This is a genomic window from Amycolatopsis sp. NPDC051061, assembly GCF_040682935.1.
Taxonomy (GTDB): Bacteria; Actinomycetota; Actinomycetes; order Mycobacteriales; family Pseudonocardiaceae; genus Amycolatopsis.
Genome location: NZ_JBFBBZ010000010.1, coordinates 111,018 through 224,027, shown reverse-complemented (window position 1 = coordinate 224,027; position 113,010 = coordinate 111,018). Strand labels below are relative to the sequence as shown.

Below are 113,010 nucleotides of genomic sequence, written 5' to 3'. Positions count from 1 at the left end.
CGCGGCGGCGCGCGTCGGCGAGGATCTTCTTCACCTCGGCCACCTGCGCTTCCGTTCCGCTGTAGCCCACCTGGGCGGCCGCGCCGGACAGCTCGCCGAGCGCGTGCCCGAGCGCGGCGAACCGGTCGGCACCGGGCTCGTCCTCGGGCTCTTCCCACAGGGCGGCGAACTCCGCCTCCCGCCCGGCGACGTGCTCCCGCCCGGCGCCGGTGAGCTCCGCGACGCGGCGGCCACCCGTCTCGGCCGTGTGGACCAGGCCCTCGTCCTCCAGCTGCTGCAGGATCGGGTAGACCGAGCCAGGGCTGGGCCGCCACCGATCGTTCGTGCGGCGCCGAATCTCCTGCATCAGCTGGTAGCCGTGCCTCGGTTCCTCGGCGAGCAGCGCGAGCACGGCCGGCCGCACCGGACGGCTCGGACCGCGCCCGCGCACCTCCTGCACCCGCTGGAATGGCCCGGCCCCACCGAACCAGCCACCAGGACCACCGAAGGAGCCGGGGCCGCCGGGGAAGCCGGGAAACCCGGGCCCGCCCGGTGCTCCCGGCGGCTGGGGCGGGTGCGGGGGGTGCGGCGGGAATCCGCCGCGCGCCAGCTCGGGGCCGGCTTCCCAGTCCTCGTGGCCGGGAATGCCCTGGCCGTGGTGACCGAAACCGCCGAAGTCCGGCGCCCCAGGGTGCCCCGGTAGCCCAGGGCCGTGGTCGTGGTGACCGAAACCGCCGAAGTCCGGGTGGCCCGGTTGCCCGGGGCCGCCGTGCTCGGGGTGACCGAAGCCGCCGTGAACGTGGTGACCACCGAACCCGCCGCCACCCCCGAAGCCGCCGAACATCCGTCCCGTTCCTGCGCTCATCTCCATGATCGTCTCCTCCACTCGCCGTATCGCCGACACTACGACGATATATCGCCGTCCGATCGACGGCAACCCACCCGGCAACCCACCCGGCACGCCGACCACGTTCACCCGCCGTTTTCTTCCCGGCCACGTGTAAGTCGTTATACGCAAGCTTGTACGGCTCTTGTACGGCCCCCGTCGACCCTTCCACCAAGACGTAGGACGTAGAACGAATCCGTAGGAGAACCGTGAAGATCACCCGAATCGCCGGCGGCCTGCTGGCCGGGCTGCTGGGGTGCGCCGCCGTCGCCGTCCCGGCCGCCGTCGGCACCGCCATCGCGCAAGCCGACGTCGCCAGCACGTTGGTGTTCACCAAGAACACCGAGGGCCACGACTGTTACCGCATTCCCACCATCGTCAAGGCGAACGACGGTGCGCTGCTCGCGTTCGCCGAGGGCCGCAACGGCGGCGCCAGTGTCTGCAACGATCTCGGCGCCATCGACCTGGTGATGAAGCGCTCGACCGACGGCGGCAAGATCTGGAGCGCGCTGCAGACCGTCATCAAGGCCAACGGGGACACCAAGGGCAACCCGGCCCCGATCGTCATCCCGGGCAGCAACCGGGTCGTGCTGCTCTCGACCATGCAGTGCTACACGAATCCCGACTGCGGCCGCGTCCCTCAGCGAGGACAACGGGAAGACGTGGGGCGCGCCCCGCGTGCTGACGACCGAACTCGGCTTCTCCGCGGCGCCGAGCTGGCTGGCGACCGGGCCGTCGCACGGCATCGTGCTCACCCGCGGCGCGCAGAAAGGACGGCTCGTCGCCGGCATGAGCTACTCGAACATCGGGGCGCTGGTCTACAGCGACGACAACGGCTCCACCTGGCACCTCGGGGCCACCGACAAGCCCGCCGCGAGCACCATGAACCCGCAGGAGATCAGCGTCACCGAGCTGGCCGACGGCCGGGTCTACGCCGCCGCGCGCAACCAGGCGAACGACGGGAACAAGTGCCTGCTAGACGGCACGCACAACCGGGCGTACGCGATCAGCTCCGACGGCGGCGCCACCTTCAGCACGAAGTTCACCTTCGCCACCGACCTCGTCGCGCCGACCGTGGAGGGTTCGACGGCCCGGATGAGCGCCACCGACACCGGCGGCGAGTACGACCGGATCGTCTTCGCCGCACCGTCCACTTGCGACCGTCGCAAGGAGCTGCGGGTCCACTCTTCGTTCGACGAAGGCGCCAACTGGACCGGCACCGCCGGCAGCGTGCTCGTCTGGGGCCAGGACGCGGCCTACTCGGACATGGTGCAGCTGTCGCAGTCGTCGGTCGGCGTGCTGTTCGAAGCCGGCCCGGAGTTCCACGCCAACGACACGATCCGCTACGCCACGGTCACCGAGGCCGCCCTCGGCGCGCCGGCCTGCGGTGGCGGCTACAGCGTGATCGACCGGCAGCCGCTGGGCACGGCGGGCACGGCGTACCTGTCCTACAACGCCGCCAGCGGGAAGAACTGCGTCAGCACGATGAAGAGCGCGTCGGCCGGCACGGCCACGCAGACCTCCGCCTTCCTGGAAGTCCAGGGCTCGGCCCGGATCACGGACTCCGGCGCCTTCTCCTACTTCGCCGGCCCGGTCTCGGCCGCCGCGAAGGACAAGTGCGTCAAGTGGGGCGGTTCCGCGGGTGGCGTGAACTACGAAAGCGGCTTCGAACACTGCAGCTGACGCGCGAAGGTGGGACCCGCCCCCTGGCCGGGTCCCACCCCGCGCCCGCGCCGCCCGACCCCCTCGTCCGGGCGGCGCGGGGCGCTCAGAACCCGGTGCAGCCGGCGACCGCGGCGACGCCGGACGCGGTCGCCGTCTTCGTCTGCTTGCCGTCGACGACGACCTTGCACGTGATCGAGCCGCCGTCGGGACCGGTGGTCGCGGTGAACTGGGCGCCTTCGAGGAACCCGGTCGCCTCGACCGTCTTGGTCCACGGCACCGGCGCCGACGGCTCGGTGTCGACCAGGATGGTGTGCTGGTCGAACGTGCTGTAGACGACGTCGACCGACTTCGCGTCCCCGGTCACCTCGTAGGTGACGGTGTGGTGCTGGGTGGCCTGGTCGTTCACGTCGCTGATGGCCTTGCCGATCACCACCACCCACAGGACGCTCACCACCAGGCCGAGGATCGAGACGACGACGCCGGCGATCGACAGCCCCTTGTTGGTCGCCTTCCCGGCGCGGACCCGGGCGACGCCGACGGCGGACAGGATCAGGCCGAGCACCACGAGCGGCCAGGCGACCACGCCCACGAACGGGATCGGCGAGCACACCAGCCCGAGCAGGCCGAGGACGAACCCGGCCGTGCCGAGGCCGTTGCGCGGCGGGGCGGCCTGCGGGGCCGGGTACTGCTGGAGCGGGGTGTGGTCGGTCATCGGGATTTCCTTTCGCCTCTGCTTGACGGTGAGCAGGAAACCAGCGGCGCGGCCGCCCGCGCGTCGTCCGCGGGCCTCGACCCCGTACGACGAAAGTCGTCACCGCCGCTCGCGTGAACCAGCGGAACGGCTGACGGGGCCGCCCGTACGCTTTCCCCATGGGACGGTCCGTGCTGGGCGTGGTGTGCACCGTGCTCGCGGTCGCCGCGAGCCTCGTGAGCGGGATCGCGAACGTGTCGCTGGAGGTCAGCGTGGCCGGCAGCGACGACATCCACCCGAGCGCCGGGGCGCTCCTCGGCTGGGTCCTCGGGATCGGCGCGGCGGTCATGCTCGTCTGGCGGCACCGCTGGCCGCTGGTCGTCACCGGGATCGCGATCGTGCCCCCGCTGCTGCTGCGCGCGGACTCGCTGGCCGCGCTGATCGCCCTCGCCGCGCTCACGACGTACTTCACCGGCTGGTGGCGCTGGAGCGCGGCGACGCTCGTGTTCGCCGCGACCGGGCTCGCGGTGTGGCGCGACGTCGGCCGGGACGCGGAACTGTCCATCTCCGAAGCCTGGATCTCGACCGAAACGACCGGCGCCGTGCTGACCGGCGTCATCCTCACCGCGGCCGTGTACACGGCGATTCCGCTGACCGTGGGGATCGTCCGGCACAGCTTCGCCGAGACGCGGCGGCGCAGCGTCGAGCAGGCGGCCCTGCGCGACCAGGTCGCGCGCCGCGAGGAGCAGGCGCGGATCGCCCGCGAGATGCACGACGTCCTGGGGCACCGGCTGTCGCTGCTCTCGCTGCAGGCGGGCGCGCTCGAGGTCACCGGCGGCACCACCCCGGACGCGGCGGAGGCGGCCAAGACCGTGCGGACCACCGCCCGCCAGTCGCTCGACGACCTGCGCCAGGTGATCGGCGTGCTGCGCGGATCGGGTTTCCCCGACCGGCCCGGCGGCGGGCCCGCGGAACCGCCCCAGCCGACGCTCACCGACCTCCCGGACCTGGTCACCGGCGCCCGGCAGGCCGGGCTCGCCGTCAACCTGACGGTTTTGCTCGACCAGGCCGCCACGGCGCCGGCCCCGCTCGGCACGGCCGCCTACCGGATCCTGCAGGAGGCGCTCACCAACGTCCTGCGGCACGCGCCGGGAGCGCCCGCGGAGGTGTCGGTGCGGGGCGGCCCGGGCGCCGGGCTGCTGATCGAGGTCGCCAACGCGCTGCCCCCGCACCCGGTGCCCTCGCCCGGTTCGGGCACCGGGCTCACCGGCGTCAACGAGCGGATCTCGCTGCTCGGCGGCACCCTCGCCGCGGGGCCGGTGGACGAGCGGACGTTCGTGCTGCGGGCCTCGCTGCCGTGGGTGCCGGCCGCGCACTAGCATGTCCGGGTGAGCGTGCGCGTACTGCTCGTCGACGACGACCCGCTGGTCCGCACCGGGTTGTCCATGATCCTGAGCAGCACCCCCGACCTGAAGGTGGTCGCGCAGGCGGCCGACGGCGACGAAGCCGTCCAGCAGGTGGCGCGGCACGCGCCGGACGTCGTGATCATGGACATCCGGATGCGCCGGATGAACGGCCTCACCGCGACCGCGGCGGTGCTCGCCCAGCCGCGGGCGCCGAAAGTGCTGATCCTGACGACGTTCGACCTCGACGAGTACGTCTTCGAAGCCCTCGCCGCCGGAGCCAGCGGATTCCTGCTCAAGGAGGGCTCGCCGCAGGAGATCATCGAGGCCGTCCGGGTGGTGGCCGACGGCGACGCGATGCTCTCGCCCCGCACGACGAAACAGCTGATCGGCCAGTTCGTGGCGGCGCGGGCCAACCCGCGGCGGGCCCGAGCCCAGGCGAAGCTGGAGCTGCTCAGCAACCGCGAACGCGAAATCGTGACGGCCGTCGCCCAGGGCAAGCCGAACGCGGACATCGCGGCGGAGCTCTTCCTCAGCGAGGCGACGGTGAAGACGCACATCACGAGGACGTTCGCGAAGCTCGACGTGAGCAACCGGGTGCAGGTGACGATCTTCGCCTACGAGGCCGGTCTCGTCACACCGTGACCGCGTATGTTGCGCTCCGGGTCCCGCGAGCGATGTAACCGGTATGGTCTGGCCCGAAGACGACGCACGGCACCGCGAGGTGCTGGCGGCGCTGCGTGCGTGGGCCCGCGAAATCGACGCCGTGCCCTACCCCCCGGGCCTGGACATCGACGCGCTGATGGCCCGCCACTACGAGAACCTGCGCGAGGAGAGCCGGCGCGCCGAGCCGGTGATGGCGATGGTGGTGACGACGACCGCCGAGGTCAGCGTGCTGGCCGTCGGTGGCGACATCGACCTGGCCGGCAGCCGGCGGCTGCGGTCCCGGCTCGCCGAGGAGATCGGCCTGGCGCCGCGGGGCCTGGTCCTGGACCTGACCGGCACGGCCCACTGCTCCGCCCGCGGCCTGGCGGTGCTCCTCGAAGTGACCGGCGAAGCGCGCGCCGCGAGCGTGCCGTTCGCGATCGCGGGCTGCGCGGCGGTGGTGCGCCGGGCGATCGACGTGGTGGGACTGGCCGAGGCGCTGCCGCTGCACGCCACGGCGGCCGAGGCGGTCGAGTGGCTCGACCTCTTGGACCGGCTGAAGGCACTACGCTGACATCGCGGGCGACCCGGGTGATCGTCCTCAACGGCGCCTCGAGCTCCGGCAAGACCACGCTCGCTCGCGCCCTGCAGGCGCTCCTGCCCGACCCGTGGCTCACCTTCGGCGTCGACACCCTGCTCGCCGGAATGCCGTTGTCCGGGGCGGGGATCGACATCTCCCCCGGCGGCGTGGTGACCGTCGACCGCACCTTCCGCGCGCTGGAAGCCGCCTGGATCGCGGGGATCGCCGCGATGGCCCGCGCGGGCGCGCGGATCGTCGTGGACGAGGTCTTCCTCGGCGGCGCCGCGTCCCAGCGGCGGTGGCTCACCGCGTTCGACGGCCTCGAAGCGCTGTGGGTCGGCGTCCGGTGCGACAGCGCGGTGGCCGCGGCGCGGGAGCTCGCGCGCGGCGACCGGATCATCGGGTTGGCGACGCGCCAAGCGGACGTCGTCCACCGCGGCGTGCGGTACGACCTCGAAGTGGACACGACGCACGCCGAACCGGCGACGTGCGCGAAGGTCGTCGCCGCCCGCGTCCGGTGAGCTACTTGCCCCCGGCCGGTGCCGTCGCCACCGCCGACTCGCCGAACCTGATCCCCTTGGCCTCCTTGCCGAGCGCGGTGAGGACGGCGACCGCGAGCAGACCGGGCACGACCGTCCACACGAGAGCCGACGTGTATCCGTGCGACTCCGCGATCGCCTGCTGGATCGGCAGGTTCAGCGCCGCCAGCAGGTTGCCCAGCTGGTAGGTCACGCCCGGGTAGAAGCCGCGGATCGCGTCCGGGGACATCTCCGTGAGGTGCGCGGGGATCACGCCCCACGCGCCCTGCACCATGATCTGCATCAGGAACGAGCCCAGCGCCAGCATGCCCGCCCCGTGGTCGAACGCGAAGATCGGGATCACCGGCAGGCCCAGCACCGCGGCCGTCACGATGGTCCGGCGGCGGCCCAGGCGTTCCGACAGCGTGCCGAACGTCAGCCCGCCGATGATCGCGCCGACGTTGTACAGCACCGCGATCCACGTGCTCGTCGTCGCGCTGAGGCCGGCGCCGCCGTTGTCGTGGGCCTTGAGGAAGCTCGGGTAGACGTCCTGGGTGCCGTGGCTCATCCAGTTGAACGCCGTCATCAGCAGGATCAGGTAGCCGAAGCGGCGGATCACCTTCGCGTTCAGCAGGACGTCCTTCACCGACGTCCGCGTCACCTTCAGCTTCTCCCGGGTCGCTTCCCAGACCTCCGACTCGCGCACGCGCGCGCGGATCAGCAGGGTGATCAGCGCCGGGAGGATGCTCAGCACGAAGATCCACCGCCACTCGAGGCCGAGGGCCGAGTGGAACAGCAGGTACGCGAGCGCGGCGAGCAGGTACCCGATCGAATAGCCGACCTGCAGCAGGCCGGAGAAGAACCCGCGGCGCGCGACCGGGATCTTCTCCATCGCCAGCGCCGCGCCGAGACCCCACTCGCCGCCCATGCCGACGCCGTAGACGAACCGCAGGATCAGCAGCACGGTGAAGTTCGGGGCGAACGCGCACAGCAGCCCGGCCAGCGAGTACAGCAGGACGTCGGCGATCAGCGGAATCCGCCGCCCGACCCGGTCGGCCCAGAGGCCGAACAGCAGGGCGCCGACCGGGCGCATCACGAGGGTCGCCGTCGTGATGAACGCCAGCTGCGTCGCCGTCGCGCCGAACGACTTGTCCTTCGCGATGTCCGCGAGGACGAACACGACGAGGAAGTAGTCGAAGGAGTCCATGCTCCAGCCGAGCAGCGCCGCGAGGAATGAGTTGCGCTGATCGGATGTAAGCGCTTTCTTGCCCGAAGCCGGTTCCGCCTGCCGATCCGTCACGTTTGCCCCGTCCCGTCGGTTCCTCACCGGAAGAGCTCAGGGCTGGTCTAGCACCCACCGGCCCGCGCGGGCAAGAGTTTCAGAGCGCGACGCGCGTGCGGACCCGGCGGCCGACGTCGCGGGCCCACGCCTTGATCCGGTCCCAGTCGCGGAAGTCGCCCGCGCGCTGCCCCGAGGCCATCAGCCGCGGGATCAGGCCGCGCACGGTCCCCGGGTCCAGCCGGCCGCCGAAGGTGGCGGTGCGCTCCGCGTCTATGCGCGCCGCGAGCAAGGCCACGTTCGCCGGCAGGCTGACCTGGTGGGTGGCCGCGCCCGGGCCGCACGGTCCGCTGTGGAACAGCCACACCGGGCGCTCGGCGAGCGCCCGGGCGTTGCGCTCCAGCAACCGGACGGCCTCGGGCCGCCACCGGTGGTAGTACAGCGCGCTGCCGACGACGACCGCGGCGTAGTGGCCGACGCTGGCGACGTCGGCGGCGTCGCGCACGTCCACGCTCAGCCCGGCTCCGCCGAGCTCGGCGGCGATGACCTCGGCGATCTGCCGGGTTCCGCCGTGACGCCCGGCGTAGGCGACGAGGACTGCGGTCATGCGTCCCATTGTCGGCCTTGTCGCGCGGTGCTGCGCCGCGGGCTGGTCACGATCCGCCATACGGGCGCTCCCCCGTTGCTCTCCGTGGCGCCCGGCCCTCTTCGCCTGACTCAGTCCGGTGAGAGGAAGGCCGGTCGCTGCTCGGGATCGGGCGGGTCGTAGTACCGGTGGAAGACCGGGGTCTGGCCGCCGGACAGCGGCGGGACGATCCAGCTCCAGTCGGCCGGGCACCGGCGGCCGGACCGCTCCTCGCGGTCGAGGTGGGCGAGAAACCGCCGCGATTCGGTGTGGTGGTCGGCCATCGTCACGCCGGCCGCGTCGAACGAGTGCTGCACCGCCAGCGTCAGCTCGACCAGCGCACGGTCGCGCCACAGCGTCCGCTCGGACGCGGTGTCCAGGCCCATCAGCTCGGCGATGACGGGCAGCAGGTCGTAGCGCTGCTCGTCGGCCAGGTTGCGGGCGCCGATCTCGGAGCCGAGGTACCAGCCGTTGAACGGCGTGGCGGGGTAGGTGACGCCGCCGATCTCCAGGGGCATGTTGCTGATCGCCGGCACGGCGTGCCAGCGCAGCCCGAGCCCGGCGAACCAGCGGTGGTCGGGGTGGGTCAGCGGCACCTCCAGGAGGGCGTCCGCGGGCAGTTTGAACAGCCGCGGATTGCCGGGCTCCGCCTCGATCAGCAGCGGGAGGACGTCGAAGGAGCCTCTTCGCTCCGGTGGCCGCCACCCGAGTCTTCGCACCTGCTCGGTGAACTCCGCGTAGCGCGGGTCACCGAGCACCGAACCGTCCTCGAGGCGGTACCCGGCGTACCGGATCAGCTGCTCGTTGTGGATGCGCGGCCCGGGCCCGGTGGGCGTGTCCGGGGCGAACACCGTGATCGTGGGCCGGATCCGGCCACCGCGGGTGGCCTGGCGGAGGTGGGCGACGCACTCGCCCGCGATCGCGGCGGGATCGGTGACCCGGCGCCGGTCGCGGATCCGGAGGCTGTTCCAGTACAACCGGCCGATGCACCGGGCGGAGTTGCGCCACGCGACGCGCGCGCCGTAGGCCAGTTCGGCCGCGGTGTGCCGGTAGGTGCCCGTTTCGGCGATTTCCGCGCGGACCTCCGCCAGCCGCGTCTCGAAGCGGTCGCCTTCTTCGGCGGCGCCTTCGGCGAACATCCGGTCCAGGAATTCCTCCGCCTCCGCGGAATTGACGCAGTGCCCCCCGGAGATCTGCTCCCCCGAGACGCGCTGGCAGATCGGCAGCGAGGTCTTCACCCGCTCGGGTGTAACCGTCACGACGTGACCCCACTCTCCGAAATCGTGCTCTGCATCCCGACGAAAAGGTGCACCGTTCCTCCGATGGTCGCCGACAACGGGACCGGCCGGAAGTCGCTGCCACCGCAGCACCTCCGGCCAGGCCGGGGAGAGTACCCCACGTTCCCACCGGCGCGATCCACCGGACGGGAACGACCTCGCGACCCATCCTCGAATTCCGTCCCGGCCAGGGAAAACGCCGGGAGAATAGGTGCTACCAAGCGTTATCCGGACATGTCGCAGTGCATTTCCCGTCAATCAATCACCGTGGACGGTGAACCCGATGTGATCCTTTCCCGGCGGACCGCTTGCGTCTATTCGAGCGTATTCGGCGAACGGCCTGCTCCGGCGGCGCTGCCCCGTGTATCAGCGCGCCCGCGTGCGGCGTTAGAGTCGTTCGTGCGCAAGATCCCCGTGGTCCTCGTCGCCGGGTTCCTCGGCGCGGGCAAGACGACGCTGCTCAACCACCTGCTCGCCAACCGCGAGGGCGCCCGGGTCGGCGTCGTGGTCAACGACTTCGGCCGCGTGAACGTCGACGCGCTCGCCGTCGCCGGGCAGGTCGACACGATGGTCTCGCTCGGCAACGGCTGTCTGTGCTGCGCGGTCGACGCGAGCGGGCTCGACGCCATGCTGGGGCGGCTTTCCTCGGCCGAGGCGGGGATCGACGTCATCGTCGTCGAAGCCAGCGGCATCGCCGAGCCGCGCGACCTGATCCGGCTGATGGTCGCCAGCGAGAACCCCGACATCCGCTACGGCGGGCTCGCGGAGGTCGTGGACGCCGCCGAGTTCGAGGCTGCCCGCGAGCGCCACCCCGAGCTGGCCGACCACCTGCGGCTCGCCGACCTGGTGGTGCTGAACAAGGCCGACCGGGTGTCCGCGGAGGCACTGGCCAAGCTCACCGCGACGGTCGAGGAGCTGGCGCCGGGCCGTCCGCTGCTGGTCACTTCGCACGGGCGCGTCGACCCTCGGTTGTTCTTCGACCCGGACCCCCGCGGCGAGCGCGTGGGCCAGCTGTCCTTCGACGACCTGCGCGAGGACGACCACTCGCAGCACCTGCACGCGCGGTACGAGACGGTGACGTTCACGGCCGAGACGCCGCTCGCGCCGAAGGCGTTCGTCGACTTCCTCGAGCGACGGCCGGCCGGGCTGTACCGGATGAAGGGCCAGGCGGACTTCGCCGCCGGCGCGCGCTTCCACCTGCACACCGTCGGCGGGTTCGTGCAACTGGAGCGGTCGGCCTGGCCGTCCGGCGCCCCGCGGCGCACGGAGCTGGTGCTGATCGGCGCGGGTCTCGACACCGACGCGGTGCCGGCCGATCTGCGTGCTTGCGTGGCGCCCGACCCTTCGGCGGTCGACGAGCGCGGGCTGATGTACATCACCCGCTACCTGCCGGCCTGACCGCCGCCCGCCACGCCGACGATCGGCAAATGCGCCCGGGTTCCGCCGGCCTCGACGGAGACTGGCGGCCATGACGACCACCGCGGTGAGCGCACCACGCTGGTACCTGGTCGGCGTGCTGCCCGAAGAAGTGCCGTTGGCGCACGTGATGACCCGCTCCGGCGACCTCCGCTACCGCCGCTCGGCGTGTGGCGAGAAGGAATCCCGCAGCTGGAAACCGGTGGACCTGACGACGTCGGAAGTGGCGCCCTGCCCGGCGTGCGTGGCGACGCTGCCCGCGCCCCCGGTGGGCGTCCGGGTCGCGCCGACCGGCGAGGGCCTCGGCCAGCTGTCGCTGAACCTGGACCTGTAGCCGCGGCAGAGCTGCCGCGCAGACTCACCTACGCGAGCTTCTTCTCGTAGCAGACCGATTCCGGGTCGGCCTCGTACGGCGGGAAGTTCGGCACCCGCCGGTACCCGGCCCGCTCGTACAGCCGCATCGCGGCCGGCTGGCGCACACCCGTCTCCAGCCTGAGCCGTACCCCTCCGCTACTGCGCGCCAGCCGCTCGGACTCCGCCACCAGCGCCGTCGACACGCCCGTGCCGCGCGCGTCCGGGGCGACGAACATCCGTTTCAGCTCGTACAAGCCCGGCGAGATCGGCTCCACCGCGCAGCACCCGATCGCCCGTGAGCCGTCGCGGGCCAGCAGGTAGCGGCTGGCCGGGTCCAGCGGCCGCGGGCGCGCGTCCGTCGGCAGGTTGTAGACCACGACCAGCTCGGCCGTCATCGCCGTCATCAGCGCGAGCAGGAACCCGTCGTCGGCCGGGCATTCGGCGACCGTCGTCGTCACCTCACGCCTTCTTCGCCCGGCTCGGGGCGACCCGGGGCGGCTCGTTCGGCATCTTCGGGTACACCGGCGGCCACGGCGCGTCCATCAGCCCGTTCTTCATGTCTGCTTCGGACATTTCCAGCAGCGGCGCGATCGACTGTGGCCGCTCCCCCGCCCCGGCCCACGGGTCACCGCGCTCGGCGACCCGGCCCGGCACCGTGCTCAGGGTGAACGAATCGGGCTCGACGCCGTCCAGCTCGTCCCACCCGATCGGCGTCGACACCTGGCCGCCCACCCGCGGCCGCACGCACCACGTGCCGAACACGGTCTTGTGCGGCGCGTTCTGGTTGAAGTCGACGAACACGCGCGAGCCGCGTTCTTCCTTCCACCACTGCGCGGTGATCTTCTCCGGGTGCCGCCGCTCCAGGGCCCGCGCCAGGGCGACCGCCGCGGCCCGCACCTGGAAGCTGTCCCAGCGCGGCTCGAGCATCACGTACAGGTGCAACCCCCGCGACCCGGACGTCTTGAGGTGGCCTTCGATGCCGTGCTCGGTCAGGAACTCCCTGGTCAGCAGCGCGGCCTCGCGCAGGTCGTCGAAGCTGATCCCGGGCGACGGGTCGAGGTCGACGCGCAGCTCGTCGGTCACCTCCGGCGTGCCGGCGAGGTACGGCCAGACGTGGAAGCCGAGACACCCGAGGTTCACCGCCCACAGGATGTGGGCCAGGTCCTTCGCGACCAGCGCGTCGCTCGTCGTGCCGTTCGGCGTCGAGACGACCGTGGTGCTCAGCCACGGCGGCGCGCCCTTCGGGACGCGCTTCTGGAACCAGTTCTTGCCGCCGGCGCCGTCCGGGTAGCGCTCCAGCAGCAGCGGGCGGCCGCCGAGCCGGGCCAGCAGCGGCCCGGAGACCGCCCGGTAGTACTCGACGAGGTCGAGCTTCGTCTGCCCGTGCTCCGGGAAGTAGACCTTGTCCGGGCTGCTGATCTTGACCTCGACGCCGTCGACGTCGAGCAGCATCGCCTCGCTCATCTCGCCTCCCCGAACAGCTTCGCGAGCTCGGCGGGCGGCGCCTCGTCGAGCTGGGCGTACGTGCACGACTCCGGTGTGCGGTCGGGCCGGAACCGGACCAGCCGCCCGCCGTGGCGGAACCGGCCGCCCTGCAGGTGCTCGTAGCGGACCTCCGCCACCCACTCGGGACGCAGCGCCTCCCAGGACAGGTCCTTCTGCGGCGCCCACCGGCTGTTCGCGCCGGGTTTGCGCGCGGGATCGGGCTCGTACTCCGCCCAGGTGCGCCACGGGTGGCCTTCCAGGGCGTTCTCGCGCAGCGGCGCCAGCTCCTCGACCAGCTCGGCGCGCCGCGCCTTGGTGAAGCTGCTGGCCACGCCGACGTGGTGCAGCACGCCTTCGTCGTCGAACAACCCGAGCAGCAGCGAACCGACGCCGGCGCCGTCCTTGTGCCAGCGGAAGCCGGTGACGACGCAGTCGGCCGTGCGCTCGTGCTTGACCTTCAGCATGACGCGCTTGTCCTGCTCGTACGGCAGGTCGGCGGGCTTGGCCATGACGCCGTCGAAGCCCGCGCCCTCGAACCGGGTGAACCAGTCCTCGGCCTGGTCCGGGTCCTCGCTCAGCGGGGTCAGGTGGACGCGTTGCAGGCCTTCGGCCTCCGTGCGGAGGATGCTTTCGAGCTGTCGGCGCCGCTCGCGGAAGGGCACTTCGGTGAGGTCGGTGTCGCCGAGGGCTAGCAGGTCGAAGGCGATGAAGCTGGCCGGCGTCTCCTCGGCGAGCTTGCGCACGCGCGAGGCCGCGGGGTGCAGCCGCAGCTGCAGCACCTCGAAGTCGAGCCCTTGGGGCGTGACCAGCACGATCTCGCCGTCGACGACGCAGCGGGGCGGCAGCGCGGCGGCCAGCAGCTCCACCAGCTCCGGGAAGTAGCGGGTCAGCGGGCGGTCGTTGCGGGAGCCGAGCTCGATCTCGTCGCCGTCGCGGAAGACGACGCAACGGAAGCCGTCCCACTTCGGCTCGTACAGAAGCCCCGGCGTGCGGGGCACGTCGTGCACGGCTTTCGCGAGCATCGGCCGCACGGGCGGCATCACGGGCAGGTCCACGCCGGCGATCCTAATTGACCCCACCGACATTTCTCGGTGTGTTACACACTGTCGGTGACCACTGAACGCCCCGAACCGCCCTTGGTCGGGGGCGAGCGCGAAATGCTGCGCACGTTCCTCGACTTCCACCGCGCCACGCTCGCCATGAAGTGCGACGGACTGTCCGACGAGGACCTCCGCCGGGCGTCGAGCCCGCCGTCGACGTTGTCGCTGCTCGGCCTGGTCAGGCACATGGCGGAGGTCGAGCGCACCTGGTTCCGGCGGGTGATCGGCGCCGAGGACGTCCCGCTGCGGTGGTCGGCCGAGGGCGACTTCCAGGCGGCCTACGACGCGAGCTCGTCGACGCGCGCGGAGGCCTTCGAGGCGTGGCAGGCCGAAGTGGAGCAATCCCGCAAGATCGAAGAAGCGGCCGAGTCCCTGGACGTCACCGGGCACCAGGCGCGCTGGGGCGAGGACGTTTCGCTGCGGCTGGTGATGCTGCACATGATCCACGAGTACGCGCGGCACAACGGCCACGCCGACTTCCTGCGCGAAGCGATCGACGGCGTCACGGGGGCCTGATGGACGTGCTCGCCTGGCTGCACGACTCCGACCCGGCCCTGCGCTGGCAGGTGGAGCGCGACCTGGCGGGCGAGCCGCCCGCGGTCTGGGAGGCGACGCGGGCGCGGATCGCTTCGGAGGGGTTCGGCGCCCGGTTGCTGGCGCTGCAGGATCCCGACGGCCAGTGGGCGGGCGGCGCGTTCTTCCCGGCGGGCTTCCAGGGCGGGGAGGCCCAGCCCTGGACGGCGACGACGTGGACGCTGAACTCGTTGCGCGAGTGGGGCCTGGACGCTTCGGCGTTGCGGGGCACGGCCGCGTTGCTGGCCGAGAACAGCCGGTGGGAGTACGAAAACCTGCCCTACTGGGACGGCGAGGTCGACTGCTGCATCAACGCCTGGACGCTGGCGAACGGGGTGTGGCTCGGCGCAGACGTTTCGGGAATCGCCGAATGGTTCGTTTCGCACCGGCTGCCCGACGGCGGCTGGAACTGCGAGTGGGTGGAAGGCTCGACGCGCTCGTCAGTCCACTCGACGCTCAACGCGCTGAAGGGCCTGCTCGCGTTCGAGTCCGCGACGGGCGGCACCGCCGAATCCCGGGCCGCGCGCCTTTCGGGCGAGGAGTACCTGCTGGAGCGCGGGCTGTTCCGGCGGCTTTCGACGGGAGCGCCGATCGCGCCGTGGGTGAGCGAGTTCTCGTACCCGATCCGCTGGCACTACGACGTGCTCAACGCGGCTGCGTACTTCCGCGACGCGGACCGGCCGGACCCGAGGATGGCGGAGGCGATCGAGCTGATCCGCTCCGCGCGGCAATCGGACGGGACGTGGCTCCAGACCGAGCGGCACACCGGCCGGGTGTGGTTCGAGGTCGACGTCCCGCCGGGTGAGCCGTCGAAGTGGCTCACGCTGTTCGCGACCCGGGTCCTGAGCTGGTGGGACGCCCGGACGTCATGAACGACTCTTTCATGTCATCAGGCGACATGAACGAGTCTTTCATGACATCTCAGAGCTCCGCCAGCACCAGCCCGCTGCGTGGCTTCGGCGTGAAGTAAGTGGCCTTCCGCGGCATCCGCCGGCCGGCCGCGTGCACCGCGAGCACGTCCGAGTAGCGCACCGGCGCCAGCAGCACCACCGCGTCCGCGTCGGCCGGGAACGGGCGGCCCGCGGGCAGCGGCAGCACGCACGGCCCGTCCGGATCGATCCCGAGCGCCTCGGCGAACAGGACCCGCTCGACGATCTCGTGGTCGATCACCGGGGCCGGCCCCGGCTGTTCCGGGAGCGGGATCCGCAGCACCGCCGAGCCCGCGCGGACCACCGCTTCACCCGTGACCGGCACCGCGTGCTCGTCGTACCGGACGTCCAGGCCGGCCGCGCACCAGCGCGACACCAGGTCCTCCGGGCCCAGCCCGGTGCCCGTCAGGACCCGGTTGATCGCGCCGATCCGCAGCTGCGGGCCCGCCGTGACCAGGGCCAGCAGCGCGCCGTGGCCGGCCGCCGACGTCGCGGCCACCCGGTGGTTGCCGTCGGCGACCAGCAGGTCGGCGGCGGCGACCGCGGCCAGCAGCCGGTTCTGGAGCGGCCCCGGCGGCACCACCCACAGGTCGTGCCGCCGCCCGGCCGCGTCCGAAGTGGACAGATCGGGCAGGCCGAGACCGGCACACGCCCGCTCGACCTGTTCGGTCAGCAGGTCGCCGCCGGACGCCGGGACGAGCATCGCCGCGCTCGTCGCGCAGCCCAGCCCGGCCAGCACCGCCGCGCGCTCCTTGACGACGTCCGCGTAGACGTCCTCGGTGTGCCGGACGCGCGCGGCGCCGTCGTCGGTCACCGCCGCCGGGTCGACCAGGCACAGCAAGCCGAGCGCGACGCCGTCCGGGCCGTCGATCCGGTAGGGCGCGACGAACTCGCGCACCGGCCGGTAGAACCGCTTGCGGAGCCGTTCGAGCACGGCCCGCGCGATCGGGACGGCGGCGGCCAGGTCGAGCCCGCGCGCCAGCGCCGCGGGCGTGCGAGCCGGGTGCTGCACGGCCAGCAGGCTGTCCGCGGCCCCGGGCGCGGCCAGCGCCGCGACGACGCGCTCGGGTTCGGCGAACTCGTCGACGTCGGGGCCGGGCACCGCGTCGCGGACCACCCACCCCTGCCCGATCGGCCGGATCCAGTCGCTCATCCGACCCATCTTCCGGGATGCGCACTGTGACGGAAATTCGCTGGGGTGCGGCGCCCCGGGATGGAATGCTTAGGACTGCAAAGTAGTTGACCCCGGTCATGACCGCCCCGAGGAGCAGCCCGCCGATGACGAGCACCCCCGCCACCAGCGTGAAGGGGGTCGGGTTCCGCTCGGAGCGCGGCCCGGTGCTGATCGCGGTCATGCTGAGCACCGGCCTGGTCGCCCTGGACAGCACGATCATCGCGACCGCCGTCCCGTCGGTGGTGCGCGACCTCGGCGGCTTTTCGCAGTTCCCGTGGCTGTTCTCGGTCTACCTGCTCACCCAGGCGGTCACCGTCCCGCTCTACGGCAAGTTCGCCGACGTGCTCGGCCGCCGTCCGGTGATGTTCTTCGGGATCGCGGCGTTCCTCGTCGGCTCGGTGCTGTGCGGCGCCGCGTGGAGCATGCCGGTGCTGATCGCGGCGCGCGCGGTGCAGGGCATCGGCGCGGGCGCGATCCAGCCGATGTCGATGACGGTGATCGGCGACCTCTACACGGTGGAGGAACGCGCCCGCGTGCAGGGTTACGTCGCGAGCGTCTGGGGCATGGCGTCGGTGGTCGGCCCGACGCTCGGGGGCGTGTTCGCGGAGTACCTGGACTGGCGCTGGATCTTCTTCATCAACCTGCCGCTGGGCGCGATCGCGGCGTTGATGCTGTTCCGCAACTTCGCCGAGCGGGTGGAGCGCAAGCCCCACAAGGTCGACTACACGGGCGCGGCGCTGCTGACAGTCGGCTGCTCGCTGGTGATCCTGGGCCTGCTCGAAGGCGGCGTCGCCTGGGGGTGGGGCTCGGTGCCGAGCGTGGCGATCTTCGTCACGGGCGCGGTGTTGCTGGTGTCGTTCGTGCTGGTGGAGAAGCGCGCCGCCGAGCCGGTGCTGCCGCTCTGGGTGTTCACCCGCCGGATCCTGGTGGGCGGCAACTTGCTGGCGGTGGTGGTCGGCGCGGTCCTGATGGGGCTGACGTCGTACCTGCCGACGTACGCGCAGGGCGTGCTCGGCGCGGGCGCGCTGGTCGCCGGGTTCGCGGTGGCCGCGCTGACGGTCGGCTGGCCGCTCTCGGCGTCCCTGGCGGGCAAGATCTACCTGCGCATCGGCTTCCGCGACACGGCCCTGATCGGCACGGTGTTCGTCGTCGGCGGCGGGGTTCTGGTGGCGCTGCTCGACGCGTCGTCGTCGATCTGGGCGGCGGCGCTGGCGGCGTTCGTCCTGGGTCTGGGCCTGGGTCTGACGTCGAGCCCGACGCTGGTGGCGGTCCAGTCGGTGGTCGGCTGGGACCGCCGCGGAGTGGTGACGGCGACGAACCTGTTCAGCAGGTCCCTGGGCAGCGCGGTGGGAGCGGCGGTCTTCGGCGCGATCGCCAACGCGACGCTGGCTTCGCGGTTCGCTTCACCGCCGGCGGAGGTGGCGGGCAAGCTGCCACCCTCGGTGGACGCGACGAGCTTGGTGCTGGGCGGCCACGCGGACTCACCGGTGACGACGTTCGTCCGCGGCGCCCTGGCGGAAGCGACGCACTACGTGTTCGTCGGCTTGCTGGTGGTGGCAGCGGTTTCGGTCGTGGCGCTGCTGCTGATGCCGCGGAAAGCGGAGCAGCTGGAGTTCTAATTCTGCAGCGGCACCAGTTCCGCCTGGAACTTCTCCAGGAACTCGTCGAAATCCCCGTGCCCCGGCCGGATCACGAACTTCGACAACCCCGCCTCGATGTACTCCTCGACCAACCGCCGCGCCTCGGCCCAGCTCGTCGCCACCAAGTCCTCGACTCGCGCCCCCGGGCTCCGCCGGGCGGCCATCTCGGCCAGCCCGGATGGCACGCCGCGGTCCGCCACCACCAGGCTCAGCCCGAAGTGGTCCTCCTCGATCTCCCGCCCCGCCTCGGCCGCCGCGGCCTGAATCGCGACGACGGCGTCACGCGCCTGCGAAGGCGTGTGGAAGCTCCCCAGCCACCCATCAGCCAACCGGCCCGTGCGGCGCAAGGCGGCCGGGGCCGAGCCGCCGAGCCAAACGTCCAGGCGCTTCGCCGGCCGCGGTCCCAAAGAGACATCGGAAACCTGGAAGAACTCACCGGAGAACGACACCGAGTCCTCCTCCAGCAGCCGCCGCAGCACCACGAGCGACTCGTCGAACACCGCCGCCCGGCGACCGGCCGGTACCGGGAACAAGTCGTGCTCCGCCGCGCGCGCCGGGCGTAGGCCGAACACCGGCAGGACCCGCTTCGGCGCCAGCCCCGCCAACGTCAACAGCTGCTTCGCCACCAGCACCGGGTGCCGGCCCGGCAGGATCGCGACGCCGGTGCCGACCTTGAGCTTCGACGTCCGCGCCAGCGCGTGCGCCATGCCGATCATCGGGTCGACCTCGGGCGAGTAGACCAGCTCGGACAGCCACAGCGAATCGATGCCGGCTTCCTCCAGCCGCTGCGCCAGCCCGGCGAACTCCGCCGGCCCGGTCCCCGCCGCCGGCGCGACGCCCAGCCTGATCTTCAGCACACTGCTCCCTCGAGAGTCGGCCCTCGAAGACGACAACGCGCCATGCAGAAGAACATTCCTCAGGCGGTCGCGGCGATGACCCTCGACAGCACGCCGTGGAGCGCCTCCAGCTCGGAAACCTCCATCCCCAGCGTCTCCACGACGCGATACGGGATCTTCTCCGCCTCGGCCCGCAACGCGCGCCCGGACTCCGTCTGCTCGACGATCAGCTGGCGCTCGTCGGCCCGGCTCCGGCTGCGCGTGACGTAGCCGAGCGCCTCCAGCCGCTTCAGCAGCGGGGACAGCGTCGCCGGCTCGTGCCTCAGCGACGCGCCCAGGTCCTTCACCGACCGCGGCGACCGCTCCCACAACGCGAGCATCACCAGGTACTGCGGATGGGTCAGGCCGTACGGCTCCAGCAGCGGCCGGTAGATCGCGATCACGCTGCGCGAAGCCACCGACAGCGCGAAGCACACCTGCCGGTCGAGCTTCAGCGGGTCTTCACCCAGGTCGATCATGGCGCGATCCTAACGTGGCCCTCGAGACAATTAGTACACTAACTATTAGTGTACTCTAGAACTCATGGAACGACCTGGTGTGCTCCGCTGGTTCGGTTACGCCGTCGGCGTCAAACTGCCGGACCGCTACAAGGACTGGGCCCTCTACGACGCGACGTCCAAGCACTGGCGCGCCCGGTACGTGCTCCAGCGCTCCGTCGGCATCGTGCCCCTCTGCGCGGTGTGGCTGCTGCTGCCCGGCTCGATCTTGCTACGCCTCTCGCTGGTCCTCATGGCGGCGCTAGTGGCGTACTTCTACTCCTGCGCGTACATGGAGGAGAGCGTCGAGCACCGGCTCGGCCGGCAGGGCTTCCCGCACCACACCGGCCGCCGCGTGCGCGCCGAAGCGGCCGAGTCGAAGAACGCCGAGGCGACGGCCCGGTACATCGCGCGGTACCGGACGCCGTCGGAGGGTTAGCTACAGTCGGGGGACGATGAGACGCAAGCTCCGGCCCCCGATCCCGCCCCGCCACGGGCTCGATCCCGCCCGGCTGAGACTGCCCGACGGCGAGTGGCCGACGCTGCTGGCGCACCTCGTCGAGCGGCTCCCGCGAGTGACGCCGGGCCGGATCGAGCAGATGCTGCGCGAGGAGCGCATCCACGGCACCGACGGCCCGCTCGGCGTCGACGAGCCGTACGCGCCCGGTTCGTTCATCTGGTTCCACCGCGACCTGCCGGACGAGGTGCCGGTGCCCTTCGACATCCGCGTCGTGCACCGCGACGAGCACCTGCTGGTCGTCGACAAGCCGCACTTCCTCGCGACGATCCCGCGCGGGCAGCACATCCTCGAAACGGCGCTCGTGCGGCTGCGCCGCGACCTCGACCTGCCGCACCTCTCCCCCGCGCACCGCCTCGACCGGGTCACCGCCGGGCTGGTGATGTTCGTGATCACGCCGGAGCTGCGCGGGAAGTACCAGACGCTCTTCCGCGACCGGAAGGTCCACAAGGAGTACGAGGCGATCGCACCGCACGACCCGGCGCTGGCGCTGCCCCGGACCGTGCGCAGCCGGATCGTCAAGGAACGCGGGGTGCTGGCCGCGCAGGAGGTGCCGGGCGAGCCGAACGCCGAGACGTACGTCGAGCTGGCCGAGCACCGCGACGGCCTGGGCCGGTACCGGCTGCGGCCCTCGACCGGGCGGACGCACCAGCTGCGCGTGCACCTGAGCGGCCTCGGCGTCCCGATCCTCGGCGACGACTTCTACCCCGAACTGCGGGAGAAGCCCCTCGGCGACTTCACGAAACCCTTGCAGCTGCTGGCGCACGTCCTCGCCTTCGACGACCCGGTCACCGGGACGCACCGCCGGTTCACCAGCGGGCTCCGGCTGGCCGCGTGGGAAGGCCTCGACACCTGGGCGGCGCCCCCGGCGTGACACCGGGGACGCCGCGCCGGCGTCACTTGTGCCAGAACTTGATCCCGCTCCACGTCACGGTGATCGGCCCCGCGCCGCTGGACGTGCGGTAGCTGCCGAACTTGTCGTAGTAGCTGCCGCCCGGGCTCGAGATCGTCTGCTTCAGCGAGCCGTTGAGGTACACCTTGTGCGAGCTGCCGACCTGGTTGATCGTGTTGACCCGCACCGACGTGCCGACGGTCGCGCCGCTGCCCAGCGTCGCCCCGCCTTCGACCGCGTACATCCGGCCGCCCTTCTCGACGGCCAGCAGGAAGTACGGCCCGGCGCTCGACCCGTCCCGGAAAGTCTGCTTGAGACTGATCCGGGAACCGGACATGCTGGTGATCTTGAAGGAACCCTCGAATTGGTGGGTGCCGCCGGAATACGTGGTGTAGCGGCGTTCCGCCCGCTGCTCACCACTGGCCGTCGAACAGGTGAGCTGGAAGGTGAGGCCCGAGACGTCGCCGCACCCTTTTTCCTGTGTGGTGAAGCTCGGCGAGTCCGAAATCCAGGACCCGCCGCCGACCTGGGCGTCCGCGTTCGGGACCAGGACAGCGAGCCCCGTCACGACCGCCGCGAGCACGCCCGCGCCGCGAAGTTTGCGCACCGTCGACCTCCTGTGTCACTCGAGGCGGCGGTACCCGGACACAGGTTCAGACCTTTGTCCGGCGTGGGAGTGACTGTACGAGTCCGGGCGGCCACGGACAAGACCCACTTTCGCGCCGGGCAGTGCGTCGGAAGTTTTCCGCGCGACGCTGTCGAATCCGGCCGCCGTCGTTCGACACACTGGTGGAAGCACGCAAGATCGACCTAGGAGCATTCGCATGCGCACCCTGATCTCCACCTCGTTCGTCTCGCTCGACGGCGTCGTCGAAGGGCCCGGCGGAGAGCCGGGCTACCGCAACTCCGGCTGGACCTTCAAGGACATCGAGTTCGACCCCGCCGCGTACGCGATGAAGGGCACCGAACAGGAAGAGGCGACGGCACTGCTGCTGGGCCGGGTCAGCTACGAGGCGTTCGCGCCGGTGTGGCCGGGCATGACGGTCGAGTTCGCGGCCTACAACGCGATGCCGAAGTACGTCGTGTCGACCACGCTCCAGGAGTCCGACCTGGTGACGAACTGGGGCCAGACGACCATCCTCCGCTCCCTGGACGGCGTCGCCGCGCTCAAGGAGACCGAGGGCGGGCCGATCATCGTCAACGGCAGTGCCGCGCTGAACCGCGCCCTGGCCGACGCCGGCCTGGTCGACCGCTACCACCTGCTGGTGTTCCCGGTCCTGCTCGGCGCGGGCAAGCGGCTGTTCAGCGAGACCGACAAGGACAAGCAGGCCCTGAAGCTCGTCGAGAGCGAGTCCTACGGCAACGGCATCCAGAAGCTCGTCTACGACGTCATTCACTAGAACAGGTGTTCGATCTTGGTGTAGACTGGAGACCATGAACCCGGGTCTCCAGTCCACGCTGTTCGCCACCCAGGGCTCGATTTCGCTGCGCCCGCTCGCGCCCGAGCGGACCGACCTCGGCTCGGGCGCGTGGGTCGACATCCAGCCGGGCTGGCTCGAGGGTGCCGACGAGCTGTTCACGGCGCTGGTCGAGGGCGTGCCTTGGCAGGCGGAGAAGCGGAAGATGTACGACCGCGTCGTCGCCGTGCCGCGGCTGCTGAGCTATTACCGCGAGAGCGTGCCACTCCCCCACCCCGTGCTGGCCGCGGCGCGGGAGGCGCTGAGCAAGCACTACCTGCGGGAGCTGCGCGAGCCGTTCCGCACGGCGGGCCTGTGCTACTACCGCGACGGCCGCGACAGCGTGGCCTGGCACGGCGACCGCATCGGCCGCGGAGCCCGCGAGGACACGATGATCGCGATCCTCTCGGTCGGCGCGGCGCGCAACCTGGCTCTGCGTCCGCGCGGCGGCGGTGGCAAGACACTGGCGCGGCCGGTGGGTCATGGTGATTTGCTGGTGATGGGCGGGAGCTGCCAGCGAACTTGGGAGCACTCGGTCCCGAAGACGGCCAAGCCGGTCGGGCCGCGGATCAGCATCCAGTTCCGGCCCCGCGGGGTGAACTGACCCCGACTTCCCGTGATCAGAGCCGGAACTCGCGTGATCAGCGGCGGAACTCGGCCACGTGACCAGCCCGCCTCGGCTGGTCCAAAAAGGACTTCCCGACTCCCCGTAGGATGGCGAAGTGCTCACCCTCGCCGAACCGCCCCTCTTCACCCGGCTCCGGCCCGCCCGCCGGGTCCTCGTCGCCGGCGCGGGCGGCGGCTTCGACGTCTACGCCGGGCTTCCCCTCGCCGTCGCCCTGCGAGCGCAAGGCAAAGAGGTCCACCTGGCGAACCTCGCCTTCAGCGACCTGAACCGGCTCGACCTCGACGACTGGCTCTCCCCCGGCGTCGCCGCCGTGCGCCCCGGCAGCGCGGGCGACGACGCCTACTTCCCGGAACGGACCCTCGCCCGGTGGCTCGAAACCCAGGGCCTGCCCGCCGTCGTCCACGCGTTCCCGCGCACCGGCGCCCGGCCGCTGCGCGAGGCCTACCGGTACCTCGCCGCCCACCTGGGCGTGGACACCGTCGTGCTCGTCGACGGCGGCACCGACATCCTCCTGCGCGGCGACGAGGCCGGCCTCGGCACGCCCGAAGAGGACATGGCCAGCCTCGCCGCGGTCGCCGCGCTCGAGGGCGTGGACCGGCTCGTCGTCAGCCTCGGCTTCGGCATCGACGCCTTCCACGGCGTCTGCCACGCCCACGTCCTGGAGAACCTCGCCGCGCTCGACCGGGAGGGCGGCTACCTCGGCGCGCTGTCGATCCCGTCGGCGTCCGCCGAAGCCCGGGCGTACCTGGCCGCGGTCGCGCACGCGCAGCGCGCGACCCCGGACCGGCCGAGCATCGTGCAGGGCCAGATCGCCGCGGCGCTGCGGGGCGAGTTCGGGGACGCGCAGTTCACCACGCGCACCGCGGGCAGCGAACTGTTCGTGAACCCGCTGATGGGTGTCTACTTCAGCGCCGACCTGGCGATCCTGGCCAAGAGTGTCGGCTACCTCACCGAACTGGCCGACACCGATACCGCCATCGACGTCGCGCTGGCCATCGAAGCCCACCGGGACCACGTCGAGCGACGGCCGCGCCGGGCCATCCCGCACTGACGCTCAGTCCACCAGCACCGGCAGCTCGTCCAGACCGTACACAATGGACACCTTGCGGAACGAAAGCTCCTCCGCCGGCACCGCGAGCCGCAGGTTGGGGAACCGGCGGACCAGCGCCGGGTACGCCGTGCGCAGCTCCATCCGGGCCAGCTCCGCGCCGATGCAGCGGTGGATGCCGTAGCTGAACGCCAGGTGCGACGTCGGCTCGCGGCCGGCGTCGAACTTCTCCATGTCCGCGCCCAGCTTCGGATCGCGGTCCGCGGCCGACAGCGACACCAGCACGATGTCGCCCTCGGAGATCCGCGCGCCGGCGATCTCCATGTCCTCCTTGGCGAACCGCGGGAACGCCATCTGCACCACCGTCAGGTACCGCAGCAGCTCTTCGACGAACTTGTGCACGGACTGGTCGTCGCCGCGGACCGCGTCGAACGCCTTCTCGTCGCGCAGCAGCACCAGCGCGCCGAGCGCGAGCATGCTGGCCGTGGTCTCCAGGCCGCCGGTGAGCACGCCGTCGGCGAGCCCGGCCAGCTCGCGGTCGGAGATCTCGTCGCCGTGTTCCTTGATCAGCATGCCGAGCAGGCCGTCGCCGGGCGCTTCCCGTTGCTTCTTCACGATGTCGAGCAGGTAGGTCAGCGACTCCGACATCGCGCCGAGCGACGCGCTCGCGCCGCCGAAGAGGTCGAAGCGCGCGGTGCCCAGCCGCTGGAAGTCCTCGCGGTCCTCGTAGGACACGCCGAGCAGCTCACAGATGGTCAGCGACGGGATCGGCAGCGCGAACGCCTGCCACAGGTCGACCGGGCCCTCGGTCTTCGCCATCGCGTCCAGCTGCTCGGCGACGATCTCGTCGATGCGCGGGGTCAGCCGGTTGAGCCGGCGCATGGTGAACTCCGGCGTGAGCAGCTTGCGCAGCCGGGTGTGCACCGGCGGGTCCGCGAAGCCGAGTCCGCCCGGGTTCTGGTCCTCGGTCACCCCGGCGCTGCCCACCAGGTTGGTGAAGTCGGTGGAGAACTCCGTCACCTTGCCGAGCACGGCCTTCGCTTCGTCGTAGCCCGTGACCAGCCAGGCGTTCATCCCGAACGGAAGGTCGAGCTTGCTGATCGGTGCCTCGGCCCGGATCGCGCCGATCTCGGCGACCGGGTCGAGGCCGTCACGCCGGAGCGGCCGCAGCGCCGCCTCGGGCAGGAAGGACGACATCTTCTCGAGGTCGAAGCCCTTTTTGGACTGCCGCGCGAGATACCGTCGCCCGACCCAGCCCAGGACCCGTGAGCGAAGACTCCCCATGGATCCGACAGTACCGCACTAGCCCGATCGGGTGAGGCGCCGCGAGACGGGATTCACCTCCGCGGCGGGAGCTCCCGGTTCTCGGTGATCAGGCCGTGCTCGCTCGCGACGAAGTGGAAGTACGGCCGGCCGAGGTCGTCGGAACCGGCGAACGACGTGCGCGAGCGGCCGTCGGCCTCGGTGTTGACGCCGTTCGTGCGGGCCAGCACGCCGGACGAGCTCAGCCACTCGGTCGACGCGCGGACCGGCCGCCAGCCCCGGCCGTCGTCGGCGAGGTCGGCGAGGGTCTGCGTCATCTCGGCCGAGCCGGAGATCCGGAGGTTCTGGTCGTCGGTGATGGTCGCCGTGGCGTCGGTGGTCAGCGGGTAGGACCAGGTGTGCCGGGCGGCCGAGCGCACCCGGCCGTCCACAGTGGACGTCGACGTCTGTTGTCCCGAGTCGCTTTGCACGACGTGCTGGGTGAAGCCGCCGCCGGTGACGTCGTCGCTGTTGCGGTAGTCGCGAGTGCGCTCGACGCGCGAGTACACGCGCCCCGCGGAGGTGTCGACGTAGCCCGCGGTGACGTCGTGGCGTTTCGCCGTCACGGTCACGTTCACGCCGTCCTGGATGTCCTTCACCGTCTCGTGCCGCGCCGGGGCCGGGGCAACGTCGTGCCGGGTCAGGGCCCCGGACGTCTGCGCGGCTTTTTTGTCGGTGTAGAGCAGTAGGGTCGGCACGACGGTGAATTCGCCGCCGATGTCCGGGAAGGAGAAGGAGAGATCGTGCGCACCGCCGTCCACGAGCCGGCCCGCGAACGGCGTGATGTCGTAGGTTTCGGCCTGCAGGCTGAAGGTGTCGATCGCGACGATCGGCCGCCACAGCTGCGGCACGATCCCGCCGGAGTAGATGTGCGGGAAGGTGAACGCGCTGCCGGCGGGCGTCCCGTCGAGCGCGAAGTTCGCTTCGCGGTAGGGGCCCTTGCCGCAGAGCCCGGCCGCCGGGTACTTCGCCGACACCGCGTCCGGGACGTCGTCGAACCACTGCTCGTCGCAGGCGTGCCCTTCGAGGGTCACCTCGAGGTAGGCGCGGGTGATGTTGCGCGGCAGGTCCTTCGCGCTGAAGTGCACGGTCGGCGCCGCGGGCGTCGCGTCGACGTGCCCGAAGCCGGCGACGTGGTCGGCGGTGTCGGGCGCGGGGTGCTTCCGGTCGGCCTGGTAGTAGGTGAGCGTCACGGTCTGGGCGTACACGCCGGTGTAGACGGGCGAGTTGTAGTTCTCGATCCCGCCGCGAAAGGGCTGCGGGGAGCGCAGCAGCGCGCTGTAGGGCGTGAGGTCCTTGTCGAAGTGGTAGGTGATCGGCCGGGTGCCCTCGCCGCTGGGCTCCTCGGTCGTGCCCCACCAGACCTCGGTGCCGCCGATCGCGAGGTCGCCGATCCGGTCGTACTGCCGGCCGCTCACGGTCACGGTCTGATCCATGACGATCTTCGCCCACGGGCCGGGGCAGGCCTTCGGCGGCGCGAGCGTGCCTTCGTAGAACTGTGGCGTGCCATCGGCGGCGTTGGAGCGGAAGGCGTCGGCGAGCTTCACGCTGCAGTGCGGCGTGTCCGGCCGGGTGACCGCGGGCGCGGCCGCCACCGGGTCGTCGGTGTCGTGTTCGAGGACCGGGTCGGCCGAGGCGACCGCCCAGGAGAGCACCCACGCCAGCACCAGCGACAGGACGATCGTGAAGATCCGCACCCGGACTCCTCCCAGTGGCAGGAACACCGTCGCGAAGCCTAGTGCCGCGATCATCCGACGAACGGCGGGAATCAGCGCCTGAAACGTTTCAGTTCATGATAGGCTCACGCCCTTCTCTGCGAGGGGGTGCGGTGGTCGGCATCAAGGACGTCGCCAAGCGGGCCGGCGTCTCGATCGGCACGGTGTCCAATGTGGTCAACCGGCCGCACGTGGTCGCGGTGGCCACCCGGAACCGGGTGCTGTCGGTGATCGAAGAACTCGGCTACGTCCGCGACGAGTCGGCGCGCCAGCTGCGCGCCGGCCGCAGCCGGATCATGGGGCTGCTCGTGCTGGACCTCGGCAACCCGTTCTTCGTCGACGTCGCCCGCGGCGCCGAGCAGGCCGCGCACGCCGACGGCCTCAACATCATCACCTGCAACAGCGGCCAGCGGTCCGACCTCGAGGCGTCCTACCTGGCGATGTTCGCCGAGCAGCGGGTCCGCGGCGTGCTGCTGAGCCCGGTCGCGACGTCCGGCGAGGCCCTGCGCGCGTTCCGCCGCAGCGGCACGCCGTACGTGTTCGTCGACCGCAAGGCACCGACGTCGGAGGCGAGCTCGGTCGCGGTGGACGACATCGCGGGCGGCGCCCTCGCGGCCCGCCACCTTTTGGAAACCGGCCACCGCCGCATCGCCTTCGTCAACGGCCCCGCGATCCTCGCCCAATGCCGCGACCGCGAACAAGGCGTCCGCTCGGCGCTTGCCGGCTCGGCGGCGGAGCTGACGATCCTGGAGGCGATCGGCCTCGACGTCTCTTCGGGGCGCGACGCGGGTGCCCGCCTGCTGGGCACGAGCCCCCGCCCCACGGCGGTGTTCTGCGCGAACGACCTGCTGGCGCTGGGAGTCCTGCAGGCGATGGTCGGCGCCGGGGTCCGCATCCCGGAGGAGATGGCGATCGTGGGTTACGACGACATCGAGTTCGCGGGCGCGGCGGCGGTCCCCCTGACCTCGGTCCGCCAGCCGGCCCAGCGCCTCGGCCGCACGGCGGCGGAGCTCCTGCTGGCGGAGACGGCCGACACGACGGTGGAGCACCAGGCAGTGGTGTTCACCCCGGAACTGGTCGTCCGCGAGTCGACCCGGGTGCGGCGCTGAGCGTGATCGACGTCGCCGGAAAATAGTTTGGCTTGCTTACGACTTTTCGGCACACTGCCGATCATGGGGCTTCGCGCGTGACGAACAGGTGGGTGCGGCTGCAGGCCGTCGCGGTGTCCGGTTCCTCCGCCGAAGGGCTGATGCTCGCCGCGCTTCCGCTGCTCGCCGTCTCCATCACCACCGATCCGCGGGTGATCTCGCTCGTCGGCATCGCCGGGCAAGCACCGTGGCTGCTGCTGTCGCTGTTCGCCGGGGTGCTCATCGACCGCGTGCGGCGGACCGCCGTGCTCGCCTGGGCCTACGCCGTTCAGGTCGGGGCCGCGCTCGTGCTCGCCGCCGTCGCCTCCGCCGGGCTGCTCAGCCTGCCCGTGCTGCTCGTCGTCGCCTTCGTCGTCACCACCGCGCAGGTGCTCGGGGACGGCGCCAGCGGGGCGCTCGTGCCCGAGCTCGTCGAGCCGGACCGGCTCGCCCACGCCAACGCGCGCCTCACCGTGATCGACCGGGGTGTCGTGCAGTTCGTCGTGCCGCCGCTGACCGGGTTCCTGCTCGCCGTCGGCGCCGGGGCGCCCGCGTGGCTGGCGGCCGGCTGCGCGCTGGCGGCACTGCTCATGGCGCGGCGCATCCCGTCCGAGTCGAGGACCATCGCGCGGACCCATCCGCTGCGGGACCTGTCGGCCGGGCTCACGCACCTGGTCCGGACGCCGCTGCTGCGGTCGATCACGATCAACGTCGCACTCGGCTCGTTCGCCGCCAGCGCCGGGAACTCCATGTTCGTCCTCTACGCGACCCAGATCCTGCACGTCGGCTCGGTCGGCTACGGCCTGCTGCTCGCCTGCCTGGCGATCGGCTGGGTGGCGTCGTCATTCTTCGTCCAGAAGATCGTCGACCGGTTCGGGTACTCGTGGTCGATGCGGGGAGCGCAGGGCCTCGGCGCGGTGGCGCCGCTGCTGCTGGCCGTACTGCCGCCGTGGCCGCCGCTGATCGGCGTGGTGCTGGTCTTCCTGACCTCGATGGTGCTGATCTGGAACGTCTGCTCGCAGTCCAGCCGCCAGCGCTTCACCCCGGCCCCGCTGCTCGGCCGGGTGCTGACCAGCCACCGCGCGCTGGCCTGGGGCCTGACCCCGCTGGGCGCGCTGACCGGCGGCCTGGTCGCCGCGCACTGGAGCCTGCGGGGCGTCTGGCTGGTGGTCGCGGCGATCCAGGCGGTCAGCGCGGTGCTGGTGTGGTTCCAGCTCTCCCCGGAAGCCTTCCGCCGCACCGAACTGGCGACGGCCGACGCCGCCGGCTGACCCACGGGAGGGGCCTTCCCTCGCACCTCACACGAGAAAAGGCCCCTTCACCCCCGGCTTGAACCCGGGTGGCGCACCGGGTCGGGGCACCGGCGCACCACCCGGAGGCCTAACCTCCCAACGCCAGCGCCACCGCGCCCAGCAGCGCCGCGTCCTGGTCGAAGCGAGCCGACACCAGCTCCGGCGGGAACGGCACCGCGTGCGCCAACCGGTCCGCCAGCGCCGGCAGCAGGACATCCGCCGAGCGCACCAGCCCACCGCCGACCGCGATGCGCTGCGGGTCGAGCATGATCGCCAGGTTGGCCACGTGCATCGACAGCTCGTCGAGCGCCGCCGTCACCAGCTCCTTGGCCTCGACGTTCTCCTTGGCCAGTGCGAACAGCTCGCCCGCGGTGACCGGGCGGCCGAGCAGACTGCTCGCCCGGCCGCCCAGCCCACGCCCACCGACGGCTTCTTCAAGCGGCGCCGCTCCGCTCGCGAAACCCTCGGTGTCCTGCGGCGAGAGCAGGTTGTACCCGATCTCGCCCGCAGCTCCGTTGGCGCCGGTCAGCAACCGGCCGCCGACCAGCACCGCCGCCGCGATGCCGGTGCCCAGCGAGAGGAACACCGCCGGGTCGGCCCCGGCCAGCGCACCCCACCGCCACTCCGCCAGTGCTGCCGCCTTCGCGTCGGTCCCCACCGAGATCGGCACGGCCGGGAACTCGGCCGCCACCAGCTTCGCCAGGTGCAGCTCCTCCCAGCCCGGGACGTTCGGCGCGAGCAGGATCTCCTCCGGCAGCACGATCCCCGGGCTGACGACACCGATCGCGGCCGGCGCCGCGCCCGCCTCGGCCACGAGCGCCTTGGCCCCGGCGAGCGCGCGCACCACCACCTGATCGGCCCCCGCCTGCGCGTCGGTGTCCAGCCGGCGCGTGGCCAGCAGGTTCCCGTCGCGGTCGGCGAGCCCCAGCGCCACCTTCGTGCCGCCGAAGTCGATGCCGAGAATCCGTTCCTCGTTCACTCCCTGAACCCCTCGATCTGCGGCGCCACCGCCGCGTCCCCGTGGTGGCCGTACCCGCCGGCCGCCTTCACCACGATCCGGCCGGTGGTGAACCCGTCGACGCTGATCACCGGCACGGCGCCCCGCAGGTCGGACGCCTGGTAGGTGACGGTCAGCGTCTGCGACTGGCCCGGCCACAGCGTGATGTCGTTGTCGTCCCAGGTCGCGTTCGCGAGCTGGTTGTCGCCCGGCCCCTCGCGCCCGTCCGGCGTGCCGCGGCGGACGTCGGCCCGCAGGAAGAACGCCGCCCCCGGCGTCTTCGACGTGTTGGTCACGGTCACCGTGGAGACGAGGCCGCCCCCGTTCGAGCGCGTCGACGCCACCGCGCTGACCTGCGACTTCGGCAGGTTCTGCAGGGCCTGCAGGTTGCTGTACTGCGACAGCGTCGCCTGCGGGTTGCCGAGCGTCTTGCCCCAGTCGACGACGTCCTTCTGCGTGGAGAGCCAGTAGACGTTCCGGTCGACGACCTTCCCGCCCTGCTTCACCTGCAGCTCGACGAAGTAGACCTGCGCGGGCGCCGGCGCCTTCGTCTCGGCAGGCACCTTCGGCTTCAGCACGCCGGTCTTGACGCCCTGGCTGCCCAACGAAATCCCGTTCGCCGTCTGGTCGTCGAGCACCTTTCCCGCGGTGTCGAGGACACGGGCCTGCACCGAAAGCCCGGACTGCGTAGCCGCACCGAGGTTGTCCAGGGTCACGGAACCGTTGTCGTAGCCGTAGATCGCGTGCAGCGGCTTGTTCGCCTTCTTGGCGCCGAAGAACGCGCCTGCCTGGTCGCCGTCGTCGTTGTAGAGCGACCACAGCAGCGTCGGCCAGCCCTTGTTCAGCTGCCAGTAGACGACGCCGGTCGACGGGTTGTCCTTGTCCGTCGAGTGGTGCAGGAACGCCTCGAACTGCGACCGCGTGTTCTCGTAGTTCGCGATGTTCGCCAGGTCCACATAGGACTTCAGCGAGTTCCACTTCCCGTACCGCTGCGTGATCGACTGGTCCAGCGTGTACAGCGTGCCGAACTTGTAGCCGCCGTGGCCGGGCTCGAAGTTCGCGTGGTACTGGTTGTAGGCCGGGTCCTGCCACAGCTTCGCCTGCTCGGCCGGCGAAAGGAACCGCTTGATCGAGTCCAGCGTCGGCACCGTGTGCCCGGCGCTCTGCTCGCTCGCGAAGCCCCAGGAGCCGCCGGCGTTGGTGCGGGAGGAGTCGTCGGCGTCGAAGTGCGAGGTGTCGTACCAGTAGGACGGCGGGACCCAGTCGTACGGGCCCTCCTTCTCCCCCGACTGCCCGAGCGTCGGCGTGCTCTTGTACTCCGCCGAGGCGATCACCGGCACCTGGAAGTCGGCTTCCTCGAACGCCTTCAGCGTCTCGGACTCCTGGCGCGGCACCGGCTCGTTGTCGCTCCAGCCGTAGTTGAAGACGCTCGGGTGGCTGCGTTCCAGCTGCGCGATCGTGTACGCCGAGTCGTGCATGATCCGGTAGTCGCGCTCGGTCAGCGTCGAGACGTCCTCGGGCTGCCAGGCGTCACAGCACAGGAACCCGCCGATGACCAGCAAGCCGGCGCGGTCGGCCTGATCGTAGAAGTCCTGCGGCATGTCGTGGCCCTCGAGGCGGACGCCGGACAGGCCCATGTTCTTGATCAGCGCGATCTGGTGCGCGGTGTCGGCCTGGTCGTAACGCAGGAACAGGTCCGGCGCGAAGCCGCCGCCGCGGAACACGAAGTCCTTGCCGTTGATCGTGAACTGGCGCGCGCCCTCGGGCAGGGGCGCGGACTTCCCGACCAGGCGCGAGGTCACCGTGCGGATGCCGAAGGTGCTCTTCGACGACGTCGACAGCGTGCCGTTCTGCGAGACCGCGGTGCTCAGCGTGTACAGCGGCTGGTCGCCCATCGAATACGGCCACCAGACCTTCGGCTTGCCGATCTTCACCGGCGCGAAGGTGACGGTCCGCTTGGTGTTCGCGGGGATCGTGACGCGCTGCTTGACCACGATCGGCGCCCCCGACGGCGGGGTGACTGTCGCGGCGACGTCGCCGGTCTGCGGGTTCGCCGCGTCGTTGGTGACGTCGACCTTCACTGTCAGCTTCGAGCTGGACAGGTCGGGGGCGTTGTCCTGCACGACGTGGGCGTTGTCGCCGGTCAGCGCGTCGCTCACCTGCAGCGTCGGCGGGAACTGGATGCCGGTGTTGTTGTCCGGCGGGATCTGGCCCCAGTCGACCTGGTCGAGCGTGTACATCTTCAGCGGGTCGTTGGGGTAGACCTTGATCGCGAGGGTGTTCTTGCCCGGCTTCACCAGCTTCGAGACGTCGAAGGTGTGCCCGGCGAACGCGCCGCTCACGATGTCCTTGGTCGCGACGAGCTTGCCGCTCACCCAGACGTCGCCCTCGCCGACGATGCCCGGGATGGTCAGCTTCGCGTGCTGGCCGTTCTTGAAGTGCGGGGTGAAGTCGGTGCGGTACCACCACGGGTCGGCGAACGGCTTGGTGACGACGGGACCGAGCTTGTCGACGTACCCGAAGCACTTGCGCATGTTGTCGGAGTAGAAGACGTCCGGGCACTTGCCGTTCTGCACCAGGGCGTTGATCTCGGTGCCGGGCGCGCCCGCGTCGTCCGGCTTGACCGGCAGCCAGCCGCGGGTGCCGTAGCCGGGTGTGGAGACCTTCTCACCGCCGTCCTTGACGTTCGCGGTGGTGAGCACCTGCCAGCCCTGCGCACCGATCGTGCTCAGGCTGTGGGGTTTCGTGGCTTCCTGTTGCGAGGGCTCCCGCGCCGAGGCCGGCGCGGCGACGCTCAGCACCCCCGGCACCAGGAGCAGGGCGGCCAGCGCCGCGAGCTTCTTCGTCATGCCTGTGCCCCTTCGGTTTCCGTGGAGGCGAAGGCCTCCTTGATCTCCTTGGGTCCGAACGGCCAGGTGCGCTCGGCCTTGGCGTAGATCAGGTACGCGATCGCGCCGACGGCGATCCAGCCCAGCGAGAGCCCGATCGAGAGCCAGGTCGCGGAGACGTAGATGTAGACCCAGCCGACCAGCGCGAGCAGCGTCGGCACCGGGTAGAGCCACTGCCGGTAGGGCCGCTTCAGGTTCGGCTGGCGGCGGCGCAGCGTCACGATCGCCGCGACCTGGGCCAGCGACTGGATGATGACCAGGGTGGCGACGGCCGCGTTGATGACGTCGGTCAGCGTGAACAGCGAACCGATGATGGTGATCGCGCCCATGGTGAGCACGCCGGCGGTCGGCAGGTTCAGCTTCGGGTGCAGCCTGCCGAACATCGACAGGAACACCTTGTCCCGCGCGGCTTCGAACGGCACGCGCGAGCCGCCGAGCAGGCCGGCGAACACCGAGCCGACGGCCGCGATGACGATGAGGACCGTGACGATCTTCGCCGTCACGCTCCCCCACGCCTGCTCCAGCACGGTCGAAGCCACCGAGGTGGCGGTCTTCAGCTCCTCCAGGGGAACCGAGCCGAGCACGCCGACCTGCAGCAGGAAGTAGAGGCTCATGATGCCGACGATCGAGAACAGGATCGACCGCGGGAGCGTCCGGCCGGGCGAGCGGACCTCGCCGCCGAGGTAGGCCGTCGTGTTGTAGCCGAGGTAGTCGTAGATCGCGATGATCAGGCCGGCGCCGAGGCCGCCCCAGAACGTGCCCTCACCGGCCGAGCTGAACGCGCCCGGGGTGAAGGCGAACGCCTGCGCGCCGCTGAAGTGCGAGAACGCCGCGACGATCGTGGTGAGCACCGCGATCAGCATGACCACGAACAGCACAGTCGTGAGCTTGCCGATCTGGCCGATCTTGCGGAACAGCGCGGCCACGATGACGAGCGTGACACCGACGCCGATGATCTTGCCCAGCGCCGTCGTGCCCGCGTCGTCGGTGACGCCGGGGATCAGGTAGCCGAGGTACTGGACGAGGCCGATGATGCCGGTGGACATGATCAGCGGGATGAACAGCACCGCGCTCCAGACGAACAGGAACGGCATCAGCCGTCCGGTGCGGTACTGGAACGCTTCGCGCAGGTAGAGGTAGGTGCCGCCGGCACCCGGCATCGCGGCGCCGAGTTCGGCCCAGATGAGCCCGTCGGCCAGCGCGACGATCGCCCCGATGATCCAGCCGAACATCGCCTGCGGGCCGCCCATGGTGGCGACCATGGCGGGGATCGTGACGAACGGGCCGATACCGCACATCTGGGTCATGTTGATCGCGGTGGCCTGCATCGGGCCGATCTTGCGTTCAAGGGCGGGCTGTGGCTCCCCTGAACGAGTGGGTGAACTCACGACGTGCCTCCGTCTAGTAGTTAGTAAAGTTTCTTAACATAGAACGGACCGGGTCGAAAGGGTTCCGTGGATAAACTTGCGGCAACGCGGATCGGAGTGGGGACGTCGTGGGGCGAATCGGGCCGCAGGTGGGAACGCCGGCGAGCATGCGGGCGCTGAACCAGCGCCTGGTGCTGGAGCGGCTGCGCGGCCAGGGTGAAGCGACGCGACCGCAGATCGCGGCCGACACGGGGCTGTCGAAACCCACAGTGGGACAGGCGCTCCTCGACCTCGAACAGCACGGACTGGTCCGGACCACCGGCCGCAGCCTGGCCGGCCCGGGCCGCGCGGCGGTCGTCTACCGGGCGGCGCCGGACGCGGGGCACGTCGTCGGCGTCGACATCGGACGGCGGGCGATCCGGATCGCCGTGGCCGATTTGGAAGGCAGCATCGTGGCGCGGCTCGACGAGCCCAACCGGTGCCGTTCGGGGAGTGCTTTGGTGCGCACCGTAAGCGAATCCGTCGAACGGGCGGTGGCTTCCGCCGGGCTGTCCCCGCACGACGTCGTCTCGACGGTGGTCGGCACGCCGGGCGTCCCCGACCCGGCGACGGGGACGGTCCACCGCGCGCCGAACCTGCCGGGCTGGGAGCGGCGCGGGCTGCTGCACGAGCTGGTCGCGGCGTTGGCGGTCGCGGGTTCGGACGTGGACGTCGTGGTGGAGAACGACGCGAACCTGTGCGCGGTGGGCGAGCACGCCCTCGGGGCGGCGCTGGGTGTCGACGTGCTGGTGTGCTTGACGGTGGGCACCGGGATCGGCATGGGCCTGCTGGTCGACGGCCGGAGATCGTGGCGGGGCAGCTGGGTGAGGACGCGGTGTTGGCAGGGGCCATCGCGACGGCGCTGGGGACGGCCCGGGAGCTGGTGTTCGACCGGCGAGGCTTGCGCCGCGCGGCGGGTGGGGCTCAGGAGAACGACCGGTCACTCAACCGCCATCTACACGCCACCGGGCGGCCGAGGCACGCAGAACGACCGGTCACCCTAGCGCGCGAGAAGCTGGTACTCCTGCACGTCCGGCGGCCGGGAAGCAAGCAGAACGACCGGTCACCCACGCGGGAACCAGCTCCGCTGCACCCCCGGCGGGCCCGGGAGAACGACCGGTCACCCACCCACCGCGAGCTAGTCCGAAGGACCGCGCAAGGTGAGCACCACCCGCAGCACGTGCTCCACCGCGGTCGGGAACGGCGCTCCCCGCAACTCCCCCCGCTCCGCCAAATTCTCCGACGCGAACTCCAGCACCCGCTCCGGCCCACCCCGCCGCACCACGAGCGCCGCCAGGTCTTCGAGGTCCAGGTCCGGGTGATCCAAGCGCGTCAAGGCGAACTCGACCATCAGCTCTTCCGACGTCATGTCCACCTCCTCCCTCCATCCTAAGCGCGTCGGGTTAACACTTGATCGAACAGACTTCGAGCCCCGATGTGGTGATCTCCACGTCGCCCCCCGACACCCACAGCAGGCCGGGTTGCGCCGTTCGGCGGAGATTTCGGGCGATCGTGTACGGACCGCGAATACCCGGTAACACGGACGAGTCGGTCAGTCATGATGCAGGACCACCCGGCGGCGGATCGGAGGCGACATGGCCCTGCACCGGCAGCGCACGCGAGCCGGGGTCCGGCGCCCGCGGCACGCCCTCCCCGCCCGTTGGTGGCCGCCCGTTCTCGTCGCTGCCTCGATTGCCGCCGTTGTCCCCGGGGACACCGTCGGGGGCTTGTTGGTCGGGACGAGCGTCCTCGTGGCCCTGACCGCGCTGGCCGCCGCACGGCGCGTGCTGGGGCACGCCTCGGTGCACGTCAACCTCATCCTCGCGGAAGAGCTCGCGAACACGCGTGATCCCGGCTTGTCAACCCGTAGTTAGTGTTGGTAAATCACCATTCCCACCGCCCTACGGAAGTCGGCTCCGGTGATGGCGAACAGCCGGTAAATTTTCGACAGCGCGCGCAAATCCGGCAAATCCCCGTCCCCCCACGAGGAGTCTTCCGATGTCGAGGAAGTTCGCCCTGGCCGGCGCCGTCGCGCTGGCCCTGGCCGTCACGCCGATCGCCGCGGGCACCGCGTCCGCCGCTCCGGCCGGCACCCAGCAGGAAGCGGCCGTCACCACGGTCTACTACAGCACGGCCAGCGCACCGTCGTTCCGCTCGGTGATCAACGCCGGTGCCGCCAACTGGAACCGCAGCGTGACCAACGTCAGACTGGTCGAGCGCAACTCCGGCGCGAGCCTGCGCTACACCGAGGGGAACGACCCCCGCGGGTCCTACGCCTCGACCAACGGTCACGGCAGCGGCACCATCTTCATCGACTACACCCAGGCCCGCCAGTACAACCCGACCCGCATCGCGGCGCACGAGACCGGCCACGCCCTCGGGCTGCCGGACCACTACTCGGGCCCGTGCTCGGAACTGATGTCCGGCGGCGGCCCCGGCCCGTCCTGCACCAACGCGGTGCCGAACTCCGCCGAGCGCAGCCGGGTCAACTCGCTGTGGGCCAACGGCCTCGTGGCGACGAACCAGCAGCAGGTCTACGAAACGATCTACGGCTTCTGATCCTGAGCTGAGCGCGGCCCCGGGGCGATCTTCCCCGGGGCCGCGCTCGCGTTGCCCATACCGGAAGCATGAACGAGCCTGTACCCCGCGAATCGCGCCGACGCGGGCTCGACTCTGGATCACCGTCGCCGCGGTGCCGGCGGCAGCGTCCGCCGTCTTCTTCTACTTCACCCGGCGCTCCACGGTGTCCGAAGGCGGTTCGGCCAAGCGCCGGCCCGGCGCCACCGGGAACCACGGCATCCGGTATCGCGCGCGCCGTCGTGCCGGTGCGGCGGCCGTTGATCGCACCCAGGCACAGGGCCGCGTACACCACCACGATCGAGGTGCTCGTCACCACCAGCAGCAGCTTCGGGTCCACGAAACACAACAACGCCGCCGCCAGCGCGCGGTTCACGGCGCCGGGCCACGCGCGGTCGCGGAGTACGAAAACCTCCGATCCGTGCCGTGGGGCCGGATCGACCCGTTCTTCGAAGCGGTGGTGCAGGTCGTCGAGGAAGCGGTGCTCAACGCGCTGGTGGCGAACCGGGAGATGACCGGCCACCGCGGACGCCGGGTGCCTGCCCTGCCCACCGCGCGCTGTCTCGGCCGACCCTGACCGGGATGACCTCGGTGATCATCCCGATGTCACACGACCGCGGCGTCAATACGGTCAAACGATGCGAACAGCACTTCTCGCCGGACTCTCCGGCGCACTCATCGTTTCCGCCGCTCCGGCCGCGGCCGCGGCCACGAGGCTCGAACTGCCCGCGCCGACCGGGCCCTACGCCATCGGCAGCACCGAACTCCACCTGGTCGACCACGCGCGGCCCGATCCCTGGGTCGCGGGCACGACGCGGGAGCTGATGGTGACCGTCCGGTACCCGGCGCGACCCGGCAGCGGCCCGAAAGCGCCGTACCTGACGCCGGGTGCCGCGAAGCTCGTGTCCGAAGAGGACGCGGCGCAGCTCGGCATCCCCGCGAACCGGCTGGACTACACGTTTCCCACGCACGCCCGCACCGGCGTGCCCGCGGCCGGCGGAAGGCGGCCCGTCGTGCTCTACTCCCCCAGCGCGAAGTACCCGCGCTCGGTCGGCAGCGCTCAGCTGGAACAGCTCACGAGCGAGGGCTACGTGACGGTGGCCGTCGACCACACCCACGAACCGGCGGCGGTCGAGTTCCCCGGCGGCCGCGTCGAACGGCGGGCGCTGCCACCGGGCACCGACGGCAAGAAGCTGATCGCCACGCGGGTGGCGGACATCCGATTCGTCCTCGACGAGCTGGAAACCCTGACGCGGGGCGGAAACCTCCCGGCCGGGCTGTCCCTCGACCTGACCCGGATCGGCATGTTCGGCCACTCCGCCGGCGGGTTCACCACGGGCGAGACGATGGTGTCGGACCGGCGCATCGACGCGGGCGCCGATCTCGACGGCAGCATGGCGTACAGCCAGTCCGCCCGCGACTACGGCCAGGTCGCCGACGAGGGACTCGACCGGCCGTTCCTCCTGCTCAGCGCGGGCGATCACAGCGCGGCGTCCGACGGTTCGTGGCAGGAGTTCCTGCGCCACCAGCAAGGCCCGGTCCGCGAACACCACCTCCCGGACGGCGAGCACTTCAGCTACACCGACTACCAGGCACTCCTCCCCCAGCTCGGCCTGGACCCGGCGACGCTCGCGCCGTTCATCGGCACCGTCGACGCCGAGAGCAGCGTCGCCACGCAACGCGCGCAGCTGAGCGCGTTCTTCGGCTGCTATTTGCGAGGTTGACGAGATAGCCGAGGGGCACCGCGCTGTTCCCGTTGGGCACCAACCCTGTTTCCCACTCGCGGCGTCAGTTGAGGTGCAGGTAGTCGAGTTCGGCGTAACCGGTGCCGCCGGCGAAGAACGGTGCGCCCTTGACCAGCCGGATCGTGTTGTAGCCCGCGTGCAGGCTCACCGACGTCGAAACCGTGCCGAACTGATCCCAGCCGGCGGTCGGCGGGTAGCTGACCGTCGACCAGCCACCGCCGTTGCAGGCCAGGCCCTGGGTCGACGTCGCCCCGGTGCCGTTCGCGTAGCCGATGGTCATCGTGTAGGAACGCGCACTCGGCACGTTCACCACGAAGTCCAGATAGCTGTCGTTGCGCGGGTCGCCGGAGTTGTCGATGCGGCCGACGTAACCACCGTTGGACGCGGTAGAACTCGACAGCCGCTGCGCGCGGAACACCGACGCGTTCTCGGCCTCGTACCTCTGCTGGTAAGTGCCGCCGGCCGGTTCGACCACCAGGTGGTACGCGCTGGTCGCGGACATGTTCGGCACCGGCACCGTGATCTGTCCATTCGCGACGGTGTAGGTCGACGTCGAAATGCTCGTCGGCGCGGTCACGGCGGTGAACCGGCCGGACGACGGCGTCGACTCCAGCGTGACGCGGACCGTGCCGCTGAGCCCGGTCACCCGCACCGAGTTGGTACCCGACTCGTCACCGAACACGACGTCGACGCGTTTGCGCGTGGTGTCATAGGAGGCGAAGCCGTCCAATCCGGACTGCGCGGGCGGGGTGGTGCTCACCATCGATCCGGCCATGTCGCCGTACCACTTGTAGAGCCACCACGTCCCGGTCGGCTGGGTGTTGTTCACGACCAGGCCGTTCACGGTCCCGTACTCGTACCAGAACGCCCGGTCGGCGGCCGCCACCCCGGCGCGTTCCAGCTTCGAGACGTAGTTCGCCACGCGCCCGGGCACGTCGACCTCGTCCGTCCACGCGTACTCGTTGATGAAGATCTGCCGCGGACTGATGCCGAGCGACGACTCCACGGACCGGTACGCGGCCACGTCGGCCGCGATCGACGCGCTGCTGTGGTTCAGCTCGTGCCAGACTACGAGGTCCGGCACGGTGTTCGTGCTCTTCGCGGCGGTCAGGAACGTCCGCATCCGGTTGGCGTCCCAGCCCGCGTAACCGGGGCCGGCGACCGGAGTGACGGTGTCGCGGGTCCGGATCCGTTGCACTGTCCGCGCCCATCCGGCGTTGAAGTCCCCCGCCGCGGCGGTGTCCCACGTCCAGTCGGGCTCGTTCCAGATCTCCCACGCCGCGACATTGCTCACCGAGGTGGCCGCGAGCCGCTTCGAGACCATGGTGTCCACTTTGGCCAGCCAGTCGGCCCAGCCCACCCACTTGTAGGGGAAGTCCGGGTAGATGTCCGGCATCCGGATCACCTGCGCCGCGCCGACGCGGTCCGCCTGCGGCGCGATCTTCAAGGCGTCCCCGCCGGCCGGCTGGCCGTTCGGCTTCTGCCCGACGTCCGGCGGCGGCTGGGTCAGGGTGTTCAGCTTGAGGGGCAGCAGCGTCGAATCCGCCGGCCGGTTGTTCTCGGCCAGCGCGTAGAGGCCGCCGGCGGCGGCGTGCGTGACCGGCCGGAACGGCGCCGCGGCGTTCACCACGAGGGTGTGCCCGGCGGCTTGCGCCGGAGCCACCACCGTGAGGCCGGTGAGAACGGCGGCGGTGAGCGCGAGAGTGGTTCGTGACATCGGTACCTCGATCCTGACGGGGACGGGTCACTCCGTGGTGGCGACCGGGATCCAGACCCGCATCGGGCCGGGAGTCCGGTTGCCCCACAGGAAGTACGGGATCGCGGTCAGCTCGACCGGCTCGCCGGCCGCCGGAGCCGGTTCGCCCGGGTACAGCTCGTCCGATGCGGGCGCCTCGACGGAGCCCCGCGCGGTGAGGGTCACCGGCACGTCCGGCAGCTTTCCCTCGGCGAGCCGCGCGGCCGGGTCGATCCGCACGTCTTCCAGCGTGACGCCGTCGGGCAGGTCGGCTTGCTCCAGGCAGTACACGAGCGGTCCGCGCGTGACGGCGACGCAGCCGCGTACGGCGTCGATCCGCGGATGCGGCCGGACGACGCGGCCGGGCATCGGCAGGTCGAGGGTCACCGTGGTGCCGGCGGACCAGTCGCGGCGGACCTCGGCGTACCCGTCGCGGACGTCGGCGGGCTCGCCGTCGACCAGCGCGCCGGACGCCCAGCCCGGGACGCGCAGGGCCAGCGTGAGCGCGGCGTCCGTCGTCACGGTCAGCTCGATGCGGCCGTCCCACGGGTACTCGGTGCGCGTGCCGACGTGGACGTCGGCACCGTCCACAGTGGTCCGCAGTTCCCCGGCGGTGTACAGGTGCACCTGGAGACCGCCGTGGTCGGTCGTGGCCACGTAGCCCGACAGCGACGCGACGAGCCGGGCGAGGTTGGGCGGGCAGCAGGCGCACGAGTACCACGGCAGCCGCTGCGACGGCGCGTCCTCGTGCGAACCGTCGTGACCGGTGCGCAGGTGCAGCGGGTTGGAGTAGAAGAAGTGCGTGCCGTCCAGCGCGGTCGAGCCGGCGATCACGTTGTACAGCGCGCGTTCCATCTCGTCGGCGTACCGGCCTTCGCCGGTGGCGAGCAGTAGCCGCCAGTTGCCCTGGAAGCTCGCGATCGCGGCACAGGTCTCGCCGTACGCCCGGTCGGGCGGCAGCTCGTACGGGTCGCCGAACGCCTCGTCGCGGTGACGGGAACCCTGCGCCCCGGTGAGGTAGGTCTTCGCGCCGAAGGCGTCGGCCCACAGGCGGCGGGCGGCGTCGAGCAGCTCGTCGTCGCGCGTTTCGACGGCGACGTCCACGACACCGGCGAGCAGGTACAGCTGGCGCACGACGTGCCCGGCGACCTCGTCGGCTTCCCGGACGGGCACGTGGTCCTGCAGGTACCGCGGGCCGAACCGTTCGCCGTTGAGCAGGCCGTGTCCGCGCAGGTCGAGGAACCGGCGCGCCAGCTCCAGGTAGGGCCGGTGCCCGGTCACCCGGTAGAGCTCGACCAGGGCGGTCTCGATCTCCGGGTGCCCGTCGACGTCGTCGACGGTCGAAAACCGTTCCACGATCAGGTCGGCGAAGCGCCGGGCGACCGTGACGAGCTGGGCGCCCACCCCGGCCCGCGCGGCGGCGACGGCGGCCTGGATCAGGTGGCCCGCGCAGTACAGCTCGTGGCTCCAGTGCAGCTCCCGCCACCGCAGCTCGGGCTGGTCGACGGCGAAGTACGAGTTCAGGTAGCCGTCGTCCCCCTGCGCCTTCGCCACCAGCGCGGCGGTGGTGTCCAGGAACGCGCGCAGCTCGGCGTCGTCCGGCGTCCGGCCGAGCTGCCAGGCGGCGGCTTCGAGGGTCTTGTAGACGTCGGAGTCGGCGAACCACATGTTGCGGCGCTCGGCGTCGACCTCGCCGGTGACGCGCCGGAGGTTGTCCAGGGCCCCCGCGACGTCGAGCTGGCCGGCGCAGTGCGGCAGGGTCCGGGTCGCGTTGCGCTCCTGCCAGCCACCGAGCAAGCTGCCCGCCGCGAAGGTGACGGCGCCGAGGAACAGCGGCCGCAGGGCGGACGTCGCGGCGGACGTGGGGTGGGCGGGGCCGAGGACGCGTTCGGTCATCGAGTGCTCCTGTCACAGCCTTTGAATGTCTCAGCCTTTGAATGTCTCAGCCCTTGAATGTCTCAGCCTTTGAGGGCTCCCGAGGTGAAGCCGCGGACGTAGTACCGCTGCAGGACGAGGAAGACCGCCACGCACGGCAGGGCGGAGACCACCACTCCCGCTTGCAGGGCCCCGAAGTCGACCGAGCCGAGGCTGCCGGACTGCAGGTTGAACAGCGCGACCGGCAGCGTGAACTTCTCGCCGTCGGTGAGGAAGATCAGCGGCGCGACGAACTCGTTCCACGCCGCCAGGAACGAGAACAGCGCGATGGTGACGACGCCGGGGACCACCCCGCGCAGCAGCACCCGGCGCAGCGCGCCGCCGACCGAGCAGCCGTCGATCAGCGCCGCCTCCTCGAGCTCGATCGGCAGCGCCTCGAAGGAGTTGCGCATCATGAACAGCCCGAACGGCAGCTGGAGGACGGCCATGACGAGACCCAGCCCGATCAGGGAGTTCTGCAGGCCGAGCCAGCCGAGCAGGATGTAGAGCGGCACCAGGATCGTCGTGTAGGGCACCATCAGGATGGCCAGCGTGACCAGGAACAGCAGGTTGCGCCCGGGGAAGGCGAGCCGGGCCATGGCGTAGCCGCCGAGCGTGGTCGTCACGACGGTGACGCTCACCGCGACGAGCGCGACCACGGTCGTGTTGAGCAGGTAGGTGCCGAGGCCGGCGCCGTAGTCGGCGAGGCGGCGGTAGTTGTCGGTCCCGGAGTCGCCGGCCTCCCGCCCGGTGAGCGACGAGTAGAGCGTCCAGAGCAACGGCAGCAGGAACAGCACGGCCAGCGCCGCGCTCGTGACGTACCTGCCCGCGCCCCGCATCACCGGCCCTCCCGGCGGATCAGGCGCAGCTGGGCGACGTTGAGGACGATGAGCACGGCGAGCGTCGCGACCGACACCGCGGCGGCCCGGCCGAGATCCTGCGACAGGAACGCCTCGCGGTAGATGTCGATGACGACCGTGGCGGTGTCGTGCCGGCCGCCGGTGAGGATGAAGAACTGGTCGAACGCCAGCAGGGAGCCGGTCAGCGACAGCACCGCCGCGAGCGCGAGCGTCGGGCGCAGCAGCGGCAGCGTCACCCGCCAGAGGATCTGCCACCGGGTGGCGCCGTCGATGCGCGCGGCTTCGTAGAGCTGGGGGTCGATGCTCTGCAGGCCGGTCATCAGGATGAGCATGTAGAACCCCGCGAACCGCCAGGTGATCATCCCGACCGTCGAGCCGAGCGCGCTGCCGCCCGAGCCGAGCCAGTCCACGCGGCCGAAGCCGAGGAAGTCCACGAGGTGGTTGAGCGCGGACGAGTCGGTGTTGAACAGCCCGTAGAACAGCAGGCTGGTCGACGCGAGCCCGACCGCGCTGGGCAGGAAGAACACCGTGCGGGCCACGCCGGCGCCGGGCCGGTCGTGCTGGACCAGCAGCGCCAGCCCGAACGCGACGATCCCGAGCACCACGGTCGTGATCAGCGTGTACTTCACCGTGAACCCGACCGCGCGCAGGAAGAGGGGGTCGCTCAGCGCGTCGTAGTTCTCGACGCCGTTGGGTGCCGAGACGCCGACCAGCGGCCAGTGGTTGACCGACATCCACAGCATCAGCCCGAGCGGGATGACGAAGAAGACGGCGACCAGCACGGCCATCGGGGTGGCGTAGGCGATGCCCAGCCGTCGCCGGTGCCGGGCGATCGAGCCGCGCCGTGCCGGCGCCGGGGTCTCCGGCGCCGACACCCGCGAGGACAAGAGCGACACCATCGTCAGCTGCCACTGGCGAGGGACTCGGTGACGGCCGCATTGTGCTGTTTCAGGGTCGCGCCGACGTCTCCGCCGCCGAACACCGCGTCGATCACCGTCGCGGTCCACGGACCGTTGGTGTCGTTGAACGTCTTGCCGAAGTTGACCGAGATCGGCGTCTGTCCCTGGCCGGCGAGCCGGTTGAACACGCCGAGCCGCGGGTCTTGCTTCGCGTAGGTGTTGTCGGCGAGGTCCGAGCGGACGGTGATGTTCTTGCTCTTCGCCACGACGTCGACCTGGGCCGCATCCGACAGCGTCCAGGCGAGGAAGTCCCAGGCGGCCGCGGCGTGCGCGCTGTTGCTGCCGATGCCGACGACGTCCCCGCCGACGAACGACGAGCTGCCGCCGGTCAGGCCGGGGATCGGCGCGACGCCGACCTGCAGGTCCGGCCCCTCCTTGATGCCCTGCAACGCGGTCGCGCCCATCGGCTGGATGCCGATCTTGCCGTCGGCGAACGGCTGGGTCCACGTGGGCCCGGATTCGTTCTTCGCCGAAGTCGGCACGACGCCGTCGGTGTAGAGCTGCCGCAGCAGCGAGTAGACTTGGGCGGCCTGGGGGCTGTCGAGCGTGGCCGCGGTGCCCTGGTCGTTGAGCACCGTGCCGCCGGAAGCCCAGATCATCGGCCAGCTGGTGAACAGCTGGCAGCCCGGGCAGGCGCCCCCGAAGAAGTAGCCCTTGACGTCCCCGCCGAGCGCGGCGATCTTGCGCGCAGCCGCGGCCAGCTCGTCCAGAGTGGACGGTGGCTTCGCGGGGTCGAGGCCGGCGCGGGTGAACAGGACCTTGTTGTAGAAGACTGCGGACAGGTCGATGTCGTGCGGCAATGCGTAGTGCTTGCCTTCGAAGGTCGCCGCCTTCATGTGCGCCGGGGCGAGGGAACCCTGGAACGGTAGCTGGTTCACGCGGTCGGTGAGGTCGAGGAACAGGCCCTTGGCCGCGTAGTTCGGCGCGTAGACGACGTCGGCGGCCAGCAGGTCCGGCAGCTGCCTCGCGCCCGCGGCGGTACCGACCTTCTGCTGGTAGGAATCGGCCGGGAAGACCGTCAGCTTCACCTTGTTCTGGTGGCTCGCGTTGTAGGCGTCGATCAGCGTCTGGCTGAAGGTGGCCGTCGGCGACCGGGTCCACATGGTGATCGTGGTGCCGTCGTCGACGCCGGCGGTGTCCCCCGCCGCCGCCCCGGTCGGCCCGCTCTGGCAGGCCGCGAGGAGAAGCACGCCCGCGATCGCGGCCGCGCCCCTGGTTCGGATGTGCGAAGTCATCGACTCTCCTAACGGGAGGCCGCCGCCTGTGAACGTCGAGGAGTGGAGCGAGGCAGAATCCGGGAAACCTCGGAAACCGGTTGCCGAACCAAGTTAGGCTCTTCCTCACGGACTCGTCAAGCGCCGTTTGCACCACAGCGGCGGCGTTGCTGGTGGTCGTCGGTCGAGGCCGGAGGTACTGTGCCACCATGCCCCCGAGGAAACTTTCGGAAACTCCCGGAAACGTCGGCAAGCCGGCCACGATCAGCGAGGTCGCGCTGCTGGCCGGCGTCGCGGTCGGCACGGCGTCGAAAGCGCTCAACGGCCGCGGGTCGCTGCGCCCGGAGACCCGGCAGCGCGTACTGTCCGCCGCCGACCAGCTGGGCTTCCAGCCCAACCGGGCGGCCGTCACCCTCAACTCGGGCCGCACCTACACCGTCGGCATGATCACCACCGACACGATCGGCCGGTTCAGCATCCCGCTGATGATGGGCGCGGAGGACGCGCTGGGCGCCGGCGAGATGTCGGTCTTCCTCTGCGACGCCCGCGACGACCCGATCCGCGAGCAGTACTACCTGCGCACGCTGCTCTCGCGCCGCGTCGACGGCATCATCGTCACCGGCCGCCGGACCCAGGCGCGGCCGCCGATCGGCGCGGCCCTGCCCATCCCGGTGGTGTACGCGTTCATCAGCTCGGCCGACCCGCACGACTGCTCCGTCGTGCCGGACGAGGCGGGTGGGGCGCGCAAGGCCGTCGAGCACCTCCTGGCCACCGGACGGCGCCGCGTCGCCCACGTCACCGGCCCCGAGCACCACCATTCGGCGACCGTGCGCGCGACCGCGGCCGTCGAGCGGCTCGCCTCGGACGGCCTGGATCTCGTCGGCGCGCCGATGTTCGGCGAGTGGAGCGAGGCGTGGGGCCGGCAGGCGGTGCGGATGCTGCTCGGCGCGGGTTCTCCGTTCGACGCGGTGTTCTGCGGCAGCGACCAGATCGCCCGCGGGGTCGCCGACGCCCTGCAGGCGGCCGGCCGCCGCGTCCCCGACGACGTCGCGCTGGTCGGCTTCGACAACTGGGACGTCATGGCGCTGGCCTGCCAGCCGCCGCTGACGAGCGTCGACATGGAACTGGAGGCGCTCGGCCGGACCGCCGCCGACCTGCTGCTGGCGGCGATCAACGGCTCACCTTCTCCCGGCCCGCACACGCGGCCGTGCCGGCTGGTGATCCGCGACTCGACCGCGTAGGTCACCGCCGGGTCCACTGCTGGTCGGCCCCGCCGCCGCAGGCCCAGAGGATGATCTTCGTGGCGTTCGTGGTGCCGGCACCGCTCGCGTCCAGGCACCGCCCGGAGAGTGCGTTGGTGATGGTGCCGTTCGCGTTGAGCGTCCACTGCTGGTTGCGCTGGCCGTTGCAGTCCCAGATGACCACCGCGGTGCCGTTGGTGGTCCCGTTGTCGTACGCGTCGAGGCATTTGGTGCCGTTGACGACGAGCTGGCCGCGCGCCGGCGTCCACGTCTGGTTGGGTCCCGCGGCGCAGTCCCAGAGCTGGGTCTGGACGCCGTTGGTGATGCTGTTGTCGTCGACGTCGAGGCACCGGTTCGACTGCATGCCGACCACCTGGATGCCGTTGCTTCCCGGCAGGGGCAGGATCGCGACGTCCGTGAGCTGCGGTGACGCCCCCGAGAACGTCAGGGAGTTCGTCCCTTTGCCCAGGGAGACCACGGCCGAGACGGTCTTGGCCGCTCCCCCGGTCGCCGGGAACTTCAGGACGGTCGGCTGCTGGCCGTTCACCGCGACGGTCGGGGTCTGCGTGGTCGTGGCGCTGTAGGTGAAGGTCGCGACGGCCAGACCTGTTGCGGCGGCGGCGATCGTCGTGCCGTGCGTGGATGCGGCGTCGGTGCCCTGCACGGTCAGCAGCACCGAGTCGTTGGCCGGGACGCTCACGCTGTAGCCGTTGGCGTAGGTGCCTTTGTCGCCGGCGGCCCAGAGGTTCCGCACCTTCGCTGACGCCGTCGTCAGGCCGAGGTCGGCCCAGCGCGCGGTCATCGTCGCCGCCGAAGACGTCCGGTTGAGCAGCAAGACTGCCCGCCTGCCTGATCCGCTCAGGACTTTGCCGTAGACCTGGAGACCGGCGGCGTCCTCGGCGACCTTCACCCCTTGAAGACCGCGGGAGTCCTGGTCGACGGCGATGACTTCCCGGTTCTTCAGGATGGTCGCCGTCTCCGCGGTCATCGTCGCGAGGTTGTTGCCCGCGAGCAGCGGCGCGCCGGAGACCGCCCACATGCCCATTTCGGTCCGGCCCTGCGCGGCGGTCAGCCCGGGCATGCCGACGGTGAGCATGTCGGGGTCGTTGACGTACCCGGTGTGCTGCGAGACGGGGTGCTGCGCCTGGTCGAAGTTGGTCAGCGCCTGCGGGAGCGTCGCCGTCTGGCCGTAGTAGATGATGTCCGTGCTGGTGCGCCACATCGGGGCCGTGCCGGCGCCCCAGTTCCACGGGTTCTTCTTGCCCCAGTCGCAGATCGACAGGACGAGCGTGCGCCCGGTCTGCGCGGTCGCGGCGCGGTTGGCGTCGCTGATCGCCCGGTAGGTGCTCGCCGGGTCGAGGCCTTCGGCGTCGCCGCCGCACCAGTCGACCTTGACGAAGTCGAAGCCCCAGCGCTGGAACTGCAGCATGTCCTGCAGGTAGTGGCCCTCGCTGCCGGAGCCGGGCGCCGCGGGGCGGCCGGTCGGGAAGTAGTAGCCGCAGCCGTCGCGCCCGGCGTCGGTGTAGATGCCGGCCTTCAGGCCCTTGCCGTGCAGGTAGTCCGCGATCGCCTTCATCCCGCCGGGCCATTCGGTCTCGTCGACGGTGATGTTTCCGGCGTCGTCGCGGGTTCCCTGCCACCAGCCTTCGTCGATGTTGACGTAGCTGTAGCCGGCGTCCTTCAGGCCGGCCGACACCAGCGCGTCGGCCTGCGCTTTGATGACGTTGTAGTCGATCTTGGCGGCGAAGGAGTTCCAGGAGGCCCAGCCCATCACGGGAGGCGGGACGGGGGTTTCCGCGGCGTTCGCGGTCCCGGTACCCAGGAGCGTTCCGGTGAGCAGCAGGAGCACGGACATCGCTTGGCGCAGCTTCATGGCATCGCTCCGACTTCGTCGTCGGGAATGTTAGCGTTAACATTCCGGGGTACGGATGAATTGTTGACCTCCGGGGGTTTCTCGTCAAGGGTCGGTCGGTGCTGGGTTCTCAAGATGCGGCTTCGCCGGGGCGTGGGAAATCGGCGCTTGCTGTCCTTGCTTGTTGCTCAGTGCGAGAGCGCCGATTCCCCACGCAACGGTGCCCCTGGCGGGCTGCCGCTTCCACCTGATCGAGTGATGAACATGCGTTCGTGGACCGGTAATCTTGGTGTGTGGACAGACAAGCGGTGTTGCAAGCGGATGCGGTGGCCTTGGCCGACCGCATCTCCGCGCTGCTCACTGTTGTGCGGTCTGCCGAGGCCGAAATCGGTGCGCTGCTCGTGGAAATCGAGTCGCGCGGGGTGATGGAACTCTTCGGATACCGTTCTGTGGCGCGGTTGTTCGAGCATCTGGCCGATGTTCCCAAGGCTGCCGCTGAGTCTGTGGTGAAGCGGGCTCGGGCTCTTACGCCCGGCCACAACCTCGACGGCACACCTGTTTCCGCTGTCGCTCCCGCCACCGGCGCTGCCGCGTCGGACGGCCGGTTGAGCACGCCGATGATCGACACCATCATCGGCGCCCTGACCCAGATCCCGCCCGAGCACCGCGACGACGCCGAACAGCACCTGCTCACGTTCGCCGAAGACGCCGGGCACAAGCAAGTCGCCGCGTTGGGTGCCCGGATCCTGGCCCACCTCGACCCCGATGGCGCCGAGCCCGACACCACCGAACCTGCTACTCCTTCTCGCGAGCTGTCGTTGCGTCGCAAGAGAACCGGGATATGGGAACTTCAGGGTCGCTTCGACGACGAAACCGGCACCCGGGCCAGCGCCCTGCTCGACTCGTTGGCCGAACGCCGCACCAGCGACGAGGGCCCCGACTTGCGCTCCCCGCAGGAACGCTACGGCGACGCCTTCTCCGACGCGATCGACCTGGCGTTGAACTCCTCGGACTTGCCGATGCAGGCCGGCGAACGAGCCCACGTGATGGTCGCCGTGTCGCTGGAAGACTTGAAGTCGGGCGTCGGGCGGGCCATCCTCGGCGACACAGGCACGATGTCGGCGGCCGAAGCCCGGATCCACGCGTGTGATTGCATGCTCATCCCCACGGTGCTGGGCGGCAAGAGCGAACCCCTCGACCTCGGACGCCAACGCCGCCTGGTCCCACCCGGAATCCGCCGCGCGTTGTATCTGCGCGACCGCGGTTGCGCCTTCCCTGGCTGTCATCGTCCACCCCGGCACTGTCAAGGTCACCACGTCCGGCATTGGGCTGACGGCGGCCCCACCGAGCTGGGCAACATGGTGCTGATGTGCGCGCATCACCACCGGCTCCTGCACCGCTCGGGTTGGCAGGTCCGCATCGCCGCCGACGGCCTCCCCGAATTCCTGCCACCAGTGTTCCTGGACAAGCGCCGAAAACCCAGGCGCAACAACCTACATCAGCCGCTGCCGTTCGCGGCTTAGTCGAGTATGGGATGGGCCCGTAGCCACCGGCTACGGGCCTACACCCACGCCCTAAGGAGTTTCCGGGTCGGGCGCCCCACACCGGCACGGCCGCCGCGGTCCCGAACCCGGCTCAACCCCAGCTCAAGAAGCGGTAGTGCAGCCCGGTCGACGACTCCTGCCACTCCTCCACAGAGTCCGGCACCCGACCCACATCCGGCGCCCGCGTGTCGCCCTCGAAGGTCTCCTGGATCTCCGTCACCACAATCCGGTCCGCGAACGGCAGCGCCGCCCGGTACACCGCCGCGCCGCCGATCACCCAGCCGTCTCCGGACACCGTGGCCAGCGCCGGCGCCAGATCCGGGAACGTCTCCACGCCCTCCTGCGGTGTGCGCGACAGCACGAGGTTGCGCCGGCCCGGCAACGGCCGGAATCGCGGCGGCAGCGACTCCCACGTGCGGCGTCCCATGAGGACGGTCGCGCCCGCGGTCAGCGTTCGGAAGTGTTTCAAGTCCTCCGGCAGGTGCCACGGTAGCGTGCCGTCGCGGCCGATGATGCCGTTCGCCGACTGGGCCCAGACCAGCCCGATCACACCGCCACCGGGGCCTTGATACCCGGGTGCGGGTCGTAGCCGTCGAGCGCGATGTGCTCGTACGTGTAGTCGAACAGGCTGTCCGCCGGCTTCAAGCCCAACGTCGGGAACGGCCGCGCGTCGCGGGCGAGCTGCTTGCGGACCTGCTCTTCGTGGTTGTCGTAGATGTGGCAGTCGCCGCCCGTCCACACGAAGTCGCCGACACCGAGCCCCACCTGCGCGGCGATCATGTGCGTCAGCAGCGCGTAGCTCGCGATGTTGAACGGCACGCCGAGGAACAGGTCCGCGCTGCGCTGGTACAGCTGGCACGACAGCTCGCCGTCGGCGACGTAGAACTGGAAGAACGCGTGGCACGGCGGCAGCGCCATCCGCGGGATGTCGGCGACGTTCCACGCCGACACGATGATCCGCCGCGAGTCCGGGTTCTCGCGCAGCGTGCGCAGCACCTCGGCGATCTGGTCGACGTGCCCGCCGTCCGGGGTCGGCCACGACCGCCACTGGACGCCGTAGACCGGGCCGAGATCACCGTCCGGCGCGGCCCACTCGTCCCAGATCGTGACGCCGTTCTCCTGGAGCCACTCGACGTTCCCGTCGCCGCGCAGGAACCACAGCAGCTCGTACGCGACCGAGCGGAAGTGGACCTTCTTGGTCGTGACCAGCGGAAACCCGTCGGCCAGGCGGTAGCGCAGCTGGTGCCCGAAGATCGACCGCGTGCCCGTGCCGGTGCGGTCCGCCTTGCGGGCTCCCGTGTCGAGGACGTGGCGGAGGAGGTCTTCGTACTGCGTGTCGGGCATGCCCGGGAGCCTAGACGAGCCGCTCCAAGTAGGCCCGAAGCATCACCTTGAGGTGGGCGAGGAGTCCGGCGGCCCCTTCGGGGTCGGCGCGGAACGCCTCCTGGATGACGGCGTCGGCCGCGAGGAACGCGGTGCGGCACGCCGTCGCGGCCTCTTCGTCGTCGCGGAGCACGCCCTGCGCGACGAGCACGCGGTGCACACCAGTGGCCATCACGCGCTTGTGGGCGATGTCGGCCTCCCGCGTCGCCTCGGTGAGCCCTCGACCCAGCCACAGGGCACGGAAGCCGGGCTCGGCGCGGTAGAGCGCCGCGAACGCGTCGACGAGCAGGCCGACCGGGTCGTCCCAGGTCTCCTTCGCGGCTTGGTCGGCGAAGGACGTCATGAGCTCTTCGAGCCGGGCGAGGTAGGCCTCGGCCAGGGCTTCGGTGATGGCGTCGCGGTCCGGCAGGTACTGGTAGAGCGTGCCGACCGAGACGCCGGCCGCGGCCGCGACCCGGGTCGTCGTCAGAGCCTCGACGCCCTCCTCGGCGAGCAGCCGGTCGGCGGCCTCGAGCACCCGGGCCAGCTTCTCCCGCGCCCGGGCCTGCCGCGGTACTCGCCGCACCATGCACCGCTCCAAACCTGAACGTGACTTTGTTTCGCATTTATCCTAGCCTCGGGCCATGGCAGTGGGAAGTTCCGTACTCGACGACGCGCGGCGAGCGGTCGCCCGCGCCAGCAACGGCCTCGCCGGCGAGGGCCTGCTGATCGGCACGGCCGGCAACGTCAGCGTCCGGGCCGGCCACCACGTGGCGGTGACCGCGACGGGGATCGTGCTGGGCGCGGCCACGCCGGACGACGTGACCGTCGTCGACCTCGACGGCACGGTCGTCGCCGGCGAGCTGGCGCCGACGTCGGAGCTGGAGCTGCACCTGAGCATCTACCGCCGCTACGACGCCGGAGCGGTCGTCCACACGCACTCGCCGCAGGCCACGGCGGTGTCACTGGTGCTCGACGAGCTGCCCTGCGTGCACTACCAGCAGCTCGCACTGGGCGGCTCGGTCCGGGTCGCGCCGTTCGCCGTGTTCGGGTCCGCGGAGCTCGCCGCGGGCACGCTCGCGGCGCTCGACGGCAAGACGGCCGCGCTGCTGGCCAACCACGGCGCGATCGCGCACGGCCCGACGCTGGACGCGGCGATGGACAACGCGCTGCTGCTGGAGTGGGCGTGCGGCCTGTACGTCCGCGCGGCGGCGCTCGGCGCGCCGCGCGCGCTGGACGATCTGCAGCAGGAAGCCGTCGTGACCGCGGCCGTGCGGAGTGGGTACGGCCGGCCCCGGCGAATCGAGGAGCGGTGACGCAAACCGTCGTGACGCTGGGGGCGCACGTGTTCGACGTGCAGGTCCGGCCGGTCGAGGCCATCCCGGAAGGCCAGGGCGCGGCGCTGGTGGAGCAGATCCGGTTCGGCCCGGCGGGCACGGCCGCGGGCACGGCGGTGACGTTGGCGAAGCTCGGCGCCCACGTCCGGACGGCGGGCGCGGTCGGCGACGACCCCATCGGCGACCTGCTGTTGACGATGCTCGCGCGCTACGGCGTCGACACGTCGCTGGTGCTGCGACGCACGGGCGTGCAGACCTCGGCGTCGGTGCTCCCGATCCGCGCGGACGGCAGCCGGCCCGCGTTTCACGTGCCGGGCGCGAACCTGGGATACGCGCCGTCGGAGGCTCCCCACGCGGAGATTTCTCGCGCGACTCACCTGCACCTGGGCGGGCCGGAGCTGATGGGCGGCGCCGCGGCGGCTTCGATTCTGGCGTCGGCCCGGGCGGCCGGTGTCGTGACGTCGGCGGACCTGCTGGCGCCGGGTGATCCGGGGGTGCTGACGTGGATCGCGCCGGCTTTGTCCTCCTTGGACTACCTGCTGCCGAACGAGGAGCAGGTGCTGGGGCTGACGGGCGCGGCCACGGTGGAGGACGCCGCCCGGTCCTTGGTCGATCAGGGTGCCGGTTGCGTGGCGGTCACGCGGGGTGCACGCGGGGCGCTGGTGGTGACGGCGGAGTCGACGCTCGCGGTACCGGCGTTCGAGGTCCCGGTGATCGACACGACGGGCTGCGGCGACGCGTTCTCGGCCGGGTTCCTGCGGGGCGTGGGTCTGGGCCGGTCGCTACGGGAAGCGGCGGTGCTCGGCTGCGCGGCGGCAGGGCTGGTGGCCCGGGGGCTCGGCAGCGATCACGGCGAGTTCGACCTGGCGGCGGCCGACGCCTTCGCGGCCGCTACGCCGGTGCTCGCGACTCACTGATCCAACCGTTCACAACGAGCCGCTTTGCGGTTTTCCTGCATCGCGACCCTTGACTTGACGTTTTCCTGCACGCAAGATGCCTCTTGTGCAGAACGAAGGCAAAGCGACCGAACTGGACCGCCGCATAGTCGCCGCCCTCCAGCTCAACGGCCGGGCGTCCTGGGGTGCCATCGCCCGCCACGTCGGCGCCAGCGAGTCCACCGTTCTCCGGCGGGCCGAAAAGCTCACCGAGAGCGGCCGGCTGAGGGTCATCGGCGTCGTCGACGTGCTCCGGTGCGGACTCGGCGTGCCCGTCATCGCCCGGCTCAAGTGCCGCCCCGGCACCGCCGCCACCGTCACCGACGCCCTCGCCGCCCGGCCCGACGTCCGGTACGCCACCGTGCTCGCCGGGAGCGCCGACTGCTCCGCCGAGTTCGTCCTCCCGTCCTACGCCGACATCGCGAGCCTGCAGGACAACGGCCTGCCCGCCGCCGACGCCGTGCGGGATGCCGAGACCTTCGCCGTCATGCGGACCTTCACCTCCAACCACGACTGGGACTCCGGCGAGCTCAGTGCCGAGGCCGCGAAAGAGCTGCGCGGCGGCGACGTCCGGCCGTTCGAAGAACAGCACTGGGAACGCCCGCCCGAGCAGCTCGACGAACTCGACCTCGCGATCTGCGCCGCCCTCGGCGAGGACGGCCGGCTGCCGTTCAAGGAAGTGTCCAAACAGGTCGGCACCAGCGAGTCCACTGTGGCCCGCCGCGTCGATTCGCTGGTGCGCCGGGGTTGCCTGCGGTTCCGGACGCTCGCCGAACCCGCCATGTTCGGCTACGCGCTGGAGTTCATGCTCTGGCTCTCCGTCGTCCCCGGCGAACTCGACCGCGCGGGACAGCAGCTCGCCGCGCACCCCGGCACGAAGTACCTGAGCGCCACCACCGGCCGCTTCAACCTCGTCGGCCAGATCGTGCTGCGCCACTACGGGGAGCTCTACCGCCACACCACCGACGTCGTCGGCGCACTGCCCGGGCTCCGGGAGGCCGACGTGACCCTGCAGGTTTCGACGCTCAAGCGCGCGTGGGCCCCGACGCCCGCCGCCAGCTTGGAGGACGCATGACCGAACAACCGTGGCAGTGGGACGAACAGACGTGGCGCGGGCACGTCGAACACGTCCGCGCCGGACGCTCTCTGCGCCCGGCGTCGTGGCCCGGCGGCGCGAAGGTCGCCGTGGCCCTGTCCTTCGACTCCGACCACGAGACGCCCGCCCTGCGCGACGGCGACGTCCTGCCCGGCAAGATGGCGCAGGGCGAGTACGGCGCCCGCGTCGGCGTGCCGCGCATCCTGAACCTCCTGAAACGGCACAACGCGCCCGCGTCCTTCTTCATGCCCGCCGTGTCGGCCCTCCTGCACGACGGTGAAGTGAAGTCCTATGTGGACGCGGGACACGAAGTCGCGCTGCACGGCTGGATCCACGAACGCAACACCGCGCTCACCGAGACCGAGGAGCGCGACCTCGCCTTCCGCGCCGCCGACGTCCTGGAACGCCTCGCGGGCACCCGGCCGGTCGGCATCCGGACGCCGTCCTGGGACTTTTCCGCGCACACCCTCGCCATCACGCGCGAACTGGGCCTCCAGTACGACTCGTCGCTCATGGCCGACGACGACTGCTACGAGCTGATCGAGCACGGCGAACCCACCGGCGTCGTCGAGCTGCCGGTGGAGTGGATCCGGGACGACGCGCCGTACTTCATGATGGACCGGTTCGCTTCGCTGCGGCCCTACACCCCGCCGCGCGGCGTGCTGTCGATCTGGCGCGACGAGTTCGACGCCGCCCTCGCCGACGGCGGGATCTTCCAGCTCACCATGCACCCGCACATCATCGGCCACCGCTCGCGGATGGCGATCCTGGCCGAGCTCCTCGACCACATCTCCGGCCACGACGGCGTCTGGTTCGCCACGCACGCGCAGATCGTCGACCACGTTCTCCGGGAGCAGTCATGACCACTGTGGACACCGTCGTCTCGCACCGGCTGACGGCGCAGCAACGCAAAGCGATCGTCGCCGGCGCCGTCGGCAACACCGTCGAATGGGTCGACTGGGCCGTGTACGCCACGTTCGCCCCGGTCTTCGCCGGCCAGTTCTTCGCCGGCGGCAACGAAACCACCGCACTGCTGTCCACTTTGGCCGTGTTCGCCGTCGGGTTCGTCATGCGGCCGATCGGCGGCGCGGTGCTCGGCGCGTACGCCGACCGGAAGGGACGCAAGAAGGGCCTCACGCTCACCATCTCGCTGATGGCCGCGGCCTCGATCGTCATCGCGCTGTGCCCGGCGTACGCGCAGATCGGCGTGCTGGCCCCGATCGTGCTGCTGCTGGCCCGGCTCGTGCAGGGCTTCTCAGCGGGTGGCGAGTTCGGTTCGTCGTCGGCGTTCCTCATCGAGTCGGCCGCGCCGGGACGCCGCGCGTTCGCCGGTTCCTGGCAGCAGGTTTCGGTCGGCCTCGGCTCGCTCCTGGCCGCGCTGATGGGCACGATCCTCAACTCGACGCTGTCCGACGCCGACCTGCGCGGCTGGGGCTGGCGGCTCGCGTTCGGCCTCGCCGGGCTGCTCGGCCTGGTCGGGCTGTGGTTGCGGGTCTCGGTGCACGAAACCGAAGCCTTCACCAAGATCGCCGCGAAGCCGCGACGCAACCCGGTGGTCGCGATGCTGCGCGACCACCCGAAAGCCGCGCTGCGCGTGGCCGGCGTGACCATCGCCGGCACGCTGATCTACTACGTGTGGGTCTCCTACATGCCGGCCTACGCCCACCTGGCCACCGGCATCCCCCTCAAGACGGCGCTGCTGGCCAACACTCTCGCCATGGTCGTGTTCATCGCGCTGCTGCCTTTCGGCGGCCTGCTGTCCGATCGGCTCGGGCGCAAACCGACGATGACGATGTTCGCCGGCGGGTTCGTCGTGTTCGCGTGGCCCGCGTTCCACTTCCTGGGCAACAGCTTCTGGAGCGTGTTCGTCATCGAGCTGATCGGGCTGGTCCTGATCGTCGGCTATTCGGCGAACTGCGCGGTGATCATGGCCGAGCAGTTCCCGCCGGAGGTCCGCACCACCGGCATCGGCCTGCCGTACGCGCTCGCCGTGGCGATCTTCGGCGGGACCGCGCCGTACGTCACGACGTGGCTGAACGCGAACCACCTCGGCGACCTCGTGTGGGTCTACGTCGCGGCCGCCGCGCTCATCGGCGTCGCGGTCTACCTCACCATGCCCGAGACGAAGGGGAAGGAGCTCTAGTGCGGACCGTGCTCGTCACCGGGGCCGGCGGCGGCATCGGCGCCGCGATCGCGGCCCGGTTCGCCGCCGCGGGCGACCGCCTCGTCCTGTCCGATCTCCGCGCGGCCGAACTGTCCACAGTGGCCTCCGGACTGTCCACTGAAGTCGTCGAGCTGCCCGGGGACCTCGCCGACGCGGAGTACGCCGAAGGGCTCGTCGAGCGGGCCGGGCCGGTCGACGTCCTGGTCAACGCCGCCGGGATCTACCCCGCCACTCCCCTGCTCGACATGACCGCCGCGATCTGGGACCGCGTGCAGGACGTCAACGTCCGGGCCGCGCTGCTGACCACGGTCGCTTTCGGGCGCGCGCACGCGAAAGCCGGGACGGCCGGCGCCGTCGTCAACATCTCCTCCGGTGCCGCCACCCGGGCACGTCCCGGCGCCGCGCACTACGCGACGTCGAAGGCGGCACTGGAGATGGTCACCAAGGCCTGCGCGGTGGAACTGGGCCCGCACGGCATCCGCGTGAACGCCGTGAGCCCGGGTTTCGTCACCGTGGACAGCGACGCGAACCCGGTCACCGAGGCGTACGCGGCGGCGGTGTCGGTGAACCCGCTCGGCCGGCGCGGCGAGCCGCGCGAGATCGCCGACGCGGTGTTCTGGCTCGCCGGCCCCGAGGCCGGCTGGATCACCGGCGCCGTCCTGCGCGTCGACGGCGGTTCGACCGCGGGCGCGGCCGGGTTGCCGCTGCACTGGTCCGGTGGAACGACTGTTCAGCAAGGAAAGGAAGCGAATGTCTGACCGGCGCTCGTACACCGTGGTCGGCGGCGGCGCGATCGGCGGGACGCTCGCGTTCCACCTCGCGCGGGCCGGACACCCGGTGTCCATCGTGGACGCCGACCCGGCGCACGTGACCGCGATCCGCGACCGCGGCCTCACCCTGCGCCGCCCCGGCGGCGACGAGACCGTGGAACTGCCCGCCTTCCTCCCGGACGACGCCCCGCCGGTGTTCGGCCGGGTGCTGCTGGCCGTCAAGGCCCAGGCCACCGAGACCGTGCTGCCGTGGCTGACGCCGCGACTGGCGGAAGACGGTTTCGTCGTCTCACTGCAGAACGGGCTGAACGAAGGCCTGATCGCGGCGCACGTCGGTCCGGAAAGGACGGTCGGGGCGTTCGTGAACCTGTTCGCCGACGTCGTCGAGCCCGGCGTCGTGCGGGACGGCGGCCTCGGCGCGCTGGTCGTCGGCGAGCCGGACGGACGGATCACCGACCGGGTCGAGGAGGTCGTCGCGGACCTGCAGGCGTGGGGCCCGGCGAAGGCGACCGCCAACGTCGAGGGGTACCTGTGGGCGAAGCTCGGCTTCGGCGCGATGCTCACCACTACGGCGCTGGCCGACGCGCCGATGGCCGACCTGATCGACCGGCACCGCCCGCTCATGTACGCGCTGACGGCCGAGGTGTTCGCCGCGGCCGGCGATCGCACCCTGGAGGCGTTCGACCAGTTCGACCCGGCCGCCTACCTGCCGGGCGCGACCGGGCGAGAGGCCGCCACCGACCGCCTGGTCGCGTGGCTGCGGACCCAGCCGAAGGACCGCAGCGGCATCTGGCGCGACATCGCCGTCCGGCACCGCCCGATCGAGGTGCACCACCACTACGCGCCCGTGCTCGCGGCGGCGGACGTGCCCCTGCTGCGGGCGATGCTGACGCGGCTGCGAGACGTCGAGTCCGGCGCCGCCGCGATGTCCGAAGACCACCTGACCGAACTGGAGCGAGCGCTGTGATCCGCGAACTGCACGAGTGGGTGCGCACGCACCGCGACGACCTCCTGAACGACGTCGCCACCTACGTCGGCATCGAGACACCCAGTGACGACAAGTCCGCTTTGGACCGCGGACTGTCCTGGGTGGACAGCTGGCTGCGCGAGCGGCTGGGCTCCCCGGAGAACGTCCGGGACGTCGACGGCGGGCGGTACGGCGACATCAAGATCTACGACTTCCCCGGCGCCGGCGAGCCGGTGCTCCTGCTCTGCCACTACGACACCGTGTGGCCGCTGGGGACGCTCGAAGCCTGGCCGTTCACTGTGGATGGTGACCGAGCGACCGGACCGGGGATCTTCGACATGAAGTCGGGCTTGGTGCACGCGGTGTGGGCGCTGCGCGCGCTCGACGCGGCCGGGCTGCCGCGCCCGGCCGTGCGGCTGGTCCTCAACGGCGACGAGGAGATCGGCAGCCCGGCGTCGCGCCCGGTGATCGAGGAGGCCGCCGTGGGCACGTGCGCCACGCTGGTGTTCGAGGCGAGCGCCGACGGCGCGGTGAAGACCGCGCGCAAGGGCGTCGGCCTGTTCCGGGTGCACACGACGGGCGTCGAGGCGCACGCCGGGCTGGACCCGGCCAAGGGCGCGAGCGCGGTCGACGAGCTGGCGCGAGCGATCCTGGCGCTGCACGGACTGTCCGATCCGGACGCCGGCACCACGGTCAACGTCGGCGTGATCTCCGGCGGCACCCGGCAGAACGTGATCGCGGGCGCGGCGTCCGGCGAGATCGACGTCCGCGTGTCCAGCGCGGCCGAGGCGGCCCGGATCGACGCGGGCCTCGCGGCTTTGAGCGCGCACGACTCCCGCGCGACGGTCGAGGTGACCGGCGGCTGGAACCGGCCGGTGATGGAACGCTCGGACGCCATCGGCCGCCTGTCCGAGCTGGCCCGCGAGGAGGCGGCGGAACTGGGCATCACGCTGCGGGAATGCTCGGTCGGCGGCGCCAGCGACGGCAACTTCGTGGCGGCGCTGGGCCACCCGGTCCTGGACGGCTTCGGCGCGGTCGGCGACGGCGCGCACGCCCGCCACGAGCACATCAGCGTCGAGGGGATGCTGGAACGGACGGCGCTGGCAGCCGCCGTCCTGCACCGGCTGGCTCTGGGGTTTACCACCGGCGCCTGAGGGGTAATACTGCTCTCGTAATGCAAGCAGTCCTTGAGTGAGTGCAGTGCGGTGGGAGCAGTGCGGGAAGCGCGGTCGAGGTGTCCGATCAACCTGTCGCTCGAGATCTTCGGCGACCGGTGGACGCTGCTCGTCCTGCGTGACGTCGTCTTCGGCGGCGCCCGGCACTTCCGTGAGCTGCTCGGCGGTGAGGAGCGGATCTCGTCGAACGTGCTGGCCGATCGGCTGGCCGTGCTCGTCGAGTACGGGCTGCTCACGCGGGCCGGCGATCCGTCGCACAAGCAGAAGGTCACCTACAGCCTGACCGAGCGGGCGATCGACCTGGTTCCGGTGCTCGTACAGCTCAGCTCCTGGGGTGTGCGGCACCTCCCGGTGGCCGACGAGTACGCGGCCCGCGCCGAGGTGCTCACCGCCGGCGGTCCCCCGCTGTGGGAGGCCTTCATGGACGAACTGCGCGAAACCCACCTCGGCACCCGCCGCGGGGAGGCGCCGGACGGCTCGACGGTCGCCGAGCGTCTCGAGGCCGCGGCACCCTTCCGCGACCGACGAACGGAGTGACGATGGAAACCCGGCTCGACGAACGGTTCAGCGACCCCGGCACCTCGGCCACCGACTGGGCCGAGACGGTGAAAGCCCTGGAAGCGGCGCAGATCAGCTGGCTCACGACGGTGCGCGCCGACGGTCGGCCGCACGTGACCCCGCTGGTCGCGATCTGGCTCGACGGCGCCCTGCACTTCTCCACCGGCGAGACCGAGCAGAAGTACCTCAACCTGACCGCGAACCCGAACGTGGTGCTGACCACGGGCCGCGACTCGTGGGACGACGCCCTGGACGTGGTGGTCGAAGGCGTCGCCCGGCGCGTCACCGGCCGGGCCAAGCTGGAACGGCTCGCCGAAGCCTGGCTGGCCAAGTGGGACGGCAGCTGGGTTTACAAGGCGACCGAGGAGGGGTTCCGGCAGGGCGGGCACGACGCGGTGGTGTTCGCGGTCGAGCCGGCGAAGGTCCTGGTCTTCGGCCGCAAGCGCTCGAGGACCGACGAGTCGATGCTGTCCACGGTGGAGTTCACCCACACGAGCCACGCACCCACCGCCCACTGACCGGCCGGGTCGGCACGTCGCGAATGACTCATTCGCGGCGCCGGAGGTCCCGAATGAGTCATTCGCGACGTTTGGCGGAGGTCGACGACGTCATGAACGGGTCGTTCACCACGCCAGAGACCGGCCGAAGATGCGGGCGCGCCGCCGGGGGCGGAGCCGGCCGGCGATCGCGTCCTCCAGCAGCGCTCCCACCGTCTCGCGGGCGCACGCCTTGTTCGCGCCGATGCCGCCCGACGGGCCGCGCTTGATCCAGCCGGCCACGTAAGTACCCGCCTCGACGCGGCCGGCCGTGTTCGGGACCGTCCCGGTGGCCTGGTCGAACGGCAGGCCCGGCACCGGGACACCGCGGAACCCGGCCGCCCGCACGACGCGTCCGGCGGTGATCTCGACGTCGCCGGTCACGCGGACTCCCCGGACCTCCGTGTCGCCGGTGAAGGCGACCGGCGAAGAGTGGAACCGCAGCACGACCCGCCGACCGTCCGGAGGCGGTGACGACCAGTCGACCTCCTCGCGCGCGACCCCCTTCAGCAAAGCGGCCTGCTCCCCCGCCGCCGCACCGTCGATCTCCGCCGCGACGCGCGGATCGTGCGCGTCCACGACCAGGTGGCCGCGTGCGGCCAAAGCCAGCAGCTCCGGTCGCGTGTACGCCGCGTCCGCGGGACCGCGCCGGGCCAGCAGGACGACCTCGCGCACCTTGCTCGACCGCAGCCGGGCCAAGACCGCGGGGGCGATCGCGGTGCCGGCCAGCGTTTCGGGGTCGGCCGTGAGGATGCGCGCGATGTCGAGGGCGACGTTGCCGGTGCCCACCACGACCACCCGCTCGGCCGAGAGGTCGACGGCGTCCGGCCGGACGTCGGGGTGGCCGTTGTACCAGTTCACCACCGTGGCCGCGGGCAGACTGCCCGGCAGGTCCTCGCCCGGGACGCCGAGCCGGCGCGCCTCGGTGGCGCCGACCGCGTAGATCACCGCGTCGTGCCGCGCGGCCAGCTCGGGGCCGGCCTCCACGCCGAGCCGCAGCCGCAGCCGGGGGTGGTCGTGGAACCGCGCGAACGTCTCGCCGATCTTCTTCGTCGACGGGTGGTCGGGCGCGACGCCGTAGCGGATCAGGCCGCCGGCCGTCTCGAGCCGGTCGATCAACGTGACCCGGGAATTGGTGTGCAGCAACAGGTCTTCGACGGCGTACATGCCCGCCGGGCCGGTGCCGACGACCGCGACGTCCAAGGCCGCGAAGTCGCTCGGCAGGACGCGGCCGAACTCCGGCGGGGACCAGCGGTGGAAGTTCGGGGCGGCGGTGGCCTCGGCGAGGACGTCCCGGCCCGCGTAGTACTCCGCGTTGATCTGCTCGTAGACCTTCAGCGGCCCGGTCAGGTCGCCGGCCGGGGAGATCGCGTCGACCGGGCAGGCGTCGGCGCACGCGCCGCAGTCGATGCAGGTCGCCGGGTCGACGTAGAGCATGTCGGTCGTCCCGAAGTCCGCCTCGCCCGGCGTCGGGTGGATGCAGTTGACCGGGCAGACCGTCACGCAGGACGCGTCGGCGCAGCAGGTCTGGGTGATCGCGAACGCCACGTTGTTCGATCCTTCAGTCAGATCAGGTTCGCCCGCTTGTAGAAGTACAGCGACGGCTTGGTGAGCAACCCGGCGGAGTGCAGGAACTCCATCAGCCCGGAACAGCTCGAGCGCAGCATCGACTTGTGGTGCTCGTTGACCTTCGCTTCGCGCCGCGCGCGCTTGCCGTCGAGCCCGGCGTTCTCGTAGACCTTGGCGTTCACCATGCTGCCGACGATGACGTAGGACGCGATCGCGACGACCAGCGCGTTGACCTGCCGCCGCACCCAGCCGGCGCCCTCGAGCCGCCGGCGGGTCTCCTCGCGCGCGAACTTCATGTGGCGCGACTCTTCGACGACGTGGATGTTGTTGATGGTGCGCACGAACGGGACGACGCGCTCGTCGCGCATCCAGTCGCGCTGCATGACGTCGAGGACCTCTTCGGCCACCAGGATCGCCGCGTAGGCCGCTTCACCGGTCGCGGTCGCCTTGAAGATCCGGCCGGCCTCGACGACGAACCGGCGCGGCCGGTAAGCGGGCGCGCGCAGCTTCGCCGCGCCGCGGGCGAACATGATCGAGTGCCGGCACTCGTCGGCGATCTCGGTCAGCGCCCACTGGAACGCGGGGTCGGTCGGGTCCTTGGCGTAGAAGTCCCGCAGGATCATCTGCTGCAGGATCATCTCGAACCAGATGCCGGTGCTGGCCACCGACGCCGCCTCGTGGCGGGTCAGCTCGCGCTGCTGCTCCGGCGTCATGTCGTCCCAGTAGGACGTGCCGTAGAGCGTGCTCCACTCGGGGCTCGCGCCGTGGTACCCCGTGTCCAGCGGAGTCTCCCAGTCGACCTCCTTGACGGGGTCGTACGAGAGCTGCTCCGCCGAGTCCAGCAGCCGGCGCGCGGTGGTCTCGCGGTCCGAAGACGCTGCAGGCTCCGCTTCGCGTTCGCTGATGCTGGTCATCGCCGACCTCCTCGACAGGTGTTACCCGAGTTCACTGTTACCAACCGTAACACATAGTCGGACCAGTGCACACGCGTCGCCTCATCGGTCGCTGCAGGCGGGGTTGATCCGGCTCGCGAGGCGTCGACGTTTCGGTGTACATTCGTTCACTCAACGCGGCGAACGGCAGGAACCGGTGCACTCGACAAGCGACACCCCCACCCGGACCGGGCCGTTCGGCTCCGGGCTGCTCGGCCCCCTCGACCAGGACGTCACTGTATTGCGCCGGCGCGTCCAGCGCCTGCTGACCGCCACGCTCATCGCGACGAACGTCATCGGCGCGCTGGTGGTCGTCGGGCTCGCGGCGCTGCTCATCCCGGCGCCCGGCATGTCCGGCGATCTCGTGCGGGTCACCGCGGTCGCGGTGCCGGTCTACGTCGTCTCGGCGGTCATCGTCGGTGCGCTCTGGGGCACCCGCGGGGCTCTGCGGACCCTGCGCTGGGCCGCCGAGGGTCGACGTCCGACCGAGGCCGAGCGCGTCGCGAGCCTGCGCGTCCCCCTGCGGCTCACGCTCATGCAGGCCGTCCTGTGGGGCGTGGCGACGGTCGTGTTCGCCGCGCTGGCCGTGCTCCGGCAGCCCGCCGTCGCGCTGACCGTCTTCCTCGTCGTCGCGTTCGCGAGCGTCGTGGTGTGCGCGATCGCCTACCTCTTCGGCGAGTTCGCCCTGCGGCCGTACGCGGCGCGCGCCCTCGACGGGACCGCGCCGCCGCGGCCGATCAGCGGCGGCGTCAACCTGCGGATGCTGCTGTTCTGGTGCCTGGGCACCGGGGTGCCGGTGGCCGGGCTGGTCGTCACGGCGGTGCTGGCCTGGGTGCGCGGCGACGTCTCGACGACGAAGCTCGCGGTGTCGGTGATCGCGCTCGGCCTGGTCGTGCTCTGCTTCGGCCTGCTGGTGACCGTGTTCACCGCCCGCGCGGTCGTCAACCCGATCACGTCGGTGCGGGACGCGCTGGGCCGCGTCCGCGCCGGCGACTTCGCCGTCACCATCCCGGTCTACGACAGCACCGAGCTGGGCCTGCTGCAGGCCGGGTTCAACGACATGGCGGCCGGGCTGGCCGAGCGGGAACGGATGCGCGACCTGTTCGGCAGGCACGTCGGCCACGAGGTCGCCGTCGAGGCCATGCGCACGTCCGAGGACGGCACCGAGCTCGGTGGATCGGTGCGCACGGTGTCGGTGCTGTTCGTCGACCTGGTCGGCTCGACGGCGCTGGCCGCGAGCCGCCCGCCCGAGGAGGTCGTCGGCCTGCTCAACCGGTTCTTCGCGGTGGTGGTCGACGAGGTCGACCGGCACCACGGGCTGGTCAACAAGTTCGTCGGCGACGCGGCCTTGGCGGTCTTCGGGGCGCCGGCGCCGCTCGGTGACCACGCGACCTGCGCGTTGGCCGCCGGCCGCGCGATCGCCCGCCGGCTGGCGCTCGAGGTGCCGGACGGCCCGGCCGGCATCGGCGTGGCGACCGGCGACGCGGTGGCGGGCAACGTCGGTGACCCGCGCCGGTTCGAGTACACGGTGATCGGCGACCCGGTCAACGAAGCGGCCCGGCTGACCGAGCTGGCGAAAAACGCCCCGGGCCGCCTGCTGGCGTCGTGGACGGCGGTCGAGGCCGCCGCGGCGCTGGAAGCGGATCGGTGGCGGGCGACCGAGGACGTCACCCTGCGCGGACGCAGCCGCCCGACGACCCTGGCGTCGCCCCGCTAGCGTCGCGGGTCGACGTGGATCTTCGGCCCCGCCGGGTACTCCCCCGCGAGCACGGCACCGACCTCGCCGAGCCCGACGGTCGCGCCGACGAGCGGGCGCGGGTCGACGTCTCCGGCCGCGTAGGCCGCGATCGTGTCGGCCAGCCCCGGGGACGCGGAGAGGACGCCGACGGCCGTGACGTCCTTCAGCACCAATGCGCGGGTGTCGAGCGGGCTGGGACGGCCGGACAGTCCGATGTAGACGACCCGGCCGGCCGGTTCGACGAGGCCGACGGCCAGCGCGGGCAGGTCCGCGGCGCCGGTGGCGTCCACGACCGCGTCGAACGGCACGTCCGGCAGCGTGTCTCGGGTCCACACGTGCTCGAAGCCGAGGCCGCGGGAAAAGCCGCCGTCGTCCACGCCCAGCAGGTGCACCTCGGTGCCCGCGGCCCGCAAGAACATCGCCGTCAGCAGCCCGATCGTGCCCGGGCCGGCCACGAGCACCCGGTCGCCGTCACCAGCGGCTTGTGCCGCGCGCAACGCGTTCCCGCCCGGTTCGACGAGCGCGCCGAGCACGGCGTCGACCTCGTCGGGCAGCGCGTGCAGCGACCACGCGGGGACGGCGAGCCGTTCGGCCAGCGCGCCGGGCCGCCCGCCGCGGATGCCGACTTCCTGCCGGTGTTCGCAGGTGTGCTGGTGGCCCCGCCGGCAGCGGCGGCAGGTCCGGTCGCCGAGCATGGTGTCGCCCATGACGCGCCGCCCCAGCCACGCGGGGTCGACGCCCTCCCCGACGGCGGACACCGTGCCGGCCCACTCGTGCCCCAGCCGCATCGGGTAGGCGGAGTGCCCTTGGTGCAGGTAGGTCATCTCGCCGGTGAAGAACTCGACATCGGTGCCGCAGACCCCGGCCCGTTCGACGTCGACGACGACTTCGCCCGGTTCGGCGCGCGGGACGGGGACCTCCTGGACGGCACCTCGTCGCGGGCCGGTGAGCACGAAGGCCCGCATGGTCGAAGACATGGCTGCATACTCGCACGAGGAGTTCCGACCCGGGTGATCGGCGGTTATTTTCCCGATTTCCGCGGGTAAAGCGAAAACAACGCGGAATGGCTTGAAAAGAATACCCGGCGACACACCGAAGAAACTGTAAGGCGCTCCGGGAGAAACCGACCCGCTGGAGCGGCTGGAGTCGACCGGCTCGGCGCGCGAGATCGGCGTCCCGGACGACCTGGTCCTATGACCACGGCGTGACCGGCCGCGGCAGCCGCTCGCCGTCCAGGACGACGTCGACGCGTTCGGTGAGGAAGGCGATGTACCCGGCGACCTCGCGCGCGTCGGACAGCGGCTCGTCGTAGGTCCAGGCGAGATCGCGGTGCCCGCCCACCGACCAGTACGTCGCGTGTCCTTTGTAGGCGCAGGTCGTGCGGGTGTCCGACGGCGTGAGCAGGTCCATCCGGACGTCTTCGCGCGGCAGGTAGTAGCGGGTGGTGATGCCGGTTTCGAACAGCAGGCGGGGCGCGGCCGAGTCGGCCACGACGACCCCGTCCACCTCGATGCGCACCCGGCTGTCGCTGCGCCGGACGTCGATGCGCGCGAACGGGTCCCGCGGGTGGCCGACGATCGGTTCGGCCTCCTCGAGCCACTCGTCGAAGGCGGCGAAGTCGAGGACGACGTGCTCACCGAGGTCGGGGTCGGCGGGCCGGAAGCCGGCGCCCGGCAGGGTCACGCCGTCCGCGGCCACGGTCAGCGGGCGGCCTGCGCAGGTGTGCACGGCGAACGCGGTCCGCGGGTCGAGGACCGGCGGACCGCCCTCGGCGAGCCGCACCGGATGTTCGGGCGCCGGGGCGTCGCCGGCCGGGGTCAGCGTCGCGCGCAGGTCCGGCAGGGGGAACGCGTAGGCCGGCACCACCCGCTTCGGTTCCCAGACCAGCACCGCCCGCCGCGAGTCGGCGAACGTCCGTCCACCCGCGACCGCCCGCACCCGCTTGGCCACCGGTTCGTACCGCAGTTCGGCCAGGTCTCCGGTGAACCGCGCGCCCATGCGTGTCGCCATGAGCCCACGATCCGCGCCGCCGGGCGCCGCCGTCAACACCCCGGCCGGACGACTCGTTCACCGCACCGGCGGCCGGGGCACCGGCGGTCCGGCGACGTCATGAAAGACTCGTTCGGAGCGCCGGACGGCATGAACGAGTCGTTCATGACATCCGGGACCGGCGTTACCCGGCCGGGCCGAGCCAGGTCGTCATCGCCTCGCGCATGCCCTTCTCGTCCAGGTCGCCGACCGAAGCCCACGCCAGGTACCCGTCCGGGCGCACCAGCGCCGCCAGCCGCTGGTCCGGGAACGCCGACGGCCGCGCCGTCACCACGGCGACCCGGCTCCCCCACTCCGCCGCGACCCTCGCCGCTTCCGCTCCCGCGTCCAGCACCACCGCCCGGCCGTCGCGGAAGCGGGTCGCCACCGTCGTCCCGTCGTCGAGGGCCAGGTCCGGGACCCGGTGGCCGATCAGCGGGAAGTCGCCCGGGAGGTCGTAGTGCTGCCAGCCGCCGCCGATGCTCGTGACCACGTGAGTGGCTCCGTCCGGCGTGTCGAGCAGCTCGGCCAGCACCCCGCGCAACGCCTCCGCCCGGGGCCCGCGCGGCGCGCTCAGCGCCGTCTGCGCCAGGCTCCACCGCTGCACCCACGCGCCGACCGGGTGCCGTTCGGAGGTGAACGTGTCCACAAGGGACTCCGGCGCGAGCCCCCGCGCGACGAGCGCCAGCTTCCACCCCAGGTTGACCGCGTCACCGATCCCGAGGTTGAGGCCCTGCCCGCCGGCGGGCGAGTGCACGTGCGCGGCGTCGCCGCACAGCAGCACGCGGCCGCGCCGGTACGTCGACGCCTGCCGGGTCGTGTCGGCGTACCGCGTGCCGACGTGCACGCGCGTCACCGCGACGTCCGTGCCGCTGACCCGGCGCAGGCTGGCCTGCATCTCCGCCGCCGTCACCGGCGTGTCCCGGTCCGCGGGCACCTCGTACTCGACGGTGTGCACCCGCGGCGGCCCGTCACCGTCCGCCCAGCCGCCGAGCACGTAGGAGCCGTTCTCCCCGTGCTGCCAGTCCCCCGCGACGAGCTTCTCCGGTGCGTCGAGGTCGACGACCGCTTGCCGGCCGGTGAACACCGGATCCACGCCCGGGAACTCGAACCCGGCCAGGCGACGCACGGTGCTGCGCCCGCCGTCGGCACCCACCAGCCGGCCGGCCCGGATCGAGCCCGGTCCGGTGTGGACGGTCACGCCGTCGTCGTCCGCGTCGAACCCGGTCAGGGCGACGCCGCGGCGCACTTCGACGTCCGCCCACGAGCGGAGGATCTCTTCGAGGCCGGCCTGGCTGATGACGCCCGCGCCGAGGAACTCGTCGCCCGGCTCCGGCGGCCGCAGCCGGTCGGCCCGGATGCCGATCCCGGCGAAGTGCCCGACGAAGAAGTCCCCCGCCGGCGCTCCGGGCGGCGGCAGCGTGGCCGGCCCGACCCACATCGCCGCGGCGCGCTCGACGGCGGGCAGCAGGCCACGCAGGTGCAGCGCGTGCACCGACGGAGTGTTGAGCGCTCGCGCCCCCATCGACCCGTACCGCGCCCGCGGCGTTTCCGGCTCCCGCTCCAGGACCAGCACCCGGGCGCCGCCCAGCCGGAGCTCGCCCGCCAGCAGCAGGCCCACCGGGCCGCCGCCGGCCACCACCACGTCGAAGTCCATCTCCCCCACCCCCACTCCCCACCCTCAAAACCCGGAACAGTGTGCTCAGTAAAACCACGGTAGCGAACTGGGTACAGTGTTCGCAATAACGAAGGGGGTACGCGGTGCCGGCGAACGACCAGCCACCGCTCTGGCTGCGTCCCGAGCACGGCACGCGGGGCCCGAAGCCGGCCCACAGCCGGCGCGACGTCGCTCTCGCCGCGATCAGGATCGCCGACGCCGAAGGCCTCGACGCCGTCTCGATGCGGCGCGTCGCGGCCGAGCTCGGCGCCGGCACGACGTCGCTCTACCGGTACGTGTCCAAAAAGGACGAAGTGCTGGAGCTGATGGGCGACGAGGTGCTGGCCGAGCTGCGCGACGCCCCGCTGCCGTCCGGCTGGCGCGACGGTCTCCGCGCGATCGCCCGCCTGCTGCGGGAGGTCGGCCTGCGGCACCCGTGGCTCACGACGGTGGCCGCGGGCCGGGCGATCCACGGCCCGCACAGCCTCCGCTGGCGCGAGCGCACGCTTTCGGTGTTCGACGACATGGATCTCGGCACCGACGAGATGCTCGCCGCCCTCGGCACGCTCTCGGCGTTCGTCCTCGGCCACGTGCTGGGCGAACTGGCCGATCGGGAGGCCGCACGGCGCTCGGGGCTCAGCCACGACCAGTGGATGGAACGGGAGGGCGAGTACGGCCCGATGATCATGAACAGCGGCGAGTACCCCCGCTTCACGCGGGTGATGATCGAGGCCGAGCTGCCGCACGCCGCCGACCGCCAGGACCGGGGCTTCGAGGCCGGGCTCGACCGGGTGCTGGCCGGGATCGCCGCCCACCTGCCGCACTGAACCGCGCACGGCCCCGGCCTCACTCGCCGACGAGTCCCGGCGAGGGCCGCCCGGTGAGGATGTCGAACGCGTGCCGCCGGTGCGTCACGAACAGCTCCAAAGCCGCTTCCCGGTCGCCGGCCCGCAGCGCGTCGGCGAGCCGCCGGTGTTCGGCGGGGATGCCCGCCAGGTAGCCGTCGGTCTCGACGCCGATCCGGGTCAGCAAAAACAGGTGGACCTGCGACCGGATCGCCTGCCAGGCCTCGCCCAGACGCCGGTGCCCCGCGGCCTGGTAGACCGCGTCGTGGAAGACGAGGTCGCAGCGGACCATCTCGTGCTCGCCGGTCGCCCGTTCCATGCGCGCCACGGCGGCGTCGACCGCCTCCAGGCCGGGCACGCGGTCGACCACCAGCCCGACGGCGAGCTGCTCCAGCGCGGCCCGCAGGCTGTCCAGCTCGGCGACGTCCACTTCGGACAGTGACGTCACCGTGGTGCCCCGGTGCCATTCGCCGCGGACGAGCCCCTCGCGCTCCAGCTTGAGCAGCGCCTCGCGCACCGGCCCGCGGCTGACGCCCAGCGCCTCCGCCAGTTCGACCTCGCGCAGCTGGCTGCCGAGCGCGTACGTTCCGTCGAAGATCGCGTCCCGGATGCGGTCGGCGACCTCGTCGGCGAGCCCGCGCCGGCGCGCGGGAGCCACTCCAGCACTCATGTCGTAATGTTAACATCCGGACATGACGATCCCCCGCTTCCACCTCGCCATGCCGGTCGACGACCTGGCCGCCGCCCGCCGCTTCTACGGCGAAGTCCTCGGCCTCGCGCAGGGCCGCAGCGCCGACACGTGGGTCGACTGGAACCTGCACGGCCACCAGTTCGTGACGCACCTGGCGCCGGCGCGGCCCCAGCGCGTCCACAACCCCGTCGACGGCCACGACGTCCCGGTGCCGCACTTCGGCCTGATCCTCGAGGTCGAGGCGTTCAAGGCGCTCGCCGAGCGGTTGCGGGCCGCGGGGACGGAGTTCGTGATCGAGCCGTACGTCCGCTTCGAAGGCCAAGCCGGCGAGCAGTGGACGATGTTCCTGCTCGACCCCGCCGGGAACGCGCTGGAGTTCAAGGCCTTCGCCGACGACTCACAGGTCTTCGCGGTCTGAGGACGCCGAGGATCCCCGCAGCGATCCGGGGTGCGCCTTCGCCGCCGGGTCGCGGCCCGTCTTGATCAAGCTGGCGACCGTCACGACGGCCAGGACGCCGATGATCACCGCGAGGCTGACCGGCGTGGCGATCTCCGGAACGCGCGCGTCGATGTCGACGTGCGCCCAGTGCAGGATCAGCTTCACCCCGATGAACGCGAGGATCACCGCGAGCCCGGCCGAGAGGTACACGAGCCGGTCGAGCAGGCCCTTCACCAGGAAGTACAGGGCTCGCAGGCCGAGCAGCGCGAACGCGTTCGCGGCGAACACGACGTACGGCTCGTCGGTGACGCCGAAGACCGCCGGGATCGAGTCGAGGGCGAACAGGAGGTCGACGCCGCCGATCGCGACCAGGACCACGACCAGCGGGGTCACCACGCGGCGGCCCGAGACCCGGGTGAGCAGGCGGCCGCCGTCGTAGGCGTCGGAGACCGGCAGCACCCGCCGGGCCACCCGGACCACCACGTTGTGCTCGATGTCGGGGTCGGCGTCCCGGTGCCGGAACAGCTGCACGCCGGTGTAGATCAGCAGCAGTCCGAAGAGCAGGAACATGACCGAGAACAGCGAAAGGAGCGTCGCGCCGAGGACGATGAAGATCGCCCGCATGACGAGCGCGAGGATGATCCCGAACGTGAGCACCTTGTGCTGGTGCTCCTCCGGGACGGCGAACGTCGTCATGATGATCACGAACACGAACAGGTTGTCGACCGACAGGCTCTTCTCGACGATGTAGCCGGCGAAGTACTCGGTGCCGAGCTCACCGCCGTGGGCCAGCGTCAGCCAGACGCCGAACGCCACCGCGACGAGGATGTAGCCCACCGACCAGGCGACGGCTTCCTTGAAGCCGACCCGGTGCGGCCGGAGCGCGGCGAGCACGAGGTCGATCGCGAGCAGCGCCAGCACGACGCCGATGGTGACGAGCCAGGTGCCGATGCCCATCCGTTCCCCCGCTCCCGTGGTTGCCGCGATCGTAAGGGCCGGACCGCGAGCGCGCACCAGGAGTCCACTGTGGACGGATCAGGCGAGGTTCGCCGCCGCCAGCTCGGTGTGCGGGTCGAGCTCGAGGCCGCCGGCGCGCAGGGTGTCGTCGACGATCCGCCAGACCCAGCGGGCCAGCAGCGCGGCCAGCTCGGCGCGATCGACGTCACGCGGGTTCTCCAGCCAGCGCGAGGTGCTCGACTCGACCAGGCCGACCAGCCCGAAGGCGACCGCTTCGCAGACGCGGGTGTCCACTCCGAACAGTCCGAGGTAGTACTCGAACAGGACCGTCAGCTGCCGGGCGATCGCGGACTTGCCGTCGGCGAAGACGTCGGGGGCGCCGTCCACCGCGTGCCGGGTCAGGTAGCGGTAGAGCGAGCCGTGCTCGGCCAGCCAGTGCGTGTGCGCGCCGATCGCCGTGCGGATCAGCTCCATCGGCGTGCCGCTCGGGTTCCACAGGGGCGCGAACTCCGCGGTGATCAGCTCCGCGACCCGGCGGGCGATCGCGTGCTGCAGGTCGGCGGCGCCGTCGAAGTGCCGGTACAGGCGTGTGCGGGCGACGCCGGCTTCGTCGGCGATCTGCTCGGTGGACACCTCGGGGCCGTGCCGCGCGATCGCGCGCAGGCCCGCCTCGACGAACTCGCGGCGCCGACGGTCGCGCTGCCCGGCCCACCGCGCGGCCCGGCCGTCGGGCGGCCGCGGGGTGTCCGTCGATGTCATCGGCCGGATTGTAGTGGTGGCGTGTAGCGGCGGTCCGTGTGACATACACTGCCGTACCGTTAACTTTGGGTGCCACCTGGCCACGGAGAGTACCGATGAGCACTACCGACGAGGAGCTGCCGGACGCCGCGCTGCTCGCCGCTCTCCGCGCCGGTGACCTCGACGCGGGCGGCGCCCTGTTCCGCCGGCACGCCGAGCCGCTGCGCCGGATCGCCGCGGCGTGGGCGAAGCAGCCCGCGGAGCGCGACGACCTGGTGGCCGAAACCTTCGCGCGGGTGCTCGCCATCGTGCACGCGGGGGGCGGCCCGGACGCGGACCTGCGGCCCTACCTCGTCGTGACGCTGCGGAACCTGGTGTCGCGGTGGAGCCGGCAGCGCAGCCGGGTCGAGCTGTGCGAAACGGTGCCCGAGACGACGTCGAGCGGCGCCGACGAGCTGGCCCTGCACCGGTCCAACGAGAAGCTCGTGTGGTCGGCGTACTGCACGCTGCCGGGCCGGTGGCGCACGGTGCTCTGGCGGACCGAGGCCGAAGGCGACACGCCGACCGAGGCGGCGCCGCTGCTGGGCTTGACGCCGAACAGCGTGTCGGCGCTGGCGATGCGGGCGCGCGAGGGGCTGCGCCAGGCGTACCTGCAGGTCCAGGTGCCCGACGCCGAGGAGCCGGTCTGCCGGGAGCCACGCCGGCGCATGGGGGCGTGGGTCCGGGGAGCGTTGTCCCCGCGCCGGGCGAGCGTGGTCGCGGACCACATCGCAGGCTGCGGCTCGTGCCGCACGGTGGCCACGGGCCTGGACGAGGCGAACCGCGAGCTCCCGGGCTCCGCGGCCCGCCTCACCGGCTGACGCCTCCACCCACTCAGAGCCGTACCCGAAGGGTCGGCTCACGTGCCTGGACAGTCGGCTCACGTACCTGGAGAGTCGGCTCACGCACCTCGTGAGCCGACTGCCTGGGTACGTGAGTCGTCCATCCAGGTTCGCGAGTCGCCCGGACCGGATCGCGCCCGGTGTCGAATTCGTGCTGATGCAACCCCAGGGCAACCCTTACGCGAACCCGGTCCGCCGGGGTTGGCTGCCTTGACGCGCCGCCGACGAAGACGGTGCCCGAGACGGGGAGGTCCGCTCATGACCCAGACCCTCGAACCGGCCGCGGCCCTCGATGCCCGGCGGCGCGTCGAAGGCTGGCTCGCCGACTTCGAGGCCGCGCTCGCGGCCCGGGACGCCGACCGGGCCGCCGCCCTCTTCGCGACGACGTCGTTCTGGCGCGACCTGATCGCGTTCACCTGGAACCTGAAGACCGTCGAGAACCGGGACGGCGTCAAGGACCTCCTGCTCGCGACCATGGACACCGCCGACGCCCGTGGCTTCCACGCCACCGAGGAGCCGACCGCGTCCGATGGCGTCGTCGAAGCGTGGATCGGGTTCGAGACGACCGCCGGGCGCGGACGCGGCCACCTGCGCCTCACCGGCGAAGGCGCGTTCACCTTCCTCACCACGCTCTACGAGCTCAAGGACCACGAAGAGCCCCTCGGCACCACCCGGCCGAAGGGCGCCGAACACGGCGTCAACCGCGAGCGCGTCACGTGGTCCGAAGCGCGGCAGGCGGAAGCGGACGAACTGGGCACCACGCGGCAGCCGTACGTCGTCGTCATCGGCGGCGGGCAAGGCGGGATCGCGCTCGGCGCCCGGCTGCGCCAGCTCGGCGTGGACCACGTCGTCGTCGACCGGTACGCGCGGCCGGGCGACCAGTGGCGCGGCCGGTACAAGTCGCTCTGCCTGCACGACCCGGTCTGGTACGACCACCTGCCCTACCTCGACTTCCCGCGCACCTGGCCGGTCTTCGCGCCGAAGGACAAGATCGCCGACTGGCTCGAGATGTACACGAAGGTCATGGAGGTGAACTACTGGTCGTCGACGACCTGCAAGAGCGCCTCCTACAACGACGAAACGAAGGAATGGACGGTCGTCCTCGACCGCGACGGCGAAGACGTCACCCTCAAGCCGAAGCACCTGGTGCTCGCGACCGGCATGTCGGGCAAGCCGAACGTCCCGGTGTTGCCTGGACAAGATCGCTTCCGCGGCGAACAGCACCACAGCTCGCAACACCCAGGCCCGGACGCCTACCGCGGCAAGAAGGCCGTGATCGTCGGGTCGAACAACTCGGCGTTCGACATCTGCGGCGCGCTGTGGGAAGCCGGTGCCGACGTCACCATGATCCAGCGCAGCTCGACCCACATCGTGAAATCCGACTCGCTGATGGACCTCGGCCTCGGCGACCTCTACTCGGAACGCGCACTCGCGGCGGGCATGACGACGCAGAAGGCGGACCTGACGTTCGCCTCGCTCCCCTACCGGATCATGCACACCTTCCAGCAGCCGGTTTACGCCGCGATCAAAGACCGCGACCAGGAGTTCTACGACCGCCTCGAAGCCGCGGGCTTCCGGCACGACTGGGGTGACGACGACTCCGGCCTCTTCATGAAGTACCTGCGACGCGGGTCGGGCTACTACATCGATGTCGGCGCGGCGGACCTCGTGGCCAATGGTGACGTCAAGCTCGCGCACGGCCAGGTCGTCGAGCTGACGGAGAACTCCGTGAAGCTCGACGACGGCACCGAACTGGAGGCCGACCTGGTCGTCTACGCGACCGGGTACGGCTCGATGAACGGCTGGGCGGCCGACCTGATCAGCCAGGAGGTCGCGGACAAGGTCGGCAAGGTGTGGGGCCTCGGTTCGGACACGACGAAGGACCCGGGCCCGTGGGAGGGCGAGCAGCGGAACATGTGGAAGCCCACCCAGCAGGACGGACTGTGGTTCCACGGCGGCAACCTGCACCAGTCACGGCACTACTCGCTCTACCTCGCCCTGCAGCTGAAAGCCCGCGCGGAAGGCATCCCGACGCCGGTCTACGGGCTGCAGGAGCGGCACCACCTGTCCTAGGACGAAAGCGCGCTCGCGGGCTCGCCGAACAGCAGGGCGGTCCCGTGGGCGCGCTTGAAGTACAGGTGGGCGTCGTGCTCCCAGGTGATCGCGATGCCGCCGTGGAGCTGGATCATCTCCGCCGCCGCATGGGAAAACGCTTCGCTGCACACGACTTTCGCAGTCGTCACGGCTTCGGCGTCGCCGTCCACCAGAGCCGCGTACAGCGCCGAGCGGGCCGCTTCGACGTGGACGTGCACGTCGGCCATCCGGTGCTTCAACGCCTGGAACGAGCCGATCGCCCGGCCGAACTGACGACGCTGTTTTGTGTACTCCACCGTCAGTTCCAGCGCGCGGGCGGCCGCGCCGACCTGTTCGGCGGCGACGGCGACCACCGCCGTATCCCGCAGCTTCCGCAGGTCGAAGCCGTCGGCGTCGAGGCGTCGGGCCTGCGTCGAAGCGAAGTCCACGACCGCCAACCGGCGGGTCGGGTCCAGTGTGGTGACGCGCTCCCGGCGGACGCCGGCGAGCGGGACCTCGAACAGCCCGGCGCCGTCGGACGTCCGGGCCACGGCCAGCAGGACGTCCGCGAGGTCGCCGTCGAGGACGTAGTGGGCGCGGCCGTCGAGTCCGGTGTCCGACGCGGTCAAGCCCGGTGACCAGTCTTCGTCGGACCAGGCCAGCGCGGCGAGGATCGTGCCCGCGGCGATGCCCGGGAGCAGCCGTTCGCAGGCGTCGTCGTTTCCGGTGCCGAGCACCGCGGAGCCGCACAGCACCGCGGAGCCGAGCATCGGGGCGGGGGTGAGCGTGCGGCCGAGCTCTTGCAGGACCACGCACGCCTCGGCCAGGCCGGCGCCCGCGCCCCCGTAGTGCTCGGGGATCGCGAGGGCGGCGACGCCGATCTGCTCGCACAGCGTCGACCAGAGCTTGTCGTCGTAGCCGAGCGGTGACTCCATCGCCGCGCGCACCGCCGCCGGCCCCGACCGGCGGGTCAGCAGCGATCGCACGGCGTCCCGCAGGGCCTGGGCTTCCTCGGTGTCCAGGGGATCGGTCATCACAGCGCCGCCAGGACGCGCGCACGGTGGAACGACCCGGTTCCCCAGGCCCCGGCTAGGGCCCGCACCTTCGTCAGCCGCAGGCCGAGGTCGTGTTCGGCGGTGTAGCCGATCGCGCCGTGCACCTGGAGGGCCGTGCGCGCGGCCAGGTAAGCGGCGTCGGCCGCCAGCACCTTCGCCGCCGAGACATCGCGAGCGAAGGTGTCCCCGGCGACGGCGACGGCCGCGCCGTAGAGCAGCGGCCGGGCGAGTTCGAGCTGCGTCACGACGTCGGCGAGCAGGTGCTTGATCGCCTGGTACTCGCCGATGGCCCGGCCGTACTGACTGCGTTGCTTGGCGTAGGCGACCGACGCGTCGAGAAGCCACTGGCCCGCGCCGAGGAGCTGCGCGGACACGGCCAGGACGCCCCGGTCGAACGCGACCGGGTCGGCGGCCGTGGTCCGGGTGGTCCCGGTGATCCGGAACAGCCGCCGGGCCGGGTCGACCGACCGGACGAGCTCGATCCCGACGCCGGTGACCTCCCCCTCGTTGAGGTCCAGGACCACCCCGGCGACGTCGGCGTCGAGGGCGAGCGGCACTTCCGGGGGCGCGACGACCGTGGCCAGGAGGTCGCCGCCGGCGAGCGCGGCGAGCCGGTCGCCGGTCAGCACCGCTGGTGCCACGGCGGCCGTTTCGACCAGCGGGCCGGGCACGGCGTGGTAGCCGAGCGCTTCGAAGGCGACGACCAGGTCGACCGCGGAACCGCCGAGCCCGCCGTGGTCCTCGTCGACCAGCAACGCCGGGACACCGAGGTCGGCGAGGGCGCGCAGCAGTTTCAGGCCGCGCTCGGGGGAACCCGCGGCCCAGGTCCGCGCGACCGCGGCGGTGTCCGCGCCGCCCAGCAGGTCGTGCAGGGACGCGGAGAACTGGCGCTGCTCCGGAGACAGCTGGAACTTCATCGGCGCGCCTCCCTCGGCAGCTTCAGCAGCCGCTCGGCGATCGTGTTGCGCTGGATCTGGTCGGTGCCGCCGTAGATCGGCCCGGCGAGGGAGAACAGGTAGCCGGCCACCCAGTCCCGGTCGGTCTCGGCGGCCGGGCCGAGCACGTCCAGGGCCGTCTCGTGGAGTTCAACGTCCAAGTGCGACCAGAACAGCTTGTTCACGCTGGACTCCGGGCCCAGCTCGCCGCCGTCCGCCAGGCGGCTCACCGTGCCGAACGTGTAGAGCTGATAAGCGCGCGCCCCGATCCAGGCGTCGGCGACACGGTCCTGTGTGGACGGCGGCGAGTCCTGCGCGCGCCAGAGATCCACGAGCCGGGAAGCCGCGGCGAGGAACCGGCCGGGGCTGCGCAGGGACAGGCCGCGCTCGTTGTTCGCGGTCGTCATCGCGACGCGCCAGCCCTGGCCGGGTTCGCCGATGACGTCCTCGTCGGACACGAAGACGTCGTCGAAGAAGATCTCGGCGAACCCGGGCTCGCCGTCCAGTTGCGGGATCGGCCGGACCGTGACGCCGTCGGCGCGCAGGTCGGCCATGAAGTAGGTCAAGCCGTGGTGGCGTTGCGCGTCGGGATCCGTGCGGAACAGGCCGAACGCGCGGTCGGCGAAGGTCGCCCGCGAACTCCACGTCTTCTGCCCCGAAAGCCGCCAGCCGCCGTCGGTCCGCACCGCCGTGCTGCGCAACGCCGCGATGTCGCTGCCCGCCTCGGGTTCCGACCACGCCTGCGCCCAGACCTCGTCGCCGCGCGCCATCGCGGGCAGGATGCGGTCACGCTGCTCCTGCGTGCCGTGCGCGAACAGCGTGGGCCCCAGCATGAAGATCCCGTTCTGACTCACCCGGCCCGGCGCGCCCGACGCGTAGTACTCCTCCTCGAACAGCAGCCACTGCAGCATCGACGCGTCCCGGCCGTGGTACTCGCGCGGCCACGAGACAACCGACCACCGCGCCTCGGCGAGTTCGGCCTCCCACTCGCGGTGCGCGGCGAAGCCCTCGGCGGTGTCCATCGACGGCAACGCCCGGACGCGCGAAGCCAGCCACTCGCGGGCCTCGTCGCGGAACGCGGCCGACGTCTCGTCGATGTCGAGGTCCATCAAGCCCCCTTGTTCGCGTCGCGCATGGACCGCGCGGACTGCCCGCCGAGCGAGTCTTCCGACGTCTCCGCGTTGTGGGCGTGCGCCAGGTGGTGGAGCCCGAACACGGAGTCCATTCCGGACCGCAGGCCCATCAGGTCTTCGGCCTGGTTGACGGCCTTCTTTGCCAGGGCCAGACCGAACTGCGGCATCGCGCCGATCTTCTCGGCCAGCTCGAGGGTGTGCTGTTCCAGCTCCGCGCGCGGGACGATCCGGTTGATCATCCCCCATTCCTTCGCCTGCTGGACGGTGAAGCGTTCGCCGGTGAACAGCACTTCCTTCGCCGCGCGCGGCCCGAGCACCCACGGGTGCGCGAAGTACTCCACACCCGGAATTCCCATGCGCACCACCGGATCGGCGAAGAACGCGTCGTCGGACGCCACGATCAGGTCGCAGACCCAGGCCAGCATCAGCCCGCCCGCGATGCAGGCGCCCTGGACGCTCGCGATCATCGGCTTCGGGATCTCCCGCCACCGCCGGCACATACCCAGGTAGACCTCGGACTCGCGAGCGAACCGCTGGTCACCGCCGGACCGGTCGGTGTGGTCCCACCACAGCACCGAACGCCGGTCGAACGTCTGGTCCACGTCCCGGCCCGGGGTGCCGATGTCGTGCCCGGCCGAGAAGTGCTTGCCCGCCCCCGCCAGGACGATCACCTTGACCTCGGCGTCGTTCACCGCGCGGGCGAAGGCGTCGTCGAGGGCGTAGGTCATCGCCGAGTTCTGCGCGTTGCGATAGTCGGGCCGGTTCATGGTGACGACGGCGACCGGCCCGCGGCGCTCGTAGCGGACGACGTCGGCTTCGACGCTCATGCCTTCTCCTCACTGAGCAGCCGCTTCAGCACCTTGCCGGAAGCGTTGCGGGGCAGCGCGTCCAGGAACGCGACGGACCGCGGGGTCTTGTAGTTGGCGAGCCGTTCGCGGCAGAAGGCGAGCACCGCGTCCGCGGTCAGGCCGGTGCCGACGACGAACGCCTTGCCGACCTCGCCGAGCCGCTCGTCCGGCACGCCGATCACGGCGACGTCGCGGACGCCGGCCAGCTCGGTCAGGGCGTGCTCGACCTCGGCCGGGTAGACGTTGAAACCGCCGCAGATGTACATGTCCTTGAGGCGGCCGGTGAGCGTGAGGTTGCCGGCGTCGTCCAGTTCGCCGACGTCGCCGGTGTGCAGCCAGCCGTCTCCGTCGATGGTCTTCGCGGTCGCTTCCGGGTCGTCGAGGTAGCCGAGCATCACGTTCGGCCCGCGGAGGACGACCTCGCCGGGCGAGCCCTGGATCGCCACTTCGAACCCGGCGGTCGCGCGGCCGGACGTCTTCGCGACGAGCTCCGCGTCGTCGCCCGGACGGCACATCGTCACGACCACCGCTTCGGTGAGGCCGTACGCCGTGAGGACGATGTCGAAGCCCAGCTCGGACCGCATGCGCCGGACGAGCGACGCCGGGACGTCGGCGGCGCCGGTGATCGCGAGCCGGAGTGAGGACAGGTCCGGCCGACGCTGTTCGTGCAGCAGGGACTGGAAGATCGTCGGCGCCCCCGGCAGCACCGAGATCCGCTCCCGCTCGATCACCTCCAACGCGGCGCGCACGTCGAACACCGCCTGCGGCACGAGCGTCGCGCCGGTCAGCAGCCCCACGACGATCCCGGCCTTGTAGCCGAAGCTGTGGAAGAACGGATTGATCACCAGGTACCGGTCGTCGGCGGTGACCCGGCCGCACTCCGCCCAGGCCGCGGCGACGCCGACCACCTGGCGGTGGGCGGACAGCACGCCTTTCGAACGGCCGGTCGTGCCCGAGGTGAAGAGGATGTCGCTCACGTCGTCCGGCCGGACCGCGTCCGCACGCGCCTCGGCGTCGGCGGCCGGCACGTTGTCGGCCAGCGCGAGGAACTCGTCCCAGCCGAGGGCGCCCCCGACCGGGCGGTGCGGCTGGTCCAGGGCGACCCGGACGACCGTGCCGAGGTCGGGCAGGTCCGTCCCGGTCGCGACGATCGCGGCGTGGCGGTCGGTGCCGAGGAAGTCGGCCGCCACGACCAGGGCTTTCACCCGGCCGCGGACCAGCAGGTCCACGGTCTCGGCGGCGGTGAACCGGGTGTTGACCGGCACCAGGGTCGCGCCCGCGTAGAGCGCGCCCAGCGCCGTGAGCACCCAGTGGTGGGTGTTCGGGAGGTTGATCGCGACGCGATCGCCGGGCTGGACGCCGCGGGCGACGAAGGCCCGCGCGACCGACTGAACACGTTCCAGAACATCGTCGAAACCGAGGCGCAGGGAGCCGTCGACCAGCGCCTCCGCCGAACCGAACTTCGCGGCGGCGTCACGGACGACGGCCGGGATCGTGGTCTGTCCCACCACACCCTCCTCTGGACCGACAAACTAGAACGTGTTCTCATTACCCTAGGTGCCGGACCGGCCCGGCAGCAAGGAGGCGTGCGTGGAACCGACGCGATTCCGCCGCGAGGTCGCGGGCTGGCTCGCGGACAACCTGACCGGCGAGTTCGCCCGGCTGCGCGGCCTCGGCGGGCCGGGACGCGAGCACGAGGCGTTCGACCTGCGCCTGGCCTGGGAACGGCACCTGGCCGCCGCGGGCTGGACCTGCGTCGGCTGGCCGGTCGAGCACGGCGGGCGCGGCCTGTCCCTCGACGAGCAGGTCGCCTTCCACGAGGAGTACGCGGCGTCCGCTGCGCCCGCGCGCGTCAACCACATCGGCGAGCAGCTGCTCGGCCCGACGCTCATCGCCTTCGGCACGCCTGAGCAGCGAAAACGGTTCCTGCCGAAGATCGTCGCCGTCGAAGAGCTGTGGTGCCAGGGTTACTCCGAGCCCGGCGCCGGCTCCGACCTCGCCGCCGTCTCGACGTCGGCGGTCCGGCGCGACGGCGACTGGGTGCTCAACGGCCAGAAGATCTGGACGTCCCTGGCCCACGTGGCCGACTGGTGCTTCGTCGTGGCGCGCACCGAACCGGGGTCGCAGCGCCACCACGGCCTCTCCTACCTCCTGGTACCGCTGCGCCAGGACGGCGTCACCGTGCGGCCGATCCAGCAGCTGACCGGCACGTCGGAGTTCAACGAAGTCTTCTTCGACGACGCCCGCACCCCCGCCGCGCTGGTCGTCGGCGAGCCCGGCGACGGCTGGAAGATCGCCATGGCCACCCTCGGCTTCGAACGCGGCGTCTCGACGCTGGGCCAGCAGATCGGCTTCCGCCGCGAACTCGAGGAGATCGTCGCCGAGGCGAAGCGCACCGGCACCTACGACGACCCGCTGCTGCGCGCCGACCTCACGCGCGCCCGGATCGGCCTGCGCGTCCTGCGCGCGCACGCGCTGCGGACGCTCGGCCGGCCGGCCGGGCCGGAGGTCGCCGTCGGGAAGCTGCTGTGGGCGCAGTGGCACCGCGGGCTCGGCGAACTGGCGATGCGGGCCCGTGGTGCGCGGTCGCTGGTCGCCGGCGGTGCCGAGCTGGACGACGCCCAGCGGCTCTACCTGTTCACCCGCGCGGACACGATCTACGGCGGGTCGGACGAGATCGAGCGGAACATCATCGCCGAGCGCGTGCTCGGCCTGCCGAGAGAGGCACGCCCGTGATCCCGCAGACAGTGTCGTTGAAAAACGTACCCGGCCACGACCTGCTGTCCGGGAAGGTCGTCGTGGTCACCGCCGCGGCCGGCACCGGCATCGGCTCGGCCGTGGCTCGCCGGTGCCTCGAAGAAGGCGCGAGCGTCGTCATCAGTGACTGGCACGAACGGCGGCTCGGCGAGAAGGCGGCCGAACTGGCCGAACTCGGGAAGGTGCACGCGATTCCCTGCGACGTCACGAAGGAAGACCAGGTCCAGGCGCTCATCGACGGCGCGGTCGGCCACTTCGGCCGCCTCGACGTGATGGTCAACAACGCCGGGCTCGGCGGGACGAAGTCCGTGCTGGACATGGCCGACGAGGAGTGGTCCCGCGTCCTCGACATCACGCTCACCGGGACTTTCCGGTGCACCCGCGCGGCGCTGCGGCAGTTCGTCGCCCAGGGCGGCGGCGGGGCGATCGTCAACAACGCGTCGGTGATCGGCTGGCGCGCCCAGGCCGGGCAGGCGCACTACGCCGCCGCGAAGGCCGGCGTCATGGCCCTGACCCGCTGCTCGGCCCTCGACGCCGCCGAACACGGCGTCCGGATCAACGCCGTCGCGCCGAGCCTGGCCATGCATCCCTTCCTCGCCAAGGTGACCAGCGACGAACTCCTCGAAGACCTCACCAAGCGGGAGGCGTTCGGCCGCGCCGCCGAGCCGTGGGAGGTCGCCAACGTCATGGTCTTCCTCGCCAGCGACTACGCGAGCTACCTCACCGGCGAAGTCGTCTCCGTCAGCAGCCAGCACCCCTAGGAGCCCTCGTGCCCGAAGCCTTCCTCCTCGACGCGGTCCGCACCCCGGTCGGCCGGCGCGGCGGCGCGCTGTCCGGGTGGCACTCCGCCGACCTCGGGGCGCACGTCATCCGGGCGGTCGTCGAGCGCGCGGGCGTCGACCCGGACCTCGTCGACGACGTCATCCTCGGCTGTGTGGACACCCTGGGCCCGCAGTCGGGCAACATCGCGCGCACGGCGTGGCTGGCGGCCGGTTTCCCGGACCACGTGCCCGGCGTGACGATCGACCGGCAGTGCGGGTCGAGCCAGCAGGCGGTGCACTTCGCCGCGCAAGCCGTCATGTCCGGGACGCAGGACCTCGTGCTGGCCGGTGGCGTGCAGAACATGAGCCGCATCCCCATCAGCGCGGCGATGCTGGCCGGGCGCGAGTACGGCTTCGACGACCCGTTCTCCGGCTCGAAAGGCTGGCAGGAGCGCTACGGCAGCGTCGAGGTGTCGCAGTTCCGCAGCGCCGACATGATCGCTTCGCACTGGGACATCAGCCGATCCGACATGGAGGAGTACGCCTTCCGCAGCCACCAGCGGGCTCTCGCCGCCATCGATTCCGGACGGTTCGACGCCGAGATCGCGCCGGTCGACGGCTTCAAGCAGGACGAAGGCCCGCGCCGGGACACGTCGTTGGAGCGGATCCGCGGCCTGAAGCCGCTCGCTCCGGAGTCCCGGCTGACGGCGGCGGTGGCCAGCCAGATCTCCGACGGCGCGAGCGCGGCGTTGCTGGCGTCGGAAGCGTTCGTGAAGGAACACAACCTGACGCCTCGGGCCCGCATCCACCACCTGTCGGTGCGCGCGGCTGACCCGGTGTGGATGCTGACCGGCCCGATCCCGGCGACCTCCTACGCGCTCCGGAAAACCGGGCTCGCGATCGAGGACATCGACCTGTTCGAGGTCAACGAGGCGTTCGCCAGCGTGGTGCTGGCGTGGCTGGACGAAACGGGCGCGGACCCCGGGCGGGTCAACGTCAACGGCGGCGGCATCGCCCTCGGCCACCCCATCGGGGCGACCGGGACGAAGCTCCTCGCGACGCTCCTGCACGAGCTGGAGCGCCGCGGTGGCCGCTACGGCCTGCAGACGATGTGCGAAGGCGGCGGCACCGCCAACGTCACCATCATCGAACGGCTGTGAAGTCGAACGCCTGTCGTGAGACTCAGCCGAGGGCGCGCAGCTTCGGCAGCACGTCCTCGGAGAACTGGCTCAAGAACCGCTCCTGGTCATGCCCCGGCCCGTGGAACACCAGGTGGTTGAGCCCGGCGTCGAGGTACGGCTTGATCTGCGCCACGGCCTCGTCCGGGTCCGACGCCACGATCCACCGCTTGGCGACCTGCTCGATCGGCAGTTCGTCGGCCAGCCGTTCCATCTCGTCGGCCGAGGTGACGCTGTGCTTCTGCTCCGCCGACAGCGACAGCGGCGCCCAGAAGCGGGTGTTCTCCAGGGCCTTCTCGTGGTCGCGGTCGTAGGACATCTTGATCTCGATCGTCCGGTCGACGTCCTCGACGGTCTTCTCGGCCGCCTCCGCGCCTTCCTTGACCGCGGGCATCAGCTTCTCGGTGTAGAGGTCCATGCCCTTGCCCGAGGTGCAGATGAACCCGTCCCCCGCGCGGCCCGCGTACTTGGCCACCACCGGGCCACCCGCGGCGATGTAGACCGGCACCGGCTGCTCCGGCCGGTCGTAGATGCGTGCGTCGACCAGCTTGTAGTACTCGCCGTCGAAGTTCACGTTGTCGCTGGTCCACAGCTCGCGGATCAGCTTGATCGACTCGCGAAGCCGCGCGAAGCGCTCCTTGAACTCCGGCCATTCCCGCCCCGAGACGGCGATCTCGTTCAGGGCCTCGCCGGACCCCACGCCGAGGATCACGCGGCCGTTCGACAGCAGGGACATCGTCGCGAACGCCTGCGCGATCACGGCCGGGTTGTACCGGAACGTCGGCGTCAGCACGCTCGTGCCGATCTGTACCCGCTTCGTGCGCTCGGCGACCGCCGGCATCCACGCCAGCGCCCACGGCGCGTGGCCGCCTTCGTGCCGCCAGGGCAGGAAGTGGTCGGACACCCAGACCGAGTCGAGGCCGACCTCTTCGGCACGCACCGCGTACTCGACCAGGTCCCGCGGTCCGAACTGCTCCGCCGACGCCTTGTAACCGATCTTGAGCGCCACGCTCATCCTCCCGTTTCCCGGCCGAGTCGCCGCAGGATCTCACCTGCCTCGGCCACTGTGCCCTCGACGATCCCGGCCACCGTGGGCAGGTCGTGGATCATGCCCACCACCTGTCCCGACGCTAGCACTCCCGCGTCCGTCCGGCCGTCGACCAGCCCCGCCCGCAACAGCATCGGGGTGTTGGCCGCCATGACCAGCTGACTCCAGGTCAGATCGTTGCCGTGCTTCATCGCCAGGCCTTCTTTGACCATGGCAACCGGGGACAGTCCGGTGATATTCCGGAACGCGAGCGCGTTGCGCGCGGCCTGCGCCAAGCCGCGGAGCCGGCCGGTGTGCTCGAGCTTCTCGACGAGGTCGGTGCGCAGCACGCGGTGCGGCAGGCCGTCGACGCGCCGCGTGACGACCGTCCCGGTGAGACCCTGCTCGAGGTAGACGCGCTTGACGTCGTCGGGGACCGTGCTCTCCTTGCTCAGCAGGAACCGGGTACCCATCGCGACGCCCGCCGCGCCGTACGCGAGGGCGGCGGCCAGACCGCGTCCGTCGAAGAACCCGCCGGCGGCGACGACCGGGATGTCGACGGCGTCCAGCACCGAGGGCAGCAGCAGCGTGGTGGCCACTCCCCCGGTGTGCCCGCCGCCTTCGCCGCCCTGGACGATGACGGCGTCCGCGCCCCAGGCGGCGACCTTTTCGGCGTGGCGCGCGGCGCCGATGGACGGGATCACGACGATCCCGTGGTCGCGCAGCTTCGCGATCATCTCCTTGCGCGGCGCGAGCGCGAACGACGCCACCTTGACGCCCTCGCGGATCAGCAGGTCGACGCGGTCGCCCGCGTCGGCCGCGTCTGCGCGCAGGTTCACCCCGAACGGCTTCTCCGTGCGTTTCTTGACTTCGGCGATCGCCGCTTCCAGCTCGCCGAAGGTCATCGTGGCCGACGCGAGGATGCCGAGCGCGCCCGCCTCGGCGGTCGCCGAGACGAGCCGTGGGCCGGCGACCCAGCCCATCCCGGTCTGCACGACCGGGTGCTCGACGCCGACGAGTTCGGTCAGCGCGGTCTTCACGCCGGGACTTCCTTGTCGCGCAAGCCCTTCGGGTCCACGACTTCGCGGATGAGCCGCAGCTCTTCGCCGGTCGGCTCACGGCTGATCCCGACACCGGAGAAATCGATCTCGAACGTCGTCGCCGCCGCGACCTCGTCCCGGGTGACGCCGGGGTGCAGCGACACCGCTCGCATCGCGTGGTCGGCGCCCCCGAAGCCGAAGACGCCGAGGTTCGTGACGACCCGGTGGACGTCGTGGAACTTTTCGGCGGACGGGCCCGCCTTCGCCGCGCTGTCGTAGCCCACGCCCGAAACGACGTCCACGGTGTCCACGAAGACCCGCGAGGAATGCCGCGGAACCCAGTAGCTGGTGCGGTGGTTGACGGTGTTGCCCGGCGCGCCCCGCACCCCGAGCAGCTGCTTCTTCGGCCGCGCGTGGTCGCCGATGGCGGAGATGTTCTGGTTGCCGTAGCGGTCGATCTGGTTGGCGCCCATCACGACGTGGCGGCGCCCGTGCGGGACGATCGTGTCGAGCATCTTGCGGAACGGCTGCCAGCCCTCGACGACGCCGTCGGCCGTGACCAGGTACGCCTCGCCGTCGGACATGAGCAGGTCGGGTTCGAACGTCAGCCGCGCGAGCTTCGCGCCGAGCTGCGGGACCAGGCCCATCGGGCTGACGACGATCTCGCCGTCGCCGCGGAACACCTCGGCCATCGCCACGACGACGATCTCGGCCCGGGTCGCGCTCATGCCGCCTCCGCCTCGAACTTGTCCACTTCGGACAGATACCGCGGCTCGTCCCCGGACAGGAACCGATCCACGAATCCCGGCCACGCGCCGGGATCCTTGGCGCAGGCCGCGTAGTGCCGCTGGAACCGTTCGTCCCGGCCGTAGTCCGGCACGGCCGTGGTGAAGTGCGCGCCGCGCGGCGCCTCGACGACGCCGTCGACCGCACTCCGGTTGAGCAGCAGCGACTGCACCGGCCCGCCCGCCATCAGCTCGGGCGTGTCGACGACCTTTTCCACCGAGACGAACCGTTTCTCCGCCGCCAGGCAGAACAGGTCGTCGAAGTAGGGGTCCGGGCCGAGGTACTGGGCGTTGCCGCGGGCGTCGGCGCGGTTGAGGTGCACGAGCGCGACGTCGAGGTGCTGCGCCGGCACCGCGACCAGCTCTTCGCCGTCGGCGTACGGCGAACGGACGGTCCGCAGGTCCGGGTTGGCGCGCATCACCTCCGAGCCGAGCCCGGCGCGCATCGGGAGGAACGGAAGCCGCTGCGCCGCCGCGGAAAGCGCCGCGCCGAACATGCCTTCGTCGTACTCGGTGACGGCGATCGCACCCGTCTCGCGGGCCCGGCCGAACCACGGGTCGAAGGGGATCGAGTCGAGCGTGACGAACCCGAACACCACGCGCTTGACCTTGCCGGCCGCGCACAGCAGGCCGACGTCGGGGCCGCCGTAGGACACCACGGTGAGGTCTTTGACGGAAGTGCGGAGGAGCGCGCGGACGAGCGCCATCGGCTTGCGCCGGGAGCCCCAGCCGCCGATGCCGATGGTCATGCCGTCCTTCAGCTCCGCCGCGACGTCGTCGGCGGTCGTGCGCTTATCGGCCATTCAAGAACTCCTCGCGGGCTTCGTCGGACGCGCCGAGCAGGTTGAGCTCGAAGGTGAAGCCCTGCTCGAACCGGTAGCTGCGGTGCACCTGCTGGGTGTCGATGCCGTTCAGAGCTTCTTTCGCCGCCCGGATGACCCGCGGGTCCTTCTTCGCGATGTCCCGGGCGATGGCCAGCGCGGCGTCGTCCAGCTCGGCGCGCGGCACGACCTGGTAGACCGAGCCGTGGGTGTGCAGCTCGGCGGCGGTGATGGTGCGCGCGGTGAAGTAGAGGGTGCGCATCAGGTGCTGCGGGACCAGCCGGGCGAGGTGGGTCGCCGCGCCGAGGGCGCCGCGTTCGACCTCCGGGACGCCGAAGGTGGCGTCCTCGGAAGCGATGACGACGTCGGCGTTGCCGGCCAGGCCGATTCCGCCGCCGAGGCAGAACCCGTGCACCGCGGCGACAACCGGGACCGCGCAGTCGTAGACGGCCCCGAAAGCCGCGTAGCAGCCCCGGTTCGCGCCGACCAGCGCGTCGTAGCCCGCGCTGCGCTGGATCTCCTTGATGTCCACGCCCGCGTTGAACCCGCGGCCTTCCGCGCGGAGGATCACGACGTGCACGTCGGGGTCGCGGCCCGCCTGCGTGATCGCGTCGGCCAGGTCGAACCAGCCCCGCACGGGCAGCGCGTTCACCGGCGGGAAGTCGACCGTGACGATCTCGATGTGCGCGTCGCGCTTGGTGAGGATGCCCATCAGCTCGCTCCGTAGACGGGTTCGGGGTCGGGCGCGTGCTCGAGCAGGTCCTTCACCACCGGGCCGAATTCGGCCGGGTCCCACCGGTCGCCCTTGTCCACGGCCGGGCCGTGGCGCCACGCCTGGGCGAGCGACACCTTCCCGCCTTCGACTTCGAACACCCGTCCGGTCACGTGCGAGGACTCCTCGCTGCCGAGCCAGACGACCAGCGGCGAGACGTTTTCCGGGGCCATCGCGTCGAAGCCCGCGTCCGGACGCGCCATCGACGCGAACACCGCCTCGGTCATCCGGGTCCGCGCGGCCGGCGCGATCGCGTTCACCGTCACCCCGTAGCGCGCCAGCTCGGCCGCCGCCACGACGGTCAGGCCGGCGATCCCCGCCTTCGCCGCCGAATAGTTGCCCTGGCCGACGCTGCCCAGCAACCCGGCACCCGAACTCGTGTTGATGACGCGCGCGCTCGGCATCCGCCCGGCCTTCGCCTCGGCTCGCCAATGGTCCGCGGCGTGCCGCAAGGGCGCAAAGTGACCTTTGAGGTGCACGCGAACGACGGCGTCCCACTCGTCCTCGCCGAGGTTGACGAGCATCCGGTCCCGGAGGAACCCCGCGTTGTTGACCAGCACGTCCAGGCGGCCGAAGTGCGCCAGCGCCGTCCCGATCAGTTCCCTCGCCCCGGCCCAGTCGGCGACGTCGGAGGTGTTCGCCACCGCCTGCCCGCCCCGCGCCTCGATCTCGGCGACGACTCCGGCGGTCGCGTCCCCGTCCACGTCGTTCACCACCACCGGCGCGCCCTCGGCGGCGAAGGCGAGCGCGTGGGCCCGTCCGATGCCGCGGCCGGCGCCGGTCACCACGACCACCCGGTCCTGGCACAACCTGCTCACGAATCCTCCCGTTGGTTGACGTCGGCCGCGGCGAGGAACGCCGGGATCTCACCGCCGCCGTGGACGCGCAGGGTCGCGCCGGAGACGTAGGAAGCCAGGCCGGAGGCGAGGAACGCGGCGCACGCGCCCACTTCCCCGGGCTCGGCGAGCCGGCCGAGCGGCACGGTCTTGCCGACCGCTTCGATGGCGGCTTCGCTGCCGTAGTGCAGGTGCGACTGCTCGGTGCGCACCATGCCGACGTCCAGGGCGTTGACCCGGACCTTGGGCGCCCACTCGACGGCGAGGCTGGCGGTGAGGTTGTCGAGCCCGGCTTTCGCGGCACCGTAGGCGGCGGTCCCGGGCGACGCGCGGGTGCCGCTGACGCTGGAGATCATCACGATGGAGCCGCCGGAGTCCTGGCTTTGCATCACGGCGTTCGCTTTTTGGGAGACCAGCAGCGGGGCCAGCAGGTTGAGCTGGACGATCTTGTCGTGCAGCCGCGGCGACGCGTCGGCCGCGGGCGCGTAGGGTGCACCGCCGGCGTTGTTGACGACGACGTCGAGGCGGCCGTGTCGTTCGACGATCCCGTCGATCAGGGCTGTGACCTGGGCTTCGTCACGGACGTCGCACTGGACGAACTCCGCGGTCGTGGCGGTCTCGCGGCGGGCGCAAGCGACGACGTGGGCACCGTGGGCGAGGAACACGTCGCTGATGCCCCGGCCCACGCCGCGGACACCGCCGGTGACGAGCACGACGGCGCCGGCCAAGCCCAGATCGGTCTGCACGTCACAAAACTAGAACACGTTCCAACTTTGGGCAAGGCTCGCGGGCGCGGCGACGGGCCGGGATGCCGGGCCGCGCGATTCCCCGAGCCGGCGCCGGACTGCCGTGAACGACTCGTTCACCTCGTCCGACGACATGAACGAGTCGTTCATGTCGTCCGGCCGGGGCGCACAGGCTTGACTAGAACCCGTTACGAGTCGAGCTTCGCCGCGTCGTACTTCGCGTTGGCTTCCATGACCTCGGGCATCTGCCCCTCGACGTCCTGGATGAGCGCCAGCAGAAGCGCCGCGGTCCGGCGGCCACGCGGTGTCAGGCTGTACTCGACCTTCGGCGGGATCGTCGGCTGCGCCTCGCGGTGCACGAAGCCGTCGCGCTCGAGGGCCTGCAGCGTCTGGGCGAGCATCTTCTCGCTCACGCCGGACACGCGGCGGCGCAGGGCGTTGAACCGGAGCGTGCCGTCGTGGAGCGCGACCATCGCGAGGATCCCCCACCGGCCGGTGATGTGCTCGAGCGTCGCCCTGGACGTGCAGGCCTGCGCGAACACGTCGAACAGCACCTGCCCGTGTTCGTCCACCCACTCCGGCGCCTCGCTCATGCCGTCCACGGTACCTCCACGGTCGCGGAAACCCAGGTGAGGATGCTCACCAAGAGTTTGCACTTTCTCAGAGTTAGTACACTCTAATAGTAAGCATCCCGGCAGCGAGGAGAAGCAGATGATCGTGGTCACCGGTGCCACCGGCCAGCTCGGCCGCTTGGTCGTGGAAGGCCTGCTGAAGAAGGTCCCGGCCGCCGAGGTCGTCGCCGCCGTGCGCGATCCGGCGAAGGCCGCCGAGTTCGCCGCGCGCGGCGTGCAGGTGCGCCGGGCGGACTACGACGACCCGGCGAGCCTGGCCGCGGCGTTCGCCGGCGCGGACAAGGTGCTGCTGATCTCGAGCAGCACGCCCGGCAGGCGGCTGGCCCAGCACGAAGCCGTCATCGCGGCCGCCGGCGAAGCCGGCGTCGGCCATCTCGCGTACACGAGCGTCCTGGCCGCCGACACGACGAAGCTGTCGCTCGCGCCGGACCACAAGGCCACCGAGGAGGCCATCCGCGCGTCGGGAGTGCCGTTCACGTTCCTGCGCAACGGCTGGTACACCGAGAACTACGCGCAGACGATCACCCAGGCGCTCGCCGTCGGGTCCTTCGCCGGCGCGGCCGGCGAAGGAAAGCTCGGAGCCGTTCCGCGGATCGACTTCGCGGAGGCGGCGGTCGAGGTCCTGACCGGCGAAGGCCACGAGGGTCAGGTGTACGAACTGGCCGGCGACGAGCCGTTCGGCTACGCCGACCTGGCGGCCGCGGTGACGGCCGCGTCGGGCACGCAGGTCACGTACCAGGACCTGCCGGTCGAGCAGTACCGCCGGATCCTGGTCGGCGCGGGCCTGCCGGAGCCGGTGGCGGCCATGCTGGCCGACGCCGACCGCGGCATCGCTGAAGGCGAGCTGGCCTCGACGTCCGGCGACCTGCGCCGCCTCATCGGCCGCCCGACGACGCCGCTGGCCGAAGCCGTCACCGCCCTGGTCAAGAACTGAAGTCCGTGAAGGCCTCCTTACCGGCCGAAGATGCCGGTAAGGAGGCCTTCACGGCTTTTCACGCGCCCTGGGAGCGCAAGGCCGAGGCGCGCAGGGCCGCCTGTATCGCGAACCGCGCCTCGGGATCGTCCAGCCGGTCCCCGAATGCCTGCTTGAGCTGACGCACGCGGTACCGCACCGTCTGCGGGTGCACCGACAGGTCCACTGCGATCTTCTCCGAGTTGCCGCCGTTCTCCAGCCACGACAGCAAAGTCTCGCCGAGGCGTCGCCGCGTGCGGTCGGGGAACTGGGTCAGCGGGGCCAGCTCCTGCCGGGCCACCTGGTCCGCCAAGGGCGAGTCGCAGAGCAGCCACAGCGTCGTCAGGTGCTCCGCGCACCACGTCACCGGCGCGTCCGGCAGCGCGCCGTCGCCCACCAGCCGCGACGTCGTCCGCGCCCAGCGCAGGGAATGCGCCGCGGCCGGCGGGGCCACCGGCGGGCCCACCGCGGCCCGGACGCCGAGCGAGGCGCAGAACCGCGGGTCCGCCGGGGCCGGCACCAGGAGGTACGGCTGTGGCGACTCGAGGTCCGCCAGGACGTCGGGGCCCCACGACGGGGTGACCGGCGACTCGATGACCACCGCCGCCACCTCGGCCGGCACCGGCCAGCCGGCCGCCGCCGCGAGCTCGGTGAGGACCGCGTCCGTCACCGCCACCGGGCCGGTCACCAGCCGCAGCAGGCGACGGCGCAGGCCCACCCGCGTGCCGTCGAGCTCCGCCTGCGCCTCGCGGTGCCCGCGGATCGACATCCGGGCCAGCTCGTCCGCATAGCCGAACAGCATCTCCGCCAGGCGCGCCATCACCGCCGACGACAGCAGGTGCCGGCGGCCCAGGCGCATGATCCAGCGCCAGCCCGCGCGCGTGCCGACGCGGTAGGCCACCTGGAGGTCGTCGAGCGTCCGGCCCTCGTACGCCTCGCCCGCGCCGAGGCGGCGGCACGTCTCGTACAGCCGGTCCCGCGGGGCGAGCGGATCCTCGACCAGGTCGACGAAGAGCGCCACCGCGCACTCGACGCCGTGGCGGGTGACGCGGCCGTGGCGGGCGTACACCGGGACCTCGCGCCACACCTCACGGACGATCCAGTCCACCAGCGCCGGAACGGCCGGACGCATGAGCGCGGCCAGTTCCGTGCGCCCGAACACCTCTCGCGTCACCGGGACTTGCTGCCGAGCACTGTCGCCGGACACCAGGTTCCCTCCCGAGGCGGGCGTGCTTTACCGGGCAGTAAAGCAGCGGGGACCGTACAGTACACCGCCATGAGCCGGCCGCGTTTCCCTGATCGATCCAGCACTCGCCGGAGCCCGGCCGCCCGGCCCACCGACGACGAGCTGCTCGACGCCGCCCGCGCGGTGTTCGCCGAACGCGGGTACGCCCAGGCCACGATGGGCCTGATCGCCGAACGCGCCGACTCCACGAAACCGACGCTGTACGCGCATTTCGGCGACAAGGCCGCCCTGTTCCGCGCGACCGTGACCCGGGAGGTCGCCGCGCTGCGGAACTGGGTGCTCACCGCCTACGAAACGGAAAGCGCACGCCCGCTCGAGGACCGCGTCCGGCTCTCCGTGATGGCCATGTTCAGCTACGCGGGCGCTCACCGGGACAGCTTCCGGATGCTGTTCGACTCCGCCGTCGACGAGATGTCGAACGAGCGCCGCGCGCTGGCCGACACCGTCACCAGGCACGTCGTCGACCGGGTCCGGGAGCACCTGCTCGCCCACGGCCGCACGCCCGGCCCCGGCGCGGACCTGCTCGCCGCGATGATGGTCGGCTTGGTCGGGCGCGCCGCGATGCACGTGTCCCACTCCCCCGGCGTCGACCCGATCGCGGCCGGCGAGCTGGCGACCGGGTTCGTCATGGCCGCCCTGCGCGGCCTCGACCCCGCCCTGCTGGACCGCGTCGACGCCGGGCAGTGCGCCACCTGAGCGTCCACACCGGACCTTTTGTCACCGGCTGAACAATTCTTGGTGCCGCCGGAAAAGCACTCTTGCCTCGGACGGCTGATCGCTGCGACGCTGCCGTGACCCGCGCGGAATCGTATTCCGGGAAAGCGCTTGCGGGTATTCCGGTTTTCTCCGTCACCAGAGGTGAGATCATCCATGAGTCGCGTTTCCAGGTTCCGTCTGCTTTCCTCCGCCGTCACGGTCGGCCTCGCCGCGGCCGGGCTCGCCGTCGCCACCGCGCCGGTCGCGTCAGCCGCGGCGTGCACCGACATCGACGTCCCGGTCGCCCGCGGCACGGGCGAGCCCGGCACGCTGGGCTTCATCGTCGGCGATCCCGTCTACCAGGCCGTGCAGAACCGGCTGCGGCCGCGGTCGCTGAGCAGCTACCGGGTCGACTACCCGGCCGACCTGGGCGAGCCCGCGTCGGTGCAGAAGGGCAACACCGACCTGGTGAACCACGTGCGGACCCAGGCCGCGGCGTGCCCGCAGCAGCGGTTCGTCCTGGTCGGCTACTCCCAGGGCGCCAACGTCGTCGACAACTCGATCGGCATCAGCAGTGACGGCGCCGTCGTCGGCGGCCCGATCGTCGCGACCATCCCGGCCGACCTGGCCCCGCGGATCGCGGCCATCCTGCTGTTCGGCAACCCGATCCGCGCGATCGGACGTCAGGTCACCGGGACCTACCAGAGCCGCACCAAGGACTACTGCGCCGACGGCGACCCGATCTGCCAGCCCGGCGGCGCCAACATCCTGGCCCACCTGAGCTACGGCGGGAACGCCGCCGACGCGGCCGCCTTCGCCGCCGGCAAGGTCTGATCCGATGTTCGTGAAGGCCACCTTGAGGAACTTGAAGTTCCTCAAGGTGGCCTTCACGGACTTTCAGCAGTTGGTGGGTGCGGGGTCGCCGCTGAAGCGCTTGACGATCCACTGGTGCGCGTCGGCGTTGCCGGCGAGGATTCCCGTGGCGTGGTCGGAAATGTAGGTCTGCCACTGCTCACGGACACCCGCCGCGCAGTAGGCCCGGTGCAGTGTCTCGGCCTGCGGCGTGTTGACGATCTCGTCGGTGCTCGCGTGGTACTGGAACACCGGCACGCGCGGCGGGTTCGCGCCCAGCTTGTTCTGCGCCAGCCGAGCCTGCCACTGGGGCGTGCCCAGCGGGTTCGTCGTCGTGTAGTCGCTGATCTTCTTGAACGAATAGTTCAGCAGCAGTTCCGCGACGCAGGCGTTCTTCTTCGCGTCGTTCAATTGTTGCCGGCCGGTGTCGTTGAGGAAGGAATCGAGCTTCAGATCCGGGTACGCGGCGTCGAGCCCGACCGCGGCGAACGCGAGGAACCCGAAGCCGATGTAACCGTCGAGCCCCTTGGCGACCTCGGTCAGGTCCGCCGGCACGCCGCCCGCGACGACGCCCACGACGTTCAACTCGGGCGCGTACGCGGGTTGCTTCTCCCCTGCCCACATCGATCCGCCGCCGCCCTGCGAGTACCCCTGGAAGATCACCTTCGCCGACTTGGCCAGCTTCGCGGACGGCAGGTTCTGCGCCGCCCGCACCGAGTCGATCACGGCGGGTCCCATGGACTGCCCGGTGATGTAGGTCGGCACGGTCGTCGGCGAGTAGCCCTCGTAGTCGGTCACCGCGACGGCGTAGCCGCTGGAGAGCGAGTCGTTGATGGCGGGCTGGTCGTAGAGCGTGCCGCGTTCCATCGCCTTGGACGCCGTGCACTTGAACGCCGGGCCCTGCGTGCCGACCGCATAACCGACGATCGGCGCGGTAGCCGGGTCCTTGCCCTTCGGGACCAGGATGGTGCCGGTGACCGCGTCCGGCCGGCCCTGTGCGTTGGTCGAGAGGTACATGACCTGCCAGGCGTCGGCGTTGGCGGCGTTCAGCAGCGGCACCGAGGGGCGCCAGCGCAGGACGTCACCGGGCTTGCCGGCCGGCAGCGGCGACGGCGGGGTGTAGAACGAGTCGTCGAACGGGCCGGGCAGGATCGGCGCCGCCGCCGCGCCGGCGGGCGGGCTCGCCGCCACGACTCCGAGCGCCGCCAGGCAGACGCCCAGGAGCGCGGACAGCACTCGTCGCAAGGGGACAGACTTCACCACAACCTCCATCGGGAAAAAGGAAAGCGCTCAGGCGGGGAGCCCGAGTGCGCCGGCGAGGACCGGCCACGAGTTGTGCAGGGCCCGCTGCCAGTACGGCCAGCTGTGCGTGCCCGGCCCGTAGTAGTCGACGGTCGCCGGGATGCCCGCCTGCTGCAGCTTGTCGGTGAAGCTGCGGGACGAGAGCAACGCCGACGGTTCCAGCACGTCGGACTGCCCGGGCGGGTCGAGCGGCCCGGTCTGCCCGTTGCCGCAGGAGAGGTAGAGGGCCATCCCACGCAGGTCCTGGACGTGGTCGTAGGGGTTGTGCGACGACCAGATCGGCTGCATCCCGAAGGAGTCGCCCCAGAGGTTCAGGTAGTTGAAGATCCCGGCGCGGGCCAGGATGCCGATGATCCACACCGGGATCCCCGGGTAGAGCGTGTTCGGCACGCCGCTGTAGGACGCCGCCGCGGCGAACATCCCCTTGTGCTGGAAGGCGTACGCGAACGCGCCGTAGCCGCCGATCGACAGCCCGGCGATCGCCCGGCGCGTGCCGCCGCGGTACCCGCGTTCGACGATCTGGCGCACTTCCGCGGTGTGGAACGTCTCCCAGTCGGGTTTGCTCGACAACCCGAAGTTCCACCACTTCGTGTACATCCCGGCCGGCCCGTCCGTCGGCATCACGACGAGCGCGTCCTTGGTCGCCGTGAACGCCTTGACGTCGGTGAACTGGTCCCACGACTTGTAGTCGACGGGCTCGCAGCAGCCGTGCAGCAGGAACAGCACCGGCCAGGTGCGGCTGGGCTGCGCGGCCCAGCCCGACGGCACGATCAGCCGGACCATCCCGGTGGTGCCGAGGGCCGGGGAGTCGATTTTCAGGTCGACGGTCCGGGCGTCGAGCCAGGTCTCCTGGACGACCTTCGCGCCGTCGTCGGCCACGGCGGGGCTCGCCTGCGCGGCGGTGACGCCACTGGCGATCAGGACCACGACGGCCAGCATCAGCAGGGTGGCTCTCATCGAAGTCTCCTTCACAGGGGGATGTTTCCGTGTTTCTTCGCCGGCAGGGTCTGCCGTTTGGTGCGCAGCGTCCGCAGGGCGCGCGCGACCTGCAGCCGGGTCTGCGACGGCGTCACGACCTGGTCGACGTAACCGCGCTCGGCGGCCAGGTACGGGCCGGTGTGGCGCTTGCGGTACTCCTCGGTGAGCCGCCGGCGCGCCGCGGCCCGCCGCTCCGGTGGCAGCTCGGCCAGCTCGCGCCGGTAGAGCACCTGCACCGCGCCCTCGGCGCCCATCACCGCGATCTCCGCGGTCGGCCAGGCCAGGGACACGTCGGCGCCGAGGTGCTTGGAGCCCATCACCGCGTAGCCGCCGCCGTAGGCCTTGCGGACGACCACGGTCACCTTCGGCACGGTGGCTTCGGAGTAGGCGTAGATCAGCTTGGCGCCGCGGCGGATGATGCCGCCGCGTTCCTGCTCGCTGCCCGGCAGGTAGCCGGGAACGTCGGCCAAAGTCACCAGCGGAATCGAGAAGGCGTCGCAGAAGCGTACGAACCGGGCGGCCTTCTCCGACGCGTCGATGTCGAGGACGCCGGCCTGGTGCCGCGGCTGGTTCGCCACGATGCCGACCGTGCGGCCCTGCACCCGGCCGAACGCGCAGATCATGTTGGCCGCGAAGGCGCTGTGCACCTCGGTGAACTCACCGTCGTCGACCAGCCGGACGATCAGCTCGGCCATGTCGTAGGTCTGGTTCGGCGAATCGGGCACCAGCCGGTCCAGCTCGAGGTCGGCCGGGGTGAGACCGGCGCTGGTGTCGTCGGCGTACTCAGGGGCGGGGTCGAGGTTGTTCGAGGGCAGGTACGCGAGCAGCGTCTGCACCCACTCGATGGCGTCCTGCTCGTCGGCGGCCCGGTGGTGGGCGTTGCCGGCGACCTCGCTCTGCACGGCCGCGCCGCCCAGCTCCTGCGCGGTGACCCGCTCGCCGGTGACGGCGTGCACGACGTCCGGCCCGGTGACGAACATGTGCGAGGTTTCGTCGACCATCACGGTGAAGTCGGTGATGGCCGGCGCGTAGACGGCCCCGCCGGCGCACGGGCCCATGATCATCGAGATCTGCGGGATCACTCCGGACGCGTGGGCGTTGCGCCGGCCCAGCTCGGCGTAGTAGGCCAGCGAGACGACGCCTTCCTGGATGCGCGCGCCGCCGGAGTCGTTGATCCCGACGACCGGGCAGCCGAGCGCCATGGCCAGGTCCATCACCTTGAGGACCTTCTCGCCGGAGACCTCGCCCATGCTGCCGCCGAAGACGGTGAAGTCCTGCGAGAAGACGCAGATCTGCCGTCCGTCGACGGTCCCGTGCCCGGTGACGACGCCGTCCCCGTAGGGCCGGTTGGCGTCCATCCCGAACTCGGTGCACCGGTGCCGGGCGAACTGGTCGAGCTCGACGAAGGAACCGGCGTCGAGCAGCAGCCCGATCCGCTCGCGCGCGGTGAGCTTGCCTTTGGCGTGCTGCCGGTCGACGGCGCGCTTTTCCGCGATCCGGACGGCTTCGTCCTGGCGCGCCTCCAGGTCGGCGATCCGGAACGCCGTGGTCGGCGTGAGCTCGTCCATCACCGCACCCCCACTCCGAGCCGCGCCGCCAGCTCCGTCGCCAGGGCCGACACGTGCGGCGGGTCGATCATCGAGACGTGGTCGCCCGGGACGCGGGACACCTCGAGGTCCGGGCAGAACTCGTCCCAGCCCAGGGTGTCGTCCGTGCGCAGGTAGCGCGGGTCCAAAGTGGTCGTCAACGGATGCGGCTCCTGCGCTCGCACCAGCAGTACGCGCCCGCCGTACCGCTCCGGTGCGTACCGTTCGGCCACCCGAGCATCCACATAGGACTCGTATTGGTGGCGCAGGACCCCGGCGCCCAGGTCCGGGACCTGTTCGGCGAGGCTTTCCAGCACCCACCGGATCTGGGCGTGCTCGTCCAGCTCGGCCAGGGCGTCGCGCGGGATCGCGAACGGAACGCCGTACGTCCGCGTCACGTGCTCGGCGAACCGGTCGAAGCGGTCCAGCAGCAGGTCGGCCGGCTTACCGGGCGCGGGCAGCGGCAGGATCGTGTCGATCAGGAACACGAGGTCGACCGGCCCGTCCAGGCGCCGCGCCGTCTCGTACGCCAGGCAGCCGCCGAACGACCAGCCGCCCAGGCGGTAGGGTCCCCGCGGCTGGATCTCCCGGATCAGCTCGACGTAGCACGCGGCCTTGGCCTCGACCGTGTCCTCGTCGTCGATCCGCTCGAACCCGTACACCGGGTGCCCCTCCGGCAGCAGCCGGACGAGCTCGCGGTACACACTCGTCGGGCCGCCCGCCGGGTGGAACAGGAACACCGGCTCGCCGACGCCGTCGCGCAGCAGCCGCACCGGGCCGCCGCCGTGCCCTTCGAGCTCCGCACGCAGCAGGTCGGCCATCGCCGCGACCGTCGGCGTGGCGAACAACCGCTCCACGGCGGGCACGGCGCCCAGCTGCTCCGCGAACACCGCCCGCAGCCGCCGCGCGCGGTCCGGATCGCCGCCCACGGCGAAGAAGTCGTCGTGCACACCGGGCTCCGGGCCGCCCAGCTCCGCCCGCCAGTGGCGGGCGACCCACCGCTCGGCGGGGTCGCGCGGTCCCGCGGTGACCGCTTCGGCGTTGGCCGTTCCGAAGCCGGCCTGCTCGGCGAGGTGACCGGCGAGCTCGGCCAGGCTGGCGCCGCGCAGCAGCAGCGGAATCGGCAGCGGCAGGCCGAAGTCGCGCTCCACCGCGCCCCGTGCGCGCATCGCCGACAGCGAGTCGAGGCCGAGCCGGGTGAGCGGCACGTCCCGTTCGACCTCGGCGTAGCCCAGCAGGCCCGCGATGAGCCCGGCCAGGTGGTCGGCGATCGCTTTTCGCGCTGCTTCGGCTGTTCCGGCCCGCAGCGCGTCCAAACCGTCCCAAGCAGACGGTCCGGTCCGCGGCGCGAACAACCCGAAGAACGGCCGATCGGCCAGCCGCGGGAACAGCTCCAGCACTGTCGCGGCGTCGACACGGGCCACACCGGTCGCCGCGCGGTCTCGGGCGAGGACGACGTCCAAAGCCGACAGCGCTTCCTCGGTGCCGAGCGGCTCGAGCACCGGGTTGCGCGAGCCGGCCGCGGCGCCCACCTCGCCCCAGGCGCCCCACCCGATCGTCGCCGCCGGGAGGCCCTGGGCCCGGCGCCACGCGACGAGCGCGTCGGCCCACGCGTTCGCCGTGGCGTACGCGGCCTGACCGGGCGAGCCGAACAACGCGGCCGCCGACGAATAGACGAGCCACCAGTCGAGGTCGTGCCCGGCGGTGGCCTCGTGCAGCCGCCAGGCGCCCAGCGCCTTCGGCCGCCAGACGGCGTCGAGCGCGCCGGCGTCCAGGCTGATCGCGGCGCCGTCGGCCAGGACCCCGGCGGCGTGCAGCACCCCGCGCAGCGGCACGCCGCCGTCGACGGCCGCCGCGACCAGCGCCTCGGCCGTGCCGGGCCCGCCGATGTCGCCGGGCACGACGCGGACGTCGATCCCCAGGTCCGGCGCGGGGGCGGCGCGGCGGCTGTTCAGCACCACCCGCGTCGCGCCGCGGTCGGCCAGCCACTTCGCCGCGACCAGGCCGAGGCCGCCGAGGCCGCCGGTGATGACGTAGGCACCGTCGCGGACCGGCTCGCGCACGGCGTCGGTTTGCTCGGGGCGGCTCAGCCGGCGCACGTGCCGGACGCCTTCGCGCCAGGCGACTTCGTCGTCCGGCCCGTCCGCGCCGACTTCGTCGCGCAGCTGGCCGACCCAGAGCCGGGCCGGATCCGGACCGGCGTCGAAGTCGATCGCGCTCACGCGGAGTTCGGGGTGTTCGAAGGCCAGGACGCGGACGAACCCGCGCAGTGCGGCCAGGTCGGGGTCGCCGCGCTCGCCGGGCTCGACGCTCTGCGCCCCGGCCGTGACCAGCCACAACCGCGGCGGCTCCGGCAGTTCGGCCAGTTCGGCGACGACGTCGGACAGGGTCCCGACCAGCCGCGCGGCCCGCTGGGGATCCGGAGTGGTCTTTCCGCCGAGCCGGACCACGACCACGGTCGCTTCGCCTTCGCGCACGAGCTTCGCGAGGGCGGCGCGGTCGCCGAGGCGGGCGGTGACGAGGTCACCGTCCTCTTCGGACAGCACGATCCAGCCGCCGGCCCGCTCCGGCGCGGAAGGCAGATCGGCGGGCTGCCAGGCCGCCTCGTACAGCAGCCGGTCCAGGGCCGCGTCCCGGAACCGGCGGCAGTAGACGTCGCGGAACTCCACCAGGACGACGTCGTCGGCGTCGACGAGCTGGACGCTGCCGAGCAGACCGTCGCCGGACGGGTCTTTCGACGTGAGGACGGCGTCCACGCGCACGCCGTGCCGGGGTTCGCCGGCGAGGATCACCTCGCCGATCGTGAGCGGGAGGTAGAGGGCGTCCGCGTCCCCGACGGCCGCGGCGAGCGCGTGCAGGCAGGCGTCGGCGAGGGCGGGGTGCAGCAGGTAGGCGGGGTGATCGGCGTCGGGCAGGGCGATCTCCGCCGAAGCGCGGCCGTTCTCCGTCGTCACCCGGCGGAGGACACGGAAGGCCGGGCCGTAGTCCTGACCCAGCTCGGCCAGGACGCGGTAGAGGTCCAAGGGCTCACCGGTGACCTCGCCGAAGGGTACCGACGGCGTGCCGCCGGTGTCGATTCGTGCGGTGGCGTGGCGGACCCACTCACCCTGCGCGGACTTGGCGTGGACGCCGAGCTCGGTGCCGGTGCGGCTGGTCGTCACCTCGGTGTGGTCGGCGAGGGCCAGGACCTCCCGGAGTTCGAGGTCGCGGATCCGCCCGGTCCGAGCGGCGGCGAGCGCCAGTTCGAGGAAGCCGGTGGCGGGGAAGACGGGCGTCCCCTGCACGGTGTGGTCGGCGAGCCACGGCAGCGTTTCCACGCCGACGTCGGCACGCCAGAGGTGGCCGTCCGGGTGTTCGATGTGGACGCCCAGCAGGGGGTGGGCGCCTTGCACGTGAGTCCGGCGCTTCGGCCAGAACCGCTCGTGCCGCCAGACCGGGCCCGGCAGATCGACCGGCGCGGTCCGGGGGCGCGCGGCCAGTGCACCGGGGCGGCCGCCGACGTGCAGCCGGGCGAGGCTGGTGAGGAACGCCGTCCGTTCGTCGATCCGGCGGCTCGCCGACGGCAGAGCTCGGTCACCCGTGGTCTGTTCGATGGCCGCGAGCGCGACGGGGTGCGGGGAGACTTCGACGAACACGGCGTGCCCGTCGTGTGCGGCGGCGGCGAGGGCTTGGCTGAACCGCACCGGACGGCGCAGGTTCGCGGCCCAGTACTCGACGTCGAAGGTGGGTGTCTCTCGGGGATCGTCGAGAACCGTGGTGTAGCAGGGGATTTCCGGCTTGGTGGGCTGAATCTTGATTTCACTGCGGAAGCGGTCGAGCACGGCATCGACGGCGGCGGAGTGCCCGGCCCCGCCGACGGGCAGCCGCCGGGCGAGCCGGCCTTGTCGTTCGGCGTGCTCGACGAGGGCGTCGACCTGGTCCGCGGCACCGCTGACGGTGCACTGGGTGGGCGACGCGTACACGGCGACGGTGACATCGGGGAACTTCGCCAGCTCTTGTGGAGAAAGCTCGACGACGGCCATGGCACCGTCCCCGCTCCGATCGAGTTCGGCGAGCAGCCGCGCGCGAGTGGACATGACGCGCAGGCCATCGCCGACGTCGAGCGCCCCGGCGACCACGGCCGCGGCGACCTCGCCCATGGAGTGGCCGAGGACCGCGGCGGGGGTGACACCGTGCGCGCGCCAGAGTCCGGCCAGGGCGAGCTGCATGCCGAAGAGGGCGAGCTGGGTGGTGGCGAGGTCCTCGGGTTCGCGGTCGAGGAGGTCGTGGAGGGAGGAGCCGGTATCGGCGCGGAAGACGGGGTCGAGTGCTTCGACCTCGGCGCGGAAGGCGGGTTCGGAGAGAAGGAACTGGCGACCCATGCCGGCCCACTGAGAGCCATACCCGGTGAAAACGAAGACCACCCCCGGGTCGCCGCTCCCGGTCTCCGCACTGGCCAGGCCGCGGCCCGCGGCCAGCTCGCGCAGCCCCGCCACCACCTCCTCGCGGCTTTCCCCCACCACCGCGCCACGAACCGGCAGGTGCTCGCGCCCGTGGGCCAGCGTCGACGCCACCGCGCCCAGCGGTACCTCCGACCCCTCGACCCACTCCGCCAGCTCGGCCGCCCGCGCCCGCAGCACCTCCGCCGACCGGGCCGAAAGCGCGAACACCGATGGCCCGGAAACCTCTGCCCCACGCACCGGGAACGACGCCGCCGGCCACTCTTCGACCACCACGTGCGCGTTCGTCCCGCCGAAGCCGAAGGCCGACACCCCGGCCCGCGCCGTCCCCGAGTAGCGGGGCCACTCCGTGCCCGAGGTCACCACCCGCAGCCCCGTGAAGTCGATGTGCGGGTTCGGCGAACGAAAATGCAGGCTCGGCGGCAGCCGCCGGTGCGTCATCGCCAGGACCACCTTCAGCAGCCCCGCGATGCCGGCCGCCCCTTCCAGGTGGCCCAGGTTGCTCTTCACCGACCCCAGCAGCAGCGGCCGGTCCGGTTCGCGCCCGAGAACCGTCGCCAGCGCACCGGCCTCCAGCGGATCGCCCAGCGGCGTGCCGGTCCCGTGCGCCTCGACGTAGTCCACTGTGGACGGCTCCACGCCGGCCACCGCGTACGCCGAACGCAGCAGGTCGGCCTGCGCCGACGGGTTGGGCGCCGTCATGCCGTTGGACCGGCCGTCGGAGTTCACCGCGCTGCCGCGCAGCACCGCCAGCACCCGGTCGCCCGCCCGGCGGGCCGCCCGCAGCGGCTTCAGCACGACCACCCCGCACCCCTCGCCGCGGGCGATGCCGTCGGCGCCCGCGTCGAACGGCTTGCAGTGCCCGTCCGCCGCCAGCACGCCGGCGCGGTGGAAGCCCGCGGTGATGCCCGGCGAGAGCAGGACGTTCACCCCGGCGGCCAGCGCGAGCTCGCTCTCGCCGCGACGCAGGCTCTGCATCGCCTGGTGCACCGCGACCAGCGACGACGAACACGCCGTGTCCAGAGTCAGACTCGGCCCGCGCAGGTCGAGCAGGTACGACAGCCGGTTGGCGGCGATGCTCGCCGCGGCGCCCGTGCCCGACCAGACGTCGACAGCCGCGACGTCGGTCATCGTCAGGGAGCCGTACTCGGTGGCCGACAGCCCGACGAACACGCCCGTCCGGCTGCCGCGCAGCCCGGACGGCGGGATCCCGGCGTGCTCCAGCGCCGCCCAAGCCACCTCCAGAAGGATTCGCTGCTGCGGATCCATCGCTTCGGCTTCGCGAGGCGTGATGCCGAAGAACTCGGCGTCGAATCCGGCGACGTCGTCGAGGAACCCGCCCCGCGACGGCAACCCCGCGAGATCCGACGCCGGCGCGAACGTCTCCCAGCGGCCCTCGGGGACGTCGCCGATGCCGTCGCCACCGGAGTCGAGGAAGCGCCAGAACGCCTCCGGCGAGTCGATCCCACCCGGCAGCCGGCAGCCGAGGCCGACGACGGCGATCGGTTCCTCCGCCCGCAGCTCGGGCAACGAGACCACCGCAGAGTCCCCTGTGGACAGATACGACGCCAGCGCGTCGATCGTCGGGTACTGCCAGACGAGGGTCGCGTCCAGTGGACGGCCGACGAACTGCCCGAGATCGGCCGCGAGGGCCGTCGCGTCCCGTGAGGACAGTCCCGTCTCGCTCAACGGCCGGTCGGGGTCCACCGGACCGAGCCGGGCCAGCAGCCACGCGCGTACCGCGTCCGTCGTGGTCATCCGAGCCGCCGCGCTTCCAGCGAACCGTCCAAGTAGGACGCCCGGGAGTGCGCCCGGCTGATCTTGCCGCTGGACGTCCGGGGCACCTCCCCGGGAGCCAGGACGACGACGTCGTGCAGCCGCAGACCGTGCGCGGCCGACACCGCCGCCCTCAGCGCGGCCGAGACCTCCTCGACGTCGAGATCCGAGTTCTTGGCCCGTTCCAGCGCGACGACCGCGGCTTCTCCGTCGTCGGTGCCGATGGCGAAGACCGCGGCCGAGTGCGGCCGGACGCCCGCGTGCTCCTCCACCGTCTGCTCGATGTCCTGCGGGTAGTGGTTGCGGCCGTCGACGACGACCAGGTCCTTCAGCCGGCCGGTGACGAACAGCTCGCCGTCGAACACCACGCCGAGGTCGCCGGTCGCCAGCCAGCCCTCGCCGGTGTCCGGGTCGAGCGGCGGCAGGCCGAACGTGGCCGACGACGCTGCCCGGCCCCAGTAGCCACGGCCGACGTTCGGGCCGCTGACCCGGATCTCGCCGACCTCGCCGGGCGCGAGCGGTTCGCCCGTGCCGGGGTCGGCGATGCACACCCGTTGCCCGGCCGGGCGGCCGCACGAAACGAGGGTCGAACCGGACGCGGCCGGCACCGCGAACCCGGCGGCGAGCCGGTCGCGGTCGAACGTGACCTGCCGGGCCGGTTTTCCCGCGTCGGACACCGAAACGAGCACGGTGGCCTCGGCCAGTCCGTAGGACGACCGGTGGACCTCCGGCCGCAGCCCGCACTCGGCGAAGGCGGCCTCGAACTTCGCGATCGTGGCGGGCAGCACCGGTTCGCTGCCGTTGATCAGCGAGACGACCCGGCTCAGCTCGAGGTAGCTCTTCTCGGCCTCGGACACGCGGGAAGCGCAGTAGGCGTAGGCGAAGTTGGGGGCCGCGCTGATCGCGCCGGGGCTGGCCGAGAGGGCGCGCAGCCACCGGGACGGCCGCTCCAGGAACGCCAGGGGGTCCATCAGCACCGACGCCATACCGCCGACCATCGGCGCGCCGATGCCGAGGATCAGGCCCATGTCGTGGAAGAGCGGGAGCCAGCTCACCGTCGACGTGGTGCGGCTTTCCACGCCGTAGGCGGTGCACGCCTGGCGAGCGTTCGCCAGGACGTTGCGGTGGGTCAGCACGACTCCGGCGGGTGAGCGGGTGGAGCCCGACGTGTACTGCAGGTACGCGATCGCATCGGGATCCGGCGCAGGCCATTCCCGCGCTTCGGCCGGCGCCGGCGCATCCACGGCGACGACGGCCGGAGCAGCCGAGTCGGCGAGAAAGGCGTTGACCGCGTCGATTTCCCCGGTCGTGGTGAGCACGACCCGCGGGGCGCAGTCGGCGAGGGTCGCGACCAGCCGTCCCGCGTGCCCGGGCAGGCCGGGAGCGAACAGCGGCACGGCGACGAGCCCCGCCCGGATCGCGCCGAGGAACGCGACGACGTAGTCGACGGACTGCCCGGCGAGCACCGCCGCCCGCTCGCCCGGGGCCGCGATTCCGCTCAACCGCGCGGCGACCGTGCTCACGCGCTGGTCGAGTTCGCTCCAGGTGAGGGTGACCGCCCGGCCGTCCGCGCTGCCGCGGTGGTCCAGGTGGGTCACGGCGACCTCGTCGCCGAGCACCCGCGCCCACCGGCCCAGCAGGGTGGCCAGCGATGCGCGGTCGTCGGTGGTTTCCCCGGTGACGGGAACCGGCTGGGAAATGGTTTCCATGGCTCCTCGCAGATAGCGTTTACCGGCGCAGTGAATAGCCGCGCCCGGACGGTTGTCAATCAAGCGATTTCCGATACTCACCGGCACACGGATTACGGCACCGCGCGTTTGTCACGCGGCGACGAGGTCGGGGCGGACGGGCTTCGCAACACGCGCACGGCCAGCAGCGCGCCGGCGAGCGTCAGCCCGGCCGCGGCGAGGAGACCGGCGGTGTACCCCGCGGCCAGCGCCGCTCCCGGCGGAGCGCCCGCGTCGAGCCGCATCGCCCGCACCGCCGTCAGGACGGCGCCGATCAGCGCGACGCCCAGCGCGCTCGACAGCTCGCGCGACGCCGTGAGCAGCCCGGACGCGGTGCCGGACCGCCGTTCGGCCACGACGTCCAGCGCGTGCGACGTCAACGGCGTCGTGAACGCCGAACCGGCCCCGATCAGCACCAGCCCGGGAACTCGCGGGAGAACCGCCGGGACGTGGTTCACGGCGGCGAGCGCCAGCAGTCCGCCGGCGACCACGGCGAGCCCGGCCGCGACCGTCCGATGGGGACCGAACCGGGCCACCGCCCCCGGGACCAGCGGCGTCGCGGCCACCACCGCGACCGCGACGAGCGCCAGCGGCAACCCCGCCCGGACCGGGTCGAGGCCGAGGAACTCCTGGTGCAGCAAGGGCGTGAAGAAGACGATGCCCGAGATCCCGAGCCCCCACAGCACCTGCACGGCGAGCGAGCCGGCGAACACCCGGTTGCCGGTCAGGTCGGGCGGCACCAGCCGGTCCCGGGCCCGCCGCTCCCGCACCACGAACCCCGCGCCGAGCGCGGCTCCGGCGACCAGCAGCGCGAGCCCGGTCCGCGGGTCGTCGCCCCACGAGACGAGCGCGGCGGTGAGGAGGACCAGGCTCGCCGTCACGACGGCCATCGCCCCGATGGCGGGCCGCGGACCGGGCGGCTCGCGACCCACCGGCACCGTCCCCGGCAGCAGGGCGAGCATCGCCGCCACGAACGGGAGGTTGACGAAGAAGATCCAGGCCCAGCCGAAGTATTCGCTCAGCAGCCCGCCGAGTGCCGGACCCAGCGCGAGCGCGGCGGCCAGGCACGCCGTCCAGACGGCGGCGCCGAGCGTCCGGCCCCGCGCGTCGAGGTTCGAGCGCAGCAGGCTCAGCAGACCGGGCACCAGGAACGCCGCCGCCGCGCCCTGCAGCACCCGGGCGGCGACGAGCAGGCCCACCGAGCCGGCCAACCCACCGGCAGCCGCGCCGATCCCGAACGCGAGCAGCCCGGCCAGCAGCGCCGGGCGCCGGCCCCAGCGGTCGATCAGGGTACCCGCCACCAGGAGCAGGCCGGCGAACGGGAGCATGTAGCCGAGGGCGACCCACTGCAGCGTCCCGAGGTCCAGCCCGAGGTCGCGGGCGATCGAGGGCGCGCCGGCCGCGACGATCGTGTTGTCCAGGGTCGTCACGAACGCGCCGAGCGCGAGCAGCACCAGGGTCCGCCGGGTCATCGCGCACTCCCCACCAGCTCGCGGGCGGCTGGAGCGCGCGAACGGCGCGGGAACCACCAGTTGGCTTCGCCGAGCCACGCCATCACCGCCGGGACCAGCACGCACCGGACGACGACGGCGTCGAGGAGCACGGCGACGGTCAGCCCCACCCCGGCTTCCCGCACGACGCGGGCGTCCACGAAGGCGAACGCCACGAACACCAGGGCCATGATCAGCGCGGCCGCGGTGATGGTCCGGCCGGTCGCCGCGACGCCGTCGACGATCGCGGCCCGGGTGTCACCGCGGCGGCGCCAAGCCTCTTGGATGCGCGCGATGAGGAAGACTTCGTAGTCCATCGACAGGCCGAACAGCCCGGCGAACAGGAACACCGGCAGGTACGGCTCGATCGGGCCGCCGAAGGCGAACACGACCGCGCCCGTCGTCGCGGCCGCGGTCAGCAGGTTCATCGCCGCCGCCGTCAGCGGGATCACCACGCTGCGGAACACCCAGGCGAGCAGCAGCACCGAGATGCCGACGACGCTGAAGAGGAACAGCGGGAGCCGCGCGGTGATGGCCGCGGAGAAGTCGGCCCGGGCCGCGACGAGCCCGCCGACGTGCGCGTCCGGGCCGCCGATCGTCGTGGCGATCGACCTCGCCCAGGTCAGCAGCTCGCCGGTGGCCGGGTCGTCGGGCGCGGTGTGCGGGGTGACCGTGAGCAGCCAGCCGCCGGCGGGCAGCGTCGCGGGCGGCCCGACCTCGGCACGGGCGAGGAGTGCCTCGCGCAGCGTGCCCAGCGACGGATCGCCCGTGCCCACCACCAGCAGCGGAGCGCCGGCGCCCGGCCCGAACCCGTCTCGCAGGAGCTCGGCGGCCGTGCGCGTCACGCTGCCGGGCGGGTCGAGGGCGGCGTCCGGCACGCCGAGCCGCAGGCCGGTCATCGGCAGGGCGAGCACGGCCACGACCAGCAGCGCCGCGAGCGTGCACGGGCCCGGCCGCCCGGTCACCGAACGCGCGAGCCGGGCCCAGCGGCGGCCACTGCCCTCCGCCGGGATCCGCATCCGCGCGGCCACCGGCCGCAGCAACGCGGGCAGCAGCGTCAGCGCGGCGGACGCGGTGAGCAGCACGGAAACCGCCGCGGCGACGGCGATCCCGTCGAGGAACGGCAAGCCGACGGTCAGCATGCCGGCCAGCGAGACGCACACGGTGACGCCGGCGAAGACCACGCTGCGGCCCGATGTCGCCGCCGCGACGGCCAGCGCCGCTGCGGGGTCCGCGCCTTCCCGGCGGCCCTGCCGGTAGCGGGTGAGCACGAACAGGGCGTAGTCGACGCCGACCCCGAGCCCGAGCAGCGCGGCGATCTCGGTGCTGATCTTCGGGACGGTCATGACGTGCGACAACAGCGTCACGACGGCGAGGGCGCAGCCGACCGGCACCGACGCGGTGAGGACCGGGAGCAGGACGCACGCCGCCGAGCGGAACGTCACCAGCAGCACGACGGCCGCGGCGAGCAGGCCGAGCGCGGCGTTGCCCAGGTCCGGCGCGGCCGCCGTCATCGCGGCGAGCTCCCCCGACGCGCCGGCGGTGAGGTCGCCGGCGTCCCGGACGACGGCCGCGAAGGCGTCCGCCGTGCCCTGGCCGAGGTCGGCGGCCGGCGCGTCGAACCGGACGGTCAGGACCGCGGTCCGGTGGTCGTCCGCCATCTGACCGGGCGGCGGCCCGACGGCCACGACGTGCGGGAGCACCGCCAACCGGGCGGCGAACGCGTCGAGCCGGACACGGCCGGTCCCGGTGTCGATCGGGCTGTCGGGCGCGCGGACGACGACGTGTTCCTCGGTGCCGGTGCTGTGCAGGAGCCGGGCCGCGGCGGTGCTGTCCGCGGCGGGCAGGTCGACCGTGTCACGGAAATCCGCGCCGGTGTGCACCACGGCGGCGACCAGCCCGGCCAGCGCCGTCAGCCACAGCACGACCACCACGCCGGACCAGCGGAAAGACCACGAAACGACGGCTGTCATCCCGTTCTCCTTCCGCTTCCGTTGTTGATCACGCTAACAACGGAATGGGTCGCGAAGATACGGGCCGGGCTCACAAATCGGATCGGGAAAACCCTTGCGCCCGTGAGTGTTCCGCCGCTTGTCGGACGCGTGACAAATTCGCGCGAAACCCTTGGTCACCTCGTGACAGATGCGGGTCCGGCGGTTGCCAATCTCGTTTTCGTGTGAGTTCATGACGTGCGCGCCGATGCGGAGAGGGGTGGCCCATGACCCGGACGGTCACCGTCCCGCACCCCCGCGGCACCGGCCGGGCGCAGCAGTTGTGGTGGTCGCTGCCGACCGCGCTCGCCCGGCGGTTCCGGCCGCACGCCGACCCCCTCGCCCGGCGGATCCTCGAAGAGATCCAGCGGGCCGTGCCCGAATACGCCAAGCCCCTGGAGGGCGCATTCGGGAAGATGATCGTGCTGGCCATCGAACAGGCCGTGCTCAGCTGCATCGACAGCATCGACTCCCTGCCGTCCACAGAGGACAATTGGCCGAAGTTGTTCCGCGAGGTCGGAAAGCGCGTTCACCACGACGGCGGCAGCCTGAACTCGCTGCAGGCGGCCTACCGCGCGGGCGGCCGAGCCGCGTGGCGCTACATCGCGGAGCTGGGCCAGGCGCACCGGTTCCCGGCGGCCGTGCTGTGCGTCGGCGCGGAGGCGATTTTCGCCTACGTGGAAGAGATTTCGTCGTACTCGGTCGAGGGGTACACGCTGGCGCAGGCGATGGCGACCGGCACGCTCGAACGCCGTCGCCGCCGGCTGCTCGAACTCCTCCTGTCCACGCCGCCGTCGTCCCCGGCGACGATCGCGACGATGGCGGAGGCCGCGAAGTGGGCCATGCCGGGGTGGGTCACGGTCGTCGCGCTCGACCCGCGCAGCGATCAGCACCTGACGCCGGCCCCGCAGGTCGCCGACGACGTCCTGCTCGACCTCGAAGGCACCGAGCCCTGCCTGCTGACCCCGAACCCGGACCGCGACCTGCGGGGCCTCGAAGGCCGGCTGCCGGGCTGGCGCGCGGCGGTCGGGCCCCGGGTCCGGCCGGCCGACGCGGCGACGTCGGCACTGTGGGCGCGCCGCACGCTCGACCTGGTCCGCCGCGGCCTGGTCGGCGACGGCGCGGTGACCCACACGGCCGATCACCTGGCGACGCACTGGCTGCTGCTGGACCGGTTCCTGCTCGACCAGCTGTCGGCGAAGACCCTGGCGCCGTTCGCGGGCCTGACGGTGAAGCAGCAGGCCCGTCTCGCGGAGACGTTGCTGAGCTGGCTGGAGCACAACGGGAACACCCCCGACATCGCACAGGCGCTGGGCGTCCACCCGCAGACGGTGCGCTACCGCGTGAGCCAGCTGAGCGACCTCTTCGGCGACCGGCTGACGGATCCGGCGCAGCGCCTGGAGATCCAGATGGCGCTGCGGGCGCACCAGCTGCTGGGCACGCCGCCGCCGGGTGAGCACTGACCCTTGACCGAGCGGTGCGGCTCCCGCATGCTGTTAGCGCTAACAGCGCTTGCGGAGGGCTCACCGATGACGCTTACCGAACTCAGCCGGGAGCTCTTCGGGCGCGCCGGCGGTACCGACGTCCACCGGTACACCCTCTCCCGGCCCGGCGGGCTCACCGTCCGCGTGCTCGACTACGGCGGCGTCATCCAGTCGGTGGCAGCCCCGGACCTTTCCGGGCGGCGGGCCGACGTCGTGCTGGGCCACCCCGACCTCGACGGGTACGTCGCGAACAACCGGCCCGGCGCCGCGCGGGTCTTCCTCGGTGCGGTGATCGGCCGGTACGCCAACCGGATCGCCGGCGGCGCGTTCGCCCTCGACGGCGTCCTGCACCGCGTGCCGGTGAACGACGGGAAGAACAGCCTGCACGGCGGCCCCGCGGGGTTCGACACGCGGGTGTGGTCCGCGACGCCGGTCGGCGACGGCGTGCGGTTCACGCTGGTCAGCCCGGACGGCGACCAGGGCTACCCCGGCCGGCTCGCGGTGGACGTCACCTATCGCCTCGACTCGCGGCTGCGCATCACCTACCGCGCGACCACGGACGCGCCGACGGTCGTGAACCTGACCAACCACACGTACTGGAACCTGGCCGGCGGCGGTTCCGTGTACGACCACTCGCTGTCGATCACCGGCCGCCACTATTGCCCGACCGACGAGGACCTGATCCCGGCGGGCGACCCGGCGCCGGTCGACGGGACCCCGTTCGACTTCCGCCGCCCGACGCCGATCGGCGCCCGCCTCGGCGAGCCCGACCCGCAGCTGGCGATCGGACGCGGCTACGACCACAACTGGGTCCTCGACGACGGCGCGCCGTTCGCCGCCCGGGCCTGGGAGCCGACGTCCGGGCGGCTGCTCACGATGTGGACGACCGAGCCGGGCCTGCAGTTCTATTCGGGCAACCACCTCGCGAGTCCGGGCGCCGGGTTCGCGCTGGAGGCCCAGCACTTCCCGGACTCGCCGAACCGGCCGGACTTCCCGAGCACGGTGCTCCGGCCGGGCGAGGTCTACCACCAGGAGACGGCCTTCGAGCTGACGACGTCGGAGCGGCCGCCGGTGGCGTGAGCAACTCTCGCCCTTTTCCGGCCGCCCTCGCCGCTACCCTCGCGGGTCATGGGAGATCTTTCCGCCGACCTCGCGCCCACCGGCGTCCTGCGCGCCGCCATCAACCTCGGCAACCCGGTGCTCGCCCACGGGACGC

The 113,010-nt window shown here is 71.7% G+C and carries 105 protein-coding genes and 1 pseudogene (2 of these 106 running past the window's edge); 48 read left to right on the top strand and 58 right to left on the bottom strand.

The annotated features are described in order from the left end of the window. A protein-coding gene (locus AB0N03_RS16510) for a PadR family transcriptional regulator (RefSeq protein WP_364371592.1) crosses the window boundary here: on the bottom strand, positions 1–850 show its 5' portion. 44 nt of this gene lie to the left of the window's left edge; only the first 850 of its 894 coding nucleotides appear in the window; it begins with the start codon at positions 848–850; its stop codon lies off the left edge, out of view. A 373-nt stretch (positions 851–1,223) separates the two neighbouring features. Next, a complete protein-coding gene (locus tag AB0N03_RS16505; protein ID WP_364371589.1) occupies positions 1,224–1,469 on the bottom strand; it encodes a hypothetical protein in 246 nt (81 codons plus the stop codon). Between the two features lie 74 nt (positions 1,470–1,543). Between AB0N03_RS16505 and AB0N03_RS16500 the strand changes: the two genes are divergently transcribed. Continuing rightward, the gene (locus AB0N03_RS16500) at positions 1,544–2,548 is read left to right on the top strand and encodes a sialidase family protein (protein WP_364371587.1); all 1,005 of its coding nucleotides are present in this window, start codon (positions 1,544–1,546) and stop codon (positions 2,546–2,548) included. Positions 2,549–2,633: 85 nt separating this feature from the next. Here AB0N03_RS16500 and AB0N03_RS16495 read toward each other — a convergent pair whose 3' ends face one another. Next, entirely contained in the window at positions 2,634–3,242 is a 609-nt protein-coding gene (locus AB0N03_RS16495) for an MmpS family transport accessory protein (RefSeq protein WP_364371584.1), read from the bottom strand. A 158-nt stretch (positions 3,243–3,400) separates the two neighbouring features. Between AB0N03_RS16495 and AB0N03_RS16490 the strand changes: the two genes are divergently transcribed. Genes AB0N03_RS16490 through cpt form a run of 4 tightly spaced genes read left to right on the top strand, consistent with a single transcriptional unit; the run spans position 3,401 to position 6,370 of the window. Then, the gene (locus AB0N03_RS16490) at positions 3,401–4,600 is read left to right on the top strand and encodes a histidine kinase (RefSeq protein WP_364371581.1); all 1,200 of its coding nucleotides are present in this window, start codon (positions 3,401–3,403) and stop codon (positions 4,598–4,600) included. Between the two features lie 9 nt (positions 4,601–4,609). Further along, entirely contained in the window at positions 4,610–5,269 is a 660-nt protein-coding gene (locus AB0N03_RS16485; protein WP_364371578.1) for a response regulator transcription factor, read from the top strand. A 43-nt stretch (positions 5,270–5,312) separates the two neighbouring features. Then, positions 5,313–5,843 carry an STAS domain-containing protein gene (locus AB0N03_RS16480; RefSeq protein WP_364371575.1) on the top strand — a complete coding sequence of 177 codons (531 nt, stop codon included), beginning with the start codon at positions 5,313–5,315 and terminating at the stop codon, positions 5,841–5,843. A gap of 17 nt (positions 5,844–5,860) precedes the next feature. Next, positions 5,861–6,370 carry a chloramphenicol phosphotransferase CPT gene (cpt, locus tag AB0N03_RS16475; RefSeq protein ID WP_364371573.1) on the top strand — a complete coding sequence of 170 codons (510 nt, stop codon included), beginning with the start codon at positions 5,861–5,863 and terminating at the stop codon, positions 6,368–6,370. A gap of 1 nt (position 6,371) precedes the next feature. Here the strand turns inward: cpt and AB0N03_RS16470 are convergent, their stop codons facing one another. The 3 genes from AB0N03_RS16470 to AB0N03_RS16460 form a co-directional block, all read right to left on the bottom strand. After that, positions 6,372–7,667 carry an MFS transporter gene (locus AB0N03_RS16470; RefSeq protein WP_364371571.1) on the bottom strand — a complete coding sequence of 432 codons (1,296 nt, stop codon included), beginning with the start codon at positions 7,665–7,667 and terminating at the stop codon, positions 6,372–6,374. Positions 7,668–7,746: 79 nt separating this feature from the next. Continuing rightward, positions 7,747–8,253: a flavodoxin domain-containing protein gene (locus AB0N03_RS16465; RefSeq protein ID WP_364371568.1), complete on the bottom strand. Its 507-nt coding sequence runs from the start codon at positions 8,251–8,253 to the stop codon at positions 7,747–7,749. Positions 8,254–8,363: 110 nt separating this feature from the next. Continuing rightward, positions 8,364–9,497, bottom strand: coding sequence for a nitric oxide synthase oxygenase (locus tag AB0N03_RS16460; protein WP_364371678.1), 1,134 nt, complete (start codon positions 9,495–9,497; stop codon positions 8,364–8,366). A gap of 450 nt (positions 9,498–9,947) precedes the next feature. On the opposite strand from AB0N03_RS16460, the gene AB0N03_RS16455 reads away from it, so the two are divergent. Both AB0N03_RS16455 and AB0N03_RS16450 read left to right on the top strand, forming a co-directional pair. Continuing rightward, positions 9,948–10,946, top strand: a complete 999-nt coding sequence (locus AB0N03_RS16455) for a GTP-binding protein (RefSeq protein WP_364371565.1) — start codon at positions 9,948–9,950, stop codon at positions 10,944–10,946. Between the two features lie 70 nt (positions 10,947–11,016). Continuing rightward, positions 11,017–11,298 (top strand): hypothetical protein, encoded by a 282-nt coding sequence (locus tag AB0N03_RS16450; RefSeq protein ID WP_364371562.1) that lies wholly within the window; start codon positions 11,017–11,019, stop codon positions 11,296–11,298. Positions 11,299–11,326: 28 nt separating this feature from the next. On the opposite strand, the gene AB0N03_RS16445 is transcribed toward AB0N03_RS16450, so the two are convergent. Genes AB0N03_RS16445 through AB0N03_RS16435 form a run of 3 tightly spaced genes read right to left on the bottom strand, consistent with a single transcriptional unit; the run spans position 11,327 to position 13,858 of the window. Then, positions 11,327–11,776: a GNAT family N-acetyltransferase gene (locus tag AB0N03_RS16445; RefSeq protein WP_364371560.1), complete on the bottom strand. Its 450-nt coding sequence runs from the start codon at positions 11,774–11,776 to the stop codon at positions 11,327–11,329. A 1-nt stretch (position 11,777) separates the two neighbouring features. Then, the gene (ligD, locus tag AB0N03_RS16440; RefSeq protein ID WP_364371557.1) at positions 11,778–12,782 is read right to left on the bottom strand and encodes a non-homologous end-joining DNA ligase; all 1,005 of its coding nucleotides are present in this window, start codon (positions 12,780–12,782) and stop codon (positions 11,778–11,780) included. After that, positions 12,779–13,858 carry an ATP-dependent DNA ligase gene (locus tag AB0N03_RS16435; protein ID WP_364371554.1) on the bottom strand — a complete coding sequence of 360 codons (1,080 nt, stop codon included), beginning with the start codon at positions 13,856–13,858 and terminating at the stop codon, positions 12,779–12,781. Before AB0N03_RS16435 ends, ligD begins: the two co-directional genes overlap by 4 nt. Positions 13,859–13,912: 54 nt before the next feature. Between AB0N03_RS16435 and AB0N03_RS16430 the strand changes: the two genes are divergently transcribed. Both AB0N03_RS16430 and AB0N03_RS16425 read left to right on the top strand, forming a co-directional pair. After that, entirely contained in the window at positions 13,913–14,419 is a 507-nt protein-coding gene (locus AB0N03_RS16430) for a DinB family protein (RefSeq protein WP_364371551.1), read from the top strand. Then, positions 14,419–15,348 carry a squalene cyclase gene (locus AB0N03_RS16425; RefSeq protein WP_364371548.1) on the top strand — a complete coding sequence of 310 codons (930 nt, stop codon included), beginning with the start codon at positions 14,419–14,421 and terminating at the stop codon, positions 15,346–15,348. Before AB0N03_RS16430 ends, AB0N03_RS16425 begins: the two co-directional genes overlap by 1 nt. Positions 15,349–15,397: 49 nt before the next feature. On the opposite strand, the gene AB0N03_RS16420 is transcribed toward AB0N03_RS16425, so the two are convergent. Further along, on the bottom strand, positions 15,398–16,558 hold the full coding sequence (locus AB0N03_RS16420; protein WP_364371545.1) for a DUF1015 family protein: 1,161 nt from the start codon (positions 16,556–16,558) through the stop codon (positions 15,398–15,400). Between the two features lie 125 nt (positions 16,559–16,683). Here AB0N03_RS16420 and AB0N03_RS16415 point away from each other — a divergent pair, with 125 nt between their 5' ends. Beyond that, positions 16,684–18,198 (top strand): MDR family MFS transporter, encoded by a 1,515-nt coding sequence (locus AB0N03_RS16415; protein ID WP_364371542.1) that lies wholly within the window; start codon positions 16,684–16,686, stop codon positions 18,196–18,198. Here AB0N03_RS16415 and AB0N03_RS16410 read toward each other — a convergent pair. Both AB0N03_RS16410 and AB0N03_RS16405 read right to left on the bottom strand, forming a co-directional pair. Then, a complete protein-coding gene (locus AB0N03_RS16410) occupies positions 18,195–19,076 on the bottom strand; it encodes a TIGR03854 family LLM class F420-dependent oxidoreductase (protein WP_364371539.1) in 882 nt (293 codons plus the stop codon). The two genes, AB0N03_RS16415 and AB0N03_RS16410, sit on opposite strands and share 4 nt — an antisense overlap. A 59-nt stretch (positions 19,077–19,135) precedes the next feature. Beyond that, a complete protein-coding gene (locus tag AB0N03_RS16405) occupies positions 19,136–19,573 on the bottom strand; it encodes a MarR family transcriptional regulator (protein ID WP_364371536.1) in 438 nt (145 codons plus the stop codon). 79 nt (positions 19,574–19,652) lie between these two features. Here AB0N03_RS16405 and AB0N03_RS16400 point away from each other — a divergent pair, with 79 nt between their 5' ends. Both AB0N03_RS16400 and AB0N03_RS16395 read left to right on the top strand, forming a co-directional pair. Further along, positions 19,653–20,030, top strand: coding sequence for a DUF5313 domain-containing protein (locus AB0N03_RS16400; protein WP_364371675.1), 378 nt, complete (start codon positions 19,653–19,655; stop codon positions 20,028–20,030). Between the two features lie 16 nt (positions 20,031–20,046). Further along, positions 20,047–20,982 carry an RluA family pseudouridine synthase gene (locus AB0N03_RS16395; RefSeq protein WP_364371533.1) on the top strand — a complete coding sequence of 312 codons (936 nt, stop codon included), beginning with the start codon at positions 20,047–20,049 and terminating at the stop codon, positions 20,980–20,982. Between the two features lie 22 nt (positions 20,983–21,004). On the opposite strand, the gene AB0N03_RS16390 is transcribed toward AB0N03_RS16395, so the two are convergent. After that, positions 21,005–21,583 carry a hypothetical protein gene (locus AB0N03_RS16390; protein ID WP_364371672.1) on the bottom strand — a complete coding sequence of 193 codons (579 nt, stop codon included), beginning with the start codon at positions 21,581–21,583 and terminating at the stop codon, positions 21,005–21,007. A gap of 241 nt (positions 21,584–21,824) precedes the next feature. On the opposite strand from AB0N03_RS16390, the gene AB0N03_RS16385 reads away from it, so the two are divergent. The 3 genes from AB0N03_RS16385 to AB0N03_RS16375 all read left to right on the top strand — a co-directional run bounded on the left by AB0N03_RS16385 (position 21,825) and on the right by AB0N03_RS16375 (position 24,136). Continuing rightward, complete coding sequence (locus AB0N03_RS16385) at positions 21,825–22,400, top strand: dihydrofolate reductase family protein (RefSeq protein ID WP_364371530.1); 576 nt, start codon at positions 21,825–21,827, stop codon at positions 22,398–22,400. A gap of 34 nt (positions 22,401–22,434) precedes the next feature. After that, on the top strand, positions 22,435–23,061 hold the full coding sequence (locus tag AB0N03_RS16380) for an alpha-ketoglutarate-dependent dioxygenase AlkB (RefSeq protein WP_364371527.1): 627 nt from the start codon (positions 22,435–22,437) through the stop codon (positions 23,059–23,061). Positions 23,062–23,179: 118 nt separating this feature from the next. Further along, the gene (locus AB0N03_RS16375; protein ID WP_364371524.1) at positions 23,180–24,136 is read left to right on the top strand and encodes a DUF1152 domain-containing protein; all 957 of its coding nucleotides are present in this window, start codon (positions 23,180–23,182) and stop codon (positions 24,134–24,136) included. Between the two features lie 3 nt (positions 24,137–24,139). Here AB0N03_RS16375 and AB0N03_RS16370 read toward each other — a convergent pair whose 3' ends face one another. Both AB0N03_RS16370 and AB0N03_RS16365 read right to left on the bottom strand, forming a co-directional pair. After that, positions 24,140–25,417, bottom strand: coding sequence for a cytochrome P450 (locus tag AB0N03_RS16370; protein WP_364371521.1), 1,278 nt, complete (start codon positions 25,415–25,417; stop codon positions 24,140–24,142). A gap of 53 nt (positions 25,418–25,470) precedes the next feature. Continuing rightward, positions 25,471–27,132, bottom strand: coding sequence for a peptide-N4-asparagine amidase (locus AB0N03_RS16365; protein ID WP_364371518.1), 1,662 nt, complete (start codon positions 27,130–27,132; stop codon positions 25,471–25,473). Between the two features lie 131 nt (positions 27,133–27,263). Between AB0N03_RS16365 and AB0N03_RS16360 the strand changes: the two genes are divergently transcribed. Together AB0N03_RS16360 and AB0N03_RS16355 are read left to right on the top strand one after the other, a co-directional pair. Next, a complete protein-coding gene (locus tag AB0N03_RS16360; RefSeq protein ID WP_364371515.1) occupies positions 27,264–28,259 on the top strand; it encodes a LacI family DNA-binding transcriptional regulator in 996 nt (331 codons plus the stop codon). Between the two features lie 77 nt (positions 28,260–28,336). Next, the gene (locus tag AB0N03_RS16355) at positions 28,337–29,548 is read left to right on the top strand and encodes an MFS transporter (protein ID WP_364371512.1); all 1,212 of its coding nucleotides are present in this window, start codon (positions 28,337–28,339) and stop codon (positions 29,546–29,548) included. Between the two features lie 109 nt (positions 29,549–29,657). Here the strand turns inward: AB0N03_RS16355 and AB0N03_RS16350 are convergent, their stop codons facing one another. From AB0N03_RS16350 to AB0N03_RS16340, 3 genes are read right to left on the bottom strand one after another with little or no spacing between them, the layout of a single operon-like run. After that, on the bottom strand, positions 29,658–30,548 hold the full coding sequence (locus AB0N03_RS16350) for an ROK family protein (RefSeq protein ID WP_364371509.1): 891 nt from the start codon (positions 30,546–30,548) through the stop codon (positions 29,658–29,660). Further along, a complete protein-coding gene (locus tag AB0N03_RS16345) occupies positions 30,545–33,415 on the bottom strand; it encodes a beta-mannosidase (protein WP_364371507.1) in 2,871 nt (956 codons plus the stop codon). Before AB0N03_RS16345 ends, AB0N03_RS16350 begins: the two co-directional genes overlap by 4 nt. Beyond that, entirely contained in the window at positions 33,412–34,782 is a 1,371-nt protein-coding gene (locus AB0N03_RS16340) for an APC family permease (protein ID WP_364371505.1), read from the bottom strand. Before AB0N03_RS16340 ends, AB0N03_RS16345 begins: the two co-directional genes overlap by 4 nt. A 167-nt stretch (positions 34,783–34,949) precedes the next feature. Here AB0N03_RS16340 and AB0N03_RS16335 point away from each other — a divergent pair, with 167 nt between their 5' ends. Then, the gene (locus AB0N03_RS16335; RefSeq protein ID WP_364371502.1) at positions 34,950–35,864 is read left to right on the top strand and encodes an ROK family protein; all 915 of its coding nucleotides are present in this window, start codon (positions 34,950–34,952) and stop codon (positions 35,862–35,864) included. Positions 35,865–35,998: 134 nt separating this feature from the next. Here AB0N03_RS16335 and AB0N03_RS16330 read toward each other — a convergent pair whose 3' ends face one another. Further along, entirely contained in the window at positions 35,999–36,229 is a 231-nt protein-coding gene (locus AB0N03_RS16330; RefSeq protein WP_364371499.1) for a hypothetical protein, read from the bottom strand. 358 nt (positions 36,230–36,587) lie between these two features. Between AB0N03_RS16330 and AB0N03_RS16325 the strand changes: the two genes are divergently transcribed. Both AB0N03_RS16325 and AB0N03_RS16320 read left to right on the top strand, forming a co-directional pair. Then, a complete protein-coding gene (locus AB0N03_RS16325; RefSeq protein WP_364371496.1) occupies positions 36,588–36,734 on the top strand; it encodes a hypothetical protein in 147 nt (48 codons plus the stop codon). A gap of 124 nt (positions 36,735–36,858) precedes the next feature. Then, positions 36,859–37,419: a snapalysin family zinc-dependent metalloprotease gene (locus AB0N03_RS16320; RefSeq protein ID WP_364371493.1), complete on the top strand. Its 561-nt coding sequence runs from the start codon at positions 36,859–36,861 to the stop codon at positions 37,417–37,419. 216 nt (positions 37,420–37,635) lie between these two features. Here the strand turns inward: AB0N03_RS16320 and AB0N03_RS16315 are convergent. Continuing rightward, positions 37,636–37,837 (bottom strand): annotated as a pseudogene (locus tag AB0N03_RS16315) (APC family permease); the annotation flags it as partial. Positions 37,838–37,858: 21 nt separating this feature from the next. Here AB0N03_RS16315 and AB0N03_RS16310 point away from each other — a divergent pair. Together AB0N03_RS16310 and AB0N03_RS16305 are read left to right on the top strand one after the other, a co-directional pair. After that, positions 37,859–38,014: a P1 family peptidase gene (locus tag AB0N03_RS16310; protein WP_364371490.1), complete on the top strand. Its 156-nt coding sequence runs from the start codon at positions 37,859–37,861 to the stop codon at positions 38,012–38,014. 61 nt (positions 38,015–38,075) lie between these two features. Next, on the top strand, positions 38,076–39,161 hold the full coding sequence (locus AB0N03_RS16305) for an alpha/beta hydrolase (protein ID WP_364371488.1): 1,086 nt from the start codon (positions 38,076–38,078) through the stop codon (positions 39,159–39,161). Between the two features lie 64 nt (positions 39,162–39,225). Here AB0N03_RS16305 and AB0N03_RS16300 read toward each other — a convergent pair whose 3' ends face one another. From AB0N03_RS16300 to AB0N03_RS16280, 5 genes are all read right to left on the bottom strand, one after another. Next, the gene (locus AB0N03_RS16300) at positions 39,226–40,899 is read right to left on the bottom strand and encodes a carbohydrate-binding protein (protein WP_364371485.1); all 1,674 of its coding nucleotides are present in this window, start codon (positions 40,897–40,899) and stop codon (positions 39,226–39,228) included. Between the two features lie 27 nt (positions 40,900–40,926). Continuing rightward, positions 40,927–42,813 (bottom strand): beta-L-arabinofuranosidase domain-containing protein, encoded by a 1,887-nt coding sequence (locus tag AB0N03_RS16295; RefSeq protein ID WP_364371482.1) that lies wholly within the window; start codon positions 42,811–42,813, stop codon positions 40,927–40,929. 62 nt (positions 42,814–42,875) lie between these two features. After that, on the bottom strand, positions 42,876–43,670 hold the full coding sequence (locus tag AB0N03_RS16290; RefSeq protein WP_364371669.1) for a carbohydrate ABC transporter permease: 795 nt from the start codon (positions 43,668–43,670) through the stop codon (positions 42,876–42,878). Next, on the bottom strand, positions 43,670–44,590 hold the full coding sequence (locus AB0N03_RS16285; protein ID WP_364371479.1) for a sugar ABC transporter permease: 921 nt from the start codon (positions 44,588–44,590) through the stop codon (positions 43,670–43,672). Before AB0N03_RS16285 ends, AB0N03_RS16290 begins: the two co-directional genes overlap by 1 nt. 2 nt (positions 44,591–44,592) lie before the next feature. After that, on the bottom strand, positions 44,593–45,885 hold the full coding sequence (locus AB0N03_RS16280) for a sugar ABC transporter substrate-binding protein (protein ID WP_364371476.1): 1,293 nt from the start codon (positions 45,883–45,885) through the stop codon (positions 44,593–44,595). A 188-nt stretch (positions 45,886–46,073) separates the two neighbouring features. Here AB0N03_RS16280 and AB0N03_RS16275 point away from each other — a divergent pair, with 188 nt between their 5' ends. After that, on the top strand, positions 46,074–47,105 hold the full coding sequence (locus AB0N03_RS16275; RefSeq protein ID WP_364371473.1) for a LacI family DNA-binding transcriptional regulator: 1,032 nt from the start codon (positions 46,074–46,076) through the stop codon (positions 47,103–47,105). A gap of 1 nt (position 47,106) precedes the next feature. Here the strand turns inward: AB0N03_RS16275 and AB0N03_RS16270 are convergent, their stop codons facing one another. Further along, the gene (locus AB0N03_RS16270) at positions 47,107–48,978 is read right to left on the bottom strand and encodes a ricin-type beta-trefoil lectin domain protein (RefSeq protein WP_364371471.1); all 1,872 of its coding nucleotides are present in this window, start codon (positions 48,976–48,978) and stop codon (positions 47,107–47,109) included. Positions 48,979–49,250: 272 nt separating this feature from the next. Here AB0N03_RS16270 and AB0N03_RS16265 point away from each other — a divergent pair, with 272 nt between their 5' ends. Then, positions 49,251–50,480, top strand: a complete 1,230-nt coding sequence (locus tag AB0N03_RS16265; RefSeq protein WP_364371468.1) for a DUF222 domain-containing protein — start codon at positions 49,251–49,253, stop codon at positions 50,478–50,480. A 112-nt stretch (positions 50,481–50,592) separates the two neighbouring features. On the opposite strand, the gene AB0N03_RS16260 is transcribed toward AB0N03_RS16265, so the two are convergent. From AB0N03_RS16260 to AB0N03_RS16250, 3 genes are read right to left on the bottom strand one after another with little or no spacing between them, the layout of a single operon-like run. Beyond that, positions 50,593–51,051, bottom strand: a complete 459-nt coding sequence (locus AB0N03_RS16260) for a dihydrofolate reductase (RefSeq protein ID WP_364371465.1) — start codon at positions 51,049–51,051, stop codon at positions 50,593–50,595. Beyond that, positions 51,048–51,845: a thymidylate synthase gene (locus AB0N03_RS16255; protein ID WP_364371462.1), complete on the bottom strand. Its 798-nt coding sequence runs from the start codon at positions 51,843–51,845 to the stop codon at positions 51,048–51,050. The genes AB0N03_RS16260 and AB0N03_RS16255 overlap by 4 nt, the downstream gene beginning before the upstream one ends. Positions 51,846–51,855: 10 nt before the next feature. Then, a complete protein-coding gene (locus tag AB0N03_RS16250; RefSeq protein WP_364371459.1) occupies positions 51,856–52,452 on the bottom strand; it encodes a TetR/AcrR family transcriptional regulator in 597 nt (198 codons plus the stop codon). 55 nt (positions 52,453–52,507) lie between these two features. On the opposite strand from AB0N03_RS16250, the gene AB0N03_RS16245 reads away from it, so the two are divergent. From AB0N03_RS16245 to AB0N03_RS16200, 10 genes are all read left to right on the top strand, one after another. Next, positions 52,508–53,179: a class II aldolase/adducin family protein gene (locus tag AB0N03_RS16245; protein ID WP_364371457.1), complete on the top strand. Its 672-nt coding sequence runs from the start codon at positions 52,508–52,510 to the stop codon at positions 53,177–53,179. Further along, positions 53,176–54,117 carry a carbohydrate kinase family protein gene (locus tag AB0N03_RS16240; RefSeq protein ID WP_364371454.1) on the top strand — a complete coding sequence of 314 codons (942 nt, stop codon included), beginning with the start codon at positions 53,176–53,178 and terminating at the stop codon, positions 54,115–54,117. The genes AB0N03_RS16245 and AB0N03_RS16240 overlap by 4 nt, the downstream gene beginning before the upstream one ends. An 85-nt stretch (positions 54,118–54,202) precedes the next feature. Further along, positions 54,203–55,210, top strand: a complete 1,008-nt coding sequence (locus tag AB0N03_RS16235; protein WP_364371451.1) for an Lrp/AsnC family transcriptional regulator — start codon at positions 54,203–54,205, stop codon at positions 55,208–55,210. After that, a complete protein-coding gene (locus AB0N03_RS16230; RefSeq protein ID WP_364371448.1) occupies positions 55,207–56,094 on the top strand; it encodes a polysaccharide deacetylase in 888 nt (295 codons plus the stop codon). The genes AB0N03_RS16235 and AB0N03_RS16230 overlap by 4 nt, the downstream gene beginning before the upstream one ends. Then, positions 56,091–57,374 (top strand): MFS transporter, encoded by a 1,284-nt coding sequence (locus AB0N03_RS16225; protein WP_364371446.1) that lies wholly within the window; start codon positions 56,091–56,093, stop codon positions 57,372–57,374. The genes AB0N03_RS16230 and AB0N03_RS16225 overlap by 4 nt, the downstream gene beginning before the upstream one ends. Further along, positions 57,374–58,153 (top strand): SDR family oxidoreductase, encoded by a 780-nt coding sequence (locus tag AB0N03_RS16220; RefSeq protein ID WP_364371443.1) that lies wholly within the window; start codon positions 57,374–57,376, stop codon positions 58,151–58,153. The genes AB0N03_RS16225 and AB0N03_RS16220 overlap by 1 nt, the downstream gene beginning before the upstream one ends. Next, the gene (locus AB0N03_RS16215) at positions 58,146–59,132 is read left to right on the top strand and encodes a 2-dehydropantoate 2-reductase N-terminal domain-containing protein (RefSeq protein ID WP_364371440.1); all 987 of its coding nucleotides are present in this window, start codon (positions 58,146–58,148) and stop codon (positions 59,130–59,132) included. Before AB0N03_RS16220 ends, AB0N03_RS16215 begins: the two co-directional genes overlap by 8 nt. Next, positions 59,129–60,286: a M20 family metallopeptidase gene (locus AB0N03_RS16210; RefSeq protein ID WP_364371437.1), complete on the top strand. Its 1,158-nt coding sequence runs from the start codon at positions 59,129–59,131 to the stop codon at positions 60,284–60,286. Before AB0N03_RS16215 ends, AB0N03_RS16210 begins: the two co-directional genes overlap by 4 nt. A gap of 60 nt (positions 60,287–60,346) precedes the next feature. Further along, positions 60,347–60,844 carry a helix-turn-helix domain-containing protein gene (locus AB0N03_RS16205; protein WP_364371435.1) on the top strand — a complete coding sequence of 166 codons (498 nt, stop codon included), beginning with the start codon at positions 60,347–60,349 and terminating at the stop codon, positions 60,842–60,844. A 2-nt stretch (positions 60,845–60,846) separates the two neighbouring features. Next, entirely contained in the window at positions 60,847–61,383 is a 537-nt protein-coding gene (locus AB0N03_RS16200; protein WP_364371432.1) for a pyridoxamine 5'-phosphate oxidase family protein, read from the top strand. 105 nt (positions 61,384–61,488) lie between these two features. Here AB0N03_RS16200 and AB0N03_RS16195 read toward each other — a convergent pair whose 3' ends face one another. Together AB0N03_RS16195 and AB0N03_RS16190 are read right to left on the bottom strand one after the other, a co-directional pair. Next, positions 61,489–62,949 carry an FAD-dependent oxidoreductase gene (locus AB0N03_RS16195; RefSeq protein ID WP_364371429.1) on the bottom strand — a complete coding sequence of 487 codons (1,461 nt, stop codon included), beginning with the start codon at positions 62,947–62,949 and terminating at the stop codon, positions 61,489–61,491. Between the two features lie 17 nt (positions 62,950–62,966). Further along, entirely contained in the window at positions 62,967–63,884 is a 918-nt protein-coding gene (locus AB0N03_RS16190) for a diiron oxygenase (protein WP_364371427.1), read from the bottom strand. A 175-nt stretch (positions 63,885–64,059) separates the two neighbouring features. Between AB0N03_RS16190 and AB0N03_RS16185 the strand changes: the two genes are divergently transcribed. Beyond that, positions 64,060–65,619, top strand: a complete 1,560-nt coding sequence (locus AB0N03_RS16185) for an adenylate/guanylate cyclase domain-containing protein (protein WP_364371424.1) — start codon at positions 64,060–64,062, stop codon at positions 65,617–65,619. On the opposite strand, the gene AB0N03_RS16180 is transcribed toward AB0N03_RS16185, so the two are convergent. The 3 genes from AB0N03_RS16180 to AB0N03_RS16170 form a co-directional block, all read right to left on the bottom strand. Continuing rightward, entirely contained in the window at positions 65,616–66,617 is a 1,002-nt protein-coding gene (locus AB0N03_RS16180) for an alcohol dehydrogenase catalytic domain-containing protein (protein ID WP_364371422.1), read from the bottom strand. The two genes, AB0N03_RS16185 and AB0N03_RS16180, sit on opposite strands and share 4 nt — an antisense overlap. Before the next feature lie 214 nt (positions 66,618–66,831). Further along, positions 66,832–67,650, bottom strand: a complete 819-nt coding sequence (locus tag AB0N03_RS16175; RefSeq protein WP_364371419.1) for a DUF427 domain-containing protein — start codon at positions 67,648–67,650, stop codon at positions 66,832–66,834. A gap of 163 nt (positions 67,651–67,813) precedes the next feature. Beyond that, complete coding sequence (locus tag AB0N03_RS16170; RefSeq protein ID WP_364371417.1) at positions 67,814–69,325, bottom strand: FAD-dependent monooxygenase; 1,512 nt, start codon at positions 69,323–69,325, stop codon at positions 67,814–67,816. A gap of 104 nt (positions 69,326–69,429) precedes the next feature. Between AB0N03_RS16170 and AB0N03_RS16165 the strand changes: the two genes are divergently transcribed. After that, positions 69,430–70,152 (top strand): TetR/AcrR family transcriptional regulator, encoded by a 723-nt coding sequence (locus tag AB0N03_RS16165; RefSeq protein ID WP_364371414.1) that lies wholly within the window; start codon positions 69,430–69,432, stop codon positions 70,150–70,152. 19 nt (positions 70,153–70,171) lie between these two features. On the opposite strand, the gene AB0N03_RS16160 is transcribed toward AB0N03_RS16165, so the two are convergent. Then, on the bottom strand, positions 70,172–70,840 hold the full coding sequence (locus AB0N03_RS16160; RefSeq protein ID WP_364371411.1) for a GntR family transcriptional regulator: 669 nt from the start codon (positions 70,838–70,840) through the stop codon (positions 70,172–70,174). A 22-nt stretch (positions 70,841–70,862) separates the two neighbouring features. On the opposite strand from AB0N03_RS16160, the gene AB0N03_RS16155 reads away from it, so the two are divergent. Then, positions 70,863–71,279, top strand: coding sequence for a VOC family protein (locus tag AB0N03_RS16155; protein ID WP_364371408.1), 417 nt, complete (start codon positions 70,863–70,865; stop codon positions 71,277–71,279). On the opposite strand, the gene AB0N03_RS16150 is transcribed toward AB0N03_RS16155, so the two are convergent. Next, positions 71,259–72,257, bottom strand: a complete 999-nt coding sequence (locus AB0N03_RS16150; protein WP_364371405.1) for a TerC/Alx family metal homeostasis membrane protein — start codon at positions 72,255–72,257, stop codon at positions 71,259–71,261. The genes AB0N03_RS16155 and AB0N03_RS16150 overlap by 21 nt on opposite strands. A 78-nt stretch (positions 72,258–72,335) precedes the next feature. Then, positions 72,336–73,016, bottom strand: a complete 681-nt coding sequence (locus AB0N03_RS16145; RefSeq protein ID WP_364371402.1) for a TetR/AcrR family transcriptional regulator — start codon at positions 73,014–73,016, stop codon at positions 72,336–72,338. 95 nt (positions 73,017–73,111) lie between these two features. Here AB0N03_RS16145 and AB0N03_RS16140 point away from each other — a divergent pair, with 95 nt between their 5' ends. Together AB0N03_RS16140 and AB0N03_RS16135 are read left to right on the top strand one after the other, a co-directional pair. Beyond that, the gene (locus AB0N03_RS16140) at positions 73,112–73,855 is read left to right on the top strand and encodes a sigma-70 family RNA polymerase sigma factor (RefSeq protein ID WP_364371399.1); all 744 of its coding nucleotides are present in this window, start codon (positions 73,112–73,114) and stop codon (positions 73,853–73,855) included. Positions 73,856–74,134: 279 nt separating this feature from the next. Then, positions 74,135–75,949 (top strand): NAD(P)/FAD-dependent oxidoreductase, encoded by a 1,815-nt coding sequence (locus AB0N03_RS16135; protein WP_364371396.1) that lies wholly within the window; start codon positions 74,135–74,137, stop codon positions 75,947–75,949. On the opposite strand, the gene AB0N03_RS16130 is transcribed toward AB0N03_RS16135, so the two are convergent. The 5 genes from AB0N03_RS16130 to AB0N03_RS16110 are packed head-to-tail and all read right to left on the bottom strand — an operon-like array spanning position 75,946 to position 81,428. Continuing rightward, the gene (locus tag AB0N03_RS16130; RefSeq protein ID WP_364371393.1) at positions 75,946–76,983 is read right to left on the bottom strand and encodes an acyl-CoA dehydrogenase family protein; all 1,038 of its coding nucleotides are present in this window, start codon (positions 76,981–76,983) and stop codon (positions 75,946–75,948) included. The two genes, AB0N03_RS16135 and AB0N03_RS16130, sit on opposite strands and share 4 nt — an antisense overlap. Further along, positions 76,983–77,921, bottom strand: coding sequence for an acyl-CoA dehydrogenase family protein (locus AB0N03_RS16125; RefSeq protein WP_364371390.1), 939 nt, complete (start codon positions 77,919–77,921; stop codon positions 76,983–76,985). Before AB0N03_RS16125 ends, AB0N03_RS16130 begins: the two co-directional genes overlap by 1 nt. Beyond that, positions 77,918–79,048, bottom strand: coding sequence for an acyl-CoA dehydrogenase family protein (locus AB0N03_RS16120; RefSeq protein WP_364371387.1), 1,131 nt, complete (start codon positions 79,046–79,048; stop codon positions 77,918–77,920). The genes AB0N03_RS16125 and AB0N03_RS16120 overlap by 4 nt, the downstream gene beginning before the upstream one ends. Beyond that, positions 79,048–79,899: an enoyl-CoA hydratase gene (locus tag AB0N03_RS16115; RefSeq protein ID WP_364371384.1), complete on the bottom strand. Its 852-nt coding sequence runs from the start codon at positions 79,897–79,899 to the stop codon at positions 79,048–79,050. The genes AB0N03_RS16120 and AB0N03_RS16115 overlap by 1 nt, the downstream gene beginning before the upstream one ends. Further along, positions 79,896–81,428: a FadD3 family acyl-CoA ligase gene (locus AB0N03_RS16110; protein ID WP_364371381.1), complete on the bottom strand. Its 1,533-nt coding sequence runs from the start codon at positions 81,426–81,428 to the stop codon at positions 79,896–79,898. The genes AB0N03_RS16115 and AB0N03_RS16110 overlap by 4 nt, the downstream gene beginning before the upstream one ends. Before the next feature lie 82 nt (positions 81,429–81,510). Here AB0N03_RS16110 and AB0N03_RS16105 point away from each other — a divergent pair, with 82 nt between their 5' ends. Genes AB0N03_RS16105 through AB0N03_RS16095 form a run of 3 tightly spaced genes read left to right on the top strand, consistent with a single transcriptional unit; the run spans position 81,511 to position 84,598 of the window. Then, positions 81,511–82,656, top strand: coding sequence for an acyl-CoA dehydrogenase family protein (locus AB0N03_RS16105; protein ID WP_364371378.1), 1,146 nt, complete (start codon positions 81,511–81,513; stop codon positions 82,654–82,656). Between the two features lie 11 nt (positions 82,657–82,667). Further along, positions 82,668–83,438, top strand: coding sequence for an SDR family oxidoreductase (locus tag AB0N03_RS16100; RefSeq protein ID WP_364371666.1), 771 nt, complete (start codon positions 82,668–82,670; stop codon positions 83,436–83,438). 8 nt (positions 83,439–83,446) lie between these two features. Next, on the top strand, positions 83,447–84,598 hold the full coding sequence (locus AB0N03_RS16095; protein ID WP_364371376.1) for an acetyl-CoA C-acetyltransferase: 1,152 nt from the start codon (positions 83,447–83,449) through the stop codon (positions 84,596–84,598). 22 nt (positions 84,599–84,620) lie between these two features. On the opposite strand, the gene fgd is transcribed toward AB0N03_RS16095, so the two are convergent. From fgd to AB0N03_RS16055, 8 genes are all read right to left on the bottom strand, one after another. Next, a complete protein-coding gene (gene fgd, locus AB0N03_RS16090; RefSeq protein ID WP_364371374.1) occupies positions 84,621–85,625 on the bottom strand; it encodes a glucose-6-phosphate dehydrogenase (coenzyme-F420) in 1,005 nt (334 codons plus the stop codon). A gap of 2 nt (positions 85,626–85,627) precedes the next feature. Beyond that, complete coding sequence (locus AB0N03_RS16085; protein ID WP_364371371.1) at positions 85,628–86,683, bottom strand: nitronate monooxygenase; 1,056 nt, start codon at positions 86,681–86,683, stop codon at positions 85,628–85,630. After that, positions 86,680–87,411 carry a CoA-transferase gene (locus AB0N03_RS16080; protein WP_364371369.1) on the bottom strand — a complete coding sequence of 244 codons (732 nt, stop codon included), beginning with the start codon at positions 87,409–87,411 and terminating at the stop codon, positions 86,680–86,682. Before AB0N03_RS16080 ends, AB0N03_RS16085 begins: the two co-directional genes overlap by 4 nt. Continuing rightward, positions 87,408–88,271 (bottom strand): CoA-transferase, encoded by an 864-nt coding sequence (locus tag AB0N03_RS16075; RefSeq protein ID WP_364371366.1) that lies wholly within the window; start codon positions 88,269–88,271, stop codon positions 87,408–87,410. The genes AB0N03_RS16080 and AB0N03_RS16075 overlap by 4 nt, the downstream gene beginning before the upstream one ends. Further along, the gene (locus tag AB0N03_RS16070; protein ID WP_364371364.1) at positions 88,261–89,001 is read right to left on the bottom strand and encodes an enoyl-CoA hydratase family protein; all 741 of its coding nucleotides are present in this window, start codon (positions 88,999–89,001) and stop codon (positions 88,261–88,263) included. Before AB0N03_RS16070 ends, AB0N03_RS16075 begins: the two co-directional genes overlap by 11 nt. Then, positions 89,001–89,879, bottom strand: a complete 879-nt coding sequence (locus AB0N03_RS16065) for an SDR family oxidoreductase (protein ID WP_364371361.1) — start codon at positions 89,877–89,879, stop codon at positions 89,001–89,003. The genes AB0N03_RS16070 and AB0N03_RS16065 overlap by 1 nt, the downstream gene beginning before the upstream one ends. After that, positions 89,876–90,643 carry an SDR family oxidoreductase gene (locus tag AB0N03_RS16060; RefSeq protein ID WP_364371359.1) on the bottom strand — a complete coding sequence of 256 codons (768 nt, stop codon included), beginning with the start codon at positions 90,641–90,643 and terminating at the stop codon, positions 89,876–89,878. The genes AB0N03_RS16065 and AB0N03_RS16060 overlap by 4 nt, the downstream gene beginning before the upstream one ends. Before the next feature lie 188 nt (positions 90,644–90,831). Further along, positions 90,832–91,236, bottom strand: a complete 405-nt coding sequence (locus AB0N03_RS16055; RefSeq protein WP_364371356.1) for a helix-turn-helix domain-containing protein — start codon at positions 91,234–91,236, stop codon at positions 90,832–90,834. A 118-nt stretch (positions 91,237–91,354) separates the two neighbouring features. Between AB0N03_RS16055 and AB0N03_RS16050 the strand changes: the two genes are divergently transcribed. Further along, positions 91,355–92,209 (top strand): SDR family oxidoreductase, encoded by an 855-nt coding sequence (locus AB0N03_RS16050; protein ID WP_364371355.1) that lies wholly within the window; start codon positions 91,355–91,357, stop codon positions 92,207–92,209. A gap of 58 nt (positions 92,210–92,267) precedes the next feature. Here the strand turns inward: AB0N03_RS16050 and AB0N03_RS16045 are convergent, their stop codons facing one another. Beyond that, positions 92,268–93,401 carry a helix-turn-helix domain-containing protein gene (locus tag AB0N03_RS16045; RefSeq protein WP_364371352.1) on the bottom strand — a complete coding sequence of 378 codons (1,134 nt, stop codon included), beginning with the start codon at positions 93,399–93,401 and terminating at the stop codon, positions 92,268–92,270. Between the two features lie 102 nt (positions 93,402–93,503). Here AB0N03_RS16045 and AB0N03_RS16040 point away from each other — a divergent pair, with 102 nt between their 5' ends. Further along, positions 93,504–94,169, top strand: a complete 666-nt coding sequence (locus AB0N03_RS16040; RefSeq protein ID WP_364371349.1) for a TetR/AcrR family transcriptional regulator — start codon at positions 93,504–93,506, stop codon at positions 94,167–94,169. A 174-nt stretch (positions 94,170–94,343) separates the two neighbouring features. After that, entirely contained in the window at positions 94,344–95,003 is a 660-nt protein-coding gene (locus tag AB0N03_RS16035) for a cutinase family protein (protein ID WP_364371346.1), read from the top strand. A 63-nt stretch (positions 95,004–95,066) separates the two neighbouring features. Here AB0N03_RS16035 and AB0N03_RS16030 read toward each other — a convergent pair whose 3' ends face one another. The 7 genes from AB0N03_RS16030 to AB0N03_RS16000 form a co-directional block, all read right to left on the bottom strand. Further along, positions 95,067–96,281: a lipase family protein gene (locus tag AB0N03_RS16030; RefSeq protein WP_364371343.1), complete on the bottom strand. Its 1,215-nt coding sequence runs from the start codon at positions 96,279–96,281 to the stop codon at positions 95,067–95,069. 30 nt (positions 96,282–96,311) lie between these two features. Then, the gene (locus AB0N03_RS16025) at positions 96,312–97,280 is read right to left on the bottom strand and encodes an alpha/beta hydrolase family protein (RefSeq protein ID WP_364371340.1); all 969 of its coding nucleotides are present in this window, start codon (positions 97,278–97,280) and stop codon (positions 96,312–96,314) included. Positions 97,281–97,291: 11 nt separating this feature from the next. Beyond that, on the bottom strand, positions 97,292–98,869 hold the full coding sequence (locus AB0N03_RS16020) for an acyl-CoA carboxylase subunit beta (protein ID WP_364371337.1): 1,578 nt from the start codon (positions 98,867–98,869) through the stop codon (positions 97,292–97,294). Beyond that, entirely contained in the window at positions 98,869–105,084 is a 6,216-nt protein-coding gene (locus AB0N03_RS16015; RefSeq protein ID WP_364371334.1) for a beta-ketoacyl synthase N-terminal-like domain-containing protein, read from the bottom strand. The genes AB0N03_RS16020 and AB0N03_RS16015 overlap by 1 nt, the downstream gene beginning before the upstream one ends. After that, entirely contained in the window at positions 105,081–106,811 is a 1,731-nt protein-coding gene (locus AB0N03_RS16010; RefSeq protein WP_364371331.1) for a fatty acyl-AMP ligase, read from the bottom strand. Before AB0N03_RS16010 ends, AB0N03_RS16015 begins: the two co-directional genes overlap by 4 nt. A gap of 92 nt (positions 106,812–106,903) precedes the next feature. Then, positions 106,904–108,301 carry an MFS transporter gene (locus AB0N03_RS16005; RefSeq protein WP_364371328.1) on the bottom strand — a complete coding sequence of 466 codons (1,398 nt, stop codon included), beginning with the start codon at positions 108,299–108,301 and terminating at the stop codon, positions 106,904–106,906. After that, a complete protein-coding gene (locus AB0N03_RS16000) occupies positions 108,298–110,292 on the bottom strand; it encodes an MMPL family transporter (RefSeq protein ID WP_364371325.1) in 1,995 nt (664 codons plus the stop codon). The genes AB0N03_RS16005 and AB0N03_RS16000 overlap by 4 nt, the downstream gene beginning before the upstream one ends. Before the next feature lie 245 nt (positions 110,293–110,537). On the opposite strand from AB0N03_RS16000, the gene AB0N03_RS15995 reads away from it, so the two are divergent. From AB0N03_RS15995 to AB0N03_RS15985, 3 genes are all read left to right on the top strand, one after another. After that, a complete protein-coding gene (locus AB0N03_RS15995; RefSeq protein ID WP_364371322.1) occupies positions 110,538–111,773 on the top strand; it encodes a helix-turn-helix domain-containing protein in 1,236 nt (411 codons plus the stop codon). 66 nt (positions 111,774–111,839) lie between these two features. Then, complete coding sequence (locus tag AB0N03_RS15990) at positions 111,840–112,874, top strand: aldose epimerase family protein (RefSeq protein ID WP_364371319.1); 1,035 nt, start codon at positions 111,840–111,842, stop codon at positions 112,872–112,874. A 48-nt stretch (positions 112,875–112,922) separates the two neighbouring features. After that, positions 112,923–113,010 carry the 5' end (the start) of a transporter substrate-binding domain-containing protein gene (locus AB0N03_RS15985; RefSeq protein WP_364371316.1) on the top strand. Its footprint extends 626 nt past the window's final position, so 88 of the gene's 714 nt are visible here — the first part of the coding sequence; its start codon is at positions 112,923–112,925; its stop codon lies off the right edge, out of view.

Coding starts and splice junctions, on each gene's coding strand:
- AB0N03_RS16040 (WP_364371349.1), top strand. CDS start 93,504: ATGAGCCGGCCGCGTTTCCCTGATCGATCCAGCACTCGCCGGAGCCCG.
- AB0N03_RS16300 (WP_364371485.1), bottom strand. CDS start 40,899: ATGTCACGAACCACTCTCGCGCTCACCGCCGCCGTTCTCACCGGCCTC.
- AB0N03_RS16245 (WP_364371457.1), top strand. CDS start 52,508: ATGGCAGTGGGAAGTTCCGTACTCGACGACGCGCGGCGAGCGGTCGCC.
- AB0N03_RS16025 (WP_364371340.1), bottom strand. CDS start 97,280: ATGAGAGCCACCCTGCTGATGCTGGCCGTCGTGGTCCTGATCGCCAGT.
- AB0N03_RS16075 (WP_364371366.1), bottom strand. CDS start 88,271: ATGGCCGATAAGCGCACGACCGCCGACGACGTCGCGGCGGAGCTGAAG.
- AB0N03_RS16395 (WP_364371533.1), top strand. CDS start 20,047: ATGAGACGCAAGCTCCGGCCCCCGATCCCGCCCCGCCACGGGCTCGAT.
- AB0N03_RS16330 (WP_364371499.1), bottom strand. CDS start 36,229: ATGACGTCGGAAGAGCTGATGGTCGAGTTCGCCTTGACGCGCTTGGAT.
- AB0N03_RS16170 (WP_364371417.1), bottom strand. CDS start 69,325: ATGGACTTCGACGTGGTGGTGGCCGGCGGCGGCCCGGTGGGCCTGCTG.
- AB0N03_RS16490 (WP_364371581.1), top strand. CDS start 3,401: ATGGGACGGTCCGTGCTGGGCGTGGTGTGCACCGTGCTCGCGGTCGCC.
- AB0N03_RS16140 (WP_364371399.1), top strand. CDS start 73,112: ATGAGCACTACCGACGAGGAGCTGCCGGACGCCGCGCTGCTCGCCGCT.
- AB0N03_RS16005 (WP_364371328.1), bottom strand. CDS start 108,301: ATGACCCGGCGGACCCTGGTGCTGCTCGCGCTCGGCGCGTTCGTGACG.
- AB0N03_RS16305 (WP_364371488.1), top strand. CDS start 38,076: ATGCGAACAGCACTTCTCGCCGGACTCTCCGGCGCACTCATCGTTTCC.
- AB0N03_RS16050 (WP_364371355.1), top strand. CDS start 91,355: ATGATCGTGGTCACCGGTGCCACCGGCCAGCTCGGCCGCTTGGTCGTG.
- AB0N03_RS16190 (WP_364371427.1), bottom strand. CDS start 63,884: ATGACCAGCATCAGCGAACGCGAAGCGGAGCCTGCAGCGTCTTCGGAC.
- AB0N03_RS16015 (WP_364371334.1), bottom strand. CDS start 105,084: ATGACCACGACGGACGCGGTACGCGCGTGGCTGCTGGCCCGGCTCGGT.
- AB0N03_RS16320 (WP_364371493.1), top strand. CDS start 36,859: ATGTCGAGGAAGTTCGCCCTGGCCGGCGCCGTCGCGCTGGCCCTGGCC.
- AB0N03_RS16070 (WP_364371364.1), bottom strand. CDS start 89,001: ATGGGCATCCTCACCAAGCGCGACGCGCACATCGAGATCGTCACGGTC.
- AB0N03_RS16180 (WP_364371422.1), bottom strand. CDS start 66,617: ATGTCTTCGACCATGCGGGCCTTCGTGCTCACCGGCCCGCGACGAGGT.
- AB0N03_RS16480 (WP_364371575.1), top strand. CDS start 5,313: ATGGTCTGGCCCGAAGACGACGCACGGCACCGCGAGGTGCTGGCGGCG.
- AB0N03_RS16425 (WP_364371548.1), top strand. CDS start 14,419: ATGGACGTGCTCGCCTGGCTGCACGACTCCGACCCGGCCCTGCGCTGG.
- AB0N03_RS16505 (WP_364371589.1), bottom strand. CDS start 1,469: ATGGTCGAGAGCAGCACGACCCGGTTGCTGCCCGGGATGACGATCGGG.
- AB0N03_RS16495 (WP_364371584.1), bottom strand. CDS start 3,242: ATGACCGACCACACCCCGCTCCAGCAGTACCCGGCCCCGCAGGCCGCC.
- AB0N03_RS16055 (WP_364371356.1), bottom strand. CDS start 91,236: ATGAGCGAGGCGCCGGAGTGGGTGGACGAACACGGGCAGGTGCTGTTC.
- AB0N03_RS16120 (WP_364371387.1), bottom strand. CDS start 79,048: ATGGACCTCGACATCGACGAGACGTCGGCCGCGTTCCGCGACGAGGCC.
- AB0N03_RS16125 (WP_364371390.1), bottom strand. CDS start 77,921: ATGAAGTTCCAGCTGTCTCCGGAGCAGCGCCAGTTCTCCGCGTCCCTG.
- AB0N03_RS16280 (WP_364371476.1), bottom strand. CDS start 45,885: ATGACTTCGCACATCCGAACCAGGGGCGCGGCCGCGATCGCGGGCGTG.
- AB0N03_RS16020 (WP_364371337.1), bottom strand. CDS start 98,869: ATGGACGAGCTCACGCCGACCACGGCGTTCCGGATCGCCGACCTGGAG.
- AB0N03_RS16345 (WP_364371507.1), bottom strand. CDS start 33,415: ATGACGAAGAAGCTCGCGGCGCTGGCCGCCCTGCTCCTGGTGCCGGGG.
- AB0N03_RS15995 (WP_364371322.1), top strand. CDS start 110,538: ATGACCCGGACGGTCACCGTCCCGCACCCCCGCGGCACCGGCCGGGCG.
- AB0N03_RS16135 (WP_364371396.1), top strand. CDS start 74,135: ATGACCCAGACCCTCGAACCGGCCGCGGCCCTCGATGCCCGGCGGCGC.
- AB0N03_RS16080 (WP_364371369.1), bottom strand. CDS start 87,411: ATGAGCGCGACCCGGGCCGAGATCGTCGTCGTGGCGATGGCCGAGGTG.
- AB0N03_RS16175 (WP_364371419.1), bottom strand. CDS start 67,650: ATGGCGACACGCATGGGCGCGCGGTTCACCGGAGACCTGGCCGAACTG.
- AB0N03_RS16230 (WP_364371448.1), top strand. CDS start 55,207: ATGACCGAACAACCGTGGCAGTGGGACGAACAGACGTGGCGCGGGCAC.
- AB0N03_RS16010 (WP_364371331.1), bottom strand. CDS start 106,811: ATGGAAACCATTTCCCAGCCGGTTCCCGTCACCGGGGAAACCACCGAC.
- AB0N03_RS16405 (WP_364371536.1), bottom strand. CDS start 19,573: ATGATCGACCTGGGTGAAGACCCGCTGAAGCTCGACCGGCAGGTGTGC.
- AB0N03_RS16450 (WP_364371562.1), top strand. CDS start 11,017: ATGACGACCACCGCGGTGAGCGCACCACGCTGGTACCTGGTCGGCGTG.
- AB0N03_RS16270 (WP_364371471.1), bottom strand. CDS start 48,978: ATGAAGCTGCGCCAAGCGATGTCCGTGCTCCTGCTGCTCACCGGAACG.
- AB0N03_RS16370 (WP_364371521.1), bottom strand. CDS start 25,417: ATGGGGAGTCTTCGCTCACGGGTCCTGGGCTGGGTCGGGCGACGGTAT.
- AB0N03_RS16200 (WP_364371432.1), top strand. CDS start 60,847: ATGGAAACCCGGCTCGACGAACGGTTCAGCGACCCCGGCACCTCGGCC.
- AB0N03_RS16385 (WP_364371530.1), top strand. CDS start 21,825: ATGCGCACCCTGATCTCCACCTCGTTCGTCTCGCTCGACGGCGTCGTC.
- AB0N03_RS16290 (WP_364371669.1), bottom strand. CDS start 43,670: ATGCGGGGCGCGGGCAGGTACGTCACGAGCGCGGCGCTGGCCGTGCTG.
- AB0N03_RS16295 (WP_364371482.1), bottom strand. CDS start 42,813: ATGACCGAACGCGTCCTCGGCCCCGCCCACCCCACGTCCGCCGCGACG.
- AB0N03_RS16285 (WP_364371479.1), bottom strand. CDS start 44,590: ATGGTGTCGCTCTTGTCCTCGCGGGTGTCGGCGCCGGAGACCCCGGCG.
- AB0N03_RS16155 (WP_364371408.1), top strand. CDS start 70,863: ATGACGATCCCCCGCTTCCACCTCGCCATGCCGGTCGACGACCTGGCC.
- AB0N03_RS16275 (WP_364371473.1), top strand. CDS start 46,074: ATGCCCCCGAGGAAACTTTCGGAAACTCCCGGAAACGTCGGCAAGCCG.
- AB0N03_RS16145 (WP_364371402.1), bottom strand. CDS start 73,016: ATGACATCGACGGACACCCCGCGGCCGCCCGACGGCCGGGCCGCGCGG.
- AB0N03_RS16255 (WP_364371462.1), bottom strand. CDS start 51,845: ATGCCCGACACGCAGTACGAAGACCTCCTCCGCCACGTCCTCGACACG.
- AB0N03_RS16035 (WP_364371346.1), top strand. CDS start 94,344: ATGAGTCGCGTTTCCAGGTTCCGTCTGCTTTCCTCCGCCGTCACGGTC.
- AB0N03_RS16420 (WP_364371545.1), bottom strand. CDS start 16,558: ATGAGCGACTGGATCCGGCCGATCGGGCAGGGGTGGGTGGTCCGCGAC.
- AB0N03_RS16380 (WP_364371527.1), top strand. CDS start 22,435: ATGAACCCGGGTCTCCAGTCCACGCTGTTCGCCACCCAGGGCTCGATT.
- AB0N03_RS16160 (WP_364371411.1), bottom strand. CDS start 70,840: ATGAGTGCTGGAGTGGCTCCCGCGCGCCGGCGCGGGCTCGCCGACGAG.
- AB0N03_RS16115 (WP_364371384.1), bottom strand. CDS start 79,899: ATGAGCGTCGAAGCCGACGTCGTCCGCTACGAGCGCCGCGGGCCGGTC.
- AB0N03_RS16415 (WP_364371542.1), top strand. CDS start 16,684: ATGACGAGCACCCCCGCCACCAGCGTGAAGGGGGTCGGGTTCCGCTCG.
- AB0N03_RS16250 (WP_364371459.1), bottom strand. CDS start 52,452: ATGGTGCGGCGAGTACCGCGGCAGGCCCGGGCGCGGGAGAAGCTGGCC.
- AB0N03_RS16465 (WP_364371568.1), bottom strand. CDS start 8,253: ATGACCGCAGTCCTCGTCGCCTACGCCGGGCGTCACGGCGGAACCCGG.
- ligD (WP_364371557.1), bottom strand. CDS start 12,782: ATGAGCGAGGCGATGCTGCTCGACGTCGACGGCGTCGAGGTCAAGATC.
- AB0N03_RS15990 (WP_364371319.1), top strand. CDS start 111,840: ATGACGCTTACCGAACTCAGCCGGGAGCTCTTCGGGCGCGCCGGCGGT.
- AB0N03_RS16225 (WP_364371446.1), top strand. CDS start 56,091: ATGACCACTGTGGACACCGTCGTCTCGCACCGGCTGACGGCGCAGCAA.
- AB0N03_RS16215 (WP_364371440.1), top strand. CDS start 58,146: ATGTCTGACCGGCGCTCGTACACCGTGGTCGGCGGCGGCGCGATCGGC.
- AB0N03_RS16340 (WP_364371505.1), bottom strand. CDS start 34,782: ATGCAGGCCACCGCGATCAACATGACCCAGATGTGCGGTATCGGCCCG.
- AB0N03_RS16130 (WP_364371393.1), bottom strand. CDS start 76,983: ATGACCGATCCCCTGGACACCGAGGAAGCCCAGGCCCTGCGGGACGCC.
- AB0N03_RS16150 (WP_364371405.1), bottom strand. CDS start 72,257: ATGGGCATCGGCACCTGGCTCGTCACCATCGGCGTCGTGCTGGCGCTG.
- AB0N03_RS16000 (WP_364371325.1), bottom strand. CDS start 110,292: ATGACAGCCGTCGTTTCGTGGTCTTTCCGCTGGTCCGGCGTGGTGGTC.